The organism is Bradyrhizobium sp. A5 (assembly GCF_042076515.1).
GTDB lineage: Bacteria > Pseudomonadota > Alphaproteobacteria > Rhizobiales > Xanthobacteraceae > Bradyrhizobium > Bradyrhizobium cosmicum.
This window is the reverse complement of sequence record NZ_CP148990.1, coordinates 3722750-3838092: the sequence shown is the minus strand read 5'-3', so window position 1 is coordinate 3838092 and position 115343 is coordinate 3722750. Positions and strand designations below refer to the sequence as shown.

101 protein-coding genes, 1 tRNA gene and 1 pseudogene (1 of these 103 cut by a window edge) are annotated in these 115343 nt (G+C 64.5%); 54 read left to right on the top strand and 49 right to left on the bottom strand.

All coding sequences use genetic code 11. The features are described 5' to 3' along the window. Positions 1-1146: the 5' end (the start) of an Rne/Rng family ribonuclease gene (locus WHZ77_RS18420; protein ID WP_375309233.1), read on the bottom strand. Its footprint begins 1923 nt before the window's first position; the window shows 1146 of its 3069 coding nt (coding positions 1-1146); it begins with the start codon at positions 1144-1146; the stop codon falls past the left edge of the window. A 706-nt stretch (positions 1147-1852) separates the two neighbouring features. Between WHZ77_RS18420 and WHZ77_RS18415 the strand changes: the two genes are divergently transcribed. The 4 genes from WHZ77_RS18415 to WHZ77_RS18400 all read left to right on the top strand — a co-directional run bounded on the left by WHZ77_RS18415 (position 1853) and on the right by WHZ77_RS18400 (position 8051). Further along, the gene (locus tag WHZ77_RS18415; RefSeq protein ID WP_375309232.1) at positions 1853-3145 is read left to right on the top strand and encodes an N-acetylmuramoyl-L-alanine amidase; all 1293 of its coding nucleotides are present in this window, start codon (positions 1853-1855) and stop codon (positions 3143-3145) included. Positions 3146-3425: 280 nt separating this feature from the next. Next, entirely contained in the window at positions 3426-5930 is a 2505-nt protein-coding gene (locus tag WHZ77_RS18410) for a penicillin-binding protein 1A (RefSeq protein WP_375309231.1), read from the top strand. 108 nt (positions 5931-6038) lie between these two features. Beyond that, positions 6039-7170 (top strand): peptide chain release factor 2 gene (gene prfB / locus WHZ77_RS18405; RefSeq protein WP_151641854.1). Its coding sequence is split into 2 segments (ribosomal slippage): positions 6039-6107 and positions 6109-7170, totalling 1131 coding nucleotides; the frame shifts between segments, so codons are not numbered across the junction. Then, positions 7170-8051 carry an NAD(P)-dependent oxidoreductase gene (locus WHZ77_RS18400; protein ID WP_375309230.1) on the top strand — a complete coding sequence of 294 codons (882 nt, stop codon included), beginning with the start codon at positions 7170-7172 and terminating at the stop codon, positions 8049-8051. Before prfB ends, WHZ77_RS18400 begins: the two co-directional genes overlap by 1 nt. 112 nt (positions 8052-8163) lie before the next feature. On the opposite strand, the gene WHZ77_RS18395 is transcribed toward WHZ77_RS18400, so the two are convergent. Further along, a protein-coding gene (locus tag WHZ77_RS18395; protein ID WP_375309229.1) for an IS630 family transposase occupies positions 8164-9112 on the bottom strand; the annotation gives its coding sequence in 2 pieces (ribosomal slippage) (positions 8164-8775 and positions 8777-9112; 948 coding nt in all). A 116-nt stretch (positions 9113-9228) separates the two neighbouring features. Here WHZ77_RS18395 and WHZ77_RS18390 point away from each other — a divergent pair. Both WHZ77_RS18390 and WHZ77_RS18385 read left to right on the top strand, forming a co-directional pair. Then, the gene (locus WHZ77_RS18390; protein WP_375309228.1) at positions 9229-10140 is read left to right on the top strand and encodes a DMT family transporter; all 912 of its coding nucleotides are present in this window, start codon (positions 9229-9231) and stop codon (positions 10138-10140) included. 108 nt (positions 10141-10248) lie between these two features. After that, positions 10249-11484, top strand: a complete 1236-nt coding sequence (locus tag WHZ77_RS18385; protein ID WP_375309227.1) for an ABC transporter substrate-binding protein — start codon at positions 10249-10251, stop codon at positions 11482-11484. Here WHZ77_RS18385 and WHZ77_RS18380 read toward each other — a convergent pair whose 3' ends face one another. Genes WHZ77_RS18380 through WHZ77_RS18360 form a run of 5 tightly spaced genes read right to left on the bottom strand, consistent with a single transcriptional unit; the run spans position 11485 to position 16963 of the window. Beyond that, a complete protein-coding gene (locus WHZ77_RS18380; RefSeq protein WP_375309226.1) occupies positions 11485-12723 on the bottom strand; it encodes an O-antigen ligase family protein in 1239 nt (412 codons plus the stop codon). Continuing rightward, a complete protein-coding gene (locus WHZ77_RS18375; RefSeq protein ID WP_375309225.1) occupies positions 12720-14114 on the bottom strand; it encodes a glycosyltransferase family 4 protein in 1395 nt (464 codons plus the stop codon). Before WHZ77_RS18375 ends, WHZ77_RS18380 begins: the two co-directional genes overlap by 4 nt. Next, on the bottom strand, positions 14111-14851 hold the full coding sequence (locus WHZ77_RS18370; RefSeq protein WP_375309224.1) for an ABC transporter ATP-binding protein: 741 nt from the start codon (positions 14849-14851) through the stop codon (positions 14111-14113). Before WHZ77_RS18370 ends, WHZ77_RS18375 begins: the two co-directional genes overlap by 4 nt. A gap of 2 nt (positions 14852-14853) precedes the next feature. Continuing rightward, positions 14854-16794 (bottom strand): glycosyltransferase, encoded by a 1941-nt coding sequence (locus tag WHZ77_RS18365; RefSeq protein WP_375309223.1) that lies wholly within the window; start codon positions 16792-16794, stop codon positions 14854-14856. Positions 16795-16801: 7 nt separating this feature from the next. Beyond that, positions 16802-16963 (bottom strand): hypothetical protein, encoded by a 162-nt coding sequence (locus WHZ77_RS18360; protein ID WP_375309222.1) that lies wholly within the window; start codon positions 16961-16963, stop codon positions 16802-16804. A 128-nt stretch (positions 16964-17091) separates the two neighbouring features. On the opposite strand from WHZ77_RS18360, the gene WHZ77_RS18355 reads away from it, so the two are divergent. Next, a complete protein-coding gene (locus tag WHZ77_RS18355) occupies positions 17092-17970 on the top strand; it encodes a DUF6502 family protein (RefSeq protein ID WP_375309221.1) in 879 nt (292 codons plus the stop codon). Further along, entirely contained in the window at positions 17967-19157 is a 1191-nt protein-coding gene (locus WHZ77_RS18350; protein WP_375309220.1) for a DUF5666 domain-containing protein, read from the top strand. The genes WHZ77_RS18355 and WHZ77_RS18350 overlap by 4 nt, the downstream gene beginning before the upstream one ends. Positions 19158-19195: 38 nt before the next feature. Here the strand turns inward: WHZ77_RS18350 and WHZ77_RS18345 are convergent, their stop codons facing one another. The 4 genes from WHZ77_RS18345 to WHZ77_RS18330 all read right to left on the bottom strand — a co-directional run bounded on the left by WHZ77_RS18345 (position 19196) and on the right by WHZ77_RS18330 (position 24452). Then, entirely contained in the window at positions 19196-21319 is a 2124-nt protein-coding gene (locus WHZ77_RS18345) for a catalase (RefSeq protein WP_375309219.1), read from the bottom strand. A gap of 91 nt (positions 21320-21410) precedes the next feature. Continuing rightward, positions 21411-22177, bottom strand: a protein-coding gene (locus tag WHZ77_RS18340) for an IS5 family transposase (protein WP_339026611.1) whose coding sequence is annotated in 2 segments (ribosomal slippage) — positions 21411-21853 and positions 21853-22177 — 768 coding nt in all. Because the reading frame shifts where the segments join, the coding sequence is not laid out codon by codon here. Positions 22178-22244: 67 nt separating this feature from the next. Beyond that, the gene (locus tag WHZ77_RS18335; protein ID WP_375309218.1) at positions 22245-23609 is read right to left on the bottom strand and encodes a peptidoglycan DD-metalloendopeptidase family protein; all 1365 of its coding nucleotides are present in this window, start codon (positions 23607-23609) and stop codon (positions 22245-22247) included. Between the two features lie 111 nt (positions 23610-23720). Further along, positions 23721-24452: a peroxiredoxin gene (locus tag WHZ77_RS18330; protein WP_375309217.1), complete on the bottom strand. Its 732-nt coding sequence runs from the start codon at positions 24450-24452 to the stop codon at positions 23721-23723. A gap of 195 nt (positions 24453-24647) precedes the next feature. On the opposite strand from WHZ77_RS18330, the gene WHZ77_RS18325 reads away from it, so the two are divergent. Beyond that, complete coding sequence (locus tag WHZ77_RS18325) at positions 24648-28457, top strand: DUF3971 domain-containing protein (protein ID WP_375309216.1); 3810 nt, start codon at positions 24648-24650, stop codon at positions 28455-28457. A 133-nt stretch (positions 28458-28590) separates the two neighbouring features. On the opposite strand, the gene WHZ77_RS18320 is transcribed toward WHZ77_RS18325, so the two are convergent. The 4 genes from WHZ77_RS18320 to tyrS all read right to left on the bottom strand — a co-directional run bounded on the left by WHZ77_RS18320 (position 28591) and on the right by tyrS (position 33875). After that, entirely contained in the window at positions 28591-30285 is a 1695-nt protein-coding gene (locus WHZ77_RS18320; protein WP_375309215.1) for a methyl-accepting chemotaxis protein, read from the bottom strand. 395 nt (positions 30286-30680) lie between these two features. Beyond that, the gene (locus WHZ77_RS18315) at positions 30681-31085 is read right to left on the bottom strand and encodes a DoxX family protein (RefSeq protein ID WP_375309214.1); all 405 of its coding nucleotides are present in this window, start codon (positions 31083-31085) and stop codon (positions 30681-30683) included. 220 nt (positions 31086-31305) lie between these two features. Continuing rightward, the gene (locus tag WHZ77_RS18310; protein WP_375309213.1) at positions 31306-32565 is read right to left on the bottom strand and encodes an MFS transporter; all 1260 of its coding nucleotides are present in this window, start codon (positions 32563-32565) and stop codon (positions 31306-31308) included. Positions 32566-32621: 56 nt separating this feature from the next. Then, positions 32622-33875: a tyrosine--tRNA ligase gene (gene tyrS / locus WHZ77_RS18305; RefSeq protein ID WP_375309212.1), complete on the bottom strand. Its 1254-nt coding sequence runs from the start codon at positions 33873-33875 to the stop codon at positions 32622-32624. Positions 33876-34035: 160 nt separating this feature from the next. Here tyrS and WHZ77_RS18300 point away from each other — a divergent pair, with 160 nt between their 5' ends. The 3 genes from WHZ77_RS18300 to WHZ77_RS18290 all read left to right on the top strand — a co-directional run bounded on the left by WHZ77_RS18300 (position 34036) and on the right by WHZ77_RS18290 (position 36250). Then, complete coding sequence (locus WHZ77_RS18300) at positions 34036-35139, top strand: anhydro-N-acetylmuramic acid kinase (protein ID WP_375309211.1); 1104 nt, start codon at positions 34036-34038, stop codon at positions 35137-35139. 99 nt (positions 35140-35238) lie between these two features. Next, positions 35239-35916, top strand: coding sequence for a glutathione S-transferase family protein (locus WHZ77_RS18295; RefSeq protein ID WP_375309210.1), 678 nt, complete (start codon positions 35239-35241; stop codon positions 35914-35916). A 10-nt stretch (positions 35917-35926) separates the two neighbouring features. After that, entirely contained in the window at positions 35927-36250 is a 324-nt protein-coding gene (locus WHZ77_RS18290; protein ID WP_375309209.1) for a DMT family transporter, read from the top strand. Here the strand turns inward: WHZ77_RS18290 and WHZ77_RS18285 are convergent. Next, the gene (locus tag WHZ77_RS18285; protein WP_015686431.1) at positions 36247-36894 is read right to left on the bottom strand and encodes an alpha/beta hydrolase; all 648 of its coding nucleotides are present in this window, start codon (positions 36892-36894) and stop codon (positions 36247-36249) included. The two genes, WHZ77_RS18290 and WHZ77_RS18285, sit on opposite strands and share 4 nt — an antisense overlap. A 344-nt stretch (positions 36895-37238) precedes the next feature. Between WHZ77_RS18285 and WHZ77_RS18280 the strand changes: the two genes are divergently transcribed. From WHZ77_RS18280 to WHZ77_RS18245, 8 genes are all read left to right on the top strand, one after another. Next, the gene (locus tag WHZ77_RS18280; protein WP_375309208.1) at positions 37239-38378 is read left to right on the top strand and encodes a cysteine desulfurase family protein; all 1140 of its coding nucleotides are present in this window, start codon (positions 37239-37241) and stop codon (positions 38376-38378) included. A gap of 113 nt (positions 38379-38491) precedes the next feature. Next, positions 38492-39988 carry a Fe-S cluster assembly protein SufB gene (gene sufB / locus WHZ77_RS18275; protein ID WP_375309207.1) on the top strand — a complete coding sequence of 499 codons (1497 nt, stop codon included), beginning with the start codon at positions 38492-38494 and terminating at the stop codon, positions 39986-39988. 61 nt (positions 39989-40049) lie between these two features. After that, the gene (gene sufC, locus WHZ77_RS18270; RefSeq protein ID WP_375309206.1) at positions 40050-40802 is read left to right on the top strand and encodes a Fe-S cluster assembly ATPase SufC; all 753 of its coding nucleotides are present in this window, start codon (positions 40050-40052) and stop codon (positions 40800-40802) included. Between the two features lie 11 nt (positions 40803-40813). Then, positions 40814-42118 (top strand): Fe-S cluster assembly protein SufD, encoded by a 1305-nt coding sequence (sufD, locus tag WHZ77_RS18265; protein WP_375309205.1) that lies wholly within the window; start codon positions 40814-40816, stop codon positions 42116-42118. Further along, positions 42115-43362: a cysteine desulfurase gene (locus tag WHZ77_RS18260; protein WP_375309204.1), complete on the top strand. Its 1248-nt coding sequence runs from the start codon at positions 42115-42117 to the stop codon at positions 43360-43362. Before sufD ends, WHZ77_RS18260 begins: the two co-directional genes overlap by 4 nt. Then, the gene (locus WHZ77_RS18255; protein ID WP_015686425.1) at positions 43359-43730 is read left to right on the top strand and encodes an SUF system Fe-S cluster assembly protein; all 372 of its coding nucleotides are present in this window, start codon (positions 43359-43361) and stop codon (positions 43728-43730) included. The genes WHZ77_RS18260 and WHZ77_RS18255 overlap by 4 nt, the downstream gene beginning before the upstream one ends. 63 nt (positions 43731-43793) lie before the next feature. Continuing rightward, a complete protein-coding gene (locus tag WHZ77_RS18250) occupies positions 43794-44204 on the top strand; it encodes an iron-sulfur cluster assembly accessory protein (protein WP_083926365.1) in 411 nt (136 codons plus the stop codon). A gap of 73 nt (positions 44205-44277) precedes the next feature. Further along, positions 44278-44718 carry a TfoX/Sxy family protein gene (locus WHZ77_RS18245; protein WP_375309203.1) on the top strand — a complete coding sequence of 147 codons (441 nt, stop codon included), beginning with the start codon at positions 44278-44280 and terminating at the stop codon, positions 44716-44718. A 59-nt stretch (positions 44719-44777) separates the two neighbouring features. Here the strand turns inward: WHZ77_RS18245 and fabA are convergent, their stop codons facing one another. The 4 genes from fabA to WHZ77_RS18225 form a co-directional block, all read right to left on the bottom strand. Beyond that, positions 44778-45308: a bifunctional 3-hydroxydecanoyl-ACP dehydratase/trans-2-decenoyl-ACP isomerase gene (gene fabA / locus WHZ77_RS18240; protein WP_375309202.1), complete on the bottom strand. Its 531-nt coding sequence runs from the start codon at positions 45306-45308 to the stop codon at positions 44778-44780. 88 nt (positions 45309-45396) lie between these two features. Further along, positions 45397-46464: a GGDEF domain-containing protein gene (locus WHZ77_RS18235; protein ID WP_375309201.1), complete on the bottom strand. Its 1068-nt coding sequence runs from the start codon at positions 46462-46464 to the stop codon at positions 45397-45399. Positions 46465-46629: 165 nt separating this feature from the next. Then, positions 46630-48165 (bottom strand): DEAD/DEAH box helicase, encoded by a 1536-nt coding sequence (locus WHZ77_RS18230; RefSeq protein ID WP_375309200.1) that lies wholly within the window; start codon positions 48163-48165, stop codon positions 46630-46632. A gap of 299 nt (positions 48166-48464) precedes the next feature. Beyond that, positions 48465-49439, bottom strand: a complete 975-nt coding sequence (locus WHZ77_RS18225) for an AraC family transcriptional regulator (protein ID WP_375309199.1) — start codon at positions 49437-49439, stop codon at positions 48465-48467. A 215-nt stretch (positions 49440-49654) separates the two neighbouring features. Between WHZ77_RS18225 and WHZ77_RS18220 the strand changes: the two genes are divergently transcribed. Then, a complete protein-coding gene (locus WHZ77_RS18220) occupies positions 49655-51169 on the top strand; it encodes a caspase domain-containing protein (RefSeq protein ID WP_375309198.1) in 1515 nt (504 codons plus the stop codon). A 69-nt stretch (positions 51170-51238) separates the two neighbouring features. Here the strand turns inward: WHZ77_RS18220 and WHZ77_RS18215 are convergent, their stop codons facing one another. Then, positions 51239-51523: a hypothetical protein gene (locus WHZ77_RS18215; protein ID WP_375309197.1), complete on the bottom strand. Its 285-nt coding sequence runs from the start codon at positions 51521-51523 to the stop codon at positions 51239-51241. A gap of 201 nt (positions 51524-51724) precedes the next feature. On the opposite strand from WHZ77_RS18215, the gene WHZ77_RS18210 reads away from it, so the two are divergent. Next, positions 51725-52900 (top strand): FAD-dependent oxidoreductase, encoded by a 1176-nt coding sequence (locus WHZ77_RS18210; RefSeq protein WP_375314758.1) that lies wholly within the window; start codon positions 51725-51727, stop codon positions 52898-52900. 179 nt (positions 52901-53079) lie between these two features. Beyond that, the gene (locus tag WHZ77_RS18205; RefSeq protein WP_375309196.1) at positions 53080-53847 is read left to right on the top strand and encodes an outer membrane protein; all 768 of its coding nucleotides are present in this window, start codon (positions 53080-53082) and stop codon (positions 53845-53847) included. Positions 53848-53964: 117 nt separating this feature from the next. Here WHZ77_RS18205 and WHZ77_RS18200 read toward each other — a convergent pair whose 3' ends face one another. The 4 genes from WHZ77_RS18200 to parE all read right to left on the bottom strand — a co-directional run bounded on the left by WHZ77_RS18200 (position 53965) and on the right by parE (position 58483). Then, positions 53965-54735 (bottom strand): SDR family NAD(P)-dependent oxidoreductase, encoded by a 771-nt coding sequence (locus WHZ77_RS18200; protein ID WP_143844950.1) that lies wholly within the window; start codon positions 54733-54735, stop codon positions 53965-53967. 21 nt (positions 54736-54756) lie between these two features. Next, positions 54757-54942, bottom strand: coding sequence for a hypothetical protein (locus WHZ77_RS18195; protein WP_063194318.1), 186 nt, complete (start codon positions 54940-54942; stop codon positions 54757-54759). 302 nt (positions 54943-55244) lie between these two features. Further along, positions 55245-56027 (bottom strand): outer membrane protein, encoded by a 783-nt coding sequence (locus WHZ77_RS18190; RefSeq protein WP_375309195.1) that lies wholly within the window; start codon positions 56025-56027, stop codon positions 55245-55247. 410 nt (positions 56028-56437) lie between these two features. After that, a complete protein-coding gene (gene parE, locus WHZ77_RS18185) occupies positions 56438-58483 on the bottom strand; it encodes a DNA topoisomerase IV subunit B (protein ID WP_375309194.1) in 2046 nt (681 codons plus the stop codon). 260 nt (positions 58484-58743) lie between these two features. Here parE and WHZ77_RS18180 point away from each other — a divergent pair, with 260 nt between their 5' ends. The 5 genes from WHZ77_RS18180 (at position 58744) to WHZ77_RS18160 (ending at position 62896) form a co-directional block, all read left to right on the top strand. Then, positions 58744-59274 (top strand): DedA family protein, encoded by a 531-nt coding sequence (locus tag WHZ77_RS18180; RefSeq protein WP_375309193.1) that lies wholly within the window; start codon positions 58744-58746, stop codon positions 59272-59274. Between the two features lie 225 nt (positions 59275-59499). Next, positions 59500-60168 (top strand): FMN-binding negative transcriptional regulator, encoded by a 669-nt coding sequence (locus WHZ77_RS18175; RefSeq protein WP_375309192.1) that lies wholly within the window; start codon positions 59500-59502, stop codon positions 60166-60168. Next, positions 60165-61151, top strand: a complete 987-nt coding sequence (gene argC / locus WHZ77_RS18170; protein WP_375309191.1) for an N-acetyl-gamma-glutamyl-phosphate reductase — start codon at positions 60165-60167, stop codon at positions 61149-61151. Before WHZ77_RS18175 ends, argC (WHZ77_RS18170) begins: the two co-directional genes overlap by 4 nt. A gap of 96 nt (positions 61152-61247) precedes the next feature. Continuing rightward, a complete protein-coding gene (gene argC / locus WHZ77_RS18165) occupies positions 61248-62294 on the top strand; it encodes an N-acetyl-gamma-glutamyl-phosphate reductase (protein ID WP_375309190.1) in 1047 nt (348 codons plus the stop codon). Between the two features lie 14 nt (positions 62295-62308). Then, complete coding sequence (locus WHZ77_RS18160) at positions 62309-62896, top strand: class I SAM-dependent methyltransferase (RefSeq protein WP_375314757.1); 588 nt, start codon at positions 62309-62311, stop codon at positions 62894-62896. Positions 62897-62899: 3 nt separating this feature from the next. Here WHZ77_RS18160 and WHZ77_RS18155 read toward each other — a convergent pair whose 3' ends face one another. Both WHZ77_RS18155 and WHZ77_RS18150 read right to left on the bottom strand, forming a co-directional pair. Next, on the bottom strand, positions 62900-63298 hold the full coding sequence (locus WHZ77_RS18155) for an MAPEG family protein (protein WP_375309189.1): 399 nt from the start codon (positions 63296-63298) through the stop codon (positions 62900-62902). 62 nt (positions 63299-63360) lie between these two features. Beyond that, the gene (locus WHZ77_RS18150) at positions 63361-65169 is read right to left on the bottom strand and encodes a PHA/PHB synthase family protein (protein ID WP_375309188.1); all 1809 of its coding nucleotides are present in this window, start codon (positions 65167-65169) and stop codon (positions 63361-63363) included. Positions 65170-65424: 255 nt separating this feature from the next. On the opposite strand from WHZ77_RS18150, the gene WHZ77_RS18145 reads away from it, so the two are divergent. The 5 genes from WHZ77_RS18145 to WHZ77_RS18125 all read left to right on the top strand — a co-directional run bounded on the left by WHZ77_RS18145 (position 65425) and on the right by WHZ77_RS18125 (position 70449). Next, positions 65425-65700, top strand: coding sequence for a hypothetical protein (locus WHZ77_RS18145; RefSeq protein ID WP_375309187.1), 276 nt, complete (start codon positions 65425-65427; stop codon positions 65698-65700). A gap of 215 nt (positions 65701-65915) precedes the next feature. Continuing rightward, a complete protein-coding gene (locus tag WHZ77_RS18140; protein WP_375309186.1) occupies positions 65916-67136 on the top strand; it encodes an LL-diaminopimelate aminotransferase in 1221 nt (406 codons plus the stop codon). 29 nt (positions 67137-67165) lie between these two features. After that, entirely contained in the window at positions 67166-68482 is a 1317-nt protein-coding gene (locus WHZ77_RS18135; protein WP_375309185.1) for a homoserine dehydrogenase, read from the top strand. A gap of 81 nt (positions 68483-68563) precedes the next feature. Beyond that, on the top strand, positions 68564-69565 hold the full coding sequence (gene glpX, locus WHZ77_RS18130) for a class II fructose-bisphosphatase (protein WP_375309184.1): 1002 nt from the start codon (positions 68564-68566) through the stop codon (positions 69563-69565). 164 nt (positions 69566-69729) lie between these two features. Then, positions 69730-70449 carry a haloacid dehalogenase type II gene (locus WHZ77_RS18125; protein WP_375309183.1) on the top strand — a complete coding sequence of 240 codons (720 nt, stop codon included), beginning with the start codon at positions 69730-69732 and terminating at the stop codon, positions 70447-70449. Between the two features lie 31 nt (positions 70450-70480). On the opposite strand, the gene WHZ77_RS18120 is transcribed toward WHZ77_RS18125, so the two are convergent. Together WHZ77_RS18120 and WHZ77_RS18115 are read right to left on the bottom strand one after the other, a co-directional pair. After that, a complete protein-coding gene (locus WHZ77_RS18120) occupies positions 70481-71380 on the bottom strand; it encodes a hypothetical protein (RefSeq protein WP_375309182.1) in 900 nt (299 codons plus the stop codon). A 3-nt stretch (positions 71381-71383) separates the two neighbouring features. After that, complete coding sequence (locus WHZ77_RS18115) at positions 71384-73204, bottom strand: peroxidase family protein (RefSeq protein ID WP_375309181.1); 1821 nt, start codon at positions 73202-73204, stop codon at positions 71384-71386. Positions 73205-73530: 326 nt separating this feature from the next. On the opposite strand from WHZ77_RS18115, the gene WHZ77_RS18110 reads away from it, so the two are divergent. Both WHZ77_RS18110 and WHZ77_RS18105 read left to right on the top strand, forming a co-directional pair. Next, the gene (locus WHZ77_RS18110; RefSeq protein WP_375309180.1) at positions 73531-74889 is read left to right on the top strand and encodes an FAD-binding protein; all 1359 of its coding nucleotides are present in this window, start codon (positions 73531-73533) and stop codon (positions 74887-74889) included. 215 nt (positions 74890-75104) lie between these two features. Beyond that, on the top strand, positions 75105-78257 hold the full coding sequence (locus WHZ77_RS18105; protein WP_375309179.1) for an adenylate/guanylate cyclase domain-containing protein: 3153 nt from the start codon (positions 75105-75107) through the stop codon (positions 78255-78257). Between the two features lie 61 nt (positions 78258-78318). On the opposite strand, the gene WHZ77_RS18100 is transcribed toward WHZ77_RS18105, so the two are convergent. After that, positions 78319-78879 carry a TetR/AcrR family transcriptional regulator gene (locus tag WHZ77_RS18100; RefSeq protein WP_375309178.1) on the bottom strand — a complete coding sequence of 187 codons (561 nt, stop codon included), beginning with the start codon at positions 78877-78879 and terminating at the stop codon, positions 78319-78321. Between the two features lie 281 nt (positions 78880-79160). Between WHZ77_RS18100 and WHZ77_RS18095 the strand changes: the two genes are divergently transcribed. After that, positions 79161-80366: an efflux RND transporter periplasmic adaptor subunit gene (locus tag WHZ77_RS18095; RefSeq protein WP_375314756.1), complete on the top strand. Its 1206-nt coding sequence runs from the start codon at positions 79161-79163 to the stop codon at positions 80364-80366. A 5-nt stretch (positions 80367-80371) separates the two neighbouring features. Next, positions 80372-83518 (top strand): efflux RND transporter permease subunit, encoded by a 3147-nt coding sequence (locus WHZ77_RS18090; RefSeq protein WP_375309177.1) that lies wholly within the window; start codon positions 80372-80374, stop codon positions 83516-83518. 51 nt (positions 83519-83569) lie between these two features. Here WHZ77_RS18090 and WHZ77_RS18085 read toward each other — a convergent pair whose 3' ends face one another. Further along, on the bottom strand, positions 83570-84541 hold the full coding sequence (locus tag WHZ77_RS18085; protein WP_375309176.1) for an MBL fold metallo-hydrolase: 972 nt from the start codon (positions 84539-84541) through the stop codon (positions 83570-83572). A gap of 319 nt (positions 84542-84860) precedes the next feature. Further along, positions 84861-85526, bottom strand: a complete 666-nt coding sequence (locus WHZ77_RS18080) for a GntR family transcriptional regulator (RefSeq protein ID WP_375309175.1) — start codon at positions 85524-85526, stop codon at positions 84861-84863. A 116-nt stretch (positions 85527-85642) separates the two neighbouring features. Between WHZ77_RS18080 and WHZ77_RS18075 the strand changes: the two genes are divergently transcribed. The 6 genes from WHZ77_RS18075 (at position 85643) to WHZ77_RS18050 (ending at position 92004) form a co-directional block, all read left to right on the top strand. Then, complete coding sequence (locus WHZ77_RS18075; protein WP_375309174.1) at positions 85643-86437, top strand: enoyl-CoA hydratase/isomerase family protein; 795 nt, start codon at positions 85643-85645, stop codon at positions 86435-86437. Positions 86438-86446: 9 nt separating this feature from the next. Further along, positions 86447-87706, top strand: coding sequence for a CaiB/BaiF CoA transferase family protein (locus tag WHZ77_RS18070; protein ID WP_375309173.1), 1260 nt, complete (start codon positions 86447-86449; stop codon positions 87704-87706). Positions 87707-87757: 51 nt separating this feature from the next. Next, complete coding sequence (locus WHZ77_RS18065) at positions 87758-88750, top strand: tripartite tricarboxylate transporter substrate binding protein (RefSeq protein ID WP_375309172.1); 993 nt, start codon at positions 87758-87760, stop codon at positions 88748-88750. 223 nt (positions 88751-88973) lie between these two features. Further along, positions 88974-89456, top strand: coding sequence for a tripartite tricarboxylate transporter TctB family protein (locus WHZ77_RS18060; protein ID WP_375309171.1), 483 nt, complete (start codon positions 88974-88976; stop codon positions 89454-89456). An 11-nt stretch (positions 89457-89467) separates the two neighbouring features. Beyond that, a complete protein-coding gene (locus tag WHZ77_RS18055) occupies positions 89468-91003 on the top strand; it encodes a tripartite tricarboxylate transporter permease (protein ID WP_375309170.1) in 1536 nt (511 codons plus the stop codon). Next, the gene (locus tag WHZ77_RS18050) at positions 91000-92004 is read left to right on the top strand and encodes a 4-hydroxythreonine-4-phosphate dehydrogenase PdxA (protein WP_375309169.1); all 1005 of its coding nucleotides are present in this window, start codon (positions 91000-91002) and stop codon (positions 92002-92004) included. Before WHZ77_RS18055 ends, WHZ77_RS18050 begins: the two co-directional genes overlap by 4 nt. A 16-nt stretch (positions 92005-92020) precedes the next feature. Here the strand turns inward: WHZ77_RS18050 and WHZ77_RS18045 are convergent, their stop codons facing one another. The 3 genes from WHZ77_RS18045 to WHZ77_RS18035 all read right to left on the bottom strand — a co-directional run bounded on the left by WHZ77_RS18045 (position 92021) and on the right by WHZ77_RS18035 (position 94713). Beyond that, positions 92021-92437: a cupin domain-containing protein gene (locus WHZ77_RS18045; protein ID WP_375309168.1), complete on the bottom strand. Its 417-nt coding sequence runs from the start codon at positions 92435-92437 to the stop codon at positions 92021-92023. A gap of 13 nt (positions 92438-92450) precedes the next feature. Further along, positions 92451-93194, bottom strand: a complete 744-nt coding sequence (locus tag WHZ77_RS18040; RefSeq protein WP_375309167.1) for an SDR family oxidoreductase — start codon at positions 93192-93194, stop codon at positions 92451-92453. A gap of 442 nt (positions 93195-93636) precedes the next feature. Next, positions 93637-94713 (bottom strand): methyl-accepting chemotaxis protein, encoded by a 1077-nt coding sequence (locus WHZ77_RS18035; protein ID WP_375309166.1) that lies wholly within the window; start codon positions 94711-94713, stop codon positions 93637-93639. A 288-nt stretch (positions 94714-95001) separates the two neighbouring features. Between WHZ77_RS18035 and recJ the strand changes: the two genes are divergently transcribed. The 3 genes from recJ (at position 95002) to WHZ77_RS18020 (ending at position 98652) form a co-directional block, all read left to right on the top strand. Then, a complete protein-coding gene (recJ, locus tag WHZ77_RS18030) occupies positions 95002-96843 on the top strand; it encodes a single-stranded-DNA-specific exonuclease RecJ (RefSeq protein ID WP_375309165.1) in 1842 nt (613 codons plus the stop codon). Positions 96844-96935: 92 nt separating this feature from the next. Continuing rightward, a complete protein-coding gene (locus WHZ77_RS18025; protein WP_375309164.1) occupies positions 96936-97745 on the top strand; it encodes an SDR family NAD(P)-dependent oxidoreductase in 810 nt (269 codons plus the stop codon). A 109-nt stretch (positions 97746-97854) separates the two neighbouring features. Next, positions 97855-98652: an aldolase gene (locus WHZ77_RS18020; RefSeq protein WP_375309163.1), complete on the top strand. Its 798-nt coding sequence runs from the start codon at positions 97855-97857 to the stop codon at positions 98650-98652. 17 nt (positions 98653-98669) lie between these two features. On the opposite strand, the gene WHZ77_RS18015 is transcribed toward WHZ77_RS18020, so the two are convergent. Continuing rightward, positions 98670-99899 (bottom strand): lytic murein transglycosylase, encoded by a 1230-nt coding sequence (locus WHZ77_RS18015; protein ID WP_375309162.1) that lies wholly within the window; start codon positions 99897-99899, stop codon positions 98670-98672. A 127-nt stretch (positions 99900-100026) separates the two neighbouring features. On the opposite strand from WHZ77_RS18015, the gene WHZ77_RS18010 reads away from it, so the two are divergent. The 3 genes from WHZ77_RS18010 to WHZ77_RS18000 all read left to right on the top strand — a co-directional run bounded on the left by WHZ77_RS18010 (position 100027) and on the right by WHZ77_RS18000 (position 100865). Next, on the top strand, positions 100027-100287 hold the full coding sequence (locus tag WHZ77_RS18010; RefSeq protein WP_015686380.1) for a hypothetical protein: 261 nt from the start codon (positions 100027-100029) through the stop codon (positions 100285-100287). A 58-nt stretch (positions 100288-100345) separates the two neighbouring features. Further along, positions 100346-100597: a hypothetical protein gene (locus WHZ77_RS18005; protein WP_375309161.1), complete on the top strand. Its 252-nt coding sequence runs from the start codon at positions 100346-100348 to the stop codon at positions 100595-100597. 85 nt (positions 100598-100682) lie between these two features. Then, the gene (locus tag WHZ77_RS18000; protein WP_375309160.1) at positions 100683-100865 is read left to right on the top strand and encodes a hypothetical protein; all 183 of its coding nucleotides are present in this window, start codon (positions 100683-100685) and stop codon (positions 100863-100865) included. A gap of 8 nt (positions 100866-100873) precedes the next feature. Here WHZ77_RS18000 and WHZ77_RS17995 read toward each other — a convergent pair whose 3' ends face one another. Then, positions 100874-101395, bottom strand: a complete 522-nt coding sequence (locus tag WHZ77_RS17995) for a MarR family winged helix-turn-helix transcriptional regulator (protein ID WP_375314755.1) — start codon at positions 101393-101395, stop codon at positions 100874-100876. Between the two features lie 54 nt (positions 101396-101449). On the opposite strand from WHZ77_RS17995, the gene WHZ77_RS17990 reads away from it, so the two are divergent. Then, complete coding sequence (locus tag WHZ77_RS17990; RefSeq protein ID WP_375309159.1) at positions 101450-101929, top strand: carboxymuconolactone decarboxylase family protein; 480 nt, start codon at positions 101450-101452, stop codon at positions 101927-101929. Positions 101930-101950: 21 nt separating this feature from the next. Further along, positions 101951-102454: a cupin domain-containing protein gene (locus WHZ77_RS17985; protein ID WP_375309158.1), complete on the top strand. Its 504-nt coding sequence runs from the start codon at positions 101951-101953 to the stop codon at positions 102452-102454. Positions 102455-102490: 36 nt separating this feature from the next. Here WHZ77_RS17985 and WHZ77_RS17980 read toward each other — a convergent pair whose 3' ends face one another. The 3 genes from WHZ77_RS17980 to efp form a co-directional block, all read right to left on the bottom strand. Then, the gene (locus WHZ77_RS17980; RefSeq protein ID WP_375309157.1) at positions 102491-103486 is read right to left on the bottom strand and encodes a DUF808 domain-containing protein; all 996 of its coding nucleotides are present in this window, start codon (positions 103484-103486) and stop codon (positions 102491-102493) included. A gap of 82 nt (positions 103487-103568) precedes the next feature. Further along, complete coding sequence (locus WHZ77_RS17975; protein WP_375309156.1) at positions 103569-105191, bottom strand: M23 family peptidase; 1623 nt, start codon at positions 105189-105191, stop codon at positions 103569-103571. Between the two features lie 18 nt (positions 105192-105209). Then, positions 105210-105776, bottom strand: a complete 567-nt coding sequence (efp, locus tag WHZ77_RS17970; protein ID WP_015686372.1) for an elongation factor P — start codon at positions 105774-105776, stop codon at positions 105210-105212. Between the two features lie 162 nt (positions 105777-105938). Between efp and epmA the strand changes: the two genes are divergently transcribed. The 3 genes from epmA to WHZ77_RS17955 are packed head-to-tail and all read left to right on the top strand — an operon-like array spanning position 105939 to position 108401. After that, positions 105939-107003: an EF-P lysine aminoacylase EpmA gene (gene epmA / locus WHZ77_RS17965; RefSeq protein ID WP_375309155.1), complete on the top strand. Its 1065-nt coding sequence runs from the start codon at positions 105939-105941 to the stop codon at positions 107001-107003. Next, positions 107000-108094 carry a lysine-2,3-aminomutase-like protein gene (locus WHZ77_RS17960; RefSeq protein ID WP_375309154.1) on the top strand — a complete coding sequence of 365 codons (1095 nt, stop codon included), beginning with the start codon at positions 107000-107002 and terminating at the stop codon, positions 108092-108094. Before epmA ends, WHZ77_RS17960 begins: the two co-directional genes overlap by 4 nt. Before the next feature lie 43 nt (positions 108095-108137). Continuing rightward, entirely contained in the window at positions 108138-108401 is a 264-nt protein-coding gene (locus WHZ77_RS17955; protein ID WP_375309153.1) for a hypothetical protein, read from the top strand. Positions 108402-108459: 58 nt separating this feature from the next. Here WHZ77_RS17955 and WHZ77_RS17950 read toward each other — a convergent pair. The 9 genes and pseudogenes from WHZ77_RS17950 to WHZ77_RS17910 form a co-directional block, all read right to left on the bottom strand. After that, positions 108460-109543 (bottom strand): annotated as a pseudogene (locus WHZ77_RS17950) (3-deoxy-7-phosphoheptulonate synthase). A 234-nt stretch (positions 109544-109777) separates the two neighbouring features. Continuing rightward, positions 109778-110356: an HdeD family acid-resistance protein gene (locus WHZ77_RS17945; protein WP_375309152.1), complete on the bottom strand. Its 579-nt coding sequence runs from the start codon at positions 110354-110356 to the stop codon at positions 109778-109780. Positions 110357-110433: 77 nt separating this feature from the next. Further along, positions 110434-111474, bottom strand: a complete 1041-nt coding sequence (locus tag WHZ77_RS17940) for a PrsW family glutamic-type intramembrane protease (RefSeq protein ID WP_375309151.1) — start codon at positions 111472-111474, stop codon at positions 110434-110436. Between the two features lie 330 nt (positions 111475-111804). Then, the gene (locus WHZ77_RS17935) at positions 111805-111960 is read right to left on the bottom strand and encodes a hypothetical protein (protein ID WP_375309150.1); all 156 of its coding nucleotides are present in this window, start codon (positions 111958-111960) and stop codon (positions 111805-111807) included. A gap of 139 nt (positions 111961-112099) precedes the next feature. Continuing rightward, positions 112100-112357: a hypothetical protein gene (locus tag WHZ77_RS17930; protein ID WP_375314754.1), complete on the bottom strand. Its 258-nt coding sequence runs from the start codon at positions 112355-112357 to the stop codon at positions 112100-112102. A 166-nt stretch (positions 112358-112523) separates the two neighbouring features. After that, positions 112524-113531 carry an acyl-CoA desaturase gene (locus WHZ77_RS17925; protein ID WP_375309149.1) on the bottom strand — a complete coding sequence of 336 codons (1008 nt, stop codon included), beginning with the start codon at positions 113529-113531 and terminating at the stop codon, positions 112524-112526. Between the two features lie 121 nt (positions 113532-113652). Further along, on the bottom strand, positions 113653-114279 hold the full coding sequence (locus tag WHZ77_RS17920; protein WP_375309148.1) for a PilZ domain-containing protein: 627 nt from the start codon (positions 114277-114279) through the stop codon (positions 113653-113655). A 149-nt stretch (positions 114280-114428) separates the two neighbouring features. Continuing rightward, on the bottom strand, positions 114429-115088 hold the full coding sequence (locus tag WHZ77_RS17915; RefSeq protein ID WP_375309147.1) for a hypothetical protein: 660 nt from the start codon (positions 115086-115088) through the stop codon (positions 114429-114431). 101 nt (positions 115089-115189) lie between these two features. Beyond that, positions 115190-115264, bottom strand: a tRNA-Glu gene (locus WHZ77_RS17910). Positions 115265-115343 lie beyond the last annotated feature (79 nt).

Genomic DNA, 115343 nt, shown 5'->3' with positions numbered 1-115343 from the left:
GATCTTGCGGCTGATGCCGCCGCCGCGCGCGGTGTTGGGCATCAACACGGCATAGCGGCCGGCGAGCGAGAGATAGGTCGTCAGCGCCGCGCCCTTGTTGCCGCGCTCTTCCTTGACCACCTGCACCAGCATCACCTGGCGGCGCTTGATGACTTCCTGGATCTTGTACTGGCGGCGCGGGCGGAAGGTGCGCTCCGGCACTTCCTCCAGCACGTCGTCACCGCCGACGGATTCGACGAGTTCCTCTTCGGCTTCCTCGCCGTCCTCGTCCTCATCGTCCTCCTCGTCGGAGTCGTGATGATGGGCCTCATCGCTCTCGCCGGCGGCGTACACCGCATCGGCCGGTTCAGCCGAGGCGGTCACGGCTTCGGCCAGGGCCTCGGCGTGTGCCTCGGAGGCGGCAGCTTCGTGCGGCTCGGCGGCGGCCTCGGTCGCGACCACAGGCTCGGCACCAAAGGCCGCGACGGGCGCAGGGGTCTCGTCGGTATGATCATGGTCGTGATGATCGTGCTCGCCGTCATGACCATGATCATCATGATCGTGGGCGTGATGGTGATCGTCATCATGGGCATGATGATCATCGTCGTGATCATGTTCGCCATGGTCGTGGTCGTGGTGATCGTGTCCTTCGTGCTCGCCATGAAGCTCCGCATCGGCGTGCAGATGCTCGCCTTCGTGCAATGCGCCCTCGGCGTGCTCCGGCCGTGCCTCGCCCTCGACCGGCTGGGCCGCCAGATCGGAGCCTTCGACGATGTCGCTGCGGACGCGTTCGCCCTGGCTGCGACGGCGGGAGTTGCGGTGGCGTGAGCGGCGGCGGCCGTGGGAGCGGTTCTCGCTCTCTTCCTCGGCTTCGCGATGGGCCTGTTCTTCGGCCTCGATCAGCGCCTGCCGGTCGGCGACCGGGATCTGGTAGTAGTCGGGATGGATTTCGCTGAAGGCGAGGAAGCCGTGGCGGTTGCCGCCATACTCGACGAAGGCGGCCTGCAGCGAGGGTTCGACCCGCGTGACCTTGGCGAGGTAAATGTTCCCGCGCAGTTGCTTGCGTTGCGCGGTCTCGAAATCAAACTCTTCGACGCGATTGCCGCGGACCACGACGACCCGGGTCTCTTCCGGGTGGGTGGCATCGATCAACATCTTGTTGGGCATGTCTTAGCTCTTGGCGGCGGCGGGCGCGATTCACCGTGGGCGCCATGATGTGCGCTGCCGGGTGACGCGACGGTCCACCTGATTCGGGGGTGAGGGGAAGGCCGAAACGCCGTCTCTCGCGCCTTGCCGGACCGGAAGCCGAAGGGCCGAAGCGGCGCGCGGGATTGTCTCTCCGCAGCGTCGCGAATGGTCCTTCAGAATTCGTCGGCACAGTCTGGCGCATCAAGCGTCGGCCCGTATGAAACACTGGGCGGCGAGGCCGCCCTTCAATCAGTTGCTGCTGGCCAGGCATGGCGCGAGCGCGCTCGCCTTGGGATTACGAACCGCCCCCTTGGGATTAAGGGACCGGGTAACGGGTTACGCCGCTGTCAGAACCGTCCCGGACACACAGTGGTAACCGGGGACCGTCCACCGCCGGGTACTTGCCCCGCTCCATCTCGCTGCCGCGCACCGCGCTGGTCTTTGAGAGAAACGGAAAACGCTGGAATTCCCAAACCTTGAGAGTTCCGGCGCTGCACCGGGAGGCTGAATGCGACACAACCGGAAATATCGGCCGTCAGCACTCCGTACATACGTGGAATGGACCATCCGTGCAAGGAGCGTCGCACCGCGGTCACAGTCGGCAAGTTTCGCGTCTCCGTCATTAAGGATCGTTTAACCCTGTAGTTCTATTGCCTTAAAAGGGCTGCTCGGAGGCACGGAATCGGTGGCGAGCCGCGCAAATCAAAGGGTTTTGCTGGGATGCGCGCTTCTCTGCGCCGCAGCATTGCCATGTGCTGATTCTTCGCGCCTGAAGGCAGCGGAAAGTCAGGCGCAACCCTCTGTTGCGGCAGTAAAGTTTCCCGTCGCCTCGGCCGCCCGGCTGGCCGGCGACGGCAAGCAGACCCGCTTCATCCTCGACATCGATCAAGCCGTCACGTTCCGCGCGGTGATGCTCGCCGACCCTTACCGCGTGGTGGTCGACGTTCCCCAGGTCAATTTTCAGCTGCCCGCCGGCACCGGGGCCGGGGGGCGGGGACTGGTCAAGGCCTTCCGCTACGGGCTGGTCATGCCCGGCGGATCGCGAATCGTGTTCGATCTGACGGGGCCGGCCAAGATCGCCAATTCGTATGTGCTGGAGGCGGCCAACGGCCAGCCGGCCCGGCTCGTGCTCGAGCTGGAGGAGGTCGATCGCGCCGCCTTCATGCAGTCGCTGCCGCCGGAAAGCCGCCCCGAGCTGAGGCCCGCCATCGCCGAGGCGCCGCCCGCGACGGTTCCCGCCGCCCCCGCCGAGGCGGCGCAGCAGAAAGCGGATGGCCGCCCCATCGTCGTGATCGATCCCGGTCATGGCGGCATCGATAACGGCACCCAGTCCAGCGGCGAGAGCGAGAAGAACCTGGTTCTCGCCTTCGGCCTGGCGCTCCGCGACAGGCTGGAGAAAGCCGGCAAATACCGTGTGGTGATGACGCGGGACGACGACACCTTCATCCCCCTCAACGACCGGACCAAAGTCGCCCGTAACCTCAAGGCCGCGCTGTTCGTCTCTATTCACGCCGACGCGCTGCCGCGCGCGGAAGGCGATGCGCAGGGCGCCACGATCTACACGCTGTCCGACAAGGCCTCCGACGCCGAGGCCCAGCGTCTGGCGGATGCGGAAAACCGGGCGGACGCGATCGCGGGCTTCAACCTCGCGGAGGAGCCGACCGATGTCGCGGACATCCTGATCGACCTCACTCAACGGGAAACCCGCACCTTTTCAAACCGTTTCGCCCGCCTTTTGATGGGTGAAATGAAGTCGACCGTGCGGATGCACAAGCATCCCCTGAAGTCGGCAGGCTTTCGGGTGCTGAAGGCGCCCGACGTGCCGTCGGTCCTGGTCGAGATCGGCTACGTCTCCAACAAGGGCGATCTTGAGCACCTGGTGTCGGATGGTTGGCGGTCGAAAGCCGTGGGCTCGATGGCGCAGGCGATCGACGGGTTCCTGACCAAGCGGATGGCGACGGCCGGACCGTCGAACTGAGCAAGGGATTCTGAGAAGGGTTTTCCGTCCCGGCGCAAAAGCCCTAGTTTGGCCACAGCGGACGCTTTATAAAAACGCCGCAGGGGGTTCCGGAATCGAAGAGAATCCCCGTTCGGCAAGCGTCTTTAGGTCCGGCACGGATGGTATTGAGTCGGCCGGTGAATTCGCGACGTGAGATTGGCGCCTCTTTTGGTTCGGGTGCCTTTAGTTTCGGTGCCCTGGGCTGTGATCTTGGGCTGTGATCTTGGGCTGATCCAGAGTTTGAACGGATAAACAGATAATGCGCTTGCTGGTGCGGTTCATGGGCTTCCTGTTCGCCGCGGGAACGGTGGTGTTCCTTGTCGGTGTCGGGGCCGTGGCAGGCCTGATCTGGCATTTCTCCAAGGACTTGCCGGACTACTCTCAGCTTCAGGATTACGAGCCGCCGGTGATGACCCGCGTGCACGCGGTCGACGGCTCGCTGCTCGGCGAATACGCCAAGGAGCGGCGGCTGTATCTGCCGATCCAGGCGGTGCCGAAGCTCGTGATCAACGCGTTCCTCGCGGCCGAGGACAAGAATTTCTACGAACATGGCGGCATCGACTACACCGGCATGGCGCGCGCCGGCGTGGCCTACATCCAGAATTACGGCTCGAACCGCCGTCCGCAGGGCGCCTCCACCATCACCCAGCAGGTCGCCAAGAACTTCCTGCTCACCAACGAGGTCTCCTTCGCCCGCAAGATCAAGGAAGCCTTGCTGGCGATGCGGATCGAGAAGACCTATTCGAAGGACAAGATCCTCGAACTGTATCTGAACGAGATCTATCTCGGCCTCGGCGCCTACGGCATCGCGGCCGCTTCGCTGGTCTATTTCGACAAGTCGGTGAACGAGCTGACGGTGGCGGAAGCGTCCTATCTCGCGGCGCTGCCGAAGATGCCCGCCACGCTGCATCCGGTGCGCAACCGCGACCGCGCCATCGAGCGCCGCAATTACGTGATCGACCGTCTGCTGGAGAACGGCTGGATCAAGCAGGCCGACGCCGACAAGGCCCGCAAGGAGCCGCTGGCCGTCACCAGCCGCTCCAACGGTGCTCACACCTTCGCCGGCGAGTATTTCGCCGAGGAAGTCCGCCGCGACATCTTCGAACGCTACGGCGAGAAGAAGCTCTACGAGGGCGGGCTCTCGGTCCGCACCACGCTCGATCCGAAGATCCAGGTCATGGCGCGCAAGGCCATGGTCGCCGGCCTCGTGAACTATGACGAGCAGCAGGGCTATCGCGGCGCCATGAGCAAGCTCGATACGTCGGGCGACTGGGGCGTGAAGCTCGCCGAGATCAAGTCGCTCTCCGACATCTCGCCATGGCGCATGGCGGTGGTGCTGGAGACCAGCGACCAGTCGGCGCGGATCGGTTTCCAGCCGAGCCGTGAGCTCGGCGGCGCCGTGAGCAAGCAGCGTGAGACCGGCCTCATCACGGCCGACGGCGTGCGCTGGGCGAGGGCGGCCCAAGGCAACGCCAAGGGCAGGACCCCGACATCGGTCGCGCAGGTGTTGCAGCCCGGCGACGTGATCTATGCCGATCCGCTTTACTCCAAGGAGGGACAGCCGGTCGAAGGCCAGTACCGGCTGCGCCAGATCCCCGAAGTGTCCGGCGCGATGGTGGCAATGGATCCCTGGACCGGCCGCGTGCTCGCGATGGTCGGCGGCTTCTCGTTCGACCAGAGCCAGTTCAACCGCGCCACGCAGGCCTACCGTCAGCCGGGCTCGTCGTTCAAGCCGATCGTTTATTCGGCCGCGCTCGACAATGGCTATACGCCCTCGACCGTCGTGCTCGACGCGCCGATCGAAATCGACCAGGGCCAGGGCGCCGGCGTGTGGCGGCCCGAGAACTTCTCCTCGGGCAAGTTTCAGGGTCCGGTGACGCTGCGCAACGCGCTGCGGCAATCGCTCAACACCGTGACGGTGCGGCTCGCGCAGGACATCGGCATGCCGCTGATCGGCGAATATGCCCGCCGCTTCGGCGTTTATGACGAACTGCCGAACTATCTCTCCTACGCGCTCGGCGCCGGCGAGACGACGGCAATGCGCATGGTCACGGCCTATTCGATGCTCGCCAATGGCGGCCGCCGGGTGAAGCCGACCCTAATCGACCGCATCCAGGACCGCTACGGCCACACCATCTTCAAGCACGATCAGCGCGAATGCCGCGGCTGCGACGCGCCGGGCGGCTGGAAGAACCAGGCCGAGCCGCAACTGATCGACCGCCGCGAGCAGGTGCTGGATTCCATGACCGCCTATCAGATCACCGAGCTGATGGAGGGCGTCGTGCAGGCCGGCACCGCGACCGTGGTCAAGGAGGTCGGCAAGCCGATCGCCGGCAAGACCGGTACGACCAACGAGGCCAAGGACGCCTGGTTCGTCGGCTTCTCGCCCGACGTCGCCGTTGCCATCTATATGGGCTACGACAAGCCGCGTCCGCTCGGCAAAGGCAACGCCGCGACCGGCGGCCATCTGGCCGCTCCGATCGCGCGCGATTTCCTGAAGCTCGCGCTCGCCGACAAGCCTGCCGTTCCGTTCAAGGTGCCGGCCGGCATCAAGCTGGTCCGCGTCGTCGCCAAGACCGGCATGCGTGCCGGCCCCGGCGAGACCGGCGGAACCATCCTCGAAGCGTTCAAGCCGGGCACGGCGCCGCCGGACAATTACTCCGTCATCGGCGTTGCCGATGCCGACGGCCGCATGCCGGCGTCGCAACAGCAGCAGCCGGATTCCGGCTTCTTCATGCGGCCGGGCACCGGCGGGCTGTACTAGCGTATAAGGCGGACGATCGCGGCCGCAGCGGTTGCGCTTTGCGGCCGCCGCCGCTACACCGCGATCTCAATTGCACGCGGAAACAATTCCGCGAGATCAGAGAACGACATGCGCGCCGAAATCGAACGGTTGGTAGAAGAGATCAAGCAGTCGGTCGGGCTGCTGAGGAGGCATCTTTGACGTCGAGAAGTCGACGGCGCGCCTCGCTGAGCTGAACAAGCTCGCAGAAGATCCCAACCTCTGGAACGATCCCCAGAAGGCCCAGAAACTGATGCAGGAGCGCACCTCGCTTGAGGATTCGCTGTCCGGCATCGGCAAGGTCGAGCAGGAGCTCGAAGACGACATCGGCATGATCGAGCTCGGCGAGGCCGAGGGCGACACCGGCGTCGTGGCCGAAGCTGAAGCTGCGCTGAAAGCCCTCAAGAAGGAAGTCGCCCGGCGCGAGCTCGAGGCGCTGCTGTCGGGCGAGGCCGACCGGTTCGATTCTTATCTCGAAGTCCATGCCGGCGCCGGCGGCACCGAGAGCCAGGACTGGGCGCAGATGCTCTTGCGCATGTACACGCGCTGGGCCGAGACGCACGGCTTCAAGGTCGAGTTCCTCGAAGAGTCCGAGGGCGAAGAAGCGGGCATCAAGTCCGCGACGATCCAGGTCTCCGGCCACAACGCCTATGGCTGGCTGAAGACCGAGGCCGGCGTGCACCGCCTGGTGCGCATTTCGCCGTTCGATTCCAACGCGCGCCGGCACACCTCGTTCTCGAGCGTGCAGGTGTTCCCGGTCATCGACGACAGCATCAAGATCGACATCAAGGAATCCGACGTCCGCGTCGACACCATGCGTTCGGGCGGCGCCGGCGGCCAGCACGTCAACAAGACCGAATCCGCGGTGCGCCTGACGCATATCCCGACCGGCGTTGCCGTGGTCTGCCAGGCAGGCCGCTCGCAGCACAAGAACAAGGCGCAGGCCTGGGACATGCTGCGTGCACGCCTTTACGAGATCGAGCTGAAGAAGCGCGAGGAGAAGGCCGCTGCCGACCAGGCCGCCAAGACCGATATCGGCTGGGGCCACCAGATCCGCTCCTACGTGCTGCAGCCCTATCAGATGGTGAAGGATCTGCGCACGGGCGTGCAGACCTCCGACACCTCGGGCGTGCTCAACGGCGAGCTCGACGACTTCATGGCCGCGACGCTGGCGCAACGCGCCTTCGGCACCCCGGGTGCCGACATCGAGGACGTCGATTGATGCCGCGCGTCGCCTTCATCGGGCTTGGGCGGATGGGCCACGGCATGGCCGGCCGCTATCTCGATGCCGGCTTCACGGTGACGCTGTGGAATCGCAGCAAGGCAAAAGCCGAAAACCTGATCGCGCGCGGCGCGCAATGGGCGACCTCGCCCGAAGATGCCGCGATCGACGCCGACGCGGTTGTGACCATGGTGGCCGACGACGAAGCCTCGCGCGCGGTCTGGCTTGGGCCCATGGGCGCGGCCAAGTCGGCGAAATCAGGCACCATCGCGATCGAATGCTCCACCGTCTCCCATGACCACGCCCGCGAGATGGGCCGAGAACTCAACGCGCGCAGCCTCATCTATCTCGATTGCCCCGTGACGGGTTTGCCGGATGCGGCCGCTGCCGGGAAACTGACCCTGCTGGTCGGCGCCAACGCGGCTGACCTCGATCGCGCGCGACCCTATCTCGAGCCAATCGGCTCGACCATCCGCCATTTCGGACCAGTTGGCAGTGGCACAGTCTACAAGCTCATCAACAATTTGATGGGCGCGATCCAGATCGCCGGCCTCGCCGAAGGTCTCGCGATCGCGGAGCAGGCCGGGCTCGACATGAACCTGGTGCTGGAGTCGATCCAGGCGGGTGTGGCCGCAAGCCCGCAGGTGCAGCGCCATTCCAGGCGCATGGTCGCCCGCGATTTCAGCGGCGCGACGTTCACGGCGGCACTGCGGCACAAGGATGCCGCCTATGCCGTCAAGCTCGCAGAGAGCCTGCTGGCCGACAAGCCGCTGGTCTCGCGCGCCGCGGTCGAGTCCTACGCGCAAGCGAAGGCCGCAATGCCCGACGATGATGAGGGCAAGATGATCGAGCTGGTGTCGCGGCCGAAGATGCCGATCTAGCTGGACGCATCGACATGGGGCAGCCTCGTTCGCCCTGTCGCTCCTGAATACGACAATTCCAAGCCTCATCGGAAATCGGGTGGCGCGATCCGTCCGCCTGGACTAGAGCGTTTCATTTTTTGATAGAAGCGTATCCGGCATTAACGAAGTAGTTGCTGCATTCGCTGGGCAGAACGCTTCTGACGAGGTTGCCGATGTGGTCGCAGGCGTCGTCGATCGTGCGCTTCTGTGCGATGCGCATCCAGTGCTTGATCTTGGCGAAGACTTGCTCGATCGGGTTGAGGTCGGGTGAGTACGGCGGCAGGTACCACAGTCTTGCGCCGGCTTTCCGGATCATCTGCCGGACGGTCGGGGACTTGTGGCTACCGAGATTATCCATGACGACGATGTCGCCCGGTTTGAGCACTTTGACGAGTTGCTGTTCGACATAGGCGCGGAAGCTTTCGCCGTTGATCGGTCCGTCGAACACGCAAGGCGCAGTGAGCTGGTCAGAGCGTAGGGCACCGAGGAAGGTCAGGGTTCGCCAGTGACCGTGCGGCGCAAAGCCGCGCAACCGCTCGCCCTTGGATCCCCAGCCGCGCAACGGGGCCATGTTGGTCTTGATCCAGGTCTCGTCGATGAACACCAGGCGGCTTGGATCGAGGCGATCCTGCAAGCTGCGCCAGCGCTGCCGCCGCCGCGCGACGTCGGCGCGACCCTGCTCAAGGGCGAACAGTGTTTTTTTTGAAGCTGAGACCTTCGCGTCGCAGGAAGGTCCATACCGCATGGTGTGAGACTTTCACGCCTCGCGCGGCAAGCTCGTCCTTCAGCCCGTGCAGCGTTAGATGTGGCGTCTGCCTGATCCGCTCCACGATGAACGCTCGATGCGGCCCCAGAACCGGCTTACGGTGACCGCCCATCTTGCCCGGCGCCACCGAACCCGTCGCGCGATAGCGCTGCCTCCACTTCACGACGGACGACACTGCAACATCGAACCGGGCCGCCACAGCATGGCAACTCTCGCCGGATTCCACCGCCTTCACGGCTCGTTCACGAAGATCATTCGAAAGAGGTCGGACCATCTGATGCTGGCCTCCGATCCAGCCAGCATCTTGAATCACAAACCGCCGCCCGACGGAATCCCTCCCGATTCAATCAATCGATGAACCGCTCTAGGTCGTCCGCCGAGGTGAAACGCATGTCCCCCAACGACAACCGGATCGACGCGCGAGACTGGTTGCTGCTGGCCGTGCTCTCGGTCCTCTGGGGCGGCTCGTTCTTCTTCAATGGCGCGGCGCTGCGGGAATTGCCGCCGCTGACGCTGGTGTTGCTGCGCGTCGCGCTCGGCGCGGCCATCCTGCTGCCGCTCATGCGCATGCAGAGGGTCGCTTTTCCCAGGGGGCTTGCCGGCTGGACGCCGTTCGTCACGATCGGGCTGCTTAACAACGTCATCCCGTTCTCGCTGATCGTGATCGGCCAGACTTTCATTCCGAGCGGACTGGCGTCGATCCTGAATGCGACCACGCCGTTGTTCACGGTGATGGTGATGGCCGCGGCAGGCGAAGAAGCCTTGCAGATGCGGCGCGTCGCCGGCGTGGCGCTCGGCATTCTCGGCGTGATCATCCTGCGCGGGTGGGGCATCGAGACGAAAGCGGGGCAGGGGCTCGGTATTTTGCTCTGCCTTGGCGGCGCGTTCAGCTATGGCTTTGCGGCACTCGCCGCGCGGCGGCTGTTGAAGGACTCCGCCCCGCTCGGCACGGCGACGTTTCAGCTGATGGCGTCCACGGTGATGATGGCCGTCGTTGCAGGTGCTGTCGAGCAGCCATGGCATCTGCCGATCCCTGGCCTTACGACCTGGCTCGCCGTGCTTGGCCTTGCCGGCCTGTCGAGGGCGCTCGCTTACATCGTCTTCTTTCAGATCATACAGCGCTCTGGCGCGAGCAACGTCATGCTGGTGACGCTGCTCATTCCCGTCACCGCCATTCTTCTGGGATCGCTGGTGCTGGGTGAGCCGATGTCGGCGCGCGAGATCGCGGGCGCGTTCGTCATCGGTAGTGCGCTGCTCGTGATCGACGGCCGCATTCTGAATCTGCTGCGCCGCACGGTGTAGGTTCCAGATCGCTGTTTCACCGTGCGGAAAATCGCGGCGCTTGCCAGCCGCGCGCTGCCTTGCGACACTCCCGGCAAAACAAGACTACAAAATACAGGGGAGAGAACGATGCCGGGTCGTCGCAAAAGCCTTGCTGCCCTCGCCATGCTTGCCGCCGGCGTGCTCGTCACGACACCGGCCTCGGCGCAGAAGACATACGACCCCGGAGCGACCGACACCGAAGTGAAGATCGGCAACATCATGCCCTATAGCGGGCCGGCCTCGTCCTATGGTGTGATCGGCAAGACCGAGGCTGCCTTCTTCAAGATGATCAACGACCAGGGCGGCATCAACGGTCGCAAGATCAATTTCATCAGCTATGACGACGCCTATTCGCCGCCGAAGGCGATCGAGCAGGCACGCAAGCTGGTCGAAAGCGACGAGGTCCTTTTGATCTTCCAGCCGCTCGGCACGCCCTCGAACTCCGCGATCATGAAATACATGAACGCCAAGAAGGTGCCGCAGCTCTTCGTTGCCTCCGGCGGCACCAAGTTCGGCGATCCCAAGAATTTCCCGTGGACCATGGGTTTTCAGCCGAACTACCAGAGCGAGGGAAGGATTTACGCGAAATATATCCGTGACAAGTTTCCGAACAGCAAGATCGCGGTGCTCTGGCAAAATGACGACGCCGGCAAGGATCAGTTCAAGGGATTGAAGGACGGCCTCGGCGACAAGGTGAACATGATCATCGCCGACAAATCCTACGAGGTCAGCGATCCCTCGATCGACTCGCAGATCGTCGCCCTGCACGATTCCGGCGCGGACATCTTCTTCTCGTGGGCTGCGCCAAAAGGTTCGGCGCAGGCAATCCGGAAGGTCGGCGAGCTCGGCTGGAAGCCGAAATTCTTTCTCGCCAACACGGCCACCTCCATCGCGTCGGTGCTGAAGCCCGCCGGGCTCGACTATGCCAGGGACATCATCTCGACTGCGTATCTGAAGGACCCGACCGATCCGACCTGGGACAAGGATCCGGCCGTGGTGAAGTGGCGCGAGTTCATGGACAAATATTACCCCGATGGCGACAAGACCAATGCCAACAATCTCTATGGCTATGTGCAGGCCGAGGCGATGGCGCAGGTCCTGAAGCAGTGCGGCGACAACCTCACGCGCGAGAACGCGATGAAGCAGGCCACCAGCCTGAAGAATTTCCACACCGACCTGATGCTACCCGGCATCATGGTCAACACGTCGGCCGATGATTACTTCCCCATCGAGCAGATGCAACTGATGCGCTTCAACGGGCAAGCCTGGGAGCTGTTCGGCGACGTCATCACCGGCGAGGTCGGCCACGAGCGCAGCCAGTAGTCAGGGCCGGCTGCGCTTCAGCACCATGCCGCCGGCAACGCCGACGCCGAGCACATACATCCACCCCTCGTGGAAATCGAACAGGTGCGAGTTCAGCAGCGAGCTCGCGATGTTCTGAACGACAGCGACGAGACCGATCCAGGCGGCAAGATCTCGGCCCAGGAACAGGCGAAGGTGGGCGATCCACATCGCGTAGAGAAGGACGACGCCGAGCAGGCCCCATTGCATGGCGACGTTGAGGGTCTGGTTGTGCGGATTGCTGACGATCTCCGCATCGAGGATGCTTCCGCTGGTGGCGGCGCGCTCGAATTGCCGCTTGATCGATCCGGTGCCATGGCCGATCAGAGGGGCCTCAGTGAAGGCGTGAAGCCCCTTGCGCCAATAGGTCAGCCGCTGCGCGGTCGATGCGCGGCTGATGTCCTCATGGCCACGGTGATATTCGACGGCGATGTCGGTGATGCGCTGGCGCAGATAGGGCGACGTCGTCCAGGCCAGCGCGCTCGCCGCGACAGCGCCCGCGAGCAGGAGCAGTGCCGCCCGCCGGCCGAGATGCCTCCAGGCAAACAGGGCGAGCAGCACGGCGATGCAAAGCAGCGCCGTGCGGGCGGATGCGACGAACACCATGTTGGTGACGAACAGCAGGATCAGCGCCAGGCACGCACCCGCGGCGACCACGCGTCCGTCGCGCCAGAAAGTCAGCGCGGGCAGCGCGAGCGCGACGGCGCAGAGCGTGAATTCCTGGCTCTGGTCGATGTAGTTCTTGACGGGAACGCCTGCCGACGCCGTCGCAGTGATCTTCCAGGCGGGATCGAGCAACACGATCCAGGAATAGACCGCAAGCAGCGCGCAGGAGCCAAGAAAGGCGAGGCAGACCCACAAGCCGCGCTCCGACCGGCTGAAATGGTAGAGGAACGCCGGGATCAGCACGAGCTTGGCGACCGGCTTGATCGCATGCAGCCGGTCCGCCCACAGTCCGTCGGACCAGAGCGTACCGACGAGGGCGAGCAGCAGAAAGGCAAAAGGCAGGGCGAACGCAGGCCGGGCGAGTTGCCGCCCATAGTCGCGCCAATCGATTGTCGGCGTCACCGCCAGCAGCCAGAGGCCGACGAGGATCGACGGCGCCGTGGTCGACCAGGGCAGCGAGGCCGCGATCAGGACGGCGAGCCCATCGGTGGTCCCCGTCAACGCGGCCGAATTGCCGAGGGCGGGCCTGCGGCCATGTCCGCATTCGGCGTTCATCCGTACGATGCCAGCTGTGCGGCGGCGAGGCTTGCGCCGGGCGCCTCATGTCCGAGGAAATCGCGGGCCTGGGTCTCATAGCCGAAACGCTCGGCGAGCTCGCTGCGTCGCGCCTTGATCCTGCCGCGCCATTCCTCCTGCCGCGCCAGCACCCGGGTGACGGAAGCGGCGATCGAGTCGGTCGAGAACGGATCGAAATAGTCGGCAAGCTCGCCCGCGACCTCGCGGAACACCGCGATATCAGAGCACAGCACCGGCGTGTTCGCGGCAAGCGCCTCGATGATCGGCACGCCAAAGCCTTCGGCGAAGCTCGGCATGATCAGTCCATGGGCTTCGGCGATGAGGGCTGCCTTCTCGTGCTCGTCGACATAGCCGGCGAAGCGAACGTTTGGCGGCAGATTGCGCATCCGGTTGATCTCGCCGGCATAGCCGATCACGACGAGGTCGGCCTGCGGCACGCCGCGGAAGGCGCGGATGACGGTGGCGACGTTCTTGCGCGGTTCGTTCGAGACGATGACGACAAAGCTCGGCCGCCCCGGACGCCCCGACGGGGCTGGCAGGTGCAGGACATCCGGGGCGTCGAACCGGGTGCGGGGATACACGACCCGCGCCGGCAGGTGGGCAAATTGCGGCAACAGGTCCCTGAACCGCATCATGCTGTAGTTTGAGACGAAGGCGAGCTCGTCGGCCTGCCGCAGGCTGGTGAACAAGCGCGACAGGAACAGCCGTGTCGCGACATCGCTGAGCTTGAGGTCGGTGAGCGGCAGCAGATCGTGGACCACGCAGATCACCTTGGCGCCCGGTTTGCGCCGGATCGCGACCCGCGTCGGCGTGTCCACCACGATGACGTCGTAGTCGCGCGCGTCGACCCGCGGCGGCGGCAGCAGGAAGAAGGCGGAGGAATCCTGATAGCTGTAGAAGCCGGGCTCGAGCTGGAACTCGCGGAACAGCTCGAGGTGGCGCAGGTCGGGCGGGACGTATTCGAGCGCGCCGGTCTTGTTCTCGATCCGCCGGGCATTCAGTCCGCGCAGGCCGATGGCGCGCAGGAAGCAGAGGACGTAGTCCGGCGATACCGACATGGCCGCCTTGTGGCGCAGCCAGTCGAGCGTGCGCCGCAGACCGTTGCGCGCCAGCGGCTCGGCCATGTTGATCTCGTCAAGGAAACGATAGAGCGCGAGCAGCTCGATGTTGCGCGCCTCCGACGGAAACAGCTTTGTCCGCAGCTCGCGCCGGCGCAGCTTGCGATAGCGCCGCGAGGTCTCGACCAGCAGCGTCAGCTCATGGCCCTCGGCCGCGAGCGAGCGCATCAGCTCGCGCGTGAAGTGGAAGATGCCGCGCTTGTGGTTGGGCTCGCCCAGCGCCTCGGAGACGACAAGGATGGTCTGTTTCATGCGCGTTTCTCGCGGAGCTCGAAGGCGTGCGTGGCCGGTGGCTCGACCGTCACGGTCGAGGCGATGCGACCGTGGTCGAGGTTGATGATGCTGGAGCAGGTGCGCCGCAGCAGCGGCTGGTCGTGCGAGGCGATGATCACGATCGCCGCCTGCGAGACGAGGTTTTGCAGCCGCCGCTCGGCTTTCTCCGCAAAATGCTCGTCGACGACGCTGAGCCATTCGTCGAGCAGGAGGATGTCGGCCGGGAAGGCGGTGGCGGTGGCGAACAGCACGCGCATCAGCATTCCCGAGGAGAACATCCGCAAGGGCAGCCGCTGCATCCGCGTCTCGAGCTCGGTGAAGGCCCAGATCTCGTCAATCACGCTACGGGTCGGCTTGCGGCCGCCGATCCGCAGCAGCAGTGCGATGTTGTCCTCCGCCACGAAATCCAGGTTGACGCCGGCGTTCAGGCCGAGCAGGGGCACGATGTTGCCCCTGACCGCAAGGCGGCCGGTGCTCGGCGGGTACACGCCAGCGATGAGGCGCAGCAGCGTCGACTTGCCGGAGCCGTTGGGGCCGGCAAGCCCGATGCGGGCGCCGGGTTCGGCCTCGATCGTGACATTGTCGACGGCGCGGATGGTCCGCATCTCGCCCGGCTCGCGGATGAGGTGACCGAGCAGCCGCCGCTTCAGCGAGAAGTCGTAGGCGCCGTAGAGCGGATAGTCGAGACAGACGTTGCGCAGGCTGATCGAGACCATGGTCAGATCCAGAATGCGGCTTTGCGCAGGTGAACCAGCGTCAGCACGCTCGCAAAGGTCAGCAGCGCCAGGGTGACGAGGACGTAGACGAGGCTGGTCGGGTCGACATGGCCGCCCGCAAGCGGCTCGCGCCACACCGCGAACAGATGCGTCAGCGGATTGAGCCGCATCACCGTCGCGCGGTGGTTGATCATTTCGGCCGACCAGATCACGGGCGAGGCGAGGAAGGCGAGCATCAGCGTGGATTCGATGATCGGCTTGAGGTCGCGGTAGCGCGTTGCCATCGCGCCAAGGACGAGGCTCAGGGCGAAGGTGCAGGCCACGAACAGGAGCAGGCCGGGCAGCGCCGCCAGCGCGTGAGAGAGGTCGTGGGGCGACAGGACGAGCCACAGCAGCAGCGGCACGCAGGCATTATGCAGCGCGAACAGTCCCTGGCGGAACGTGCATTGCAGCAGGAAGATCACCGGCGGTAATGCCCGGTCGCGGATCAGGCTCGCGGAGTTCTGCAGCGCCGTGGTCGCATCGAGCACCACGCTGTTGAGGAAGGTCCAGGCCGTCATCGACAGCGCCAGCATGGGGAGCCGCGACAGGATGTCGGCGTTCGACATCTGGCCGATCACCGAACCCAGCACCACGACCACGATCGCCATCTGCAGCGACATCCAGAACGGTCCGAGCAGCGAGCGCACGTAACGGTGCCGCATGTCGGACCAGGCCAAGGCGGCCGCGATCCGGACGCTGTCCGGCCAGTTCGCCGCCTGCGGCGGTTCGGCTGCGGTTGCCGATTCCCTGCAGGGCGCGGTGACGGCGTTGCGGTAGACGGTTTCCATGCCTTCCCGGAAAGCCGTGGCGGAATAGCGGGTGAGGGCGCGGGTGCGGGCCGACAATCCCATGCGCCGGCGGCGCTCGGGGTCGTGGATCAGGGTGTCGATGGCGTCCCCGAGCATTTCCGGATTGCCGGGCGGCACGGTGATGGCCTCCATGTCGTGGCGTGCGACGCGCGGCACGGCGGTATCGAGCGCCGTGTTCACGACGGGGCGACCGGCGGCCATGGCTTCGAGCTGGACCAGACCGAAGGTCTCGGCGTTGGTCACCGACGGCATCACGAAGACGTCGGACAGGCACATCAGCTTGATGCGCTCGCTGTCGCTGACCGAGCCGAGCAGGCGGACGCGGTCTGTCAGGCCGAGTTCGCGGATCATTTGCTCCAGCCGCGCTCTCTCGGAACCTTCGCCGATGATCCAGACTTCGAACTTGCGGTTGACGGCGGCGCGGATCAGCATGTCGAACCCCTTGTAGGGCACCAGGCGGCCACAGGCGAGCACGAGCCGGCCGCGGTCGTTGACATGGTTCGGCTCGATCTTCGGCCAGTCGTAACCGGAGGTGTCGATGCCGAACGGTACGACGTGGCATTTGTCGTCGAATTCGCGCAGCAGCGGCGTGGTCTCGACCAGGACGTGGTCCGACACGATGATCGCCTTGGCGCGGCGCAGAGTTCGCCGCATCAACGGCTCGATGAACCAGCGCAGGCCGGCATGGGTGACGATGTCGGCGTGCCAGTGCACCACCAGCGGCCGTTTGCGGCCGAATCCCAGGGCGAAGACGAGATCGGCGAGCGGGAAGGGAGCGTGGAGCGCGAGCAGATCGTGCTCGGCGATTTTGCGCCACAGCCGCCATGGATAGGTCGGGGCGGCGGGAAGCGACAGAAGATTGCCGAACGAGCGGACGCGCTCGACCGGCACGTCGTTGACGACGAGCTCGCGCGGCTTGGCCGATTGCGAGCAGACCAGCACGGCGGAGGCAAAAGCATCCTTCAGACCGGCGCAGATGTCGCGGATCACCGTCAGCGTGCCGCCGAACAGGTCGGGATAATAGATCTTGAAGATGTGGAGCACCGACGGGCGGCGCGGGATTTCGTGCAAGGTTTCCTGGCTGTGATGCATGGCGGCGTCAGCCTGCGAGAAGCGCTGCGACGAACGGTGCGGCCAGCACCGACATGAAGATCACGCCGCGCAGCAGCGTGGGCAGGATCGGCTCTATTGTGCCGCGTCCCCGGTCGGGAGCCGGCACGGCACGCAGTGAGCTGGAATTGCGGACCAAGCGGTCAGCCATGGGTGTTGTGTCCCTTTACGTCGCGCCCCTCAGTGGCGTCTCGTATATGTGGGAAAATTTACCACGTCAAATGCCAAAATAGAAAATGTGGGATTGTGTCCCACGTGTGGCGCAGGTACAATTCAGACATGAATGCCAAGTCCGGGTCCAAAGCAGCGGCTCCGCAACCGAATGCCGCCGCGAAGCTGCACGCGCCGCTGGCGCGGCTGCTGCGCCCGCTCGTGCGGCTCTGCATCCGCAGCGGCATGACCTTTCCGGCGCTGGCGCAACTGCTTCGCGAGCTGTTCGTCAACGTCGCCGAGCATGATTTCGCGCTGGAGGGCAAGGAGCAGACCGACAGCCGCGTCAGCCTGCTCACCGGTATCCATCGCAAGGAGGTGGCGCGGCTGCGCGGCGCCGGTGCGCCCGTGAACGAGACGCCGGCGGCGGTGTCGCTGACCAGCGCCGTGATCGCGCGCTGGCTCGCCGCGCCCGAGTTCACCGATGCGAAGGGCGAGCCCCTGGCCCTGCCGCGCACGGCCGAGGGCGATGCGCCGTCGTTCGAGCAGCTCGTCGCCTCCGTCACCAAGGACGTGCGACCGCGCGCGGTGCTCGACGAATGGGTCGACCGCAAGCTCGTCACCATCAACGCGGCCGACGAGATCGAGCTGCTCGAGGCCGCCTTCGTTCCGAGCGGCGAGGACGACAGCAAGTGGCACTATCTCGGCCGCAATCTGCACGACCATATCGCGGCTGCCGAACGCAACGTCTCGGGCTCAGCGCCGCGCTTCCTCGAGCGCGCGGTGCACTACAACAACATCTCTCCGAAGCTTGCACGCCGCCTCGAAGCGCGCTCGCGCGAGCTTGCCATGGACGCGCTGAAGACGGCCAACCGCGAGGCCAACCGCGCGCTCGCCAAGGACAAGGGCGGTGACGCCCGCTGGAATTTCGGCATCTACATCTACAGCGAAGATGCCGACGAAAAGGGCGAGGCCAAGTCGGGTGGCAAGGAAGGTGGTTCCTCATGAGCCGGCCGCCGCTCATTTCCCGCCGTCTGCTGCTGACGGGATTCTGGCTCGCCGGCACAGCCGTGGCGCGGGCGCAGGTCGGGCGCGGCACCGACCAGGGAATCGGCGGCACCGGGCTCACGCGCGGTGACGATCACGGCATCGGCGGTACCGGCATTGTCGGCGTGATCCAGCGCTTCGGCAGCATCTACGTCAACGGCGAGCGCATCACCTATGCCAGCGATGTCCCCGTCCGGATCGACGGCGTAGCGGCGAGCCCCAAAGCGCTGCGGGTCGGCCAGCTCGCACGCGTGGTCGCGACCCGCCGGGCCGACGGCACGCTCGTCACGCGCAACATTGCGATTGCGAGCGAGGTCGCAGGTCCGATCGAATCCGTGAAAGGCAACGAGCTGACCGTGCTCGGCCAGAAGATCGTCGCGAGCGACAAGGAGAGCAAGCTCCGCACTGGCACGCAGGTGGCGGTCTACGGTCTGCGTCGCACCGACGGCGTGATCGTCGCAAGCCTGGTCGAGCCGCGACGCGAGGCAACCGAGCGTGTCACCGGGCTCGTCGAGCGCGGGCCCGACGGGCTGCGCATCGGCGGGCTGAGGCTGAGCGGCATCGATCCCTTGCTGGTCGGCCAGCGCGTCCAGATCGAGGGCAGTGCGAGCCGGGGCGCGATGCAGGCCGCGCGCACGCGGATCGATGATTTCTCGGATCTGGTCGGTGCAAGCCGCCTGTCGATCGAGGCTTATGTGCAGCGGGCGGGGTCGAACCTCCAGCTCGGCTCCGGCTTCGTCGCCCGCGACGGGTCGCGCTTCGGGCCGGCGGCCGGCGAAGCGCGCATGGTGGTCAACGGTGTGTTCGACCGCTCGCGCGGCTTCCAGGTGGATTCGGCACAGGCCATCGGCCACGGGCCGGGAGCACCTCCGTCCGGCGGTGGCGCTCCCAATCGGTCGCCGGGCGGTTCCATCCTGCATCCGAATCGTACCGCGCCAAATCCGACCGGTGGTCAGCCCGGTGCACCGGGCGCGCCCGGGCCCGGATCCAGTCCAGGTGCGAGCCCCGGCCCGGCGCCGACGGGCCCGAGCGGCCCGTCAGGTCCCGGCGGCATGGGCTCTCCCGGCGGACCGATGGGGCCCGGCGGCATGGGTGGTGGCGGCTTCGGAGCTCCCGGCGGCGGGATGGGCGGCGGCGGCCGGCGCTGAGCAGAACCGAGGCGCACGCAGAACGCGCCTCGGCGTTGTCAGGGCATCTTGACGTGAGGTTCGCGCTCCCAGACCCTCAATCTGGCGAGGCTGTCGACGAACGCTCTGGCCTCTTTCGCGCTTGCGATCGAGATGCAGCCTTCATCGAAATCGTCGGAGGCAATGCCCGCTTTTTCAAACAGCGGCAGGGCAGCATCGACGTAGCCGATGAACTTGCAATGCGCGAACGCGTCGGCGAGGAAATCGCGTGCTGAGGATTCCAGCAGCAGATCGTCCATCGCATCCGCAGCCGGCAGCAGCGCGACCGCGTCGTAGAGAACGGACGGTCCTCCGTCGATCATCTGATCGGCGTCGATCCAGCTTCCGTCGCTGGCTTCGGCGCCCGTCACCTTCGGCGCGATGATCTCGAAGGTCGCCCCGGCCTTGTTCAGGGCGGCCTTGAGAGCCTTAAGGAGGCCTGCGTCCGAACCGTCGGAGACGAGGATACCAAGCTTGCGCCCTTCGAAGCGCTCCGGACCGTTTTCCACGATGCTCAGGGCGGGGGAAGGATCGAGATCCTGACGCGTCGGCAGTGCTGCATCGGCAGGTTTCGGCATCTTCTGCAGGCCGAGCTTGTCTGCGACCTTGCTCGCCAGTGTCTCGTCGATGTTGAGGAGATGCGAGACCATGCGCTCCCGGATCGCCGGAATTTTCACCTTGCTGAGCTCGAACGTCAGGGCTGCGGCAATGTGTGACTGCTCTCCTGCGGTCTGACTGATGAAGAACTGACGGGCCTGGCTGTAATGGTCCGCGAAGCTTTCAGCGCGAAGACGGCGCTTGGCGCCTTGCTCCACCTCGGCGAACGGCGTGAAGCCGCGTTGCGGCGACTCTCTTGGTCCTTCGCCGAAGGAATTCGGCTGGTAATTGACACGACCGACCGGATTGCGCATCGCCATGTGTCCGTCCTGCTGAAAATGAGCGAACGGGCATTTGGGCGCATTGATCGGGATGTGAGTGAAATTGGGGCTACCCAGCCGTTTCAGCTGCGTGTCGAGGTACGAGAAATTGCGCCCCTGGAGCAGGGGATCGTTGGAGAAGTCGATGCCCGGCGGAACATTCTGGGTCATGAAGGCGACCTGTTCGGTCTCCGCAAAGAAATTATCCGGCATCCGATCGAGCACCAGCCGCCCGACCGGAACGGGCGGCAGAATTTCCTCGGGAATGATCTTGGTCGGATCGAGTACGTCGAACTCGAAGGCGTCGGCAAAGTCCTGATCGAACAGCTGAAGCTGCAGCTCCCATTCGGGGAAATTGCCGGTCTTGATCGCAGTCCAGAGATCGCGGCGGTGGAAGTCGGGATCGGCGCCGTTGATCTTGACCGCCTCGTTCCAGACGACCGATTGCAAGCCGAGTTTCGGCTTCCAGTGGAATTTGACGAAGGTGGATTCGTTCCTGGCATTGACGAGCCGGAACGTATGAACGCCGAACCCTTCCATGAAGCGAAACGAGCGTGGGATGGCGCGGTCGGACATCACCCACATGATCATGTGCATGCTTTCGGGGGTGAGGCTTATGAAGTCCCAGAAATTGTCATGCGCCGATTGGGCCTGGGGAAATGCGCAGTCCGGCTCTTCCTTCACTGCGTGGACCAGGTCGGGAAACTTGATCGCGTCCTGAATGAAGAAGACCGGGATGTTGTTGCCGACGATGTCCCAATTGCCTTCCTGCGTATAGAGCTTGACCGCAAAGCCCCGCACGTCCCGGGCGAGGTCGACCGAACCCTTGCTTCCGGCAACGGTTGAAAATCGGACAAAGGCGGGTGTCTTTTCGCCCGCGCGTTGGAACAGGTCGGCCTTGGTGTATTTCGCGAGCGATTTGTAGGTCTCGAAGAACCCATGCGCCGCGTATCCGCGCGCATGCACGACCCGCTCGGGGATGCGTTCGTGGTCGAAGTGGAAGATCTTCTCGCGAAAATGGAAGTCCTCGAGCAAGGTCGGCCCGCGGGGCCCGACCTTCAACGAGTTCTGGTCGTCGGACACCGGGCCGCCCTGGGCCGTGGTCAGGACGCTCGCTTTGCCGGCCGCGGTTTGATGAAGCTCGCCACCTTCGCCACGTTCCAGCTTTTGGTCGTGGATGGTTGCCGTCCTCGCGGATACGCGAGTCGATTTCGTCGTCTTTGCCATCGTCAGGATCTCCCGGGGCGCCCATGGAGTCCTTCAAGCCGTCTGCGGAGGTTCCGTTCCTAGTGGGAGGCGGCCTCTTCCGGCCTCACGTCTAGGTCGTGGACTCATAAGCTCGGAGCCAAAGTCTCGTTGATGCCAGCAGAACGGCGGCGAGGAAGTTTCTAGCGAGTTTGTCGAAGCGCGTAGCGACGCGGCGGAAGTGTTTGAGTTTGCAGAAGAAGCGCTCGATCATATTGCGCTGGCGATAAAGACCCGGATCGACCGAGCGCTGAACTTTACGGTCCCGCTGGGTCGGGATGTGCGCCTCGCTGCCGCGCTGGCGAACCAGTTCGACGATGGCCTGAGCGTCGTAGCCGCGATCGGCAATGAGCGCGCGGGCCGGCGGCAGTCCCTCAAGCAGGGCTGCCACGGCGGCCTTGTCAGATGCCTGTCCGGCGGAGAGCACGATCCGCAATGGAAGGCCATTCTCATCCACGACGGCGTTGATCTTGGTGCTCAGTCCTCCACGAGAACGGCCAATGGCGTGATCCGGGCCCCCTTTTTACCGCCGGCTGCATGCTGGTGAGCGCGAATGATCGAAGAGTCTATGAGGTGCAGGGATCCGGGTGATTGCGCCGCAAGTGTCTCGAAAATCCGCAGCCAGACGCCAGCCTTCGACCAGCGGTTATAGCGATTATAGGCGGTCGTATAAGGCCCGTAGCGACTGGGCAGATCGCGCCAGGGCGAGCCCGTCCTCAAAACATAAAAGATCGCATTGATGATGCGTCGGTCGTCCACCCGTGCCACGCCCCGCGGTTTGTTGGGCAGCAGCGGTGCGATCAAACGCCACTCGGTCTCCGAAACATCGTACCGGGCCATGATCAAGGTCCTCCCCCGACCTCGAATCACGACAAACCCAAACGCTCAATGGTTATGGGTACAGAACCTAGCCCGCGCTGAGGCGCACGCCGGCTCGCAGGAACTTCTGCGGATCGACCGCTTCGCCGTCGATGCGGGTTTCGTAGTGCAGGTGCGGACCGGTGGAGCGGCCGGTCGATCCGACGAGGCCGATGACCTGGCCAAGCTTCACGATCTCGCCGACCTTGACGTTGATCTCGGAGAGATGGCCGTAGCGGGTCGAGAGCCCATTGCCGTGATCGACCTCGACCATGCGTCCGTAGCCGCCGGACCAGCCGGCCGAGACGACCTTGCCGTTGGCGGTGACGCGCGCGGGATCGCCGGTTGCGGCGCGGAAGTCGAGACCGGTATGCATCGCGGGCCGGCCCAGGAAGGGATCGCTGCGCACGCCGAAGCCGGAGGTGAATTCGACTTCGCCAATGACGGGCTTGCGATAGGGCACCAGCGCCAGCGTGCGATTGAGACGATCCATCTCGGCGCGCGTGGTGTTGATACGATAGAGCTGCTTCTCGAACGGGCCGGCATTGGCCGTCAGCTTGACCGGGATGAACGGCCCGCCCATCGCGGAGCGAGGCACGGCGGCTTCGAGGCTGGCGAGATTGAGGCCAAGATCGCTGACGACGCCGCGCATCCGGCGCATCCGTGAATCCATGCCTTCCTCGACGGCGCTGAGCGCCGCGATCTGGCGGCGCTCGACCTGGTCAAGCGAGGTGGTCAGCCGAACCAGGACGTTGTCGAACCCGTGGTTCTTGGCGAATTGGTTGGTCGGCGGTGCGATGACGGCCGGCGCCCGCGATTCGAGTCTTGCCTCGCGATCGGGCGGCGCGACGAAGATCACGGTGTCGCTGATCGGTGACGGCTTCGGCGTGCCCTGCGTCAAGCCCTGGTTCGAATCGCCGCGCTGCGGAGTCGCGCGGGGGATCGACCCGGTCACGTCGGGCATGGCTCCAAGCGCCGTCGCCCGGGACTCCAGCGCCGTCTGGCGCTTCATGATCTGGTCGAGCTTCTGGTCGAACTGTTCCTGGTCGAGCAATTGGCGGCTGGTGGTGCGGTCGACCTTGGCGCGCAGCTCGGTGATACGGTCCTCGTAGGCGTATTGCATCTCGGCCTGGCGGGCGATCAGCCGGGTCAGGACGTCGTCGCGGAAAGCGAAATAGGTGGCGGTCGCCGCCGACCAGAGCCCGAGCAGCACGACCGTGCCGACCACGATCCAGAACACGACGGGTCCGAGCCGGACCTGCTTGCCGTGATGCACGATGGTGTAGGCGTCGTCGGTCGGGGCAAGGGGAATCGCGGCCGCCACGGCAGCCGCAGGGCGGCGGTGGAAAACGCGGCCATGGTCGTGAGGGTGATGTTGGGGGTACTGCGAGAGTTGGGCAGAACTTTTCGACATCGGCGCTCCGGCGCCGGTCGGAACGGTTCCTTGCGGCTCAATTGCCGCGGCAATCTGGGCCGGTCATGGTTAATTTTCCGGAAACGGAAGCGCTCAAATCTAACGGATGGGTTAAAGACTTCTTGCCGCTTCCAGCACCTGATCGGCATGGCCGTCGACCCGGACATTGCGCCAGACCTTGGCTACCTTGCCGTCGGCCCCGATCAGCAGCGTGGTCCGAAGAATCCCAAGGAAGCTCTTGCCGTACATGGATTTTTCGCCCCAGGCGCCATACGCTTCCAGCATCTCGTGCTTCTCATCCGAAATGAGAGGAATCGCGAGCTTGTGCTTGTCGCGGAACTTCTCCTGGGCCTTTAACGGGTCGGCCGAGATGCCGAGCACGGTGGTGCCGGCCGCCGCGAAGGCGTCGGCCAGCCGGGTAAAGTCGATCGCCTCCCTGGTGCAGCCGGGCGTGTCGGCGCGGGGATAGAAGAACAGGACGAGCTTGCGGCCGGCATAATCGGCCAGGGTGACCATGTCGCCGCCGTCGCGGGGCAGGCGAAAGGCGGGGGCCTTCTGGCCCTCTGCCAGGGTGGACTTGGGCAAAGCGGACTTGGGCAAAGCGGACTTAGCCTTCTCTTTGGCCTTCACGGGCACGGCCGCCGATCTGGAGGAATTTAACTGTTTCGATGCGGCCCCATGTGACCCTGATTTTGCTATGCTCCCGGTTGATTTGCGCGCCGGTGTCCGCTGTGTTTTCGCGGACTTTGCTTGAGTCGTTGCCCGCGTTGTCGGGGCCTTCTTTTTAGCTGTCGGACTGCCGGAGGGCGTTTTGGACGATTTCTTTCGGGATTTCTTGGACATACGCCTTCCTTTCGTCGCTTTCGGCGGGTCAACCAAAGCGGTATTGCAGCTCTCGTCCGCTGTGCCGGAATCGCGCCCTCGGCTGGGCGAGTCTGACGGCGCCGGAGTATGGTTACAAGGAATTCCACGCACCACCCCACTGCTCGTTGAACGCGCTCCCGGGGCGAAATGACGAACAGCAGGAATATTCGAGGTATGGCGGCATCGCCGGGGCGGGGAGCTTCGATCCCCGTCGACGGCTGCGGTCCCGGCGGCGCTCAACCCCACGATGGGCGCCTGTATCGAGAGGCAATGGCAAGGAATACGTCGCCCCAGGATTACAATCGGGATCTCGATCGGCGCGGCAGCCAGCAGGAGCCGCAGGAATGGGACGACGCCGACTGGGATCCGGATCAGGAAGCGGCGGCGCGCCGGCGGGCGCGGCGGCTGTTGTCGCGTTCCAATTCAGGCTTTCATCGTTTTGGTGACGGATTCGGCTCGTTGCGCCGCTGGCTGGGCGGAGGTCGCTGGCTGAAGCGGATGGCCATCGTGGTCGGGGCCCTGGCCGTCATCTTCGTCGGCTGTTTCGGCGCGCTGTGGTGGCGGCTTGGCGCGGGGCCGATCAATCTCGACATCGCGACGCCCTGGCTCGCTGCCGCGATCGAGGACAATATCGGCCACGGCAACACGGTCGAGGTCGGCGGCACCCAGATCGAGCGGGTCGGCCGGGTTCGCATCGCGGTGCGCATCCGCGACATCATCGTGCGCGACCGCGACCACGCCATCGTTGCCAGTGCGCCGAAGGCGGAGGTGAAGCTGTCGGGTGCGGGTCTGCTGATGGGGCACCTGCGCGCCGAAAGCCTCAATCTCGTCGACGCCGAACTCGCGATCCGGATCGCGCCTGACGGCACTGTCACCGTGTCGGCCGGCGACACCGCAAAACCGCTCGCAACCGGCGTGGCGTCCAAGAAGGATGCGGGCCTGCCTCCGACATTCCCGCGCAACGGTGTCCCGCCGCCGCCTTTCGCGACGGCACCTGCGGGCCAGGACCCATCTCAAACCGCCCCGCAGGCCACGGCCCAGAGCGGAATTCTTCAGGGCCTCGACTGGCTCGACAGCCTGAGCATGACCGGCCTCGACGGGCAGAACCTCAACGAGATCGGTCTGAAGAACGGCAATCTGATCGTCGACGATCAGCAGCGCGGCAGCAAATGGTCGTTTGAGAACATCACGCTCAGCCTGCGCCGGCCGACCCGTGGTGGTGTCACGCTCAGCTTCGGCGAGGAGGGCGCACGTCCCTGGTCGCTGCGCGCCACGATCGGTCCCGCCGAGAACGGCGTGCGCTCGGTCGACATCCGCGCCGACAAGGTCTCCACCGCCAACATCCTGCTGGCGCTGCGGGTGAAGGACCTCACCTATACGGCAGACCTGCCGATGACGGGAGAGCTCAAGGGCGAGCTCGGCCGCGACGGCGTGCCGACCTTCTTTCGCGGCAAGGTCGCAATCGGCGCGGGCAACATCATAGACACCGACACACCCGACTATCCGATGGCGATCGACTCCGCCGAGATCAACGTCGAGTGGGACGCCAATCGGCGGGTGCTGGTTGCGCCGTTCAAGATCCTGTCGGGCGCGAACCGTCTGACGCTGCTGGCCCATCTTGAGCCGCCCAACGGCACCGTCAACGACTGGCAGCTCGGTTTCAGCGGCGGCTCGATCCTGCTTGGCGGCATCGACAACGAACCGCCGCTGGTCTTCAACCGCATTGCGATCGGCTTCCGCTTCGACACCGACCACAAGCGCATGCTGCTGACGCAGGCCGATATCAGCAATGGCGAGATCGGCGTCGCCGGCACGGGGGCGATCGACTATTCGGGTGAACCGCGGCTGACGCTGGGCTTCGCGGGAACGCCGATGTCGGCCTCCGCGCTCAAGCGGATGTGGCCGACGCTCGTCGTTCCCGAATTGCGGGAGTGGGTGATCGAGCGGATCGAGCGCGGCACGCTTCAGCGCATCGAGATCGGCGTCAATTCACCGACCAGGAACCTGCCGCGCAAGGGCCCGCCGATTCCCGACGACGGCCTGTCGGTCAACATCGTCGCGAGCGGCGTCGCGGTCCGTCCCGTCGATGGCATGCCTGTCGTGCACGATGCCGATTTGAAGGCGCACGTGACCGGGCGCACGGCGACCGTGAATATCGCCCAGGGCATCGCCGATACGCCGGCGGGTCGCAAGGTCACGATCTCCGACTTCGTGTTCGAGGTGCCGGACATGGCGCCCAAACCGTCTCCGTCGCGGACCAGGTTTCGCGTCGACGGCCCCGTGCCTGCGGCGGCCGAAATGCTTGCCAATGACCGGCTGAGCGACCTGTCGTCGACCGTCGTCGATCCCAACACCAGCAAGGGCACGTTCACGGCGAACATCCAGCTCGGCATGCCGGTCAAAGGAGAGCTGACCAAGGCCGACACCGTCTATTCCGTCACCGCCGATCTCAACGGCTTCTCAGCCGACAAGCTGGTGATGAACCAGAAGCTGGAAGCCAACAATCTCAAGATCGCCGCGAACAACCAGGGCTATCAGGTCAAGGGCGACGTCAAGATCAACGGCCAGGCGGCCTCGCTCGATTACCGCAAGCCGACCGAGGGTGATGCGGACGTCAAATTGCAGACCACGCTGGACGACGCCAGCCGGGCGCGCCTGGGATTCGATCTCAGTCCCGCCGTCAGCGGATCGGTGCCGATCAAGCTGTCGGGCAAGATCGCCGGCGGCCCCGACCAGACGACGAAACTCGGCATCGAGGCCGACCTGACCTCGGTCAAGCTCGACAACATCCTGCCTGGCTGGGTCAAGCTGCCGGGCAAATCGGGCAAGGCCACGTTCAAGGTGGTGCCGACCGCGCAATCGACGCGTCTGGAGGACATCGTCATCGAAGGCGGCGGCGCCTCGATCAAGGGCTCGCTCGAGGTCGATCCGAATGGCGACCTCGTGAATGCGAGCTTCCCGACCTATTCGCCGTCCGACGGCGACAAGGCGTCGCTGAAGGTCGAGCGCGGCCAGGACGGCGTCGTCAAGGGCACGATGCGCGGCGACGTGTTCGACGGCCGCGGCTTCCTGAAATCGGCGATCTCGGGCAATACCAAGGACGATGCCAAGAACAAGATGAAGAACGTCGACTTCGACATCGACGTGAAGCTCGGCGCGGTCATGGGCTTCAACGGCGAGGCGATGCGCAGCGTCGATGCCAAGATGTCGCGCCGCAACGGCGCGGTGAAGGCCTTCACGCTGAGCGGCAGGATCGGCAAAGACACGCCGGTGGCCGCCGACCTGCGTGGCGGCCGCGCCCAGGGCAACCGCGAGGTGATCTATCTCCAGACCAACGACGCCGGCGCGCTGCTGCGCTTCACCGATACCTACACCAAGGCGGTTGGCGGCCAGATGGTGGTGGCGATGGAGCCGCCGACATCCGAGCCGAACACGTCCCGCGAGGGCCTCATCAACGTGCGCGACTTCACGGTGAAGGGCGAGGCGCAGCTCGAGCGCGTCGCCGCCGGCGCGCCCAACGGGACCGGCAGCGGCGTCTCCTTCAGCGCGTTGCGCGCCGAGTTCACCCGGCAGAACGGGGCGCTGACCGTTCGCGACGGTGTGGTCAAGGGGCCGATGATAGGCGCGACCATCGAGGGCTCGATCGACTATCCCGGCAACCAGGTCTGCATGAGCGGCACCTTCGTGCCGATGTATGGCGTCAACAACATCTTCGGCCAGATTCCGTTGTTCGGTATCTTCCTCGGCGGCGGTAACAATGAGGGACTGATCGGTGTGACCTACGAGGTCGTCGGCACTCCTGCCGCGCCTGTCATGCGCGTCAACCCGATCTCGGCGATGGCGCCCGGCCTGTTCCGCAAGATCTTCGAGTTCAACACCGGCAAGCAGAACTCGCCGTTCGAGGAATTCCCATCGCAGTCGAGCGACGGCTCGACCGGATCTTCGAGCAAGCTCTCGAGTGGCTGCAGCCTGGCGAGACGGTAGAGGCGGTACTCAAGAATCCGTCATGCCCGGGCGTGTCCCGGGCATCCACGAACTTTCTTTCTGGATGCGCTGAGAACTTGGATGGCCGGGACGAGCCCGGCCATGACGCGTGTGGAGATATTAGCGCGGAAGCTTATGCCGCGCGCACGCCGGCCAGGAAGGTGCCGACTTCGCCGGAGAGCTGCTCGGCCTGCTTGGAGAGGTTCGAGGCGGCCGCGAGCACCATGCCGGCGGCGTTGCCGGTCTCGTTCGCCGCCGTGCTGACGCCGCCGATATTGGTGGTGACCTCCTTGGTCGCCTCCGCGGTCTGCGAGACGCTGCGGGCGATCTCCGCGGTGGCGGCGCCTTGCTCTTCGATGGCCGCGCCGATCGAGGTCGCGATGCGGCTGACCTCCTCGATGGTGGCGGTGATGCCGCCGATCGCGTCCACGGCCTCCTTGGTCGCGCCCTGAATCTGGGCGATCTTGTCGCCGATCTCACGGGTGGCTTCCGCGGTCTGGCTCGCCAGCGACTTCACCTCGGAGGCGACGACGGCAAAGCCGCGGCCGGCCTCACCGGCACGGGCAGCCTCGATCGTAGCATTGAGCGCGAGCAGATTGGTCTGTGCCGCGATGCTGGAGATCAGCTCGGCGACGTGCTCGATCTGCTGGGCACCGTCAGACAGTGCGCGGACGATGGTGTCGGTGCGGCGCGCGCTGTCCACGGCGCGGCCGGTGACTTCCGCGGATTGCGCGACCTGGCGGCTGATCTCGGTAATGGAGGAGGACAGCTCTTCGGCGGCCGCGGCGACAGTCTGGACGCGCTGGCTGGCTTCGGTGGCGGCCGAGCCGACCACGGCGGCGCGGCGGTTGGTGCCTTCAGCCGTGGACGACATCGACTTGGCGGTCGTCTCCAGCTCCCCGGAGCCCGAGGCCATCAGGCCGACGAGCTGGCCGACGGAAGCGTCGAAGCGGTCGGCAAGGGAGATCAGCGCGTCGCGCTTCTCCTGCTCGCTGCGGGTCTTGGTGGCGACCTGCTCGGCTTCGAGCATGCGGGCGGTCAGGGCGGTCTGGCGCAGCACTTCGAGCGTCTCGGCCATGCGGCCGATCTCGTCGCCGCGATCGGTCTCCTCGACCGGCTTGTCGATGGCGCCCTCGGCGATCTCCTGCATGCGGGTCTTCTGGCGGTCGAGCGCGCTCAACACGTCACGGGCAATCAGCCAGGACAGCGTGGCCATCAGCAGCATCAGGCCAAGGCCGACCGCGGCCAGCTCCAGCGTGAGCGCGCGCACGTCGGCGTCGATATCGTCGACATAGAGGCCGTAGCTGATGGTCGCGTTCCAGGGCGCGAACTTGCGCGCGAACACGGTCTTGCGGACGGCCTCGGTTTGTCCGGGGCGGGGATAAAGGTAGGACGTCACGCCGCCCTGTGCGGACAGGTCGCCTGCCTTGATGATCGCGTCGGCGATCAGGACGCCGTTGGAATCGGTCGCGCCGGTGATCTTGCCTTCGAGCTTCTGGTTGGCGCCGTTGACGATGATGGATGTGTCGGCGTTGTAGACGACCGGGTAGCCTTGGCCGGCGTTGAAGCTCATCTGGCGACCGCGAATATGGAACTGAGCCTTGGCCTCGGCCTGCGTCATCTTGCCGGCGGTGACGTCGTCTTGAACCGACTGGGCGAGGCTGTAGAGCATATCGACCGCGGTCTTCATCTGCTGGACCCGGTCCTCCATCATGCGGCTCTTGCTGAGGAAGCCCGAGACCGCGATGATGGCCGTGACGGTGAGAGCCGCAAGGCAGACCATGCTGGCAAGCTTGGTGCGGATCTTCAGGTGGCTCAGCAACTTCATCGCAGCCTCTACGAAATGGTTGTTATTGCTCGCATCGGTAGCATGAAGTTCTTACCAATCATGAACATAGCCATGCGGCGGCCTGCCGCGCGCGTGACCGTTCGCAGCCATGTGCGCAATTGTGCAGACGAACCGACATGCATCGGCGCACGCCAGCGCGGATGCTGGCGACGACCGATCTCAGACTTTGGTGGTCAGCGAGCCTGGCAGGAGCGGCAATGGGCCGATTCGCTCACCGCTTCGTCATGTCCGTGCTGCTCGCAGCGGCGCTCGTCCTGATCTGGAACGTGCTGGGCTCGCGCTAGATGACACCGGCAAGGCTGCCGATGCCATCCGTTACTTGTGGGTTAATTGCGCTCGCGTGAGCATAGCGCAATGCGTTGCTGGTCGACCCGCTAGTCCTTGCTCATCGCCGCATCGGCGCTGACCGAACCGCCGCCGGCTGCCGAGAGGTAGAGGCAGGCGAAGCAGAACAGGATCGCCGCGGTGCCGCCATTGAGCAGCGGCAGGAACACCGGCGTGTCGCCCTTGAGCATGTGGCCCATGAAGTAGGCGAAGGCCATCTCACCCGAGAGAATGAATGCCGCGAGACGGGTGAACAGGCCGATCATCAGGAGCGCGCCAAGCACGAGCTCGATCGTGCCGGCCGCGTAGATCAGCGGGGGGATGTTCGCGAAGTAGGGGAGCACCGGAAACTTGAACAGCTTGGCGACGCCGTACTGAAACAGCAGCAGGCCGGTGATGAAGCGAAACAGGCTCAAGAGAACCGGTTGAAAGCGAACGAGATAGGGAAAGTTCATTGGTTTGTGCCCTCCATCCAATGGCTGCGACTTGGACCGCATTCAGTTCCACCCCGCAAGCCGCCCAAGCTCGATTCGCGCTGACATTTTTGTCATGTCGGACAAAACACCGCAGGCTGCACTTTCAGCCACCGGCGAACCGGTTTTTTGCGTGTGTTCGCGTCGCATCTGTCCGTAATTTCCCGGTGACGCAAATGCGATCAGGTTACCTCCGGGAGACCTAGCGCCGCAAAGCGGGCACGACGAGAAACGGGATCATCCCGAGCACCACGCTCGCGAGTGCGAAGACGAGCAGCGCGTTGTAGCCGTGGGTCGCGTCATGGATCAGGCCACCGCTCCAGGAGCCGAACGCCGAGCCGAGGCCGCTGCCGATCGAGATGGTGCCGAAGATGGTTCCGACGCGCTTGCCCCGAAAGATCTTCATCGCGGTTGCCGTGATCAGCGGCCCGCGCGAGCCCATCATGCTGCCGAAGCAGACGACGAATCCGGTGAGCAGGATGACGTTCGGATAATACTGCAGCAGCCAGAGCAGGAAGATGCCGATGATCGAGATCGCGTAGCTGAGCAGCACGGACGGCCGGCGCCCGATCAGCCCGTCGAGCGCGGAAACCCCGAGCATGCCGAACACCAGCACGACACCGGAAAAGCCCCAGGCGGTTGCGGCCTGGAGCGGCGCGAAGCCGGCATCGATCAGATAGGCCACGATTTGTGCCGCGATCGCATACATGCCGACAGCGGTGAAGAAGAAGGTCGAGAACAGCGCCCAGAAGGCGTGGTGTCGCATCGCGCTCACCAGCGTCCAGCCGTGGTCGACGAAATCGGGATCGGTCTTCTTGGCGACATGCGGCGAGCCCGACGCGAACAACCGCCACGGCAACAGCAGCAACGGCACCAGCAGGCCGAGCGAGGCGAAGCCGAACAGCTGGTAGGTCTCGCGCCAGCCGATATGATCGATCAGGAGCTGAGAGGCCGGCAGTAGCGCCAGCACGCCGCCGCCCATCGCCGAGTACACCACCGCCATCGCGGTCGGCAGCTTTGGGCCGAACCAGCGGCCGAGCAGGATCGAGTTCGGCACATTGCCGATGAAGGCGACGCCGACGCCGACGCACAATCCGATCGAGAGCTGGAACTGCCAGAGCGATTGCGCGTGCGCCGCGATCAGAAAGGCCGAACCGAGCAGGAACAGTCCGAGCGCATAGACGATGCGTGGTCCGGAATGATCGAACAGGCGTCCGACCAGCGGCGCGGTCAGTCCGCTGATGAGCCAGGTCAGCGAGTAGATCGAGACGACCTGCGCACGGTCCCAGCCGAAGCTTTCCGAGATCGGCTTGAGGAAGACGGTGAAGCTTTCACTGAGGCCCCGGCCGAGCACAGCCAGTGTGAAGCACAGCGCGAGCACAATGAGCGCGGTGCGCACCGCGCCCTGCTGCATCGCAGCTCCGTTGTCCCTGGTCGTTTCCCTCGGCGTGTTCTGGTCCATTGCCCGTCAGGGAGCGCGCTTCGGCGCGCCCTGACAAGCATCAAAAGCTCATACGCCTATGCAGGCCGGATGAGGACGTGCTTCTTCTTGCCGAAGGACAGCTTGATCACGCCTTCCGGCGTCAGGCTGTCCGCAGACAGCGCCATCTTCTCGTCGGTGACGGGCTCGTCGTTGACGCGCAGGCCGCCGCCCTTGATCTGGCGCCGCGCCTCGCCGTTGGAGGCGACGAGGCCGGCCTTGACGAAGGCGTTGAGCACGCCGAGGCCGGCGTCGAGCTCGCCGCGCGGAACTTCCACAGTCGGCAGGCTCTCGGCGAGCGCGCCTTCCTCGAAGGTGCGTCGCGCGGTTTCGGCTGACTCGTTGGCGGCGTCCGGGCCGTGCAGCAATGCGGTCGCTTCGGTCGCGAGCACCTTCTTGGCCTCGTTGATCTCCGAGCCGCCGAGCGCTTCGAGCTTCTTGATCTCGCTCATCGGCAGCGTCGTGAACAGCTTCAGGAACCTGCCGACATCGGCGTCCTCGGTGTTGCGCCAGTACTGCCAGAAATCATAGGGCGAGAACTGGTCGGCGTTGAGCCACACCGCGCCCTGCGCGGTCTTGCCCATCTTGGCACCGGATGCCGTGGTCAGCAGCGGCGTCGTCAGCGCGAACAGCTGGTGAGTGCCCATGCGGCGGCCGAGATCGACGCCCATGATGATGTTGCCCCACTGGTCCGAGCCGCCCATCTGCAAATGGCAGCCGGTGCGCTTGGCGAGCTCGACGAAATCGTAGGCCTGGCAGACCATGTAGTTGAACTCGATGAAGCTCATCTCCTGCTCGCGCTCGAGGCGCAGCCGCACGGAGTCCATGGTCAGCATGCGGTTGACCGAGAAGTGCCGGCCAACGTCGCGCAGCATCTCGATCCAGTTCAGCTTGGTCAGCCACTCGGCGTTGTCGAGCATGATGGCGTCGCTCTTGCCGTCGCCGTAGTTCAGCACCTTGGCGAACACGCCGCGGATCGAGGCCTTGTTGGCCTCGATCTCGGCGACGGTGCGCATCGCGCGCGTCTCGTCCTTGCCGGAGGGATCGCCGACCATGGTGGTGCCGCCGCCCATCAGCGTGATCGGCTTGTTGCCGGACTGCTGCAGCCAGTGCAGCATCATCATGGTCAAATAGTTGCCGATGTGCAGCGAGCGGGCGGTGCAATCGTAGCCGACATAGGCGATCGCCTCGCCCTTGGCGGCGAGCGCGTCCAGCCCCTCGAAATCGGAGCACTGGTGGATGAATCCACGTTCCTTGAGGGTATTGAGGAAATCCGATTTAAATGCAGTCATCTGTCGGCGAACCTGATCATTCTTATTTTACGATCATTGCCGCAAGTTGCGGAACCGGCACGAACCGGGCTGCCGCAAAAATGCGCGCTGTGGCATTATAAGATGTGCTTGTTTGATACAAGCCGGGCGTCCGGGCAGGGGGCTTCGAGGCTCGCTTGAGATGATGTTGACGGCACTCGGTTTGATGAGCGGCACCTCGCTGGACGGGGTGGACGTCGCGCTGATCGAAACCGACGGAAGACAGGTGAAAGCGTTCGGACCATCCGGCTACCGGCCGTATAGTCCGGCGGAGCGCAATCTGCTGCGCCAGGCGCTGAGCGAGGCCGTGCACCTGCCGCAGCGCGACGCCCGGCCGGGCATTCTGGCTGAGGCCGAGCGCGTGGTGACGCTGGCGCATGCCGAGGCGGTCTCGGCGTTCGTGGCCCAGAACCGGATGAGGCCGGAGGACATCGACATCGTCGGCTTCCACGGCCAGACCGTGCTGCACCGGCCCGAGCGGCGGCTGACGGTGCAGATCGGCGATGCGCCGGCGCTGGCGAGAGCGATCCATATTCCCGTGATGCACGATTTCCGCGCCGCCGACGTCGAGGCCGGCGGGCAGGGCGCGCCGTTGGTGCCGGTCTACCACCGCGCACTCGCCAACTCGCTGGAGCGCGAGGGACCGATCGTCGTGGTCAATATCGGCGGCGTCTCCAACATCACCTATATCGACGGCAACGACACGCTGATCGCCTGCGACACCGGGCCCGGCAACGCGCTGCTCGACGATTTCATGTACCGCATCATGAATCAGGCGTTCGACGCGGAAGGCAAGTTCGCCGCGCTCGGCAAGGCCGACGAGGCCTGGATCGCGCGCGCGCTGGAGCTGCCGTTTTTCGCGAGCCTGCCGCCGAAATCGCTCGACCGCAACGACTTTGCCGCGTTGAAGCTCGGCGATGTGGCGCCGGCCGACGGTGCCGCGACGCTGACCGCCTTCACCGCGGCGGCAATTGCCCGCGTCATTCCGCTGCTGCCGCGGCGGCCGCGAAGCTGGATCGTCTGCGGCGGCGGCGCCCGCAACCTCACCATGCTGCGGATGCTGCGGGAGCGGGTCGGTTCAGCCGCGGTCGAGGCCGCCGAGACGCTCGGCTGGGCCTCCGACGCGATCGAGGCCCAGGCCTTCGGCTTCCTCGCCGCGCGCGGCCTGAAAGGCCTGCCGCTGTCCTATCCCGCCACTACGGGCGTGCCGATGCCGATGACTGGCGGAGTGATTGCGAGGCCCTGAGCCGTCACGGGTGATTAATGCAACTGCATTGATCTTGACGAGTGCATGCAATTGCATCTATCTTGGGCGCAATTGCATCAAACCGCCGGGATCTTTGTCATGACCGCTTCCCTGAAACTGATCAGCCACAAGCTTTGTCCCTATGTGCAGCGCGCCGTGATCGCTCTGAAAGAGAAGGGCGTGCCGTTCGAGCGCGTCGACATCGATCTCGCCAACAAGCCCGACTGGTTCCTGAAACTCTCGCCACTCGGCAAGGTGCCGGTGCTGGTGGTGACGACCGACAAGGGCGAGGTCGCGCTGTTCGAGAGCAACGTCATCTGCGAGTACATCGAGGAGACGCAAGGCGGCACGAAACTGCATCCGGCCGATGCATTGAAGCGTGCCGAGCACCGCGCCTGGATGGAGTTCGGCTCGGCGATCCTCGGCGATCTCTGGGGGCTGGAGACGACGACCGATCCTGCGACGTTCGAGAGCAAGCGGCAGGCGCTCGTGGCGAAATTCGCGCGGGTCGAGGCCGCGCTTGGCGAGGGTCCTTATTTCGCCGGCGATCCGTTCAGCCTGGTCGACGCGGTATTCGCGCCCGTCTTCCGCTATTTCGATCTGTTCGACGAACTGACCGAACACAATATCTTCAGGGATGTGCCGAAGGTGCGGGCATGGCGAGCAGAACTGGCGAAGCGTCCGAGCGTGCGCTCAGCGGTTGACTCGAATTATCCGGAGTTGCTCCGCGCTTTCCTCGTGCGGCACGACGCGCATGTCCTCAAGCTCGCAGCCTGAGCGCACGCCGATGTCGCAATCTGTGGCCTGGGTGATGCTGGTGATCGCCGGCGCGCTGGATGTCGGCTGGGCGATCTCGATGAAGTACGCAGAAGGCTACACGCGTGTCGGTTGGAGCATCATCTCGCTCGTGCTGCTCGCCGCCTTCGTCGTTCTGCTCGGACGCGCCTTGAAGGTGCTCGAAGTTGGCGTTGCCTATTCGGTGTGGACCGGTATTGGCGCTGCCGGCACCTTCATCATGGGCGTCGTGCTGTTCGGCGAGACCTTGAGCGCGATGAAGCTTGCGGGCATCGCGCTCGTCTTGATGGGGATCGTCGCGCTGAAGCTCGCTTAGCGCACGTTGGCCAGACGCATGTCGAGATAGGCGGTGATGGTTTCCATCAGCGGCTCGAGTTTGGCGTCGAAGAAGTGGTTGGCGCCGGGGATGATCTGCTGGTCGATCACGATGCCCTTCTGCGTCTTCAGCTTCTCGACCAGCGTGTTGACGTCCTTGGGCGGCACCACCGCATCCTTCTCGCCATGCACGATGAGCCCTGAGGACGGGCAGGGCGCAAGGAACGAGAAGTCATAGAGATTGGCCGGCGGCGCGATCGAGATGAAGCCTTCGACCTCGGGGCGGCGCATCAGCAGCTGCATGCCGATCCAGGCGCCGAAGGAGAAGCCGGCGACCCAACAGGCGCGCGCTTCGGGATTGATGGTCTGCGCCCAGTCGAGCGCGGCCGCCGCATCCGACAATTCGCCGGTGCCGTGGTCGAACGAGCCCTGGCTGCGGCCGACGCCGCGGAAGTTGAAGCGCAGCACCGAGAAGCCGCGATGCGCGAACGCGTAGTAGCACTGGTAGATGATCTGATGATTCATCGTGCCGTGAAACTGCGGATGCGGATGCAGGACCATCGCGATCGGCGCGTTCTTCTGCTTGGCCGGGTGATAGCGGCCTTCGAGGCGGCCAGCGGGGCCAGTGAAAATAACTTCAGGCATGGATGATCTCTTGATCCCTTGAAGGCGGTCCTCAACAACCAACCGATGGCACGGACTTCATCGGCTGCTGTGCCGACCAAGCCGCGAATGGAAGGGTGGAGCGGCGCCCTCGGATGATGCGCGAGCGGCGCGCGGTGAACTGACGCGCGCGTTCTAACATGAGGCGTGGGTCAAAAAGCAAGCATCTTGAACATCCCGCAATGGGGTCAAGGTGTTAGCGTGTCACCGGCATGTCATGACTCGGCGCCGACCGGAATCATGGTTGCCAAGCGGCTGGCAGCAGCCCATGTCGGGCATTGAAACGGGTGAAGCAACTCTCGCCCCTGAGGTAATATATTACTTTCATGCCAAAGCGCGTTTATCTCGACTGGAATGCGACCACGCCGCTTCGCGTCGAGGCACGGGCCGCGATGCTCGCCGCTTACGATCTGATCGGCAATCCCTCCTCGGTCCATGCCGAGGGGCGCGAGGCTAGGCGGCTGGTCGAGGACGCCCGCGCCACACTTGCGGCGGCGGTGGGGGCGTTGCCGCGCAACGTCGTCTTCACCTCCGCCGGAACCGAGGCCAATGCGCTGGCGCTGTCGCCCGGCTTGCGGGGGCCGTCTGGCGGCCGTGTCGAGCGGCTGCTGGTCTCGGCGATCGAGCATGCCTCGGTGCTGGCAGGCGGCCGGTTCCCAGCGGACAAAATCGGCCAGATCAGGGTCTCAGGCTCCGGCGTGATCGACCGCGGCCATCTCAAGGCGCTGCTCGGAGACGGGCCGCCGGCACTGGTTTCGATCATGGCGGCCAACAACGAGACGGGGGCAATCCAGCCGGTCACGGAGGCCGCTCGGATCGTTCACGAGGCCGGCGGCCTGCTGCATGTCGATGCGATCCAGGCGCTTGGGAAGATTCCGTTCGATATCAATGCAGTGGGGGCCGACCTTACGACTTTTTCTGCGCACAAGATCGGCGGCCCCAAGGGCGTGGGTGCGCTGGTCGTGGCGGAGGGAATTGCCGGGCTTGAACCGGTGCTGCGGGGCGGCGGGCAGGAGCAGAACCGCCGTGCGGGAACCGAGAATGTCGCGGGTATCGCCGGCTTCGGGGCGGCGGTGAAAGTCGCCCTTCAGGCTCTGCCGGAGGATGCGGAGCGGATAGCAACCCTCAGGGATCGCGTGGAAAACGGTATTCGCGCGATTGCCGGCGCGATGGTCTTCGCCGAGGACGTTCAGCGGTTGCCAAATACCGTTCTGTTTACCGCGCCTGGCCTGAAGGCCGAGACCGCCGTGATCGGCTTCGACCTCGAAGGCGTGGCGGTGTCCTCGGGCTCGGCCTGCTCCTCGGGCAAGGTGCAGCCATCCCACGTGCTGGCGGCGATGGGGTATGATGCCGCCGTGGCCCAGGGAGCGGTGCGTCTCAGTCTGGGCTGGTCCACGGAACCCGATGACATCAACTGGGCGTTAGAGGCTTGGCGAAAGCTTGGTAATACCCTACTTAGAGCCTAGGCGATGAAACACGGCTTGAACGGTTCTAAGCACGTGCTTTCTGCCAAAAGACATCGTAATACTCGTCAGAGTTTGATCCACCGCGGTCCTTGAAACCGCGAGCGGAGGATAGAATGCCAGCCGTGCAAGAGACGGTCGATCGCGTGAAGCGCATCGACGTCGATCAGTATCGTTATGGGTTTGAGACCCTGATCGAGTCCGACAAGGCCCCCAAGGGGCTGTCGGAAGAGACCGTCAAGTTCATCTCCGAGAAGAAGAACGAACCCGCCTGGATGCTCCAGTGGCGGCTCGAGGCCTATCGGCGTTGGCTGACCATGACCGAGCCGACCTGGGCCCGCGTCGACTATCCCAAAATCGACTTCCAGGACCTCTATTACTATTCGGCGCCCAAGCCGAAGAAGACGATCACCTCGCTCGACGAGATCGATCCGGAGATCCTCAAGACCTATGAGAAGCTCGGCATACCCTTGCGGGAAGTCGCCATGCTCGAAGGCGTCGAGCCCAAGCCCGGCGAGCAAGACCCCAACAGGCGCAAGATCGCGGTTGACGCCGTGTTCGATTCGGTCTCGGTTGCGACCACCTTCAAGGCCGAACTGAAGAAGGCCGGCGTGATCTTCATGCCGATCTCGGAGGCGATCCGCGAGCATCCTGAACTGGTGCAGAAATATCTGGGATCGGTGGTTCCGACCTCGGACAATTTCTACGCGACGCTGAACTCGGCGGTGTTCTCCGACGGCTCGTTCGTCTACGTGCCGCCGGGTGTGCGGTGCCCGATGGAACTGTCGACCTATTTCCGCATCAACGAGCGCAACACCGGCCAGTTCGAGCGCACGCTGATCATCGCCGACAAGGGCTCTTACGTCAGCTATCTCGAAGGCTGCACCGCGCCGCAGCGCGACGAGAATCAGCTGCACGCCGCCGTGGTCGAACTCGTCGCGCACGACGACGCCGAGATCAAATATTCGACGGTGCAGAACTGGTATCCCGGCAATTCGGAGGGCAAGGGCGGCATCTACAATTTCGTCACCAAGCGTGGCGACTGCCGCGGCAACCGCTCCAAGATCTCCTGGACCCAGGTCGAGACCGGCTCTGCCATCACCTGGAAATATCCGAGCTGCATTCTGCGCGGCGACAATTCCAGCGGCGAGTTCTATTCGATCGCGATCTCGAACGGGTATCAGCAGGTCGACAGCGGCACAAAGATGATCCATCTCGGCAAGAACACGTCGAGCCGGATCATCTCCAAGGGCATCGCCGCCGGCAAGTCGCAGAACACCTATCGCGGGCTCGTGACGGCGCACCGCAAGGCCACCGGCGCGCGCAATTTCACGGCCTGCGATTCGTTGTTGATCGGCGACAAATGCGGTGCGCACACCGTGCCGTACATCGAGGCCAAGAACTCCTCGGCGACGTTCGAGCACGAGGCCACGACCTCTAAGATCTCCGAGGACGTGCTGTTCTACTGCATCCAGCGCGGCCTTTCGCAGGAGGAAGCGGTCGGCCTCGTCGTGAACGGCTTCGTCAAGGACGTGCTGCAGCAACTGCCGATGGAATTCGCGGTGGAAGCGCAGAAGCTGATCTCGATCTCGCTCGAAGGGTCGGTCGGTTAGCTCCGACCCTCGCGGTGCGCTGCGGCGCTCCATGCATCAATTGAATAAACTGGATACCAAGATGGCTTTGCTTGAAGTGAAAGACCTGCAGGTTCGTGTCGAGGAGCGTGAGATTCTCCACGGCCTGACGCTGACCGTGAACGAGGGCGAGATCCACGCCATCATGGGGCCGAACGGCTCCGGCAAGTCGACGCTCTCCCACGTCATCGCCGGTAAGCCGGGCTATGAGGTCACCGGCGGCCAGATCCTGTTCAAGGGCGAAGACCTGTTGGAGATGAAACCGGAAGAGCGCGCGGCCAAGGGCGTGTTCCTGGCGTTCCAGTATCCGGTCGAGATTCCCGGCGTTGCCACCATGACGTTCCTGCGCACCGCACTGAACGCGCAGCGCAAGGCGCGCGGGGAGAGCGAATATTCGACGCCGGACTTCCTGAAGAAGGTCCGAGAGGTCTCGAAGTCGCTGAACATCCCGCAGGACATGCTCAAGCGCGGCGTCAATGTCGGCTTCTCCGGCGGCGAGAAGAAGCGCAACGAGGTGCTGCAGATGGCGCTGTTCGAACCGAGCCTTTGCATCCTCGACGAGATGGATTCGGGCCTCGACATCGACGCGCTGCGCATCGCGGCCGACGGCGTCAACGCGCTGCACTCGCCCAAGCGCGCGATGGTCGTCATCACCCACTATCAGCGGCTCCTGAACTACATCGTGCCGGACATCGTGCACGTGATGTCGAAGGGCCGTGTCGTGAAGAGCGGCGGCAAGGAACTGGCGCTCGAGCTGGAGGCGTCCGGCTACGCCCAGTTCGAGGACGCCGCGTAAGGAATTTTGCGATGAACGTTGCTGTGGCAAAGACCGGAAACGGCCGCGCGGTGAGCGATCTCTTCGCCAGTGCCGAAGGTCGGCTGCCGGGTTCGCCTTCCGTGATCGCGGCGCGCCGCGAGGCGTTCGAGACCTATGAGCGTCTCGGCCTGCCGCACCGCCGGATCGAGGAATGGAAGTACACCGATCTGCGCGCGCTGGTCGGCGAGGTGCTGCCGCTTGCGGCCGCGCCCGATGCAGCTGCGCTGAAACTTGCCGCGGACGCCGTGAAGGCGCATGCGATCAATGGCGCCCGCAAGCTGGTTCTGGTCGACGGCGTGTTCGCGGCCGATCTCTCCGACGCCAAGGCGCTGGCTGCCGAGGCGGGCTTTGGGACGTTGCGGGAGACGCTGGACAAGAGTTCTGATGTTCTGAAGACCGCAGCCACGGATGCCGTGATCGCGCTGAATGCCGCGTTGGCGACCGACGGCGTTGTCTTGTCGATCGTGGACGGCGCACAGCTGTCAGCGCCGATCCAGATCATCCACGTCGCGACCGCCGCTTCCGTGTCGACCTTCACCCGTTCGCAGGTGAAGGTCGGGGACGGCGCCCGCGCCACCATCATCGAGACCTTCGTCGCGGCTGGTGCGAAAGCCTACCAGGTCAGCGACGCCGTCATTGTCACGGTCGGCGACAACGCTGACGTGGCGCATATTCGCCTGATGGACGATGCGCCTGACGCCGTGAACATCACCTCGCAATTCGTCACGGTCGGTGCGAACTCGAAGCTGAATTTCTTCAACATGACCACCGGAGCTGCCGTCAGCCGCTTGCAAGGCTTCATCACGCTGGCGGGCGAGGGCAGTGACCTCTCGGTCAATGGCGTGAACCTGTTGCAGAATACCGAGCATGGCGACACCACGCTGATCGTCGACCACGCCGTGCCGAACTGCGTCAGCCGCGAAATCTTCCGCGCCGTGCTGGATGATCGTGCCCATTCGGTGTTCCAGGGCCGCATCATCGTCCGTCCCGACGCGCAGAAGACCGACGGCAAGATGATGATCCGCGCGCTGCTGCTCTCGGACGAAGCCGAGGCCGACAACAAGCCCGAGCTGGAAATCTTCGCCGACGATGTCTCCTGCGGCCACGGTGCCACCGCCGGCGCGCTCGACGACAACCTGCTGTTCTACCTGAAGGCGCGCGGCCTGCCCGAGAAGCAGGCCCAGGCGCTGCTGATCCAGGCCTTCGTCGGTGAAGCCATCGAGCAGATCGCCGACGACGGCTTGCGCGAGCACGTGATCGGCATTGCCGAGCGCTGGCTGGAGCGGCGCCAATGAGCACACATCCCGCGGTCAGGAACGGCGCCTATGACGTCGCGCGCGTGCGCCAGGACTTCCCGGCGCTCGCCATGCAGGTCTACGGCAAGCCGCTGGTCTATCTCGACAACGCCGCGTCCGCGCAGAAGCCGAGCGCCGTGCTCGACCGCATGACGCAGGTCTATACGAGCGAATACGCCAACGTGCATCGCGGTCTGCATTACCTCGCCAACGCCGCGACGGAAGCCTATGAGGGCGGCCGCACCAAGGTCGCGCAGTTCATCAATGCGCCGCGGACCGAGGAAGTGATCTTCACCCGCAACGCGACGGAGGCGATCAATCTGGTTGCGTCGTCCTGGGGCGGGCCGAACCTCAAAGAGGGCGACGAGATCGTCATCTCGATCATGGAGCACCATTCCAATATCGTGCCGTGGCATTTCCTCAGGGAACGCCAGGGCGCGGTGATCAAATGGGCGCCGGTCGACGACGAGGGCAATTTCCTGATCGACGAGTTCGAGAAGCTGCTGACCGCCAAGACCAAGCTGGTCGCGATCACGCAGATGTCGAACGCGCTCGGCACCATCGTGCCGGTCAAGGACGTCGTGAAGATAGCCCACGCCCGCGGCATTCCCGTGCTGGTCGACGGCAGCCAGGCTGCGGTGCATCTGCCCGTGGACGTCCAGGACATCGGCTGCGACTTCTACGTCTTCACCGGCCACAAGGTCTATGGCCCGACCGGCATCGGCGTGCTCTGGGCCAAGTACGACCACCTCGTCGCGATGCGCCCCTTCAACGGCGGCGGCGAGATGATCCGCGAGGTCTCGCGCGACATCGTCACCTATGGCGATCCCCCGCACAAGTTCGAGGCCGGCACGCCCGCGATCGTCGAGGCGGTCGGCCTTGGCGCGGCCATCGATTACGTCAACTCGATCGGCAAGGAGCGCATCGCCGCGCACGAGCACGATCTGGTCACCTACGCCCAGGAGAAGCTGCGCGAGATCAACTCGCTGCGGCTGATCGGCACCGCGCGGGGCAAGGGCCCGGTGATCTCGTTCGAGCTTAGGGGCGCCCACGCCCACGACGTCGCCACCGTGATCGACCGCCAGGGCATCGCGGTGCGCGCCGGCACCCATTGCGTGATGCCGCTTTTAGAGCGGTTCAACGTCACGGCCACCTGCCGGGCCTCGTTCGGCATGTATAATACGCGGGAAGAAGTCGATCATCTGGCACAGGCGCTTTTGAAAGCGCGGGATTTGTTCGCATGAGTGACACGGCCGAAATCAAAGCCAATCCGATGGAGACCCATTCGGCGCTGCCGCCGGAGGAAACCGAGCGTCTCACCACCGAGATCATCGCCGGCCTCAAGACCGTGTTCGATCCGGAAATTCCGGCCGACATCTACGAGCTCGGCCTGATCTACAAGGTCGAGATCAAGGACGACCGCTCGGTCGACGTCCAGATGACTCTGACGACGCCGAACTGTCCGGCCGCCGGCGAACTGCCGACCATGGTCGAAAACGCGGTCGCCAGCGTTCCCGGCGTCGGCGTGGTCGACGTCAAGGTCGTCTGGGAGCCGGCCTGGACCCCCGAACGCATGAGCGACGAGGCCCGCCTCGTGCTCAACATGTGGTGACGCGTAACGCCTGCTTTGAATCCTCGGCATTGAATTCGCGCCGCAACGGACCACATCATTGACATGACCCAGATATCGTCAGGCTCGACACCAGCATCCACTCCCAAGCCGCGGCGGCCACGCCCGCAGGTGATGCGGCTGACCGACGCTGCCGCCCAGCGCATCAGCGAGCTGACCCAGCGTGCGGACTCCGAGATCGTCGGCCTGCGCGTCGGCGTGAAGAACGGCGGCTGTGCCGGCCAGTCTTACACGGTCGAATATGCCCATGATGTCCGCCCGACCGACGAGGTCGTCGAGGACAAGGGTGTCAAGATCCTGGTCGACCCCAAGGCCGTGCTGTTCCTGCTCGGCACGGAGATGGACTACAAGGCCGACAAGATGCAGGCCCAGTTCGTCTTCAACAACCCCAACCAGGTCTCCGCCTGCGGCTGCGGCGAATCGGTCGAGCTGCGACCGGCCCAGATCGACGGGTAGGCCGGGCGTCTCGCTTCGCTCGCAATGGTCAGAATGCTATGAAGGCTCACTTGCTTGCGCAGGGAAGCCTCCTATGGACCGCGAATTCCTGATCGACCTGTTCGCCGATTTCGGCCCCGTCGCCATCCGAAAGATGTTTTCCGGCTACGGCATCTCCGCCGACGGTATCAACTTCGCGCTCGCCTTGCGCGCCGGCCTGTTCTTCCGCGCCGACGAGGCGACCATCCCGGACTATGAAGCTGAAGGCTCAAAGCCGTTCCAGTATTCGACCCCTGCCAAGACCGTGACGGTCAACTCCTACTGGGAGTTGCCGGCGCGCCTGTTCGACGATTCCGAGGATCTCGTCAGATGGGCGAGGGCTGCGCTCGCCGCCGCCCAGCGCGCCAAGGTGAAGCGGCCGAAGAAGAAAGCGGCGAAAAAGGCGGCGCCGAAGAAGGCCGTTGCAGAGAAGCGTCCGGCCAAGAAAGCAGTTCGTAGGGTAGGCAAAGCGAAGCGTGCCCACCGTTCGACATAGTGATGCCGAGATGGTGGGCACGGCGCTGCGCGCCTTTGCCCACCCTACAGGCCTGAGGACTAATCCGCGGCTTTCGTCAGGCCAACCCTCATATCCTTGGCCGTGAAAACACAGAGGCCGTCAGCAAGCACGCGGCCGTCGGCAATTCCGAGCACCAGCTTGCCGCGCCGGACCATACGCATGGCGACCTCGTAGCGCACGCATGCTGTGTCCGGCGTGATCAATCCCGTGGCTTCCACCTCGCCGACGCCGATGGCGCGGCCCTTGCCCGGGGACCCCGACCAGCCGAGCCAGTAGCCGATCATCTGCCACATCGCATCGAGGCCGAGGCTTCCCGGCATGATCGGATCACCGCGAAAGTGGCAATCGAAGAACCAATGGCCTGGTGCGATGTCGAGCTCGCCCGTGACGTGGCCCTTGCCGAATTCGCCGCCGTCCACGCTGATCTCGGTGATGCGGTCCATCATCAGCATGGGCGGTGCAGGCAGTTGCGCATTGCCCGGGCCGAAATAGCCGCCTTCGCTCGATCTCAGCAGCTCGTCCCTGGTGTAGGACGGTTGCGGGGTGTGAAAGTCATGAGGGTTGGGCACGACGACGAGTCCTCTGGATGGTCGCGGTGAGACGGCGAGGAAGATGTCGTTCGTGAGGTTTGAATGTCAAGCGCGCGCCGCTTCGGCGTCACGCCACCCGGCTGTGAGTCTCGACAGCGAATTCCGGATCGGCTTCACAGATCACGCGGTTGCGGCCGTTGCGCTTGGCGGCGTAGAGGCAGGCATCCGCGCGCTCGATCAGCGCGTCGGTGTCGTCGCCCTGCTTGAGCATGGAGACGCCGACGGAGATGGTGACGCGGCCGAGGATCTCGCCGGTCGACTTCTTCTTCAATTCCTTCGCCATCACCGCGCGGCGGATGTGGTCGGCCACCGTCAGGGCCTGGCGCAGCGCGGTGCTGGGCAGCACCACCGCGAATTCCTCGCCGCCATAGCGAGCAGTGATGTCCTGGCCCTTGATGGTCTGCTTCAGCGACAGGCCGACGAGCCGCAGCACCTGGTCACCGGTGAGATGACCGTAGGAATCGTTGAACGACTTGAAGTGGTCGATGTCGAACAGCAGCAGTGAGAGCGGCTCGCCCGACGCAAGCGCGTTCTGCACGGCCATGCCGATCATGCGATCGAAATATTTGCGGTTGCCGAGCCCCGTGAGCGGATCGGTCAGGCTCTCGGCGCGGATCGCCTCGAGGCTCTGCTGGAGATTGCTGATCTCGTTCTTCGACAGCGTGAGCCGGTCTTCGAGCGCCTTGTTGGTCTCGCGCATCTCCGTGGTCGAACGCAGCAGCGTCTCGACGATCGAGGCGATCTGTTCTCGGCTCTTGGCCGACGAGAGTCTTTCGGTCGCGCCCGACAGGCTGGCATCGTAGGAGCCGGTCATCCCGAGCGCTTCGCTCAAGACCTTCATCACGTCATCGATCTCGCCGATGACGCGCGCACCCACCTTGTCGATGCGGTCGGTGGTCTTGATGTGGGAGAGATAGGTCTCGTAGATCTGCTCGAGATCGCCTTCGGTCAGCTTGCCGTGGCGCGCCAGCGTCTCGTTGATGATCTTGTTGAGCGGAGCGTTATAGCCGGTGGCGTAGACGTACCAGATCTCGTAATTGCGAGGGATCGCGGTTTGCCGAAGCGACCGGATCTGACCGAGCGCCACTTCGGCAAACGCCATCGTGCGTTCGTGTTCGTCGAGCACCTTGACCACGGAACATTCCCCACGGCGATCGGTGCGCGGCCGGTCGCTGCAATGCTTAAATTATGTTCGTAGGCTAACGGGTGTTTGTGAACGGCCAGTAAATATACGGGCTTCAATGCATCAGAAAAAGTGTCGCGGCGATCCTGCTCAACCGCGACTCCGGTGCATCGTCGTTCAGGCGCCGGCGGGGGAGCGCACCGGCCGGAGCAGAAACGCCGGAAGATGCGAATGATCGCCGGGCTCGCTGTCAGCGTCGCGCTGGCGGCGCGGCTCGGGACGCCCGATCGAGGGCACATGCGCCGTATTGGCTTGCGGGCGCGAGCTGTGACGCGGCTCGGAGGAGGCCCGGGCCTCACGCGGAGGCCTTGCTTCGCGTGCAGGCCTCGCCTCGGGGGCCGGCCGCGCTTCTGCTGCAGGCTTCGGCTCAGAAGCGTGTCTCGCCTCGCCACGCGCTTCGCGCGGCTCGTGGCCGCGTTCACGGTCGCCGCGGCCGCGTTGCGGCTTGCCGCGTCCGCCGCGCGAACGTTCGCGGCCACGCTGCTCGCGCGGATGCTCGCTCTGCTCGGCGCCGTCGGCGCTCACTTCGTATTCGCCCTCGGCGCGCGGAATGGTCTGGCCGATCAGCTTCTCGATCGCGACCATCGACTTCTGGTCGAGCGGTGTCACGAGCGAGATCGCGGTGCCGGTGCGGCCGGCGCGGCCGGTACGGCCGACGCGATGGACGTAATCGTCGGGATGGTGGGGAACGTCGAAATTGAAGACGTGGCTGACCTCGGGGATGTCGAGGCCCCGGGCGGCGACGTCAGAGGCCACAAGCAGCGGCAGCTCGCCCTTGCGGAACTGTTCGAGCGCCGCCGTGCGGGCCGACTGGTCCATGTCGCCGTGCAGGGCGCCGACGCTGAAACCGTGCTTCTGCAGCGATTTGTGTACGACGGCGACTTCACGCTTGCGATTGCAGAAGATGATCGCGTTCTGGAGATCCTTCGCCTCGCGCAGCAGGCGTCGCAATAATTCGCGCTTCTCATGCGCCTCGCGCCCGGCGGGGACCTGACACTGCGTGACGGTCACGGCGGTGGTGGCGGGCTTGGACACTTCGACCTTCTGCGGATTGTGCAGGAAGGTCTCGGTGATGCGCCGGATCTCCGGCGGCATGGTCGCGGTGAAGAACAGGGTCTGCCGCGTGAACGGGACGAGCTTGCAGACGCGTTCGATGTCGGGAATGAAGCCCATGTCCAGCATGCGGTCGGCCTCGTCGATGACGAGCAGCTCGACGCCGGTGAGCAACAGACCGCCGCGCTCGGTATGGTCAAGCAGGCGGCCGGGCGTTGCGATCAGGACATCGACGCCGCGCGTCAGCTTGGCATCCTGGTCGCCGAACGACACGCCGCCGATCAGGAGGGCGACGTTGAGCTTCTGGCCGGCCCCGTAGCGGTCGAAGTTTTCCTTCACCTGCGCCGCAAGCTCGCGGGTCGGCTCCAGGATCAGCGTGCGCGGCATGCGCGCTCGGGCTCTGCCCTTTTCGAGGATGGTGAGCATCGGCAGCACGAAGGCCGCGGTCTTGCCGGTGCCGGTCTGGGCGATGCCGAGCACGTCCTTGCGGGCGAGGACGTGGGGGATCGCCTGTTCCTGGATGGGGGTGGGGGTGGTGTAACCTGTGGCCGCCACTGCGGCGAGGACTTTTTCGGATAGTCCGAGATTTGAAAAGGACATTGAGCCTCTGCTCGAAACCGCCGTTCGGAATCGAGGGTAATTAAGGCTGTCGCGTTCCACCCCGAAACGGCGCGCTCTCAAAGAAGCTGGGGGTGCTGACTCACGCGAACCAAGCGCAACGCTCAGGAATCGGTCTTCGATTTGAGCCGCGTCGCTTCGGAACATAGGCGGGAATCGGGCAAAGTCAATGGAGCGGGCGCGGGAAGACCCTAAAAAACCTGAGCTTTTCGTCCAAATAGCGGGCGCGACTGGTGTTTTCCGCCCCGGCCGTAATCCGGCCTGCAGCCGTGGCCAGAACGCTAACGCGCCGCCTGGGCGCGGAAATCGCCCGGGGCCATCCCGTAGGCGGCGTTGAAAACCCGATAGTAGGTCGCCAGGCTCTCGAAGCCGCAGGAGGTCGCGATATCGGCGATCAGCCGGTTTGGCGCCTCGCGCAACAGGCGGCGGCTTTGTTTCAGGCGCTCGTCGGTCACGGTCTGCGAGAAGCTCTTTGCCGCAGATTCGAACAGCATATGCAGGTGACGCACGGACACGCCGAGCAGGGCGGCCACCATCGTCGGTGTCAGATCTGGGTCTTGCAGGTGGCGCGCGATTAGGCGCCGTGCTTGCGAGAGGCGCGCGGTCCGCAGCGCCGCCTGTCCGAGCCGGCTGCCGGGCCGCAAAATGCCGCGCTCGATCAGCGCCAGATGGCCGAGCGCCTGAACCAGGGAGGCCTGGACCACAGCGGTTTCACCGGTGGCGCCGTCGTCGCCCGCGGCGGCCTCGCCAAGGTCGGCAAAGCAGGCAGCGAGCAGGGGCGCCAGGTTCGGATCGTCGAACCGCCGGGGCCCAAGCTCACGCATGCGCTTGTCCTGGGTCGAGAGGCCGCTCACGGGGATTCTCAGGATCCGCAGGTGAAAGCCGCCTGCGCCAAGCGGCGCGGTGCGATAGGGCTGGTCGGTATGGCTGGTGGCGAAGCTGCCATTGGCGATCGCGAAATCGCCTGCGCGCATGCCGCCGAACCAGCCGCCGCTGCCAAGCTGTTGGTAGACGCAGATACTGTCGCCGGGCGCGTAAGCGATGTCAGAGGTGCTGCGCTCGACCGTATAGTGCGAGGCCTTCAACTCGACGAGGCCGCCGCCGCCGATCTGGCGCAGCGAGAATTCGCCGTAGAAGTCGCCGCGCCGTTCGCGTTCTAGCTCGGCGGTGACGCCGAACAGGCCTTTGGAGCGCACTTCGCGCCAATAGTCGAAGCGGTCATGCGGTTCGACTTCGTCGGTACACCAGCGATACACGGCAGCCCCCGCTTCCAGTGCAATTGCCCAAGATGATTGTCTGAGAAAAAGCAGATTCCGGAGGAATCTGCCATAGGGGTTTGATGGAACCGGAGGCGATTGCCTGTTGAACCGTCGATATGGCTGGACCGACTATCACATCAGCGGCGGACGGTTCCAATGAACCTCTGTTCGAAGGATCCGGCGGAGCGCCGTCCTGCAACGGGAATTTTGCGATGACGCGTCGGCCTTTCAGAATTCTGGCAGCACTCGGCCTTGCGGCGAGCCTGAGCGCGATCGCGCTTCCGGCCCATGCCGAGAAGCGCGTCGCGCTCGTCGTCGGCAACAACGACTACAGGAACGTCCCGAAACTGCTCAAGGCCGTCAACGACGCCCGCACCATGGGCGATACGCTCAAGCAGCTCGGCTTCTCGGTGATGGTCGCCGAGAACCAGAGCCGGCAGCAATTCTCCGAGACATTGCTCGCCTTCGACCGGACCGTCGAGCCTGGCGATACCGCGTTCTTCTTCTACGCTGGCCACGGTTTCGAGATCGCGGGCCAGAACTATCTGCTGCCGACCGACGTGCCGGCGGCGACGGAAGGGCAGGAAGAGCTGGTGCGCGACGCCTCGATCCTTGCCGACCGCATCATCGAGCGTCTGCAGAACAAGAAGGCGCGGACCTCGATCCTGGTGTTCGACGCCTGCCGCAACAATCCGTTCGAACGCAGCGGGACGCGTGCAGTCGCAGGTTCCGGCGGGCTTGCGCCAATGACGCAACTGCCAGAGGGCGTGTTCTCGGTGTTCTCGGCAGGTCCTCGCCAGACCGCTCTTGATCGTCTCTCCAACGACGACGCCAATCCGAATTCGGTGTTCACGCGCACCTTTGCCAGGGAGCTGCTCGAGCCCGGCGAGAACCTCGTGCACGTGGCGCAGCGGACCCGCCGTCTCGTCAGCGAGATGGCCGGCACCGTCAAGCACAGGCAGGTGCCGGTTTATTTCGACCAGATGGTCGACGACGTCTTCCTCAGCGGTATCGCCAAGGATGCCACCGCGCGTCCGGCCGATCCTCCGCCGCAGAAGGTCGCGGCGCTGCCGCCGGTGTCGGTGCCGCGCCTGCCGAAGGAGGAAACCACCAATGCGCCGATCGCGAGCTTCTCGCGGCACAATGGCGGCTGGAGCGTAGTGTTCTCTTTCGCCGACCCCACGCTCGGCATTTCCTGGCGCATGGGCGGCAATGCCGATTTCCGCGAAACCGGCTTCATCGACACGCTCGATCCGCGCACGCGCAAGCGGATGCCGAACCCGTCGATCGAATTGCCGCCCGACGCGCAGGCCGGCACCATCGAGGTTCGCTATGTCGACCAGTCCGGCGACATGCAGGGGCCGTTTCCGATCAAGTTCGATCCTGAGGCCGCGCTGATCCGCGACCAGCGCAAGATTCTCGACATGACCGCGACGAGCTGGCTGTCATTTCGCGAGTTCAACGGGCTGCTGGTCTACTACACGCATCTGGTTTCGTATCGCTGCGCCATCCGCGAGGTGCGCATCGGCATCGACACCGCCGTGCCGAACCAGGTGCTGAAGATGCCGAACTGCGACATGCGCGATCCCAGCGCGATCAGCGCCGGCATGCCGCTCTACATGAAGCTCGCCCCGGCGACGCAGTCCGTCTCGGTGGAGCTGACCTATCGCGACGGCAGCGTGTCGGAGATCAAGAGTTTCCGCACCGCGAACCGCAGCAACAACTAAGCGCTCCGGGGATGGTCTGAGGATCTGTCGACGCCTCGGCGCGGAGAGTGGTTCCTGCGCGGAACGCTGTCAGCCGCGGCGCTTCCTGATGGCGCGCTTGATGGAGTCAATTGCTTCCATCAAGGGCGGTGCCAGCGAGAAGAACGCCCCCATGGCGATCGAGATAACGACGTGGCGAAGCAGGAACTTCTCCTGCTCCTCGAACGGATAGCCGTTCTGGTCGATCCGCACCGGCGCGAGCGTGCCGGAGCCGTGCTGATCCGGCTTCCGCGGCTTGCGCGGCGGCAGCATAATCACGACGAAAAGCACGTTGATCAGCAGCCAGATGCCGAGCACTATGAGAATCGTCTGCACTGCAACTTCCTGAAATCGATCGACGTCTTTGCAACGCTAACGGCCATTCACCGTTGCGGCAAACCAATTCAATGTTGCTGCACTGCAAAGAGGACTAAAGTCGTAAACGAGGATCCGATCGTGGAACCAGCCGCGTCACAGCCACTCCAGGCGCGTTCCGTGAAAGTCCGGTGTTGCATCGTCGGCGGCGGGCCTGCGGGCATGATGCTCGGCTATCTCCTGGGGCGCGCCGGCATCAAGGTCGTGGTGCTGGAGAAGCATGCGGATTTCTTCCGCGACTTCCGCGGCGACACCGTGCATCCCTCGACGCTTCAGGTCATGGACGAGCTCGGCCTGATCGACGCCTTCCTGAAGCTGCCGCACCAGCGCCTGCAGAAGATGGACGGCCTGTTTGGCGGCACGCATGTGCGCATCGCCGATCTCGGCCGGCTCCACACCAAATACCCGTTCATCGCCTTCATGCCGCAATGGGATTTTCTGAATTTCATGCGCGAGGCCGGCAAGCGCTTTGCTTCGCTCAAGGTGATGATGAACGCGGAAGCCGTCGACCTGATCCGTCATGGCGACGCCATCGCCGGCGTGCGTGCGAAGACGCCGGAGGGGCCGATCGATATCGAAGCCGATCTCACCATCGCCTGCGACGGCCGGCATTCGACCGTACGCGAGCGCGCGGGGCTCAGTGTGGAGGAGATCGGCGCGCCGATGGATGTGCTGTGGTTCCGCGTCGGCCGCAAAGCGGACGAGACCGAGAACCTGTTCGCGCGCGTCGAGCCCGGCAAGATGATGATCACCTTCGACCGCGGCGACTACTGGCAATGCGCCTATGTCATTGCCAAGGGACAATATGACGCGGTGAAGGCGAGGGGATTGCAGGCGCTGCTGGACGACATCGTGCGCCTGGCGCCGGTGCTCGAATGCGGCATTGCCGATGTGAAGGGCTTCGACGACGTCAAGCTGCTCACCGTCGCGATCAACCGTCTGGCGCGCTGGACGCGGCCGGGTCTGCTCTGCATCGGCGATGCCGCGCATGCGATGTCGCCGGTCGGCGGTGTCGGTGTCAATCTCGCCGTGCAGGATGCGGTCGCGACCGCCAACCTGCTCGCCGACAAGCTTCAGCACGGCTGCCCGTCCGAGAACGAACTCGACGCCGTGCGCCGCCGGCGTGAATTCCCGGTGAAGATGACGCAAGCCATGCAGGTGGCCGTGCAGAACAACATCATCAGCGGCGCCGTGCAGGGCGGCGACCGGCCGCTGAAAGTGCCGCTGGTCGTGCGCCTCATCACCGCGCTGCCATGGTTGCAGGGCGTTCCGGCGCGGCTGCTTGCGCTCGGCGTGCGGCCCGAGCACGTGCAGTCGAAGGCCGCGCCGGCTCCGTAGCGCAGCAATTCGGTAGGGATAATGCCGCGTTAAATTGCGCGCAATGCGTTGCGCGCGTGCAACAGCGCAGACGGATTCAAGGTCCGCCTGAGGTCAATCAGGCATCTTAACTTTCTTGATTCAAATTTGAGTAAGACCTGCGTGTGAGCGTGCACCCATCAAAGGACACGGGGTGTACCATGCGTAACAAATTGATTGCCGCCTTCGCCTGCACGACCGCTCTGGTTTCGACCGGCGCTGCCTCCGCCGCCGATCTCGGTGCGCGCTACACGAAGGCGCCCGCTTATGTCGAGCCGCTGTTCAACTGGACCGGTTTCTATGTCGGCGGCCATATTGGTGGCGCCTGGACCAACCAGCAGTTCATCAACAGCGGAAACACGACGCCCTTTGGCGATCTCGGTCCGGGCGAGGGCTTCCGTCAACGCAAATCGGGCATCATGGGCGGCGCCCAGATCGGCTACAACTGGCAGGCTAACAACTATGTGTTCGGCATGGAAGGCACGATCTCCGGCCTCGACAACAAGGGCACGGTCGTCAACACCGCCTTCGGCGCCGGCGACGACATCTTCACCTGGCGCGCCAACGTGCTCGCGACCGTCGTCGGCCGCGCCGGCTTCGCCGTGCAGAACAACCTGTTCTACGTCAAGGGCGGCTATGCCGGCGTGAACAACCGTCTCAGCGTCAGCGATACCGTTGCCCCGGCGACGGGCTCCGGCGGTCAGACCCACTGGGCCAACGGCTGGACCGTCGGCGCCGGTTGGGAATACGGCATCACCCGCAACTGGATCGTCGGCCTCGAATACAACTACGCGGCCTTCGGCAGCCAGACCTATCAACTCGGCGGTACCTCCGGCAGCTACACCTTCGATGCCAAGCCGCGCGACATCCAGTGGGCCGTCGTCCGCGCGAGCTACAAGTTCGATGGACCGGTCATCGCCCGTTACTGAGCGCGTCAAGAAACGACCAAGCAAAGCGACAAAAAACGATCACGACCCAAATTCAAAAGCCCCGGCTTCGCCCGGGGCTTCTTTTTTGCGCGCAGGTTTATCGCGTGCTTGATGGCTCTACGCCATCACCGAGAACCCGCCGTCGACGGGAATCGCGGTGCCCGTGACGAAGTTCGAGGCGGGCGAGGCGAGGAAGACGGCGATGCCCGCGAAGTCGTCGATGTCGCCCCAGCGCCCGGCGGGCGTGCGTGCCAGCACGCGCTCGTGCAGGCCCGAGACCTGCTTGCGCGCGCCGCGAGTGAGGTCGGTGTCGATCCAGCCTGGCAGGATGGCGTTGACCTGGATGTTGTCGGGGGCCCAGGCATTGGCGCAGGCGCGCGTGTACTGCACGATGCCGCCCTTGCTCGCCGCATAAGCCGTAGCGAAGCTCGCACCGAATATCGACATCATCGATCCGATGTTGATGACCTTGCCGTTGCCCGACGCCTTCAGCGCCGGATAGGCCAGCTTCGAGCACAGGAATGCACTGGTGAGGTTGGTGTTGATCACCGTGTTCCATTCGTCGAGCTCGAGTTCGTGCGGCGGCTTGCGGATGCTCATGCCGGCATTGTTGATGAGGATGTCGATGCGGCCGAGATCCCTGACGACACGCTCGACCATCGCGGCGATGGCCGCCTTGTCGGTGACGTCGGTGGTGACGGCAATCGCCTTCACGCCGCGCTGCTTGAGGTCGGCAACCGCGGCGGCCGACTTGGCTTCATTGCGTCCGACCACAGCGATATCGGCGCCGGCGTCGGCGAGTCCGTGCGCCAGGCCAAGCCCGATGCCGCCATTGCCCCCTGTGACGATTGCGACTTTGCCGCGGAGATCGAACCGGTTGGATGTCATGCTTTCATTTCCTGGTTTCTTCTATTGGTTGCTTTGCCAGATCAGGACCAGCCCAAAGCCCGCCATGGCCGCGCCATAGCCGGCCCATTGCAGCTGGTTGACCATGAAGCTCGATCGCGGCCAGGCGATGGTACCCGTGCCCTGTCCGATCCAGAGCAGCCCGACGGCGAGGGCAAACAAGCCTGCTACAAGCAGAAATCTGCGCATGCGATCCTCCCCATTGGTCTGGTTCTGTCGCGGCCCACGGCATGAACGATCGCCATGGGCCTGCGATCACTTGGAGGGCACAGTAGCCGTAGCTTCGGTTGGGATACAATGGCGCCGCCGGCACAATGCGCCTGCTGTCGCGAGGAGTGCTGCCATGATCAATCGCGCGGTGGCGCTCAGCGTGGGGGCGCGTGCGGCAGGGTGAGGGCGTCCGTCAGGAGATGACAGCTCACAACGAAAAAGCCCCGGACGATGCCGGGGCTTTGACGTCTGAACTTGCGTTCTGATCAGTCTTGGTCAGCTCAGTACTTGGCGACGACCGGACCAGTCCAGTTGAAGCGGTAGACCAGCGAGGTCGAGATGGTCTGGTTCCAGCTGTTGGCACGGATGCTGTTGCCGGTCGGCAGGTTGGTGCCGTCGATCAGTTCATCCTGCGTCTTGGCGTTGTAGAAGGCCGAACGATACTCGGTCTTCATGAACCAGCCGGGCGACTGGATGCCGAAGATGTTCAGGTTGTTCTCGACGCCACCGCCGATGAACCAGCCGTTGCGGTTGTAGCTGTTGAGGTGGGCACCAGCGGGAGTGCCGGCCAGCGTCTGGAAGTTGGTCTGGCCGAAGTGAGCGCCAGAGTAACCGCCGTTGACGTAGGAGAGGACGTTCGGGGCAACCAGCCAGCCGAGGCGGACACCAGCGGCCCAGGAGTCTTCCAGCTTCTGCGAGCCAGTGATGCCGAAGATCGGATCCTGGATCGTGGCGCGAATGCTGCCGAACTGACCATCGGCGAACACGCCGGCGACCCATGTGCCGCTGAACTGCCAATCGTAGCCGAGACCAACGGTGCCGAACCAGCCCGAACCGCCCTGACGCTGATCGATCGTCAGCGGGGTGCCGGTGAGGGTGTCGCGGACATGCTGGTCGGCATTCGAGAGGCCACCGCCAGCGCCACCGAAGATGTAGAAGCCGGTCCAGTTGGCAACCGGAGCTGCCATCGGGGCCTTCACGTAGGGGCGAGCGGCCAAGTCAGCGGCCGAGGCCGAACCAGTCATTGCCGCAACCGCGGTCAGAGCCAGCAAAATCTTCTTCATGATAAAATCCCCAACCTTGGTCTGTAGCAGGCGCGAGCGCACTGAAGTTCGTGTCATCTGATGCCCCAACTATAGACGGTTCTCGCCGAAATGCTGTTGCAGGGCAGGCACACTCGGCTGAAAACGCAAGCCGGCACGGTCTTTGGGGCTCATTGCCTGATTTCAAGAAAGTTGAGTTATTATAGTACGTTACAACGGTATCTGATATGTCGGTTTCGGTAGGATTTCGTTAGGAAAGTCGCCTTTGTCCAAAGCGAAGGTAATTTTGCCTATGCCTCGACGGCCTGAGTCGTTGGCCGAGTCGCGAATCGAGCCATGCTGATAGCCTGGCCGGCCGCGTCCGTAGCGGACGGAAAACGAAAAGGCCCCGGCGAACACCGGGGCCTTGTACGCGTCGGCAGATCGCCGCATCAGACGTCAAGCAGGTCATCATTGGCGAATTCGGCCTTGTCCGTGATGAAGGCGAAGCGGGCCTCGGCCTTGGTGCCCATCAGCCGCTCCACTGAATCCGCGGTGGTGTCGCGGTCGTCGGCGAGCAGGACCACCTTCAGCATGGTCCGCTTGGCCGGATCCATGGTGGTTTCCTTCAGTTGCGCCGGCATCATCTCGCCGAGGCCTTTGAACCGGTTCACCTCGACCTTGGCGTTGGCGTTGAACGCGCTCTTGATCAGCTCTTCCTTGTGCTTGTCGTCGCGGGCGTAGACCGACTTGGTGCCATGCGTGAGCTTGTAGAGCGGCGGCACCGCGAGGAAGAGGTGGCCCTCGTCGATCAGCCGCGGCATCTGCCGGTAGAAGAAGGTGATCAGCAGCGAGGCGATGTGGGCGCCGTCGACGTCGGCGTCGGTCATGATGATGATGCGCTGGTAGCGCAGATCCTCTTCGCGATACTGCGCGAGCTGGCCGCAGCCGATGGCCTGCACGAGGTCGGACAGCTGGGCGTTCGCCGTCAGCTTGTCCTTGCCGGCGGAGGCGACGTTGAGGATCTTGCCGCGCAGCGGCAGCACGGCTTGCGTCTTGCGGTCGCGCGCCTGCTTGGCGCTGCCGCCGGCCGAGTCACCCTCGACGATGAAGAGCTCGGAGCCTTCGGTGCCGGCATCGGTGCAGTCGGCGAGCTTGCCGGGCAACCGCAGCTTCTTGCCGGCGGTCTTGCGCGCGGTCTCCTTTTCCTGGCGGCGGCGCAGCCGGTCCTCGGCGCGGTCGATCACGAAGTCGAGCAGGCGGTTGGCCATGTTCGGATTGCCCGACAGCCAATGGTCGAACGGATCCTTCATCGCCTGTTCGACGATGCGTTGGGCTTCGGCGGTGGCGAGACGATCCTTGGTCTGGCCCTGGAATTCAGGCTCGCGCACGAACACCGAGAGCATCACGGCGGCACCGACCATGACGTCTTCGGACGTGATGGACGAGGCGCGCTTGCCCTGGCCGACGCGCTCGGCGTGATCCTTCAGGCCGCGCAACAGCGCGCTGCGCAGGCCCGATTCATGCGTGCCGCCATCGGGCGTCGGCACGGTGTTGGTGTAGGAGGACAGAAACCCGTCGGCATCCGCGGTCCACGCCACGGCCCATTCGCAGGCGCCATGTGCGCCGTTGCGCCCCGATTTGCCGGAGAAGATGTCGGGATGCACCAGCGTGTCGGCATGGATCGCCGCGGCGAGATAATCCTTCAGCCCGCCCGGGAAGTGGAAGGTCGCTTCCGCCGGCACGTCGTCGACGCCCTTGAGCAGCTCGGGCGCGCAGTTCCAGCGGATCTCGACGCCGCCAAACAGATACGCCTTCGAGCGCGTCATCTTGAACAGGCGCTGCGGCTTGAACGCGGCCTTGGCGCCGAAGATCTCGGTGTCGGGCTTGAAGCGCACGCGCGTGCCGCGGCGGTTGTTGACCTTGCCGAGATCCTCGAGCTTGCCCTTGGGGTGGCCGCGTTCGAACGTCATGCGGTAGAGCTTCTGGCTACGCGCGACCTCGACCTCGAGCAACGAGGAGAGGGCGTTCACCACGGAGATGCCGACGCCGTGCAGGCCGCCGGAGGTCTCGTAGACCTTGCTGTCGAACTTGCCGCCCGAATGCAGCGTGCACATGATGACTTCGAGCGCCGACTTCTTGGGGAATTTCGGATGCGGATCGATCGGGATGCCGCGGCCGTTGTCGATGACGGTCAAAAAGCCGTCCGCACTCAGATCGACCCCGATGAAGGTCGCATGCCCCGCCAGCGCCTCGTCCATCGAGTTGTCGATCACTTCGGCGAAGAGGTGATGCAGCGCCTTCTCGTCGGTGCCGCCGATATACATGCCGGGCCGGCGCCGCACCGGTTCCAGGCCTTCGAGCACCTCGATGTCGGCCGCTGTGTAGTCGGCTTCCGCGCCGCTCGCGCGTGAAGCGCCCTTGGTGGGCGCCTTGGCCTTCGGCTCGTCGCCGCCGAAGAAATCGTCTTTTGCTTTAGGCTTCAATTGCTTGGACATGTATTCTGATGTGCTTTGAAGGCCGCGCAGGCGGCGAATCGGTTCGGCCGACTATGGCACGGCTGGCCCGGAAAGGTCACCGCAGGTCGGTCGGGGTGGGTCTGGTTGGGGAGCAATGCCGGCGATTTTACGCCGGAGGCCCAGCAATTCCCGGCAATTTGACACCTTGGTCCGGTCCGGGCCGGATTTTGTGACTTGATGTCACACAAGCCCTTGGCTTACCAGTCTTTTTATCTGACGGGGCGGGAAGGCGGTCTGGAATGGAGCAGTTTGCGCACGCGCTGGCCGACTTCGTGCGTGCTCATCAGGCTTGGGCGGCTCCGGTCGTGTTCCTGCTGGCGTTCGGGGAGTCACTGGCGTTCATCTCGCTGCTGATTCCGGCCTGGGGGGCTCTGGTCGCCATCGGCGCGCTGATTGGCGTCAGCGGCATCAGCTTCTACCCCGTCTGGATTGCCGGCGGGCTTGGCGCCGCGCTGGGCGACTGGGTCTCCTACTGGTTCGGCTATCGCTACAAGGAGAAGGTTGCGCAGATGTGGCCGCTCTCGCGCTATCCGGAAATCCTGCCGAGGGGCGAGGCCTTCGTGCGCAGCTGGGGCGTGCCAAGTATTTTCATCGGCCGCTTCTTCGGCCCGTTGCGCGCCTCGGTGCCGCTGGCGGCGGGTATTTTCGAGATGCCCTATTGGCGTTTTCAGTCCGCAAATTTCATCTCGGCCCTGATCTGGTCGGCGGCGTTGTTGTTGTTCGGCGACGTGATCGCGAAGGTCATGGAATGGATTTGGCGGGTGATCTGACGCCTTGAACCTTGACGGGAACCGAGACTGGCCGTATAGCCGCGCGCCATGATCAACGCCGCGACCATTCTGTTCGTCCGTCGCCGCCGCCGCTCTTTAGCGGTTTGGGCGGTCGATCGCGTTTGAGATCATCGTCTTTGCCGCTGGACCCGATCCGCGGCATTCTCTCTCCTGTCAGCGCGATCTGATCCGGCGGCCCCCCAAGGAGCCCAGCAGGAGACCACGATGTACACGCCACCCTTTTTCAAGCCGGACCGCGCCGCGAGCCTGAAATTCGCCGAGGAGCGCGGCTTCGGCACCATGTGCGCCTTTGACGGCCACAAGCCCATCGCCTCGCCGCTGCCGTTCTACCTGACCTATGCCGATGACGGCACGCCGCAGGCCGCCTTTCATGTCGCCCGTCACAATCCGCTGCTAAAGCTCGCGGGCGGGACGACGTCCTGGCTGCTCGCGGTCAATGGCCCCGATGCCTATGTGTCGCCCGACTGGTACGTCTCGCGGGATCAGGTGCCGACCTGGCTCTACCAGTCGGTCCATCTGACCGGGCCGGTGAAGCTGTTGTCGGACGATGAGCTGGCGACGCAGATCGACACGCTCAGCGACAAATTCGAGAGCCGTCTCTTGCCGAAGAAGCCGTGGACGTCGGGCAAGATGACGGCCGGACGGCTCGAGGCGCTGAAGAAAGGGATCGTGGGCCTGGTGATGACGGTTGAAGAGGTCGAAGGCAGCTTCAAGCTCAGCCAGCACAAATCCGTCGCGGACTACACGGCGATCGCCAATGCGCTCGGCGCGCAAGCCCATGCCGACGCCAGAGAGATCGCGCAATTGATGCAGGACGTGAGGCCGGAGGCCTTCGCGGACGAAACCAACAAGCTCGAAAGGAGCGTGCCATGAGCGTTGCTGAGACCACGAAAGCCCCGACCACCGGCGCGGCGAAAAAGCCCGCCACCGTCTTCGTCGATGGCGGCTCCGGCACCACCGGCCTCGGCATCAACGAGCGGCTGAAGCTGCAGGGTGACGTCGCTGTGAAGACGATCGCCGACGACAAGCGCAAGGATCCCGCGGCCAAGAAGGCGCTGATGGAGGAGGTGGATCTCGTCATCCTCTGCCTGCCGGACGACGCCGCCAAGGAAACGGTCGCCCTGATCGACAGCATGGGTACCTCCGGCCCGAAGGTGCTGGACGCCTCGACCGCCTACCGGGTCGCGCCCGACTGGGCCTACGGCTTTCCCGAGTTGACCCCGGACCAGGCCGGCAAGATCAAGGCCGCGAAAAAGGTTTCCAATCCCGGCTGCTATCCGACCGGCGCGATCGCATTGCTGCGGCCGATCGTCGATGCCGGCCTGCTGCCCCCCGACTATCCCGTCACCGTCAACGCGGTGAGCGGCTATTCCGGCGGCGGCAAGTCCATGATCGCAAGCTTTGAAGACGGCAGCGCGCCGTCCTTCGAACTCTACGGCCTCGGCTTCGAGCACAAGCATCTGCCGGAGATGCAGCTCTATTCGAACCTGACGCGGCGGCCGATCTTCGTCCCCTCGGTCGGCAACTACCGGCAGGGTATGCTGGTCTCGATCCCGCTCCAGCTCGACACGCTGCCGGGCAAGCCGAGCGGTGCCGATCTCCAGGCCGCGCTGGCAAAGCGCTACGCCGGCTCGAAATACGTCTCGGCAATGCCGCTCCAGAACGAAGCGTCGAAGGGCGGCCGGATCGAGCCGGAGGCGCTCAACGGGACCAACATGCTCGAGCTCTACGTTTTCGCCAGCGACAAATATCACCAGGCCGTGCTGGTCGCCCGGCTCGACAATCTCGGCAAGGGCGCCTCGGGTGCGGCCGTGCAAAACATGCGGCTGATGCTGGGATTGCCGACAGATAGCTGATCAAGCGTCGCTCGCGAAGCCAATCCGTTGGACGAGGCGACGCGGCAATTTTTGACCCCGGCAAGACCATCGAATGACGCCTGAAAGGTACGCGTGATGAGCTCGAAGAAGATCGGCATTCTCGGCGCCTCCGGTTACACCGGGGCCGATGCGGTGCGCCTGTTGGCGCGGCATCCGAATGCCGAGATCATCGCACTCACCGCCAACACCCACGCCGGCAAGTCGATGGGCGAGGTGTTTCCGCATTTCTTCATGCTGAACCTGCCGAAACTCGTGGAATGGGAAAAGGTCGACTGGAGCAAGCTCGATGCGGTGTTCTGCGGGCTACCGCACGGCACCACGCAGGAAATCATCGCCTCGGTCCTCAAGGCAAATCCCAAAATCAAGGTCCTCGACATGTCCGCCGATTTCAGGCTGCGGGACAAGAACACCTATGCGCAATGGTATGGCCACGAGCACCGGGCGCTCGAACTGCAGGGCGAAGCGGTCTATGGCCTGACCGAATTCTATCGCGAGAAGATCATTTCGGCGCGCCTGGTCGCCTGTCCCGGCTGCTATCCCACGGCGGCGCTGCTCGCGCTGGTGCCGCTTGCGAAGGCCAGACTGATCGACGTCGACGACATCATCATCGATGCGAAATCGGGCGTCACCGGCGCCGGCCGCGGGCTGAAACAGAACACGTTGTTCAGCGAGGCGGGCGAGGGGCTGTCGCCCTATTCGGTCGGCACCCACCGGCACGCGCCCGAGATCGAGCAGGAGATCGGCGTCGCCGCCGGTTCCGCAGTGACGATCAACTTCACGCCGCATCTGATTCCGATGGCGCGCGGCGAACTGTGCACGTCCTACGTCAAGCTCAACGGCGCGACACCGGACGATCTGCGAACCGCGCTGGAACAGGCTTATGCCAACGAGCCCTTCGTGCATGTCGCCAGGAAGGGCGTGCTGCCGCAGACCCAGAATGTGCGCGGCTCCAACTATGTGCAGATCGGCGTCGTCGCCGACCGCATCAAGAACCGGGCGATCGTGATTTCCACGCTCGACAATCTGGTGAAGGGCTCGGCCGGGCAGGCGATCCAGAACATGAACCTGATGTTCGGGCTGCCCGAGACGGCGGGGCTGGAGCAGATCGCGCTGTTTCCATGACACGAGGTACTGCGGTGGACGATGCGACCTTGCAATTCTATCGGAGCAACGCCCAGGCCTACGCGGATTGGGCGAAGGCGCCCTCGACGCGGCTGCGTGGCTTTCTGGCCCTGCTGCCGCCAGGCGGCGCGATTCTCGAACTCGGCTGCGGCGCCGGCAATCATTCGGCGGTGATGCTGGCCGAAGGGTTTTCGGTGCGTGCGACCGATGGCTCGCCCGAAATGGCCGGGATTGCGTCACAGCGGCTCGGTCATCCGGTCGAGGCGATGCGGTTCGACCAGCTTGACGCGCATGAAGCCTACGACGGCGTCTGGGCAAGCGCCTGTCTGCTGCACGTGCCGCGCGACGAACTCGCCGGCATCCTCGGGCGAATTCATCGCGCGCTGAAACCGTCAGGCGTGTTCTATGCGAGCTACAAGATGGGCGAGAGCGACGGCCGCGACAGCCTCGGGCGCTACTACAGCTACGTGTCGCCGGAATGGCTGGAAGCGACCTACGCCGGCGCGGGGCCGTGGATCACGCTGTCGTCCGAAACCAGCGTGATCCAGAGCTTCGACGAGACGCCGGCCAACATGCTGCATCTCGTCGTTCGCAAAGCCTGATCGCTAGAACACCTTGAAGATCGCCAGCGCCAGCACCGCCTGGGCGAGGAAGCCGACGGTGAAAGCCAGCGTCCGGAACACCGGAATCCCGAGCGCGTAGACGATCAGGTGCGCCACGCGCGACCAGAAATAGACGGTGCAGGCGAGCACGGTCCATTTCGTGGAATAGTCGATTGCGTTCAGGATCAGCACGAGCGGCGCGAACAGCACGAGGTTCTCGACCGCGTTGTCATGCGCGAACATCAGGCGGTTGGCCCACTCCGACTGCGGCTTGTCGCCACGCGAGGGATTGGCCATCGCGCCACTCAGCCCCCGAATCTGGCAGCGGTTGATGGTGTAGGGAATCCAGAGGATTCCAGTCAGGATCACCGTCAATGTCAGCCAGAACAATTCACGCGTCATAGTCCGGTCCCCTCTGTCGTCGCCGTGCTGAAAGTGAGCTTATACAAGCGCACGAGATTGCGCTACGCGCGAACCCTGACATAGCTGCCGGGGGCATCCTCGATCGGAGGCATCGCGTCGCTGCCAACGCTGCGCGCCGGAACTTCCTCGGGATCGAGCCCGCCCAGCCATTCCCGCCAGTCCGGCCACCACGAGCCCTTGTGCTCCACCGCGCCCTTCAGCCATTCGGCGACGTTGATGTCCTTGATGTTGTCGTTGGTCCAGTACTGGTATTTGTTCGAGGCTGGCGGGTTGACGACGCCGGCGATGTGGCCCGAGCCGGACAACACATATTTCACCGGACCCCCGAAGAACTGCGAACCGTACAGCACCGATTCCGCCGGTGCGATGTGGTCCTCGCGGGTGGCGAGGTTGTAGACGGGAACCTTGACCTTGGAGAGGTCGAGCAGCGTGTTGTCGAGCACCATCGTGCCCGCCGACAGCCGGTTCTCCAGATAGCAGTTGCGCAGGTAATAGGAATGGTTCGACGCGGTCATGCGCGTCGCATCGGAATTCCAGTGCAACAGGTCGAACGCGCTCGGCTGCTGGCCCTTCAGGTAGTTGCTGACGACATAGGACCAGATCAGATCGTTGGAGCGCAGCATGTTGAAGGCCATCGCCATCTTGGAGCCCTCGAGCACGCCGGCCGCCTTCATGTCCCGCTCGAGCGATGCGATCTGCTCCTCGTCGACGAACACGAGGAGGTCGCCGGCATGGGTGAAGTCGACCTGGGCTGCAAAGAATGTCGCGGACGACACGCGCTGGCGGCGCTTCTCGGCGAGCCAGGCCAGCGTGGTCGCGAGCATGGTGCCGCCGACGCAATAGCCGGCGGTGTGCACCTTCATCTCGCCGGTGATCTTCTCGATCACGTCCATCGCCGCGAGCGGGCCCTCCTTCATGTAGTCTTCCCAGCTCTTGTTGCCGAGCCGCTTGTCGGGATTGACCCATGAGATCACGAACACGGTGATGCCCTGGTCGACGCACCACTTGATGTAGGATTTCTCCGGCTTGAGATCGAGGATGTAGAACTTGTTGATCCAGGGCGGCACGATCAGCAGCGGCGTGCGCAGCACGGTCTCCGTGGTCGGAGAATACTGGATCAGCTGCATCATCTCGTTCTGGTAGATCACCTTGCCCGGCGTCGTCGCCATGTTGACGCCGACGACCAGATTGTCCGGATCGGACTGGCGGATCTTCAGCATGCCCTTGCCGGCGGCGATGTCCTCCGCCAGCATCTTCAGGCCGCGTGCGAGGTTTTCGCCGCTGCTCGCCACCGTCTCGCGCAGCACTTCCGGATTGGTCAGCACGAAGTTGGACGGCGACAACGCGTTGGTGAGCTGCTGCATGTAGAACTCCGCCTTGCGGCGGGTCTGTGGATCGAGCCCGTCGGCGTCGCGCACCAGCTCCTGCGCCCATTTGGTCGTGAGCAGATAGAGCTGCATCACGAAATCGAAGAACTGGTTCGACTTCCATTCCGGATCGGCAAAGCGCTTGTCGCGCGGCGAGGGGGCGATCGCGGGCGGAGCGTCCTGACCGGCCATGCGGCGCGCCGCCGAGCCCCAGAGGTCGAGATAGTCCTTGGCGAGCTTGGTCTGCAGATCGGACGAGCGTGAGGTATCCGACAGCCAGTATTCGGCGACGGTCGTGAAGGTCTTTACGACCTCCGTGAGCTCAGCCGGCGGACGATCCTGCACCTCGCCGCTCTCGCGCGGCTTGAGGTATGCGGCAAGTGCCTTGCCGCCGCTTTCCATCGCCCGCGCGACATTCATCGCGAAGGCTTCCGCATCGAACTTCGTCTCGGATTTGGGCGTGTCAGTCGTGGCGGTACTCATGAGCAGAACAGTAACGATTCATTCCGTATTCGTCACCGCGAAGCTCGCATGTTTGGCGTTAAACACGCTCCAAGATGTGCTGCACTGCGACAAAGCCCCTTGGTTTTGTCACAATCCGGGTGCATCCCTCCGGTCAGTGGGCCTTGGAAGTTTTCTCGCTCCTACCATTTGTGGGCAGCAGTGGTTTGAGCTTGGGCAGGTTGTAGGGGTAAGCTCCCGGCAGCCTTGCATTGGGACGAGTAGGGGATTTCCCAGGTGTTGGCGTTGAGGGACCTGCAAAGGAAGCTGCCGATTGGCGGCGCGCTGCTGATGATGGCGTTCGCCCTGGGCGGCTGCTCGAGCCAGCTCGCGGACATGACGCCCGCAGATGCGCAAGCCCATACCCGGGAGCCCGGCAGCTACCTGCCGGTGCACGATCTGCCGCCGGATCGTGACCAGGCGGTCATCCCGCCGGACCAGCGCGCCAAGATCGAGGCCGAGCTTGCAGCTGCACGAGACCGCCAGGCCGTCGCTGCCAAAGACGCCAAATGAGGCGGCGCAAGGTAATCGCTGGCGCCCCCGCCACTCCGTGCTAAAAAGGCGTCAATTCAGCCGAGAGTCAGGGCGAGGGTGTTCAGCCCTTGTTGCCGAAAATCGCTCCAAGTATTTGATCTTGAGTGAGTTTTGCGCGAGAAGCAGCCGCCTTTCCGATCGGAGTCATTACCTGCCGATTCTGTCCTGACCGGTTGCCCGGAGCCCAGAGAGCCATGGAAGAATTTTACCGCATCCGCCGCCTTCCACCTTACGTGTTCGAGCAGGTCAACCGGGCCAAGGCGGCCGCGCGGAACGCAGGCGCCGATATCATCGACCTCGGCATGGGCAATCCGGATCTGCCGGCTCCGCCACATGTGCTGGACAAGCTCAGGGAGACGCTCGGCAAGCCGCGCACCGACCGCTACTCGGCCTCCCGCGGCATCAACGGCCTGCGCAAGGCGCAAGCCGGATACTACGACCGCCGTTTTGGCGTGAAGCTCAATCCTGACACCCAGGTGGTGGCGACACTCGGCTCGAAGGAGGGGTTTGCCAACGTGGCGCAGGCGATCACCGCGCCGGGCGATGTCATCCTGTGTCCGAACCCGAGCTACCCGATTCATGCCTTCGGCTTCCTGATGGCTGGCGGCGTGATCCGCTCGGTGCCCTCTGAGCCGACGCCGCAGTTCTTCGAGGCGGTGGAGCGGGCGATCGTGCATTCGATCCCGAAGCCGCTGGCTTTGGTCGTCTGCTATCCGTCGAACCCGACCGCCTATGTTGCGAGCCTCGACTTCTACAAGGATCTCGTCGCCTTCGCGAAGAAGCACGAGATCCTGATCCTGTCCGACCTCGCTTATGCCGAGGTCTATTTCGACGAGAGCAACCCGCCGCCCTCGGTGCTCCAGGTGCCCGGCGCGATCGACGTCGCCGTCGAGTTCACCTCGATGTCGAAGACCTATTCGATGGCCGGCTGGCGCATGGGCTTTGCGGTCGGCAATGAGCGCGTGATCGCAGCTCTTGCCCGCGTCAAATCCTATCTCGACTACGGCGCCTTCACGCCGGTGCAGGTTGCCGCGACCGCCGCGCTGAACGGCCCGGACGATTGCATCAGGGAGATGCGCGACACCTACCGCAAGCGCCGCGACGCGCTGGTGGAATCGTTCGGGCGCGCCGGCTGGGACATTCCGCCGCCGGAGGCTTCGATGTTCGCCTGGGTGCCGTTGCCGGAGGCCTTCCGCAGCGTTGGCAGCATGCAGTTCGCAACCCTGCTGGTGGAGAAATCCGGGGTCGCGGTCTCGCCCGGCGTCGGCTTCGGCGAGCATGGTGAAGGATATGTCCGCATCGCCATGGTGGAAAACGAGCAACGGATCAGGCAGGCCGCCCGCGGCGTGCGCCGCTTCCTTGAAAGCGGCATCGAAACGTTGCACAACGTGGTTCCGCTCGCCAATCGGCGTTAAGTTCTCTTCGACAGGTTTTCCAAGGCATCATGGTTGCACCCCTGAAAGTGGGCATAGCGGGGCTCGGCACCGTGGGCGCCGAAGTTGTCCGTTTGATTGAAACGCAGGCGCGCGTGCTCGCGGGCCGCAGCGGCCGCGGCATTCGCGTCGTTGCCGTCACCGCGCGCTCCAAGGCGAAGAAGCGCAGCATCGACCTGCGCGGCGTCGAATGGACCAGGGATCCGATGGCGCTGGCCACGCATCCCGGCATCGACTGCTTCGTCGAGCTGATGGGCGGTGCCGGCGATCCCGCGCTGTCTGCGGTGGAAGCTGCGCTCAACGCCGGCAAGTCCGTCGTCACCGCCAACAAGGCGTTGCTCGCCAAGCACGGCCTGAAGCTGGCGAAAGCCGCCGAAACGCACGGCGGTGCGCTGAATTACGAGGCAGCCGTCGGCGCGGCGATCCCCGTCATCAAGACGTTACGCGAGGGCCTCGCGGGAACCGACATCAACCGCGTCTATGGCATCCTCAACGGCACCTGCAACTACATCCTGACCCGGATGGAGCAGGAGGGCCTGTCCTTCGCCGAATGTCTCAAGGATGCGCAGCGGCTCGGCTATGCCGAGGCCAACCCGTCCTTCGACGTGGACGGCCACGATACCGCGCAGAAGCTCGCGATCCTCGCCAGCCTCGCTTTCGGCACGAAAGTTGCTCAAAGCGCGGTGTATGTCGAAGGTATCTCATCCATCGCGCCGGAGGACCTGCGCGCGGCCGACGAACTCGGTTACCGGCTCAAGCTGCTCGGCGTTGCCGTTCGCACCGCCAAGGGCGTCGAGCAGCGCGTGCATCCGACCATGGTTCCCAAATCCTCCTCGATCGCGCAGGTGATGGGTGTCACCAATGCGGTCACGATCGATGGCGAAGGCATTCCGCCGATCACGCTGGTCGGGCCCGGTGCCGGTGGCGCCGCGACCGCGTCCGCCGTCGTCGCCGATATCGCCGACGTCGCGCGCGGCATCCGTGCCAATCCGTTCGGCCGGCCGATCGCGCAGCTGCGAGATACCAGGAAGGCGCCGATGGAACGGCACGAGGGCGGCTACTACATCCGCCTCCTGGCGCGCGATTTCCCGGGCACGGCGGCCGCGATCGCCACCCGGCTTGCAGAACAGAAGATTTCGATCGAGTCGATCGTGCAGCGTCATCCCAATGGCGGCGCTCCGCCCGCCGACGGCAAGGCGGTGCCGGTGCCGGTCATCCTGATCACCTATGCCACGCATGAGGACGCCGTGCGCCGCGCGCTCGCTGCCGTGCAGAAGGACAAGGTGATCAGCGGCCGGCCGCAGGTGATACGGATCGAGAAGAACTGACACGGTTCGAACGAACTGTGGGTGCTACGAGTTGATGCGGACGGAGATTTCCGTCCAGAACTGTTTCGAAGGAGTTAGCCGATGTCGACCCATATTTCAGTCCCGCCGCAAGCGTTGCTCGAGCGCATCCTCACGCTGGAGATCGTGCGCGTGACGGAGCGGGCGGCGGTGTCGTCGGCGCGCTTGCGCGGGCATGGCAATGAGAAGGCGGCCGACCAGGCCGCGGTGGACGCGATGCGGCGCGAGCTCAACAAGCTGCCGATCGAGGGCACCATCGTGATCGGCGAGGGCGAGCGCGACGAGGCGCCGATGCTCTTCATCGGCGAGAAGGTCGGCATGAACGCCGGCCCGCAGGTCGACATCGCGGTCGACCCGCTCGAAGGCACCACGCTGTGCGCCAAGAACATGCCGGGCTCGATTGCCACGATGGCGATGGCCGACGGCGGCACGCTGCTGCACGCGCCCGACGTCTACATGCAGAAGCTCGCGATCGGCCCCGGCTACGCCAAGGGCGTCGTCGAGCTCGACGCGACGCCGGCCGAAAACGTCCGCCGCCTCGCCAAGGCCAAGGGTGTCCAGCCTGACGGCATCACCGTGCTCGTGCTCGACCGTCCGCGCCATGCCAGCATCATCGAGAGCGTGCGCTCGACCGGTGCAGCCGTGCGCCTCATCACCGACGGCGACGTCGCGGGCGTGATCCACTGCGCCGACCCCGACAACACCGGCGTCGACATGTATCTCGGCACCGGCGGCGCGCCGGAAGGCGTGCTCGCGGCCGTCGCGCTGCGCTGCATCGGCGGCCAGATGCAGTGCCGCCTCATCCTCGATTCCGACGAGAAGCGCGAGCGCGCTGCCAAGATGGGCGTCAACGATCCCAAGATGATCTACGGCATCGAGGACATGGCGCGCGGCGATTGTCTGTTCGCCGCCACCGGCGTCACCACGGGCTCGCTGCTGTCAGGCGTCAAGTTCCGCAAGGACGGCGTGATCGAGACCGAGACGGTGGTGATGCGCTCCGTCACCGGCACCGTGCGCTACATCAAGGCCGAGCACCGCGAGCTGGCGAAGTTCCATCTGGACTAGGCGCCGCAACGTCAACTGCCGTCATTCCGGGGCTCGCGAAGCGAGAGCCCGGAATCTATCGGGCGGCGGGTTCTGTATCGAGATGGATTCCGGGCTCGATGCTGCGCATCGCCCCGGAATGACAGCAAGAAAATTGACAACAAGAACAATCAGGGTAAGCGCACATGTCCGATGTCACCGCCGTCAAAGCCCTCGTCTTCGACGTCTTCGGCACCGTCGTGGATTGGCGCACCAGCCTGATCACCGACTTCATGTGGTGGGCGAAGGGCCGCGGCATCAGTGCTGACTGGACCGCCCTGGTCGACGGCTGGCGCGGGCTGTACACGGCCTCGATGGACGACGTGCGTAAGCACCCCGAGCGCGGCTATGTCATGCTCGACGATCTGCACCGCCGTTCGCTGGAAAAGCTGGTCGAGAAGTTCGAGATCAAGGGCCTCACCGACGCCGATCTCGACCACCTCACCAAGGGCTGGCACCGTCTGCATCCGTGGCCCGACAGCGTTGCCGGCTTGACCCGGCTGAAGACGAAATTCGTGATCGCGCCGTTGTCGAACGGCAACGTCGCGCTGCTCACCAACATGGCGAAGTTTGCGGGCCTTCCCTGGGACCTCATCATGTCGGCCGAGCTGTTCGAGCACTACAAGCCCGATCCCGAGACCTATCTCGGCGCCGCGCGTCTTCTGTGCCTCAAGCCCGAAGAGGTGATGATGGTCGCCGCGCACAATGGCGATCTCGCCGCCGCCCAGAAGAATGGACTGAAGACCGCGTTCGTGGCCCGGCCGACGGAGTACGGCCCGTTGCAGAAGGTGGACTTCGAGGCCACCGGCAATTGGGACATCGTCGCCAGGGATTTTGGCGGGATCGCCGACAGGCTCGGCTGCTAGGGCGCTTGCCGGCAACCTTGCGCGGCGTTGGTCACGCGCGTCTTTCCGCGCGGATCTTGGCTGCCTCCCAGACCTTGCCGAGCAAGGCCGGGACGAGGCCGTGCGCCGGGCACTGATTCCAGGCGCCGGCGAAAAATGCCAAGCCCAGGTTGCGGGCGTGTCGTTGATGGGCATCTTCGAGTGCCAGCAGGATCAATGTCCGTGATCGCAGCCGGAGCAACCCAATGAAGTCGCCGTCGCGCGCCTCGCGGACCACGCGCGCCGGCGCGCGCAGGGTGCGGATCACCGCTTCCGGCGGTTCGATCTTCGCCAGATTGTCACCATGCAACGCCAGCTCGCGCATCAGCTCGGTCGACTTGACGAGGTTCTCCAATGCAAGCGCTGTTGCATGCGCGCAAGCCATATCGCGTTGCGAAGCAGTCTCGATTCGATCGAGCGAGGCCTTCAACGCACCACTGCATTTGATCCAGCACGCTCGCAGTGGCCAGGCCGACAGCCAGGCCTGCAACGTCCGCGCGGCCTCGTAGGACTCCTCGCTCGCGACATAGTTGGCGCAGAAGAGCCGGCCCACGGCTTGCTGAACTACGACGCCCATGTTGCGATGCGCGTGCCCGCCGCCGACATAGTCGCCGAGTTCGGCGATCTCCGGCGCGATTCTTTCCAACAGTGCCTCGACATTCGACAGCGTGGTTTCGAGCTTCGTCTGGTGCGCCGCGCGCAGCGGATCGTGCCGGTCACGAAACGCCGGCCAGATGTCGCCATCAGCCGTGCGAAAAGCCGCGAGCTTTGCCGCGACCGAGCGATTGAACAGGCCACCGCGGCCGGACAGTGGTCGGGTGACCGTCCCCGCATCATTGACGCGGAGCAGTTCGTCCGGATCGCGGACGATGGCGAGGCGGACAAGGCCCGGAATGCTGATGACGAGAGCCATGGCTCAGCCTTCCGATAAGTTCCAGGGGGCAAAGCTGTTGTTGACGCCCTCGAGCGCCGGGCCGAGTTGCGGCACGTGCCGCAGCAGTACTGATTTCATTCCGTTGTTCTGGATCCAGTCGAGACCGAAGTCGGTGTAGACTTCCGCCCGGTAGTCGTCGGTAAAGAAGCGGTCGCTCTTGAGACGCCGCGAGGCCATCAGGATGAAGATGCGGAAGGCGGTATCGCTGAAGCCAAAACCGTCCGGCAGGTCCTCGGCCAACAGCCCGACCATCAGATCGACGCGGTCGACGTCACCCTTGTAGATCGCGCGCATCTTCCTTGCCGCGCCGGGAATGCTGGTGATTTCCTCGAATGTCGTAACCCGCTTTTTGCCGACCAACTCGCGGAAGCGGTTGTAGCGCGGCACTCCGCGTTCGCGGTCACGCATGATATCGATCGCGGCGACGTCGAGCAGCGGCTGGTCGTCCTTTGTGAACTGGCGGAGAAAATTGGGGTAGTTGTGCAGGCGAATGGCGCCGGGATGAGCCGTGCCGAAGGAGTAGAGCAGGTCGACGAAGCCGTGAGTCTGCATGAACTCGCGGGAGGCCCGTCCCTGCATATCGACCAGGTCGTAGGGTTTGGAGTCCGTGGTATCGAGCCTCCGCACCTCCATCTTGTCCGGGACCAGCGGGTGCAGGCGGTAGACTGCAGTGAATTCCTCGGTCATCGCGTAGGGCGCGCTATGCTGCTCGGTCGGAGAGCCGATGATGCCATAGGCGGCTTCGCTGTCCTTGCCGAGCACCGCGCGCAGCACCCGGTTCGGTATCCCCGACCAGTTGGCGTGCATGCTCAGGTCCAGCGCAGGATGGCCGAGGATGCCCGGCGTCCATTCGACGGTGTGGATCTTGGCGATCAGGGCCGCGTTGATCAGGCGCGCACGCTGGAATAGCTCCTCGTCGTCCCAGGTCGGATACCGCGTCTTCAAGCCATCGCAGATGACGTTGTGCTCGCGTGCGAAGAGATTGTGCAGCAGGCTGAGCCCGACCCACCAATTGTCGTTGAAGCCGGTGAGATCGGCACCCGCATGAGCTGGATCGGCTGGAAGCATTCCGTCGTTGCCGACCGCGATCTTGCCATCGACCCCGGAACGAATCTGCATCTGCCTTTCGCGACTGCTGCCGTAGATCTGTCCGGCGTCCCACCAGTGCGAGTTGAGGTTGCGAAATGTCGGGGTGGCGCCGAGCCATGGTTCGCGCGATGACCCGTCGCAAACTGTGCGACGGATCTTCATGCAGTCGTCGATCCGTTCCTCCTTAGGCCATTCGTCGCCCGGCGGGAGCGGGATTTTGAATTCGTTGCCCGGCTTGGGCAACCCATGGCTGAACCAATTGTGCGTTTCGAACTGGATCCAGGCGGCGGCCAGCAGATTGAGGCTAGTCGCGGGAATGAAGGTGTGGCGTGCCAGTAATTCCTGCGAAATCACGCGCGGGCTAGGGTCGAGCAGATCATTGCCGCTGTCCGGCACGCATTCCGGCAGCGGAAAATTGCGTCCGAACCGGGCGCCAGCCATGCCCATGCGCGGATGATCGAGGCTGTTGAATGAGCCGTCGGCGGACCGCCAGCGGTCGTTGCCAGTGCTCCAGCCAGGCGATGTCGTGCCGTAGCCGGTATGGTGGAGATTGTGCTCCCGCAGCCGGTCGCGGAAGACCGAAAGATTGGCAGCCGCGAGCAGGGTCGGCAGGTGGTCCCATCTGGCGAAGAAGTTGATGGCCCGAAACACAATATCCAGGACACCTTGGAGCAGGCCACGATGGAAGACAAAACCATCGTTCTCTCGGGACATTGGCACTCCCAAACGCAAACGCGTGAATAAATTGGGCTTGCAACCAATAAATGTGGTTCAATAGCACCAAAGTGCCCGCTTGCCAACGTGACTTGCTGGAGGCCGCGGTCGCCGGGCATTCAATTTTTCCTGTTGGTTGGATATTCGCTCGGATAGGATGCCCTACAGCCGTGGGGTGCATCAGGCGACCCGGCTGAATTTGCGTGAGCGGGGGCAAAGCTGCGCGTCAACGCACTTCAACCTCGTGAGAACCAGGCCGACACCGGCGTCGGCAAGACCGAAAAGCCATCTTGAGTTGCGTGTTTCGCCGTCCAGGGGTGACGCAGATGGGCAATATGGTTCGCAATTACGATGGCGGGATCACAAGCTCTCCCGCGCAACTGGTGTCGCCGCGCTCCGTCGACGAGATTCAATCGATCCTGAGGGACGCCGAGGGCTACCCCAGTCCTGTTCGGGCGATGGGCAGCTATCATTCCTTGACGCCGTGCGCATCCTCGGACGGGACGATCATCGACATGTCCGGGATGAGCCGCATCCTCAAGATCGATCCCCACAGCATGACGTTCACGGCCGAAGCGGGCCTCCAGTTCATTGCCGCGTCGCGGGTGTTGCGGGCGATGAACCTCCAGTTTCGGACCAATATCGAGATCGGGAACATGACGCTCGGTGCGGCGGCCTGCTGCCACACCAAGGATGGCCTGGATGGCGGCGAGTTCGGGCAGGTCGGCTCGTATATCACGGCGATCAAGTGGGTGACGCCCAGCGGCGAACTGGCGGAAGCGTCGGAGGCCACAAATCCGGGTCTGATGTACCTCATGCGGTCGAGCTACGGCCTGTGCGGCGTCATCTACGAGGTCACGTTTCATATCAAGCCGCTGGAGGCGATCCACTTCAGATATCTGCCGCGCCCGATCGGAGAACTGACCGAGAAGGAAGTGGATGGGATCATCGATGCGTCGCGAGGCCTGATCTGCTGGACGGTCGGCCGAAAGGCGCACTTTCAGACGCGACATCCCATCGACAGGGTTGGACCGTTGGGGGCGCTGTTCGCCGCCAGCCGCCGGAAGCTCTGGAATTATGCGGAAGCCCGCGTTGGCAGGTTCATCGACAGCAGCGTCCCGACCAAGCCTCTCAGGGATGCGACGCTCGACACGTGGTTCGTCGGCAACAGGCTGTTGATGTCATTCCTGCACCTGGCCGGCGGAGCCACCCTGTACAATCCCGACAAGACGATCGACTACAGCCAAACGCCGCCGTCGGCGCGATATGCATTTACATTCTGGGCCTTTCCGCGCCACGAATGGCTGAATGTTCTGCGCGACTACGTGGACTTCAGCGAAAAGTATTTCGAGGACCATGACTTTCGCTGCAACATGGCGCTTGGCTCATATTTCATCCGGAAGGACGAGCATTCGTTGCTGTCCTATTCGCATGACGGAGACATTTTTTCAGTTGACCCCATTCACGCTTATACGGACAGGCCGGCGTGGGACGGGTTTTTGAAGGAGTTCAATGAGTTTGCGTACAAGAGGAACGGCATTCCTTTGCTGAATCAAAGTCCGTTCATCACGAAGCAGCATGTCACGGCGGCGTATGGGCAGCGATGGACGCAGTTCTCTGCGCACGTCAAGCAGGAGGATCCGTCCGGGCGCATGCTGAACCCATTCTTTGCCAACCTGCTCTGAGCCCGTCAGGACTGGCTCAGAGCCGACAGACGAAGCGTGCCTTCTGATCTGGATGGGGACTGTCGGCGTTGTGACAGGACAGTATGGCTGACCGAATATCAGCCACTGCGGCGTGGACTTCTCTCGAGAGAAGGGTGCAATCTCTTGGCGCTCAGGAAAGATGGCAGCGGCGCCAAATCGAACCGCGGAACATTGTCAGAATTCCGGGATGAGTGATGGACGACCCTCAAGACAGAGTAACCGAACGCCGCCAACTGACCGTTCTGTTCTGCGACGTCGTTGATTCAACGGGCCTCTCCGAGCGCTGCGACATCGAGGATTTGCGAGAATTATTGCTGGAATTCCAAGCGATAAGCTCGCGATGCATCAGCGATGCCGGAGGCAGCGTCGTCAACTACATCGGCGACGGCATTCGTGCGGAATTCGGCTATCCGCTTGCTTCGGAGAACGAGGCGGAGAGTGCGGTACGCGTTGGCCTGACGTTGCTGCGCGAACTTCAAGAACTGAGCGAGCGCGCCACGGCGGCGATCCAGGAACCGCTTCGCGTTCGGATCGGGGTCCATACGGGTGTCGCGGTGATCGGCAAGGCGGGGCCGGGCCATGTGCACGATGCGACGGAGATCGTCGGCGAGACGCCCAACATCGCATTCCGGTTGCTGGAAATGGGCGAGCCCAATTCGCTCGTGATCAGTGGTGAGACCAGGCGTCTCCTACGCGGCGAATTCGCCTTGCAACCGCTCGGCATGCGGTCGCTCAAGGGATTGTCGCGCAAGGTCGAGGTCTTTCTCGTCGCGGGCGAGACGCCGAAAGATGGCGCCGGCCATCGCGCCCGCCACCGCAATGCCTCGCGCCTTATCGACAGGGTGACCGAACTCGGCCAGTTGCTGCAGGCTTGGGAGCTGGCGACGACCGGGCAGGGGCGTACGGTGGAGATCACCGGAGAGCCCGGGATCGGCAAGTCGCGCCTGGCGCTGGAGCTGATCGACAGGGCCGCATTGCCGGATGATCTGATCCTGGCGATCCAGGCTTCCGCTCCGCATCAGAACACGCCGTTATACCCGATCATCAGAGCTCTGGAGCAACGCATTGGCATTGCCAGGGATGAGGACGCCGAGGTCAATTCGGCGCGTCTGCGTGATTTCATGGCCGCGACGTCCGGCGGCGACGAGGAGCAGTTGACGCTGATCGGCCGGATGCTCGGTTTACCGGTGCCGGTGGTGTCAGGCCCGACAATTCCCGACGCGCATGAGCAGCGCCGTAAAACGCGCGATGCGGCCGTGCGGTTGTTGACCTCGCAGACGCGCGGCGAGGCCAGCCTGATCCTGGTTGAGGATTTTCACTGGGCCGATCCCTCGACGATCGAGATCATCGAGCGCATTGCCGGCCAGGTCGACGGCACGCGGTCTCTCCTGGTCGTCACCAGCCGGGCGTCCATCATCGGCAACGTCTCGCCGACGATCCTGCGCATCGTGCTTAAGCGCCTTGACCACGAGCAATGCCGCGATCTCGCCGGATCGGTCGTTCGCGACAAGCAGCTGTCAAGCCAGTTGATCCAGCAGATCGTCGCGCGATCGGACGGTGTGCCGCTGTTCGTGGAGGAGTTGGCGGCTGCAGCCCTCGAGACCGGCCAGCTCGATCCGGGCGTCAGAACGGTCGACGCCAGCGGACCTTCGGAGGTGCCGTCGGCGCTCTACGACTCCCTGATGCTTCGTCTCGAGCGCCTCGGCAATGCCAAGGCGGTCGCGCAGCTCGCATCGGTGATTGGCCGAAGCTTTTCGCATCGGCTTCTTGATGCCGTTGCGGGTGAACTTCAGGACGCCCTCGACCCCGCCCTCAATCGCCTGCGGGCGTCTGGATTGATCGGGCTTGAGCGCGACGACGACGAAAAGGTCTATTCCTTCAAGCATGCCCTGGTCCGGGACGTCGCCTATTATTCGCTTCTCAAACGGCAGAGACGGGAGCTGCACGACCGCGTGGCTGCGGAGATCGAACTCCATCTGCCCGAAGTTGCCATCACGGAACCAGGCTATCTCGCGCATCATTTATCCGAGGCCGGACGCACCTCCCGAGCGGCGCAGATGCGGCTCAAGGCGGCCCAGCAGGCCGCGGAGCGTTCGGCAAATCTGGAGGCGATCGCCGAGCTCAACATGGCGCTCGAGGAGATCCGGAGGCTTCCAGCGGGACTTGAACGGGATAATCTGGAGCTGAACGTCCAGATCGCGCTGATCGGGCCGACGATCGCACTGCGGGGATTTGGCGCCGACGCGGTCGCGGATGTGAGCAGTCGTGCCATCGATCTCTGCCGCGCTCTCGACAACGATACGCGCATCTTTCCGGCGCTGTACGCAAGATGGTCCTATTTGCGCGTCGCAAGCAACGTGCGGGAGGCGGGCACGCTGGCGCAGGACTTTCTGACACTCGCCGAGCAAAAGGGAACGAGGGCCGATCGGATGGTCGGCCATCGGCTGCTCGGCACGTCGTTGCTCGACGGCGAGACTGAGCAGGCTTGCGTCCATCTCGACCGGGCGGTCAAGCTCTACGATGCTGCCGCCGACCGTGCGACGGCCGTGACGTACGGCACGGATGTGCAGGTCACCAGTCTGTCCAACCTGTGCATCTGCTGCTGGCTGGTGGGCCGGGTGACTGATGCGATCAAGCATGGCCGGGAGGCACTTAAACACGCGCAGCAATTGGCGCATGCCCATACCCTCGGCTACGCCTACGCGCATGTCTGCATGCTCTACACGCTGGAGCGGGACGTGCAGACGGTGCGGGCGCTCGCACAGCGGACGCTCGAGGGGGCGATCAGACGGGAGCTGCCGCTGTGGATTTCGGTGGCGCGGACATTCCTCGGTTGGGCCGACATTGAAAGCGGCCGCCTCGCGGAAGGCATCGACGTGCTCGAGAAGCAGCGCGATTTCCTGCAGATGGCGCACGTCGTCTACCAGCTGCCATGGTACCTTTGCTGGCTCGCGGAAGCCTATGTCCGCTCCGACAGGTTGGCGGACGCCCGACGTTGTCTCGATCAGGCGCGCAATGTCTTCGGGCGGGGCGGCAATTACTGGTACGAGGCCGAGTGCCTGCGTATCGAAGGGCGATTTGCATCACATGCGCAAATCAACGACACCGGGCTTGCCGAACAGAATTTCGAGCAGGCTCACGCGCTCGCCCACCGGCGTGGCCAGCGCGGATTCGGCTTGCGTGCCGCGGTGGGTCTTGCCGGATTGCTCGTCACCAAAGGCCAGACCGAGGGCGCCCGCACGCTGCTGCAGCACGAATTGCAGTTCTTCGCCGGTCAGCCGGAGGGCGGGGATCGCTCGGATGCCATCAGGCTGATGCGCGACCTCCAGGAGCGCTCGCGCGGCTGACAGCTCAGGCCCGGGATCGAACCGGTATGCCATGCAGAGCTTACGGCTTGGCAGCGCGATCTTAAGGCGCGCAGAACATCGCAATCGCAAGATCGATCCGCTTGTCCAGCAGACGGCGGTTGAGGCGGAATCCGTCGTCGGCCAGCAGCCTGAAATGATCGTGGCTGAACACCATTCCCAGCAGCATTTCGGCGACGGCGCGGAGCGGCATGCCTTTGAGGCGCGGTTCCAGCCTGACAGTTTCGAGCAGGCCTGCAACGTCGTCGGTGCCGCTCTCCATGATGACCTCCGCGAACATGCGGCCGAGGTCCGGTGAGGCTTGGCGTTCGCCGATGATCAGCCGATGCAGCGCGATCTCGCTGGGCGCCAGCGCCACGTCCGCAATTCTCCGGAGTGCGGTTCGTAGCTGTGCGGTCGGCGATCCCGACAAGGGAGGGTTTGCGAAATGGGCCTCGGGCAGGCTCCGCAGCAGCATGGCCCGGAATAGCTCGGTCTTGCTCTCGAACAATTTATAGAGCGTCTTCTTCGACATCCCCGCGGCGCCGGCAATGTCGTCCATGGTGGTCGCGGCAAAACCCTTGCTGGTGAAGGTGGCCTTCGCTGCCGCCAGCAACTGCATCATGCGCGCATCCGGGGCAGGGAGGTCGAGGTCCCGTCTCTCCCGATCCGAACGCGTGCTGCCGCCGGTACGCCTGCGACCGCTGGATTGGCTCGTCATGTAAACCTGCCGTTAAACATCCGCTGCATCACGACCGCTTGATCTGGAATTCTGCCGCCAGCCTATCACTTGACTTCAAGGAAGGAAACTACCAAGTTTCCAAAAGGAAACTGAATAGTTTCCAAATGTTTCCAGCCAGATCGCCGCATCGGCAGCGCTGGCCAAATCGTCCATGGATTGTCATGATGCTTGCCCCGGTCGTCCGCATTGTTCCGTTGTTCGCCTTGCTGTCGCTCGCGGCCTGCGGCGAGCAGAGCCAGGTGCCGGTCGCGCAACAGATGGCGCCTGAAGTCGGCGTCGTCACGTTGAAGCCGCAGGAGGCGAAGATCTCGACGGTCCTGCCGGGCCGCGTCGTTGCCTATCAGGTCTCGGAGGTGCGTCCCCAGGTCACCGGCATCCTGCTCAAGCGCGATTTCGTCGAAGGGACCGAGGTCAAGGAGGGCGCTCAGCTCTATGAGATCGATCCCGTCCAGTACAAGGCGGCATTGGCGAGCGCCGACGCCGCGGTGCAGAAGGCGGAGGCAACGCTCGTCAGCGTGAAGCTGAAGGCCCAGCGCAAGACCCAGCTGCTCCAGACCAACGCGGCGAGTCAGCAGGACGTCGACGATGCCGTCGCCGCCTACAAGCAGGGCGAGGCCGATTTGAACGCGGCGAAGGCCAACCGCGACACCGCCGCGATCTCGCTGGACCGCACCAAGGTCACCGCATCGATCTCGGGCCGGATCGGCAAGTCGACCATCACGCCGGGCGCGCTTGTCACGGCGAGCCAGGCGACCGCGATGACCACGATCCAGCAGCTCGACCCTGTCTACGTCGATCTCGACCAGTCGACCTCGGAGATGGAGCGGCTGCGCAGCCAGATCGCGAGCGGGAAGCTCAAGCGTCCGGCCGATGGCGTCCAGGTCGAATTGCTGATGGAGAGCGGCAAGACCTACGGCCACAAGGGCAAGTACGGTTTCACCGACGCAAGCGTCAACGAGAACACCGGCTCGGTCTCCTCGCGCGCGATCTTCGCCAATCCCGAGCGGGCGCTGCTGCCCGGCATGTATGTGCGCGCACGCGTGGTTGCCGGCGTCGATCCGGCCGCGATCCTGGTGCCGCAGCGGGCTGTCTCGCGCAATCCGCTCGGGCAGGCGGTCGCGATGTTCGTCGACAAGGACGGCAAGATCGAGCAGCGAACGCTGGATCTGGGCGAGGGGGTCGACGGCAACTGGCTGGTGCAGTCAGGCGCCAAATCCGGCGATCGCCTGGTCGTCGATGGCACGCAGAAGGCGCGTCCCGGCGCGGCCGTGAAGACCGTCGAGGTCGCGGTTGACCCGGCGAGCGGTCTCACGGTGAACCCGACGCGGCAGGCCGATGCGCGGCCCGCGGCCGCCACAGCCGGGCAATAAACGTCATGTCGCGCTTCTTCATCAAGCGGCCGATCTTCGCCTGGGTCATCGCCATCCTGATCATGCTGGGCGGCGTGCTGGCGATCATGCGCCTGCCGATCGCGCAATATCCGCAGATCGCGCCGACCGTCGTCTCCATCAGCGCGACCTATCCCGGCGCCAATGCCCAGACCGCCGAGAACTCGGTGACCAAGGTCATCGAACAGAACATGACCGGCCTCGACAATCTGCAATACATGTCGTCGTCGAGCACCTCGACCGGCGCCGTGTCGATTTCCCTGACCTTCAACAACGAGGCCAATGGCGACATCGCCCAGGTCCAGGTGCAGAACAAGCTCCAGCTCGCGACCCCGCTGCTGCCGCAGGTGGTGCAGCAGCAGGGCATCAAGGTCGTCAAGTCGTCGTCGAGCTTCCTGATGGTGCTCGGCTTCGTCTCCGACGACGGCAGGCTCAGCGCCAGCGACGTTGCCGATTACGTGGCGTCCACGATCAACGATCCCATCAGCCGCGTCGCGGGCGTCGGCCAGGTGCAGCTGTTCGGCGCCGAATACGCGATGCGGATCTGGCTCGATCCCGACAAGCTGGCCAAGTACAATCTGATGCCCGGCGACGTCACCACCGCGATCCAGGCCCAGAATACCCAGGTCACGGCCGGCCAACTCGGCGGCCTGCCGGCCGTCGGCGGCCAGCAGCTCAATGCCACCATTACCTCGCAGAGCCGCCTGCAGACCGTCGAGCAGTTCAAGGACATCATCCTCCGCACCGCATCGACCGGCCAGACGGTCCGCATCGGCGACGTCGCGCGCGTCGAGCTCGGCTCGAAATCCTACGACTCCACGGCGCGCTACAACGGCAAGCCCGCCGCCGGCATGGGCATCAGCCTTGCCACCGGCGCCAACGCGGTTGCGACCTCCGAAGCGGTGAAGGCGCGCATCGCCCAGCTCACGGCGACCATGCCGGAGGGTCTTCGCGTCATCTACCCCTACGACACCACCCCGTTCGTGAAGCTGTCGATCGAGAAGGTGGTGCACACGCTGTTCGAGGCGATCGCTCTCGTCTTCGTGGTGATGTTCGTGTTCCTGCAGAGCTGGCGGGCGACCATCATCCCGACCATCGCGGTGCCGGTGGTGCTGCTCGGGACGTTCGGCGTGCTCTCGCTCGCCGGCTATTCGATCAACACGCTTACGATGTTCGCGATGGTGCTGGCGATCGGTCTCCTGGTCGACGATGCCATCGTCGTGGTCGAGAATGTCGAGCGCGTCATGGCCGAGGAGAAACTCGGCCCGCGCGAGGCGACCGAGAAATCGATGCGCGAGATCACCGGCGCGCTGGTCGGCATCGGCGTCGTGCTCTCGGCCGTGTTCATTCCGATGGCGTTCTTCAACGGTTCGGTCGGGATCATCTACCGGCAGTTCGCGCTCACCATCGTCACGGCGATGCTGCTCTCGGTGCTGGTGGCGCTGGTGCTGACGCCGGCCTTGTGCGCCACGATCCTGAAGCCGCCTAGAGATCACGGTGCGCAGCGCGGCTTCTTCGGGCTGTTCAACCGCGGCTTCGACCGCATGGCCGATGGCTATCAGCGCACCGCGGGCGCCGCGATCAAGCGGATCACGGCAGTGATCATCGCCTTCGCGGCCATTGTCGCCAGCATGGTGTTCCTGTTCCAGCGGTTGCCAAGCTCGTTCCTGCCCGAAGAGGACCAGGGCACGGTTATCACCCTGATCCAGCTGCCGGTCGGCGCAACCGCCACCCGCACGCTCGATGTCATCAAGCAGGTCGAGCGACAGTATCTCGACAACGAGAAGGACGCCGTGCAGGGCGTGTTCGCGGTCAGCGGCTACAGCTTCTCGGGCCAGGGCCAGAACGTCGCTCTTGCCTTCGTCAGCCTGAAGCCGTTCGACGAACGCAAGGACGCGGCGGCTTCGGCGCAGGCCGTGGTCGGCCGCGCCATGGGTGCGTTCGCAAAGATCCGCGACGCGATGGTGTTTGCGGTGCTGCCGCCCTCGATCCCCGGCTTCGGCAATGCCGGCGGCTTCGACGTCTATCTCCAGGATACCGGCGGTGGCGGTCACGACGCGCTGATCCAGGCGCGCAACCAATTGCTCGGCCAACTCGCGGCCGACAAGCGCGTGGCGCAGACGCGGCCGAACGGCCAGGACGACACGCCGCAATTCAACCTCGACGTCGACCAGGCCAAGGCCACGGCGCTCGGCGTGAGCCTCAGCGATCTCAACACCACGCTGTCGGCGGCGTGGGGCGGCGCCTATGTCAACGACTTCATCGATCGCGGTCGCGTCAAGCAGGTCTATGTCCAGAGCGACGCGCCGTTCCGCATGGATACCAGCGACATCGGCCGCTGGTACGTCCGCAACGCCTCGGGCTCCATGGTGCCGTTCTCGGCGCTTGCCACCAATCGCTGGAGCTTCGGCTCGCCGCGGCTCGAGCGCTACAACGGCGTTGCCGCCGTCGAGCTCCAGGGGCAGGCGGGGCAGGGCATCAGTTCGGGCGTCGCCATGCAGGCGGTGGAAGAGCAGATGGCGAAGCTGCCCAAGGGCTACGGCCACGAATGGACCGGATTGTCGTTCCAGGAGCGGCTGACCGGCAGCCAGACGCTGTATCTCTATTCGATCTCGCTGCTGATCGTCTTCCTCAGCCTCGCCGCGCTCTACGAGAGCTGGTCGGTGCCGCTCGCGGTGATGCTGACGGTGCCGATCGGCGTGCTCGGCGCACTGCTCGGGGCAACGTTCTTCAGCCAGGCCAACGACGTCTATTTCCAGGTCGGCCTGCTCACCACGATCGGTCTTGCCTCGAAGAACGCGATCCTGATCGTCGAGTTCGCGCTGGAGCAGATCGCGGCCGGCCGCAGCCTCGTGGATGCCACGCTGCACGCGGCGCGTCAGCGTCTCCGCCCGATCCTGATGACGTCGCTCGCGTTCATCCTCGGCGTGCTGCCTTTGGCGGTGGCGACGGGCGCGGGCTCTGCCAGCCAGAACGCGGTCGGCATCGGGGTCGCCGGCGGCATGATCGCGGCGACCGGTCTCGGCATCTTCTTCGTGCCGGCGCTGTTCGTGCTGGTGAAGCGGATATTTCCGGGCGCTCGGGCGGACACGGCCGCCTCGCAGTCTCGCGCGGTCGCGGAGCCCGCTGAGTAGCGAGCGCTGAGTCCGGGCGGCGCGTGCGCCACCCGGATCCGGTCTGACGAGCTACAACGTCATCTGCATCGGTTCGGCATAATAGCGGAAGCCGTCGCCGGCCTTGGCGACATGGCCGTAGCCCGGCCAGGCGAAATGATACGACATCACCGGGATCTTGTTGGCCGCGAGCATGGTGAGCAGTTTTACGCGCGACTCGGCCGCCTGCTTCGGGTCGGTGTCGTAGGAGAATTCCATCCGCGGCCGCTCCAGCAGCAGCACCGAATGGTGCGAGAGGTCGCCAAGGAACGCGAAGGACTTGCCGGCCGACGAGACCATGAAGATGGTGTGACCGACGGTATGGCCGGGCGCGGAAATCGCCTGAATGCCGGGCAGGAATTCCTGGCCGTCCTTGAAGAACACGATGCGGTCGCGGACCGGCAGCAGGTTCTTGCGGGCGTGCACGACGAAGTCCTTGGCCGGGCTCCCCAGCTTGCCTTCATCGGTCCAGAAGTCGAAATCAGTCTGGGAGATGTAGATCTGCGCGTTCGGAAACAGCGGCTTGTTGTCGGCATCCACGATGCCGCCGATATGGTCGACATGCGCATGCGAGCAGACCACGGCATCGATGTCACCAGGCTTGATGCCGGCCTCCATCATGCTCTTCTGCTGCCGGCCGGTGGTGGGGCCGAACATCTTCGAACTGCCCATGCCGGTATCGAACAGGATGAGCTTGTCGCCGGTGTTCACGATCGGCGAGTTCTGCTCCAGCACGACGTTGTCCGGCGACAGGAAATTGTCGGCGAGCATCTTCTTCACCTCCTCCTTAGGAACGCCGGTGAAGGTCCCGGAGGGATCGCCGAGCGGCAGCGGTCCGTCGGAGACGACGGTCACTTCGGCATCGCCGAGCGTGAAGCGGTGCCAGTAGGGCGTCTGGGTGCCGAGCTTGGGCGCGCGTGCGAGCGCACTGCCGCCGAGCATCGCACTGGCGCCGAGGCCGGCGCCGAGGGAGAGCAGGGACCGGCGTGAAACATTGAATGTCATCGGTTTCCTCCAGTTTATGTTTTGATCCGCGCGATTTTTCGCGCGTGATGTTCGGCCTGAGGCCAGCAGCCGGATGCTGCGCCGGTTCAGACGAGCTCGCAAGTGGAATTGGTTTGCGGACGATCGCGTTTTGTCAAAGCTGAAAGAGCAATTCCGGCAGACGACAAAAGACGCCGTTGCCGACGTTCTCGTCGTCAGAACGATCCAGCCGATTCTGCCGCAATGCAATCAATGATTGTGTCGCGATTGTGTCTGCTGACGGCGCGATGTGGGCGGCCGACAGAAATCTTTCTGTGTCATGATGGTGCTCGCTGCCACCTCACGCGATCCGCAGCGCGCGGTCGTTGGCTTCGGTCTCGGCAAAGCCCGCCTGCAGCACCTCCTCGCGCTTGTGGCGCAGATGCGCACGCAGGATGTGCGAGAGGCCGGCGCCGTCGCGCCGCTGCAGCGCGTTCAGGATCGCCTCGTGCTCCTTCACGGCGAACGCCCAGCGCTGCGGCGTCATCGGCGTGACATAGCGTGCGCGGCGGATGCGCGCGGTGACGGACGCGTAGAGCCCGGTCAGCGCGGGATTGTCGGCCGCGGCCACGATTGCCTCGTGGATGGCGCGGTTGCCGCGATAATACTGGATCAGGTCGCCCTCGCGATAATGCCGAACCATGTCGTCATGCGCGGCGGCGATCCGGCCGATCTCGGCATCGCTGATGCGCTCGCAGGCGAGCTCGCCGGCGAGGGCTTCGAGGCCCTGACAGACCTCGAACAGATCGCGCATGTCCTTGTCGGTCAGTTTTGCCGCGCGCGAGCCACGGTGGGGCAGGAGCTGCACGAGCCCTTCGGCGGCGAGCACCTTGAGCGCCTCGCGCAGCGGCGTGCGCGAGATCTGCAGCCGATCGCACAGCTCGCGCTCGGGAATCCGGGCACCCGGCGGGATTTCGCCGTCGAGCAGGATGGCGCGGATACGGCCGACGACCTCCTCGTGAAGCATGGGAGCGGCTCCGATTTGAATGCAAAAATGAAACTATCGACTGCCGATCGGAAGTTTCAGCTTGATAATCGCGAATTTTGCATTCAAAAATGTAAAAAACAAGAGGATATGAGGAAATGGACCACGCGGTGGAGGCGGATGACCTCGTTTTTGAATGCAATGACGGCATCGGGCGGATCACATTCAACCGTCCGCAGGCGCGCAACGCCTTCACCTTCGCCATGTACGAGCGCCTCGCGGCGGTCTGCGAGGAGGCCAACCGAGATCATTCGCTCAAGGTGCTGGTGCTGCGCGGGGCCGGCGACAAGGCCTTCGCCTCGGGCACGGACATCAACCAGTTCCGCGAATTCAAGACACCGCAGGACGCCATCGACTACGAGAACCGGATCGATCACGTGCTCACAACGCTTGAGCAGTGCCGGGTGCCGACCATCGCTGCGATCAACGGGTTCTGCACCGGGGGCGGGGCGGGCATCGCCGCGGCCTGCGACCTGCGCATCGGCACGAGAAGTGCAAAAATCGGATTTCCGATCGCCCGGACGCTCGGTAACTGCCTGTCGATGTCAAATGTCAGCCGTCTCACCGCGCTGATTGGTGCTGCCCGCGTCAAGGATCTGATCTTCACCGCGCGCCTCGTTGACGCCACCGAGGCTGCCAGCGTCGGGTTGCTCGGCGAGGTCGTCGACGACATCGCCGCGCTCGACAGACGCGCGGACGAGGTCGCCCGGCTGCTGGCCGGTCACGCGCCGCTGACCCTGACCGCGACCAAGCAGGCTGTCGCCCGCCTGCAGAAGCGGCTGACACGGGACGAGGGCGAAGACCTCATCCTGATGTGCTACACGAGCCAGGATTTTCGCGAAGGGCTCGATGCTTTCCTCAACAAGCGCGCGCCGCAGTGGCGCGGTCAATAGGACGCCCCGATGCAAAGCGATCGATCGCAATCCACCTCTCGCCGCTCGGGGCCGCTGGCCAGCCTCAAGGTCGTCGATCTCACCCACGTCATGGCCGGGCCAACCTGCACTTTGATGCTCGCCGACATGGGCGCCGACGTCATCAAGATCGAGAAATCGCCGAACGGCGACGACACCCGTCATTCGGTGCCGCCGAAGATCGGCGACGAGGCGGCCTCCTTCCTGATGATGAACCGCAACAAGCGCGGCATCGTGCTGGACCTGAAAACCGACGGCGGCAAGCGGGTGCTGCGGCGCCTGATTGCGGACGCCGACGTGCTGGTCGAGAACTTTGCGCCCGGCGCCATGGAACGGCTCGGCTTCGGTTACGAGGAGCTGCACAAGCAGCATCCGTCGCTAATCTACTGCTCGTTGTCGGGCTTCGGCCGCACCGGTCCTTACAAGCACCGCCGCGGGTTTGACCTCGTCGCGCAGGCCATGAGCGGCATCATGAGCTTTACCGGCGAGCGACCCGACGGGCCGCCGGTGAAGTGCGGCCCGCCGCTGTCCGACATCACCGCCGGCCTGCTCGCGAGCATGGGCATCCTGGCCGCCTATGCCCACCGCCTCAAGACCGGCGAAGGGCAGTGGGTCGAGACCTCGCTTTATGAGGCCGCTCTGGTGCAGACCTATTGGCAGTCGACGATCGCGCTGGCGGCAGGCACCGCGCCGCGCGCGATGGGCTCTGCCCATCCGCTCAACGCGCCCTATCAGGCCTTCGAGGCCTCGGATGGCTGGCTCGTGGTCGGCGGCGCCAACAAGAAGCATTGGCTGTTGATGCTGGAAGCGCTTGGTGCGAGCGAGCTCGCCGCCGATCCGCGCTTCGTCACGGGGGCCGACCGCATGGCGAACCTGAAGCAGCTCGAAGCCGTCCTGAGCGAGCGTTTCCGCACCAGGTCGCGGGCGCATTGGCTGGCGGCGCTGGACGAGAAGGGCGTGCCGTGCGGACCGGTGCATGACATGCTGGAGGCGCTCAGCGATCCGCAGACGCTGGCACGCGAGATGGTGGTCGAGGTCGAGCACTCCACCCTCGGCCCGGTGAAGACGATCGGGCTTCCCGTCAAATTTTCTCAGACCCCTGGGAAAGTGCGTACCGGCGCGCCGGTCTATGGTGAGCATACGCGCGAGGTTTTGGCCGAGCACGGGTTCGACCAGAAGCAGATCGAAGCGCTCGAAAAAGAAGGCGCGATCGTGCTGGGCTCAGGCAGGCGCGAGGAACGCGTCGCCTGACCGGACGTCGATACGACAAATAGAACAAGACATAAAAAGTTGGAGGAAATCATGGGTGGGACGTCGAAGCTTTTGTTGTCCGCGGCTGCGGCCGTACTCGCCGGCACCATGCCGGCGCTCAGCGCCTGGCAACCGCAAAAGCCGATCGAATTCGTGGCCACGGCGGGCCCGGGCGGCGGCACCGACAATCTCGCGCGTGCCGTGCAGAACATCATCACCAAGTACAAGCTGACCGAGCAGCCCATCGTCGTCGTCAACAAGGGCGGCGGCAGCGGCGCGGAAGGCTATGTCTACGGCAAGGCCTCCGCCGGCGACCCCTACAAGGTGATCTTCGGCACGTCGAACGCCTGGCAGCAGCCGCTCGTCTCCAAGGTCGCATTCAACTACACCGATCTCACGCCGATCGCGGCGATGGCGCAGGACGAGTTCCTGCTCTGGGTCAAGCAGGACGCGCCGTACAAGACGTCCGGCGACTATCTGAAGGCGGCCGCATCGGCTGAATTCAAGATGGGTGGCGCGCAGTCCAAGGACACCGACGAGGTGCTCACCCGCATGATCGAGAAGGCCGGCGGTATCAAGCTGACCTACATCCCCTTCAAGAGCGGCGCCGAGACCGCGGTGCAGCTCGCTGGCGGACACCTCGACTCTCACGTCAACAATCCCAGCGAAAGCCTCGGGCAATGGCGCGGCGGAACGCAGCGGCCGCTCTGCGTTTTCAGCCCGAAGCGGCTTCCGCAAGGCCCCAAGGTCACCGCGACCGAAGGCTGGAGCGACGTTCCGACCTGTGTCGAGCAGGGCCTCGATATCAAGCAATATGAGCAGCCGCGCACGGTGTGGCTGCCAGGCAAGGTCACGCCGGACCAGGCTGCGTTCTACATCGACCTGATGAAAAAGGTGCAGGCGACGCCGGAGTGGAAAGACTACATCGAGAAGACCTCCCAGGTCGACACGTTCCTGACCGGCGCCGAGTTCGACAAGTTCATCAAGGAGGACCTCGAGCACGTCAGGCAGGTTGCGGGCGAGCAGGGCTGGCTGGTCAAGTGAGGCGGGGCGCGCCACAAAGTCCGCTGTCGTTCCTGCGAACGCAGGGACCCATACCGCGTGATCTATCGAGGTATGCTGGTCGTCGTACCGAAATGGATTTGACGTCGAGACTTCGCCAAACTCCTCCCTGGGGTTTTGGGTCCCTGCGTTCGCAGGGACGACACCGAACGCTGGGGAAGTGCGCCATAGCCTGCCATTGTCCGACGCTGGAGCGGGGCTACCTATGATCTCGCGCCGCGCTCTCGAACTTGCGACTGCCGTGCTCACCGGCAGCTTTGGGGCGGCCGTCGTCGTCTCCAGCCTCGACAACGGCATCGGCTGGTCGAGCGCGGGCGTCGACGCCGGCACGTTTCCGTTCCTGACCGGCATCATCATCGTGCTCGGCAGCCTGTACAATCTGGTGCGGGGCGTGCTGCCGGCTGCGACACTGGCAAATGTTCCGATTGCGATCACGCCGATCGAGCTGCGCCGGCTGGCGGGCCTGTTCGTGCCGGCCGCCATCTTCGTCGCCGCGATCCCGCTGGTCGGGATGTATCTCGCCTCGGCCCTCTACATCTTCGCGGTGCTGGCGATCCCCCGACACCAGTCCGTGCCGCGTGCGTTGGCCATGGCGGGGGCAACGGCCCTCGCGCTCTATGTCGTGTTCGAGCGCATGTTCCAGGTAAGCCTGCCGCATGGTGCGCTGGCCGCCGCGTTCGGCTTCTGACGGAGAGGTCGATGGAAAACCTCCACGAACTCCTGCACGGCTTCACCATCGCGATCACCGTGCCGCATCTGGTCCTGATGGCGGTCGGCGTGCTGCTCGGCATCCTCGTCGGTGTGCTGCCGGGACTCGGCGCGCCCAACGGCGTGTCGCTGTTGCTCCCGCTGACCTTCGGAATGCAGCCGGTGTCGGCGATCATCCTGCTCTCCAGCATGTATTGGGGCGCGTTGTTCGGGGGCTCCGTGACCTCGATCCTGTTCAACATTCCCGGCGAGCCGTCGTCGGTCGCGACCACCTTCGACGGCTATCCCATGGCGCGCGACGGCCGGCCGACGACGGCGCTCGCGACCGCGTTCGGCTCGGCGGCGTTCGGCGCGCTGGTCGGCGTCATCCTGATCACCTTCCTCGCATCCTGGGTCGCGCAGGTTGCTCTCGCCTTCGGCCCGCCGGAATATTTTGCCGTCTATTTCCTCGCCTTCGCGAGCTTCGTCGGTATGGGCGGCGCGGCGCCGATCAAGACCGTCGTCGCGCTTGCGATCGGCTTTGCCATCGCCGCCGTCGGCATCGATACGGTGTCCGGCAGCGTCCGCCTCACCATGGGCATCGACGAACTGGTCAAGGGCGTGAACTTCGTCGTCGCGGTGATGGGCCTGTTCGGCATCGGCGAGCTGCTGGTCGCCGTCGAGGAGGAGTTTCATGCTCGCGCCGTCTCCTCGAAGATCGATTGGCGCGAGGTGTTCCGCGCCGTCGGACGCCTGCCGCGCCACAGCGTTGCGCTGTTGCGCAGCGCCGCGATCGGATGCTGGATGGGGATCACGCCGGGGGGCCCGACTGCGGCCTCCTTCATGAGCTACGGCATCGCCCGCCGCTTCTCGCGCCGCGGCCGGTATTTTGGCACGGGGGAGGTTGAAGGGATCATCTCGCCGGAGACGGCCGATCATGCGGCCGGCACCAGCGCGCTGCTGCCGATGCTCGCGCTCGGCATTCCCGGCTCGGCGACCGCGGCCGTCATGATGGGCGGGCTCATGATCTGGGGACTCAATCCCGGGCCGATGCTGTTTGTCGACCAGAAGGATTTTGTGTGGGGCCTGATCGCCTCGATGTATGTCGGCAATATCGTCGCGGTCGCGCTGGTGCTGCTGACCGTGCCGGTCTTCGCCGCCCTGATGCGAATTCCGTTCGTGGTCATCGCGCCCCTGATCGTGATCATCTGCGTCGTCGGCGCCTATTCGGTGTCGAACTCCTATCTCGACGTGGTCATGATGCTCGGCTTCGGCATCGTCGGCTATCTCTTCAAGAAACTGTTCTATCCGCTGGCGCCGCTCGTCCTCGCGATCGTCATCGGCGACAAGGCCGAGGATGCGTTCCGGCAGTCGATGCTGATGTCGAAGGGGTCGCTTGGGATTTTCTTCGCAAACAAGCTGGTGACGTGCCTGATCGTGGGCGGGATCGCGCTGTTGCTGCTTCCGCTGGTGCTGCAACTCGCACGCCTGCGGCGCCGGGACGCTCCGTCAGCCAATGAGACAGATAGAGAGAAGGTGATCGTATGATCGCAAAGCCGCTCATTGCACTGGCGATGGGAGATCCTGCCGGGATCAGCCCGGAGTTGACGGCGAAGCTCGTGGCGCAGGACGATGTCCGCGCGCGCTGCCGGCTTGTCGTGATCGGCGACCGCCGTATCTTCGACGAGGGCGCGCAGGTCGCGGGCGTCAAGCCGCACCTGACCGTGGTGGAGCAGGGCGCCGACCTTCGAGCTGTGCAGGATGATGCGCTGTTTGTCGACCTCGGCCATCTCGACCCCGCTCAGGTGGAACGTGGGGTGGCGAGCCTTGCCGGCGGCCAATTCGCGCTGGCCAACTACAGGCATGCGCTCGAACTCGGCCGCGATAGCCGCGTCGACGCGGTCTGCTTCACGCCGTTCAACAAGCAGGCGATGCGGCTTGCCCGCGCCGAGTATGACGACGAGATCGCGTTTTCAGCGGAAGTGGTTGGTCTCAAGACCCCGGCCAGTGAATTCAATGTGCTGGACCGGCTCTGGAATGCGCGTGTCACCTCGCATATCCCGCTCAAGGACGTCGCCGGCCGGCTGTCCGGCGAACGCATCCATCGCGCGCTCGAGCTGACCGACGCCTGCATGCGCAACGCCGGCTTCGCACGGCCACGGATTGCGGTCGCCGGCCTCAATCCGCACGCCGGTGACGGCGGCAATTTCGGCCGCGAGGAGATCGACGTGATTGCACCCGTGGTCGCCGCTGGCCAGCGCGAGGGCATTGCCGCCGAAGGGCCGTTCCCGGCCGACACCGTATTCCTGCGCGCCAAAAGCGGCGCCTTCGATGCGGTGCTGACGATGTATCACGACCAGGGCCAGATCGCGATGAAGCTGATGGGTTTCGATCGCGGCGTGACCTTGCTCGGCGGCTTCCCGTTTCCGATCTGCACGCCCGCGCACGGCACCGCGTACGATATCGCGGGTCAGGGGATCGCATCGATCGGCGCCAGCCGTGCCGCGATATTGCTGGCTGCGGAGATGGCGGCGCGGCACGCCGCCTGATTTTTCACAAGCTGCGCTATTTCGAGATCGGCGTCGTCAGCTCCTTGTCGGCGGTGTCCACCACGAACACGGCCAGCAGCTTTGCGGGCTCGGTCTCGCTGGCATTGGCGCTGACGGCGTGGCGGTCACCGGGCTTTTCAAGAAAGTTCTCGCCCTTGTGAAAGACCTTTGCGGGACCGTCATTGACCTGGCTGCGGATCGCGCCTTCGAGGACCGTGGCGTAGATGAAGGCTGAGGGCGCATGGATGTGGGCCGGCGAGGAGCCCCCGGGACCATACTCCACCAGCACGCCTTTCATGCTCTTGCCGGGGACGTTCGGCAGCGCCTGGTCGAACACGACCGACACTTTTGCCAAGGGGCCTGTTGGCTCGGCCGCATGGACCGTCAGGACTGATGCGGCACACACCGCCGTTGCGATCAGCAATCTGCGCATGGGAGTCTCCTTCTCAGAGGTTGGCTAGCCATTTGGCGAGCGGCGTCTTGCCGAGCCGGGCCTCGCCGAGCGGGTTCAGCGAGGTGTCGTCGATGGGAGCGCCGTAATACGGCGCCTTCGGGTCCGCCACCACCGGACGGGCGTCGCCGGACGCCTTCAGACGGCGTGCGATGAATTCGTTGAAGGGCGCCTTCTCAGGTCCTGCGATATCGATCGTGCCGTTGAGCGGCTGGCCCATTGCGACCTCGGCGAGGCGATCGGCGACGTCGTCGGCCGCGATCGGCTGAAACAGTGCGGAGGGAACGACGATCTTGCCCCCAATGACGCCCGTCTCGGCGATAGCGCCGAGGAATTCGAAGAACTGGGTGGCGCGCACGATCGAGTAGGGGACCTCGGAGGATTTGATGATGGTCTCCTGCGCGAGCTTGGCGCGAAAGTAGGAATTGTCCGGTGACCGTTCGGTGCCCACGATCGACAGCGCGACGTGATGCTTCACGGCTGCCGCGGCCTCGGCCGCGACGAGATTTGTGCTCGATCGCTGGAAAAAATCGAGCACGGCGGCGGGCTCCCAGGACGGCGCGTTGGCGACGTCGACGACGACATCCGCGCCCGCAAGCACGGCTGCGAGACCTTCTCCGGTCACGGCATTCACGCCCGATTTCGGCGAGGCGGGCACTGCTTCGTGGCCGTGGCTCTTGAGCTTCGTCACAAGCTTGGACCCGATCAATCCGGTCCCGCCGATCACGACGATCTTCATGGTCTATCTCCTCGGCATGTTGCGAACGTCGGGGCGTCGCACCCCGCGCTAGCCTGATGTGGCCTTATTCTACCGCAGCAATGCGGCAGGCTCTTGCCGGGAACGGGCCTGTGTTGTCGAAAAATGCTCAAGACGCCGTATCGCGATGTGACAGCAATCGGTCAGGTCTCATTCCGCATATCGAGTGGTCGCCTGCGCGGGACTGCGGGTCGCGTTTCGAGCTTCGATGTGCGGGGGAAAGATCGTCAGCACTCAGGAGCCAATGGGCAAGCCTGATGAACGGACGATGCCAGAATGCCAGTGTTTTGCCCGACGAGTCAAACGATCGGCTCGGGCAAAAAAAGCCAACGAAAACAACCCACCGGCTACTGTGCATGGGGTTGTTTTCGCGCTTGTTTAACCGGACGGCTCGCCGTCAGGATTTTATGGGGCGGCTCCCGTCTCAGGCCCCGCAGACGATCACGCCGTACCAGCCGAGCCCGCGATAGGTTTCGTACCCCGGCGTGGCATGAAACGCGACCAGCGTGCCGGAGCGATCCTGATAGAAGCCGGAGCGCTGGCCGCTGAGCGAGAGCGAGATGCGCTCGCTGAGAATGCCCTGGCCATCGGAGGCCGCGATCACGCGAAAGTTCGAGTCGACCAGCAGTACGCGGGCCTTGTCGCTGTCGCCGACGCGGACGCCTTGCACGATCGCGCGGGCCTGCGGCTCCCAGTCGAAATGGATGGCGAGCACGCCGATCGGGGCGCCGTTGGCCTGGCCGCCGGCGCGCACGCTGGCGCAATAGGTCGCGACTTGCGCGTTGCCGAGCAACTGCTGGTTCTCGACGTCGCCGGCGACATAGTCGTCCCCGGAGCGCAAGGTCTTCGCCTCGCGAAACCATTTGGTGTGGGCGACGTTCTGGCCGACCACGCGAAAGCGGTCGGCGCGGCCGTTGGCGATGACGTTGCCCTCGAGGTCGCAGAGCCAGAGGTCGAGATAGACGGTGTAGGCGCCGAGGATGACGCCGAGGCGCTGCGAGGCAAAGGTGACGGCTGCGGGAGCTGGCGAGGCCGCACAATCGACCAGGGCGGAATCGGTCGCCCACCAGCGCACGTCGCAGGTGCGCTCATAGAGGTTGCGGTCGATCAGCTCGACCGCGTTGAGCGACAGGTCGACCATGCGCTCGCCGCGCGAACGCTGGCTCATGCGGTCGATCGAGGAGACGAGATCGCCGGTTCGCTTGGTCAACTGGGTTTCGAGTTCGCGCGCGATACTCTCGACCTGCTGGCCGACGCCGCGCACCTCCTGCGCGACCACCGCGAAGCCCGCGCCTTGCGCGCCGGCGCGTGAGCTTTCGATCAGCGCGTTCAGCGCCAGCATCTTCATCTGGTTGGTGATCTGCTGGATCGCCTTGGTCTTGTCGACCGCAATCTGGTTGACCTCCGCGGTCAGGCGATTGATCAGCGCGGAGATGTCGGAATCATCGTCGGCGGGTTCAGGGGCGATCGGCTTGGCTTTCAGACCCAGCGCTGCAGACATCGGGGGACTTCCCTTGGCAATGAGGCTTGATCTGCAATGAACCCGGAACAATCAAGTACAGATCGAATACGAGTCTTTTTCGAGGATTCAACCTAACGCCTGCTTAATTTGCTGTTCGGCGGAATGCCTAAATGGTAGTCACACCGGCCCGCCGGGCGGCCATCCACCGCTTTGTGCGCCTCGGCCGTTGCAAATCCCCGGGCTTTCCCGGCCAATCCTCCGAAGCCATTGACCGGGCGTCTTGCGTAATCGCCCGGACCCCGAGTTCCCAACAGATCGCCTCTCGTCATGACGCCGCCCGCCACCGCCTTGCCCGTCGAAGCGCCCCAGGCCTTCCTGGGCGTGGCGCGATCGCTTACCGACAAGCTCTGGCGTGACCGGCTGGACGCGCGCGGGGCAGCCAAGGCGCTGGCCATTGTGCAGCGCCATCAATTGCCGGAACTGCTGGCGCGGGTGCTGGCGGGCCGCGGTGTCGATATCGACGAGGTTCCCGATTTCCTCGATCCGACCATCCGTAAGCTCCTGCCGGACCCGTTCACGGTGACGGAGATGGAAGCCGCATCCAAGCGGATTGCGGATGCCGCGGTGAAGGGCGAGAAGGTCGCGATCTTCGGCGACTACGACGTCGACGGCGCGACTTCGGCCGCGCTGCTCACCTGGCATCTGCGCCATTGCGGGCTCGACCCGCTGATCCACATCCCCGACCGCATCTTCGAGGGCTACGGCCCCAACGTCGAAGCCGTTCGCGGGCTGGCGGCAAAGGGCGCCACGCTGCTCGTCACCGTCGATTGCGGCACCACCAGCATCGAGCCGCTGGCCGAGGCGAAGCGCCTCGGCATGTCGGTCGTCGTGATCGACCATCACCAGACCGGCACGGAGCTTCCGGAGGTCGACGCGCTGGTCAATCCGAACCGGCTCGACGATCTCTCCGGTCTCGGCCATCTCGCCGCCGTCGGCCTCGTGCTGGTGACGCTGGTTGCCGTCAATCGCGAATTGCGCCAGCGCGGGTTCTGGAATGCTGAGATGCCCGAGCCCGATCTGCTCGGCATGCTGCATCACGTCGCGCTCGGCACGGTCGCCGACGTGGCGCCGCTGATCGGCCTCAACCGTGCTTTCGTCGCCAAAGGGCTGATCGCGATGCGGCGCCGCGACCATGTCGGCCATACCGCGCTGATGGACGTGGCCCGGCTCAACGGCCCGCCGGAGGCCTGGCATCTCGGCTTCATGCTGGGGCCGCGCATCAATGCCGGCGGCCGCATCGGCCGCGCCGATCTCGGCGTGCGGCTGCTGCTCGAAGCCGACAGCGTCGAGGCGGCGCGGATCGCGGCCGAGCTCGACCGCCTGAACAGCGAGCGCCGTGTCATCGAGCAGGCGGCGGAAGCGCAGGCTGAAGCGGAGGCGCTGGCCTCGATCGGGCTCGAGGATAAAATTGGCGTCATCGTCACGGCCTCGGAAGGCTGGCATCCCGGCGTGGTCGGTCTCGTTGCCTCCCGGCTGAAGGAGAAGTTTTCGCGGCCCGCCTTTGCGATCGCGCTGGAGCCCGGCGGTATCGGCACCGGCTCGGGTCGCTCCATCGCCGGCGTCGACATCGGCAAGGCGGTGCGGCAGGCGGTGGCCGACGGCATTTTGCTCAAGGGTGGCGGCCACGCGATGGCCGCGGGCGTGACGCTGCGCAAGGAAAAGCTCGCCGAGTTTCGTGCCTATCTCGAAAACGCGCTGGCGCAGGACGTCGCCGAGGTCCGCCACGTCAACGAGCTCTACATCGACGGTGCAGTTTCCGCGCGCGCGGTGACGACCGAGCTTGCGGCCACGCTCAACCGCGCCGGCCCGTTCGGCAGCGGCAATCCGGAAGCCGTGCTGGCGCTGCCGGCGCACCAGCTCGTCTATGCCGACGAGGTCGGCCAGGCGCATTTGAGGCTGCGCTTCAAGTCGGGCGATGGCGCCATCGTCAACGGCATCGCGTTCCGCTCGGTGGGACAGAAGCTCGGCAACGCGCTCGTTGCCAATCGCGGCCAGCAATTGCATGTCGCGGGGTCGTTGTCGGTGGACCGCTACCAGGGCGCCGAGCGCGTGCAGTTCCGCGTCATCGACGTCGCTCTACCGGACCAGGGGCCAGCCGTGATTAGATAGCGCATGATCCGGAAAAGTGCGAAGCGGTTTTCCGACAAGATCATGCGCAAGAAAATAACGGCCTCAAACAACAAGAAAGAAAGGGAGTGAACATGGCAGGGCAGGTTGAAGGCAAAGTTGCAGTGGTGACAGGCGGAGCCTCCGGCATTGGAGAGGCGATCGTCGAGCTGTTCGCGCGCGAGGGCGCAACAGTCATTGCGACCGACATCGACGAGCTGCGCGGCCCTGAGCTAGCCAAGCGCATCACCAAGGCTGGCGGCAAGGCGATTTTCCTGGAGCAGGACGTCACCAGCGAGGATCGCTGGATCGAAATCGTCGCCGAGATCGCAAAACGCTATGGCCGGCTCGACATCATGGTCTCCAACGCCGGCATCGGCATTGCCGTGCCGTCGATCGTCGACATGACGCTCGCTGACTGGCGCAGGCAGAACGCGATCAACCTCGACGGCGTGTTTCTCTCGGTAAAACATTGCCTGCCCTTGATGCGCAAGACCGGCGGCGGCTCGATCGTCATGATGTCCTCGCTGGCCGGCCTGCGCGGCTCGCCGGGCCTGTCGGCCTATTCGGCCACCAAGGGCGGCGTACGCCTGTTCGCCAAATCGATCGCGATGGAATGCGCGGCGGCGGGTGACGGCATTCGCGTCAACTCCGTCCACCCCGGCATCATCGATACGCCGATCTGGGGCAAGATCCCCACGGGGGCGACGGGCGCCGGCCAGAACGCGCCGATTGACCCCGAGGAACGCGCCAGGCTGGTCGCACCGCTCGCCCGCGCCGGCCAGGCCGCGGAGATCGCCTCCGGCGTGCTGTATCTGGCGTCCGATGCGTCGCGTTATGTCACCGGCAGCGAACTCGTCATCGACGGCGGCATGAACGCCGGCGGCGTGCCGCGGCGGCAATAAGCCGCCGCGCGGGCTGCGAAGGGCAGGGTGGCGCCCCGCAGGGGCTGACGCGCAAGCGTCGGCCCTGTACAAGGCGGACAGCTCCCGACCGACAAAGGTGTCCTTCGCCATGGCGCACAGCCTTCACTCGACTTCTTCCGCGCCTGAGCCCGTCCGCTCGAACCGGCCGGACCTTGCCACCGACGCAATCCGCACCGCGCGCGAGGACCTCGCGGCCTGCTTCCGCATGGCCGCGCGCAACGGTTTTGAAGAGGGCATCTGCAATCACTTTTCGGCCGTCGTGCCCGGCCACGACGACCTCTTTCTCGTCAATCCCTACGGCTATGCCTTCCGCGAGTTGACCGCGTCAAAGCTGCTGATCTGCGATTTCCACGGCAATGTGCTCGACGGCGAGGGCGTGCCGGAGGCGACCGCCTTCTACATCCACGCCGAGATGCACAAGCGCCTGCCGCGTGCCAAGGTCGCTTTCCACACCCACATGCCCTACGCGACCGCGCTATCGATGACCGAGGGCGATCCGCTGATCTGGGCCGGCCAGACTGCGTTGAAGTTTTACGGCCGCACGGCGGTCGACCGCGATTACAACGGCCTTGCGCTCGACAACCGCGAGGGCGCGCGCATCGCCTCCGCCGTCGGCGATGCCGACATCGTCTTCATGAAGCATCACGGCGTGATGGTGCTGGCGCCGACCATCGCGGAGGCCTGGGACGATCTCTACTATCTCGAACGCGCCGCCGAGGTGCAGGTGCTGGCGATGTCGACGGGACGCAAGGTTCTGCCGGTCGATCCCGCCATTGCCGCCGAGACCTACAAGCAGATGCGCGAAGGCGATTCCGAATCCGCGCGACTGCATCTTGCAGCCGTCCGGCGGCAGCTCGACGCCGAAGAGCCGCAGTACAGGCACTGAGGCGGCCTACGACCCTTCTAGGGCCCTTGCCGCAACTTCGCCAGCACCTTGAGCCCGCCATATCCATCGGCGGGCGTAATCCCCGCGCGCTGCTGAAAATCCTTGATCGCCTTCATGGTGTCGTTGCCGACGCGGCCGTCGGTGCCGCCGGTGTCGAAGCCGGCCTTGGTCAGCCGCGTTTGCATCTCCTGCACCTCGGCGAGCGTCAGCGCACGCTCGGAGCCGGGGAAGGGTTGGATGAAGGGCGGCCCGCCGAGGCAGCGGTCGCCGAGATGGCAGATCGCCAGCGCGTAATTCATCGAGGGATTGTAGCTCTTCACCGCGTTGAAGTTCGGTCCGAGCAGGAAGGACGGCCCGCCTGCAACCGGCGTCCAAAGCCGCGCGGATGCGTTTGGCTGCGGGAACGGCTGGCCGTCGGCGCGGGTGACGCCGGCCGCCTGCCACGCTGCATAGGTTCGGCTGCCGCTCGCATCGCCGGACGCGCGCACCTCGTAGCCCCAATGCTCGCCGCGGCGCCATTTGCCGCGATTGACGAGGTATTTTGCGGTCGAGCCCAATGCGTCGTCGGGCTTGCCGAACGGCGAGACCTTGCCGTCGCCGTCATAGTCGATGCCGACATTGAGCCAGACTTCCGGCATCCATTGTGAATGCCCCATCGCGCCGGCCCAGGACCCCTGCATCTCCTGCGGCGTGCTCCAGCCCTTGTCGACGATGCGCAGCGCATTGATCAGCTCGGTCTCCCAATAGGCCTTGCGGCGCGGCTCGTTCCAGGCGAGCGCGGCAAGCGAGGGGAATATCGGCGTCATGTGGTTCTGCTGCACCAGCGGATCGCCATAGGCCGACTCGACGCCCCATAGCGCCAGCAGTGTGCCGCGCTCGACGCCGAAATCGCGCTCGATTCGTGCGAGCAGCGCCTCGTTGTTCCTGAGCGCGATCTTGCCGTTGATGATGCGCCAATCCGAGACGCGGCGGTTGATGTATTGCCAGACCTGCTCGTGGAATTCAGGCTGGTTGCGCATCTGCTTGAACACGCTCATGTCCGGCTCGACTCGCCCCATCGCGCGCTGCCAGGTCGCCGCCGAGATGCCCTTGGCCATCGCGCGTGCACGAAAACTCTCGCGCCATTCGTCGAAGCCCGGAGGCGCGGCGATGGACCGCGTTGGCAATGCGAGTATGGCGGCCGCGCTGAGCGTGGATTGCAGCAGGGCGCGGCGGGTGGGATGGGCCGAGGAATCAGCTTGTTTCATGGCCGCATTCTAGCGGGAAACATGGCCCGTGTGAGTCGGTTCCTGGAACACCGGGAATAGGCCGCTCTGCCCCGGAACAAAGTGTCGCACTGCTGCATTCCTTCCCCACGACAATGAGGAGGACAAAATGAGGAAGTATCTGTTTGCCGCCGCCATGGTCACCGCCATCGCGGCCCCTGCATTCGCGGATGAAGTCGGCGTTCATGTCGGCCCGGTTGGCGCCGGCGTGACGGTCGGACAGTCCCACGAGTATCGTGAGCGGGACCGCGATCGTGACCGCACCACGGTCATCAGGGAGCGCGAGCCATCGAGCCGCACCACCGTGATCAAGAAGGAAGATGAATACGGCAATCGCAGCAAGACCGTGATTCATCACGACAACGACTGACGGAACAGGGTCCCGGCAGACCGCCGGGGCCCGCCTTCGTCGAGAATTCGGGGGTGGAATGAAGATACGCGCGCATGCGGAAAGCCACGTCGTCGAGCTGGACGACGGATCGCAATGGCAGATCTTTCCCGGCGATCTCGCAACGACGCTGAGCTGGAAGCCTGAAACCGACCTGCACCTGGAGCCGAGCGGCGAGCGGGTGAGTTCGCATGTGCTGGTAAATGCCACCGACCATAGCCGCGTGCGTGTGATCGCCGCCGGCGCGACTTGGCCCGATGGCGAGGTTAAGAAAGCATTGAAGGGTGGCTAGGGCCCGCTCATACCTAGCCAGATGTTCCCATTTTTAAGCCTGTGATTTTATGGTCGGTTCGCTTCCGTCTGCGCATGATGGGCGCATGCGAGAGCTGTTCGACATCATTCGTGCCAATCCCTGGCCGTTCGGCGCCGGGCTTCTCATCGTGGTCCTGATGATCATCGCCGAGAGCTTTGGCCGCGGCATTCATGGTGACGGCGCCGCTGGCGGCGACTTCTCGGATGCCGGCGGGTGTGACGGCGGCGGGGACGGAGGGGGCGACTAAGGCCTCGCTTAGTCCTCCTGCAAATCAGCTGCGATGCCGGCTAGCCAGCGGCGAATGCTTGCCTCGGCCTTGGCATCGAGGCTACCGGCGAGACGCTTTTCCAATGCGATCACACGTTCCCGGCACGCCCTAAGCAACGTTGTGCCGCGCGGCGTCATTGTCCACTGCTGGATGCGCCCGTGGACAGGGTGGGGCGTCATCTCAATGGCGCCGTCACGTTCGAGGTTGCGGATGATCACGCCGACCGTCTGTGGCGTCAGGAAGGTGAGGCGGGCGACGTCGGCGCCGGATAGTCCCGGATAGGCATTCAGCATCGTCAGCACTGCAAACTGCGGCGAGGTCACGCCGAGATCGGCAAGCGTGCGTTCCATCGTCAGCCGAACCGCGGCATGGGCCTGGCGCAGGAGATAGCCGAGATAGCCTTCTTCGCCGCGCTTGCCTTCGCCCGGGGCAGGGACCCGCACGGCGGCAGGCCCGGCGGCTTTGCGCCGGGATTTCGACCTCGTGATGTCAGGCGGCTTGCGCAAGATGTAAGTGCTCTTATAATATGTAAGCAGTCTTACAATAACACGAGGTGAACGGCAATGTCACACGCGCGCAGCGAATACGAGGATTTCAAGCGGATCGCGCCAGATGCGTATGAGCTGGTTTTGGCGCTGGGGCAGGTTGCGGCCAAGGCGGGTCTCGACAAGCAGCTTATCGAACTCGTCAAGCTGCGCGCCTCGCAGATCAACGGCTGCGCCTTCTGTGTTCAGCATCACATCCTGTTTTCCGAGCGCATCGGCGTGCCCGTGGACAAGCTCAATCTGGTCGCGGTCTGGCGCGAGGCGCCGATCTTTTCCGCGCGCGAGCGCGCCGCGCTGGCCTGGGCCGAGGCGCTGACCTTCCTGCCCGACGGCGTCAGCGACGAGGTCTACACGGAGGCCAGCCGCGAATTCTCCGAGACCGAGCTGATGTACCTGACTTCGGCGGTGGCCTCGATCAACGTCTGGAACCGCTTTGGCGCGGCGTATCGCTGGACGCCGACGAAGCGGCCGGTGGCGGCGAATGCTGCGGCGTCCTGATCGCAACGAGGGGAGGTTGTCATGACCGCAATGAGTTTGGCCACCATGCATCGCCCGGTGTCGTCGCGCTCGCTGGCGCTGGCTGTCTTCGGAGGGCTCGCCTGCGCGCTGGCGATCGGCAAGGCGCTCCCGGTGGCGATGGACACGGTCTCCGGCGTACTGGCGCCGCTGTGTGCGGCGGCAGCGGAGAGTTCGCCGCTCGACAAGGTCGAACCGATCGGCTCCTACGCGCTGCCCAACGTGCCGGGGAAGCGCGTCACCATCGTACGCGTGTTCTACGGACCCGGGGGATTTTCGCGGCCGCACCGCCACGCGGGCTCGGTGACCGCCTACATCACCAAGGGCGAGATCCGCTCCCAGCTCGGCGGAGGTCCGGTCGAGACGTTCAGCGTCGGCCAGTCCTTCTTCGAACCGCCGGGATCGACGCACCTGGTCTCGGCCAACGCCAGCTCCACAGAGCCCGCGGAATTGGTCGCGGTATTCGTGGCGGACGAAGGCGCACAGCTGACGACGTTGCTGGAGTAGCTCGCTTTCGTCGTCCTCAATCTGCGTCCAGCAGACTCAGCGGCCCTCTAGGCCAACTGATCGCCTCAATCGTTTCCATGCAGGGGAGAGGCCGTATTCGACTGCTGGAATCGCAAGTGCCCCGACAAGCAATCCGAGCACGCCGGAGATGAGCGCCTCGACCGTCCATTCGATCATGCCGGCAACTGACGGAAGGATGTGCGCGGCCGCCTCGGTTGCGGCATGGACGGTGCGGCCAACCAGAGGCGGCCCGTATTTTTCGAAACCGTGCAGGATGATACCTCCGCCGACCCAGATCATGGCGGCGGTGCCGATCATGCTCAGCACCGTCAGGAAGCTGGGCATTCCGCGAACGAGCGCGCGTCCCATCAAGCGGATCGCGCGGCCAATGACGGAGGCGCTGTCATAGCGTGCGAGGGCCAGGCCCACATCGTCCGCCTTCACGATCAGGGCGACCACGCCGTAGACCCCGACAGTGATGCCGAAGCCGACCAGCGCCAGCACCAGCGCCTGCGTCCAGATGCTGCCCGCCGGGAGGGCTGCCAGCGTGATCGCCATGATCTCAGCCGACAGGATGAAATCCGTCTTGATGGCGCTCGCGACCTTCTCGTCCTCGACCGACCGGGCATTCAGCGCAATCGGCTGGGCCTGAGATTCGTGGTCGCGCGCATGATGCGGGATTACGGCTTCGAATACCTTCTCGGCACCCTCGTAGCAGAGAAAGGCTCCGCCCAGCATGAGCAGCGGCGTGACAGCGGTGGGAAGGAAATAACCAAGCAGCAGAGCAAGGGGGAGCAGGATCAGCAACTTATTGCGCAGCGAGCCGACCGCAATCTTGCCGACGATCGGCAATTCGCGTTTCGCAGCAAAACCGATGACGTAGTTTGGTGTGACGGCTGCGTCATCGATGACCACTCCTGCCGCCTTTGTGCCTGCTTTGGCAGCCTGGCTCGCTACATCGTCGAGCGAGGCTGCTGCCACCTTCGCAATCGCTGCGATGTCGTCGAGAAGACCGATCAGTCCGACACTCATCAACCCTATCCTTCCTGGTTCAAGCCGAAGGTTCGCGCGACAGCGCGCTCTTGCGTGGCTCGACACCGGAACGAGCAAGTCGTCAATTCTCCTCGCCGCTCGATCCTTCGCGCAGGTCCGGCTTGATCACGTCCTCCGGCAGCGCATGGGCCACCGGCTGCGTTGTGACCGCGATCTCCGGGCCGGCCTCGCGGCCGCGGGCGCGGATCAGGCGTTCATAGGCCGAGACCAGGGTGACGTAGGGGCTCACCCAGATCCAGCCGTCGCGCGTGAACACCTGGACGTCGAAATGCAGATGCATCGACGTGCCGGCCGGATGGTCGAGATAGTTCGAGACCACGCCGATCCTCTCGCCCTCGGTAACGAGACGTCCGTTGAGCACGCCGTCCGCGTTCAGCGCCTGCGGGTTCATGTGCATGTAACGGAAGCGGGTGTGCTCGGTCCGGCTGTTGATTTCGAGCGTCGCCGCCTGGTCCTTGGCGCCGCGGATCACGATGGCGTCGCGCACGGCGACGACGGCGCGCTGCTTGGGATCGCAGGGCTCGCGGCCCTCGCCGGGCGGTGGGCAATCAGCGGCGCGGATATCCTCGCCCTGATGCCCGTAACCGCCTCCGCATTGCCAGACCTCGAAGCTACGGGACTCGCAGAAATTATCGCGCCAGGGATAGGCGGTCGGACCTTCGCTTTTGTCGCGCTTGCCGTAGGATTGCGAGCGGAGGAAGGCAGGTGCCTTCTCGAGTGGAAATCGGATCTGGGCATAAGCCATCACGTCGGGATGGCCGGCCTTGTTGCGATAGCCGGTGTTCGGGATGATGTCGCCGCTCGGCCGGTAGCTGAAGTCCGCCGAACGCGCCGCGGGACGATCGATGACGTCGGAAGCGACGTCCGTCAGCGGCCGCATGCGCTGGCCGCCCGCGATCCGCAGCGCTTTCAGGAAGCGCTCGGCAACCGGATAGGCCTCCTTGCAAGCGAGCCGTCGCGGCTTGGCGACGCTGTCGAGGCACTGGACCGACACCACATAGGCGACGCCAAAGCGCGTGAAGGCGTAACGGACATAACCTTCCCTGATGAACCTGCGCAGGTCCGGAAAGGTTGCCGCGAGCGGCTTGACCGGCTCGCCCTTGCCGCCGGCGGGATCGGCGATGTCATAGATCAGGGCCGAGCCGGTAATCTGCACCTCGACCGGCCTTGTGAAGACTCGGCTCGGCATGCCATCACCCGCGCCGGGCTCGAACGAAAAGCTCGCGCTGTAGCCGGCGGGGCCGGCATCGAACATGTCGACGGAGTTGAAATCGGCCTGATAGCGCGGCAGCGCCAGCGTCGCCGGCGCGCCGTTACGCTGCGCCTCGAAATAGGCTGCGGCGTCGAACGGCAGCAGCACGGGAACGGAGCTGCGGGCGATGCCGGTGAAGAATTGCGAGGAGACCGCGTTGATCTGCACCAGCGCCGGCATGGCGCGCGGATCGTAACGCGGCACCGAACGGCGGGGTGCGAAGATGAAGTCGCCCGCGATCGTGGGACGGCTGTTGATCTCGGTACGGAGCTGGTCGAGCGCTGCGCGCCAGTCGACGCGCAGGGCCGTGAGCGAAGGGCTGCGGATTTCGTCCGCGGCGAGCGGAGTGGCGGTGAGGAGCGACAGCGACGCCAGAAGCAGCGAGACGAAGCGGAAACTCTTCCCAACCACTGTCTCGCCCCCTGGCGGCACCTGTTCCTGATCTCTCGCTTAGTCCTTGGCGCGCTCGGAGTAGGAACCGTCTTCGGTCATCACCACGATGCGAGTGCCGACGGCGATGTGCGGCGGCACCGTGGTGCGCACGCCGTTGGACAGCACCGCGGGCTTGTAGGAAGACGAGGCGGTCTGGCCCTTGGTCACCGGTTCGGTTTCGACCACTTCCAGCGTCACGCGCTGCGGCAGCGCGAGCGAGACCACGTTGACGTCGTGGGTCGACAGCTTCACGGTCATCTCTGGCTGAAGATAGGCGGCCGCGTCGCCAACCACGTCCTTGGAAACTTGGACCTGGTCGTACGTCTCGGGGTTCATGAAGTGGTAGCCGTCACCATCTTCATAGAGGAAGGTGAAGTTGCGCTCTTCGATCGTGGCCTTTTCGACCTGGTCGGTGGTCTTGTAGCGTTCGGAGATCTTTACCCCGTCCGAGATTCGGCGCATTTCGATCTGGCTGACCGGGGTGCCCTTGCCGGGATGGATGTTCTCGGCGCTGACGACGACATAAAGCTTGCCGTCTTGCTCGATCACGTTGCCCTTGCGAATAGAACTGGCGATGACTCTCAAAGCTATATTTCCTGCTTGCTTGGCCCGGCTCCGGCCAGGACGTGGTCAAATTGATGGGGGACCTGGGGCCTCAAATCAGACCGGGGCACCCGTTTCGGGCCGCAACATACGCATTTTGTCGTTGAATGCCAGCATTTTGCTGGCCTGCCGGGCGGTCGGTTGATGGCTGGGGACAAGCCGATTTCGCCGTTCTGGTCGCGCTCGCGGCACCTGGACCGGCGGCCGTTCCTCCAGGCCAGAGGGGCCATTACCGGGGCCCTACGGGGCTTTTTCGTCGAGCAGGGCTTTGTCGAGGTCGAAACCTCCGTCCTCCAGGTCTCCCCGGGCAACGAAACCCATCTCCACGCCCCCCGCACCGAGCTTCTGCGGCCCGACGGCAGCCGCGCCCGCCGTTACTTGAGGACCTCCCCGGAATTCGCCTGCAAGAAGCTGCTGGCGGCGGGCGAAGAGCGGATTTTCGAGTTTGCCCGGGTGTTTCGGGACCGCGAGCGCGGTGACCTGCATCTGCCCGAATTCACCATGCTGGAGTGGTACCGGGCAGGCGCCCCCTACGACGCCATCATGACCGACACTGTCCTAGTGATCGCCCGTGCAGCCCAGGCGACCGGGATCGGGACGTTTTCCTTCCGCGGCCGGACCGCCGATCCCTTCGCCGAGCCGGAGCTTTTGACGGTCGCTGGCGCTTTCGAGCGGTTCGCCAGCATCGACCTGCTGTCGACAATCTCGGGCAGTGAGGGTAAGCGTGCCGCGCTTGCCGAGGCGGCCGGCGGCAAGGTCCGCGTGGCCGGGGACGACACCTGGTCGGACATCTTCAGCAAGGTCCTGGTCGAGCATGTCGAGCCGAAGCTGGGGCAGGGCCGTTTGACCATTCTGTTCGAATACCCATCTCCAGAGGCGGCGCTGGCGCGGGTGACGGCCGGTGACGTAAGGGTTGCCGAGCGGTTCGAGGTCTATGCCTGCGGCGTCGAGCTCGCCAACGGCTTTGGCGAGCTCACCGACGCCGCGGAGCAGCGCAAGCGCTTCATGGAGTCGATGGCGGAGAAGCAGCGACGCTACGGCGAGGCCTATCCGCTGGACGAGGACTTTCTGGCCGCGGTCGCTGAAATGCCGGAGGCGAGCGGCGTCGCGCTCGGCTTCGACCGGCTGGTGATGCTGGCGAGCGGCGCGTCGCGGATTGATCAGGTGGTGTGGACACCGCCTGCAGATGAAACGTTAAGTGAAGAATGACGAAGATCAATCTTGCACGCACATTGCGCGAGCCGGCTGAACTGGTCGCCGAAGGCCTGGCAACCGCCGCGGCGCTGCCTGCGCTCGAGCGCGTCGCTGCGCGCTATGCGGTTGCGATCACGCCGGCGCTGGTCGAGCTGATCGACAGGTCGGATCCCGACGATCCGATCGCAAGGCAATTCGTTCCGAGCCCCGCCGAGCTGGAGATGAAGCCGGGCGAGAACGCCGATCCGATCGGCGATCATCCCCATTCGCCCGTGCCGGGCATCGTGCATCGCTACCCCGACCGCGTGCTGTTCAAGCTCGTTCACGTCTGCGCGGTCTATTGCCGTTTCTGCTTTCGCCGCGAGATGGTCGGGCCCGGCAAGGAGAATGCGCTCTCGGACAGCGCCTATCGCGCCGCGATCGACTACATTCGCGCGCACAGCGAGATCTGGGAGGTGATCCTGACCGGCGGCGATCCCCTGATGCTCTCGCCGCGGCGGATGAGCGAAATCATGGCCGATCTCGCCGCGATCGATCACGTCAGGATCATCCGCCTCCACACCCGCGTGCCAGTGGCCGAGCCTGCGCGGATCAGCGATGAAATGGTCGCGGCATTGAAGGTCGAGGGGGCGACCACCTGGGTGGCGCTGCATGCCAACCATCCACGCGAGCTGGCCGGCCCGGCGCGCGCCGCCTGCGCGCGACTGGTCGATGCCGGAATTCCCATGGTGAGCCAGTCCGTGCTTTTGCGCGGCATCAATGACGACCCCACCACTTTGTCGGATTTGATGCGAGCTTTCGTCGAATGCCGGATCAAGCCCTATTACCTGCATCACGGCGATCTCGCGCCGGGAACGTCGCATCTGCGCACCACGCTCGCCGACGGGCAGGCGTTGATGCGGCAGTTGCGCGGGCGAGTGTCAGGACTGTGCCAGCCTGACTATGTCATCGACATTCCCGGCGGCGCCGGCAAATCGCCGGTCGGGCCGAATTATGTGTTGGAGGCGCAAAATACCGCAGCGGACACACGTGATGCAGATCAAGAAACGCGCTATCGTATCGTGGATTATTGCGGCGACGTTCATCTCTATCCGCCCGAGACCTGAGCGGTGAAAGCGGTGACGCTGGTTTGAGGAATGGAGGAGAAAAATGAAGAAGATCATCGTGGCAGCATCGCTCGTGGTCTTGCTCGGTGGCGCGGCGGCCGCGCAGACCGGCAGCAAGGGATCGACGTCGAGCGGTGCCACGTCCGGGCAGTCGGCGGGCTCTCTGCCGCAGGCACCCGTCGGTCATCGTCAGCCGCGCGCCGGCGACGTGCCGAACGAGAAGAATTTGAGCGACCCGAACGATCCGCTCAGCAAGGAAAACCAGGCGCTCGACAAGAAGATCAAGAGCATCTGCCGCGGCTGCTAGTCCATGGCGGATTGCGGGCAGGGCGCGACAGCTCGCCCCGCCCGCGTTTGCTTTGGCCTTACGCCGTGCGCTCGTGCAGCCCCGCGCGCTTGGTGTTGCGCCGGATCTCGACCGCGTCAGCGAGCTGCTCGAGCACGGTGGCCGTGGTCGCCCAGTCGATGCATCCGTCGGTGATGCTCTGGCCGTAGGTGAGGGGCTTGTCCGGCACCACGTCCTGGCGGCCGGCGACGAGATTGCTCTCGATCATCACGCCCATGATGCGGCTCTCGCCGCCGGAGATCTGGCCGGCGATGTCGGCCATGACCAGCGGCTGGTTCTCCGTTCTTGCTCGAATTGGCGTGGCTTGCATCGACCATCACCAGCGGCGCGACGCCGGATTTCGCCAGATCGTTGCAGGCCGCCGCGACGCTGGCCGCGTCGTAGTTCGGCTTGCTGCCGCCACGCAGGATGATGTGGCAGTCCTCGTTGCCCGCGGTCGAGGCGATCGCCGAGCGACCGAGCTTGGTCACCGCCATGAAATGATGCGGGTGCGAGGCCGACTTCACAGCGTCGGCCGCGATGCGCACATTGCCGTCTGTGCCGTTCTTGAAGCCGACCGGGCAGGACAGCCCCGAGGCGAGCTCGCGATGGATCTGGCTCTCGGTCGTGCGCGCGCCGATCGCGGCCCAGGACACGAGGTCGGCGATGTATTGCGGCGTCGTCATGTCCAGAAATTCCGTGCCGGCGGGCAGGCCGAGATTGTTCACCGCCGACAGCACATTGCGCGCCAGCCGCAGGCCCTTGTTGATGTCGAAGCTGCCGTCCAGATCGGGGTCGTTGATCAGGCCCTTCCAGCCGACGGTGGTGCGCGGCTTCTCGAAATAGACCCGCATCACGATCTCGAGCTGGTCGGCGAGGTCCTCGCGCAAGGCAGCGAGGCGCTCGGCATACTCGAGCGCAGCCTTGGGATCGTGCACCGAGCAGGGGCCGACCACGACCAGCAGGCGGTCGTCCTGCCCGTTGAGGATGGCATGGATGGCGTTGCGCGCCGCCATCACCACGCGGGTGGCGGTGAGCGTGCGCGGGACTTCCCGCATCACCTCTTCCGGCGTGCTCAGCTCTTTCAGTTCGCGGATACGAAGATCGTCGGTCGTGCTCAGCACGGCGGGCTCCTGTTTGTTTCGAACCTGCCGGCCAATAAAAAAGCCGCCAGGTCTGGCGGCTTGTTCGGACGTTTGCTGCAATGTTTCAGATTGAGCGCGATCCTCCTGCCGCCAGCGAGCTGTCGTAGCTAAAGTACCAATAAAAGCTGGTGGCGACGGTGATCATGGCAGGGCATATAGCGCGCCGCTGGCCGGTTGTCACCCCCAAATCGGCGCAGGGCGCGACGAGGCGTCTCAGGTGTTGCCGTTGCGCGCGGCGAGCGCCATGCCGATCAGGGTGGAGCCGCCGAACAGCAAATTGATACCGACGAGGACGCCGATCGCCCATTCAGCCGAGCTCGGCAGCCCCGTGATCACCATGAACGAGATCGCGATGTCGACGAGGCCCGAGATCAGCAGCCACGACCAGCGGCCGCTCAGCTCGCGGCGGTGCTCCAGCGCGTACATGATGGTGGCGATGCCCTCGGCAAGGAAGTAGGCGCCGAGCACGATGGTCAGCGTCAGCACGGCCTGCATCGGCCGGGCCAGCAGTAGCGCGCCGGCAAGCACGGCCAGCGCAGCCGAGATCAGCGACCACCAGAAGCCCGGCGTGCTCCGAGCCCAGTAGGTCACGATCAGGCCGCCGATGCCGCTGATCAGGAACATCCAGCCGAGGAAGATCGCAATGGCGAGGCTTGCGAGAGGTGGCAGGATCAGCGCGGCGACGCCGAGAACGACGAGCAGGATGCCTTCGAACAGGAAGGCCTTCCAATGCGCTTTCACCGTCTGGCCCATCGCGGATTGGAGCCGGGAAAGATCCTCAGGCGATGTCATCTGCAGGCTCCAGATCAGAAATCAAAAGGCGTGTGCCCTATGTAGTACGTCCATTCCGCGCTTGCCATCCCCGCGGCTCAGCCGCCGCCGTGCGCTGACGAAAAACCTTCGCCCGTGGTGCGGATGCGGTTGCGGCCGAGAACATAGATCGCGGTTGTGACAATCAGAAGCGCGAGGCCGAGCAGGATCGAGACGAAACCAATCGGGATCAGGGCCAGCGTCAGATTGCGCTCGGGGTTGATCAGCCAGTGGTGGATCGAGGTCAGCACGAAGGCGAGGCCGAGAAAGCCGACACCGCCGCCGGCAAGCAGCAGCGCCCACATCCGGCGCAACTGGCTGAGCCGTTCGCGTGCGACATCGGTCCGGGGCGCGTGGTGGCGCGCGACGCGGCGGACCAGACGGATGGCGAAGGCGATCGCGCCGAAGCCGATCAGGAGGCTCGCGGCACCCAGCCACATCCGCAAGCTGGGATCGAGATCTGGCATGCGCTGCAGGGCAAGCAGCGGGAAGTCGAAAGCCGAATGCAGCGCCAGCGGACCGCCCAACATCAGTAGGCGGCTGGAGAGGCGGGCCCAATCGCGGTTGTAGCGGTTCGCCCCCAGCGCCGTGCCGGCGCGCGCGATCGTGAGGTAAGCGCCAGCGATGATGCCGAGCGCGCCGTGGAACGGCACCGTCAGCACGCTGCGCAAGGCGGCCAGCGAGCGCCACATCTCGGCATGCTGCACGAGGTAGGCGAGGTTTTCGTAAGCGGCGAAGCCGAGGCCGACCGCGGCGCCATAGACCACGGTGTCCATCGGATTGGCAAAGGTCCGCCGCTTGGTCGAGGCGACCAGCACGATGGCGACCACCTTCACGGCTTCCTCCGGAAGCGCGACGCCGAAGATCGAATGCATGGCCAGCGCCGCCCACGGATTGTCGGGGGCTGCGACCATTTTGGCGAAGGGCGCGCGGGCAAGCCCCAGCAGCGAGATGCTGGCCGCGCCGAGCAGGAACGCCGTCCAGACCTGGGCCGGCGGTCCCGGGCGCTCCTCGGCAGCAATGACGAGCCACAGCATCAGCAGCGCCGGGGCGATGGCGGCAGTTCCGATGACGGTTGGCAACGCTTCAATCAGGTACATCGGCGCCGAAAATAGGTTCCCTTGATCCGGTTAGCTACGCCTTGCGATGCGACCATGTGTCATGTGCCTGCTGTGGCTTGGCTGAACAAGCGCGGCAGCCGGCATTCATCAGGGCCGCCATTGAACGTGCAGAATGTGAGCACAATCAATTGCATGAGAGGGCCACTTCGTCATCGACGTCAACGGACAAGCCGCTGCCATGGGATTGCGATTTGTTAGTCAGATCAAGGAAATGCGCAGATCTCTTCGATTCAGGATGCACGCAGCCCAACGTCGAGTCCAGAGGCCGGATTGCCTCCGTCCGGACAACGCGCGGACGGGACGATCGGTCTAGTCACGCTTCGTTGTGCGCCCGCGGGACAGTGACGTGATCCGACGGGCACGCACTCGTTCGAACTCCCAGAAGGCGCGCACGAGGCACGTGCCGAGGCAGAACACGATGAGCAGCAGCAGGAAGACCTGGTCGACGGCTGGGATCTGAATCATGGCGTTGATTAAGCAACGCCTATGCCACTTGTTCCCGCCGCGGTCTGCGCTGTACACAGCCGCGCCTTCCGCAAGGCGATGCTTGCGCAGGCCGAATCGCCCGCTCCCGCGAGGTGAGCGTGGTCGGGTTTGCCGCTCGTCAGTGCGTGGTGAACGGGGGCGGCATGTCGGGCGCGACGTCGAAGGCGCCGAGGTGGAATTCCTCGCCGATGGACTCGTCCGGCTCGGCGTGCTGCGCAAGCAGCGTGAAGGCGGCTTGCGGATATTGCTTCCAGATATCGAGATCGCCGGCGGTGATGGTCAGCCAGCCGAACGTGTAGATGTAGCGTCCGGGCTCGGTGACCCGGCCGACCCTGTCCCAGGTGATCTTATCGACTTTGATCTTATCGACCTGGATCTTATCAATTCTGACCTTCTCGACTGCCATTCGGTCCCCCGATCGCAAGTCTGCCAATGAGGTCCGGCACGAGGCACAGACCCCTAAAAGCTGATCCCGCAATGGGGCCGCGATAGGGCGGCGATGCGGAGGCAAGACGGCCGGACAACGGCCGCCGCCTGTCGCCTTAGCGCGCCGTCGTGGCCGCCTGTGCCTCCGCTTCGGACGCCAGCTCCAGTTGGCGGTGCGAGGCGTGGAAGACGTCGTGGACCAGACCGATCTTCTCCATGCCCAGAATGATCAGGCCGTTGAGATCGATCTCCCACCAGGCGTGCGAGATGTAGGCGTCCCGCGGGAAGCGGTGATGGTTGTTGTGAAGGCCCTCCCCGAAGGTGAGGATCGTGGTCACGAACTCGTTGGTCGAGGCGTCCTCGACCTCGAAGCGGCGGTAGCCGTAGGCGTGGCAGACCGAGCCGGTGAGCTGGCTGGTGAGGATCAGCAGATAGGCGCGGAGCAGGCCGGAGAACAGCACGCAGCCGATCATGCCGTGCACGCCGCCGAAGATGTAACCCACCACGCCCGGAATGAAGACGGCCGACATCCCGTACCAGACCCAGCGCGTGCGCACGAAGAACATCGCGATCGGATCGGCGAGGATGTCCTTGGCGTAGTATTCGTTGTCGGTGGTAGCCTGGTCGAACACCCAGCTGCCCTGGGCGTGCAGGAAACCCTTCAATGCGCTGACATACCGATTGCCGAAGCCATCGAATTGCGGGCTGTGGGGGTCGCCGACGTCGTCGGCATAGAGGTGGTGGCGGCGGTGGTTGGCGACCCATTTCGCGATCGAGCCCTGGATCGCCATCTGGGCGATGGCGCAGAAGAACACGCGCATGATCGGGCCGGTGCGGAAGCTGCGATGGACGAACAGGCGGTGCATGCCGGCACCGATGCCGAACGTGGTCAGCGCGAACATCCAGGCGAACGTGAACAGCTCCACCTTGCCGACGCCTTGCGTGACGGCCCAGACGATGCCCGCGACCGCGCCGACATAGAGAATGCCGAGCAACAGATAGCTCTCGCGCAGCTTGGCTTCGACGAGCGGTCCCTCGGTGACGACGCCGGGCGGAAGCTGCGGCTTGGTGGCGGGGGTGGTGCTTTGGGAGATCTTGGCCGGGGCGAACTCAGCGATGGACATTCCGGGACTTCCAATGCTCGGGGCCCGCAATGATTGCGGACGTGCTGGGACACACCCTATCGCGCAGGGGCCGCCACCTCCAGTATTTAGTTAAAGAAGAGTTAAAATCCGTTCGACCGCCTCAGGCCGACTGTGCCAGGGGGGAGCGCACGATCAGGCGGTCGAGGCTGTCCCGCTGCTGCTTTTCGGCGAACTTGACCGCAAAGCCGCTGTCGAATTTGCGGATCACGCGCCCGACGCAGGCGCCGACCGCGAGCGGGGTTCCGACCGGCGGATCATACTCGCAGGATATGGCGACGCCCGCCGTGGAGACGTCGATGATGAAGCATGGATGGGTGCTGCCGTCGGCGAGCGTCAGGAAGGTATGCGAGACCTGCGGAACGAAGCGTGCATCGCGCCGGAGCTCCTTGACGCTGTCGTCCTTCTGCTTTTTCTCGAGCCAGGTCAGCTTTTCCGACATCCAGGCCCGCCTTGTCCGCGTCATGTCGAGTTCCATCAGGAAGCCCGCCTTCAGCGTCGCGCTGATGGTGCACTGGAATTCGCCGAAGTCCTGGAAATAGGAGGTCACGCGCTCGCCGATCTTGCCGACGACCGGCACGTCCACGATCATGCGGAACGGCGAGACGCGCTTGGTGCGGCAGGCGAAGGTGCGCAGCTTGCCCTCGCAGTCGTACCAGCGCGGCAGCGAGTAGCTGCCGCTCACGGTGACTTCCACTGCACGCTGCCTGAGGAATTCTGCGACGGACATTGGGCGCCAATCGTGTTTCGGATGATTTCCGTAGAAACACGTAGCGGGGCAACGTCTAAGCAAACGATACGCCGATCAAATAGCAGGGGTAAATTTTCGGCTAACGGGCCGGCCGGTAGTGTTCCGGAATTCGCGGCATTGCGCGCCGGTTACAGCGATCCGAGCAGCACCAGCAAGCCGAGCAGGCCAATGGCAAGGAGGAGCTTGATCGCGGCGGCGGTCAGGCTGTCCGGCCTGATCTGCACTCCGAACCACGGCAGTGCCGTCCGCATCGCGAGCGCCGCGCACGCTTCGGCGATGGCGAGCACGACGGCGACGCAGGCAATGGTGGACCATGATGTGTCCGGCGGAATCCAGGATGCGAGCCAGGTCGGGACGGAGGGTCTCAACGAGGCCAGCAGCGCGAACCATGCGAACAGGGACACGAAGCCCTTGATGATGTCGGGCCCGAGCGTGTCGGGCTCGAGCCGGATACCGATCACTCGAAGCGCAGCTTCGATGCGCTGGCCATCGGTGAAGAACAGGAAGGCGCCGAGGTACAGGGGAACGCGCGAGTGGACGAGCAGGGCGATGATGCCGAACAAGACCACGTAGCCGAAGGCGTCGTGGAGAATGTCCCTGCCGTGCATGCGGGACGGATCCTGCGCAGCCGCGGCCTGCGGCTTAGATAGCGATCGGGCGCGTGCCATGTGCTCCAGCATTCCGGCGCGCCGCCCGGGCGCGTATGGCGTCGTCCGCTTTATCCATGGCGGCGGCGCCGGCGAGGTGACGCCAAGCTGGCCTTCCGAGGGGGATTTTTGGCGCGCCATGGGCCTCTGCCGTTTCCGATCGGTCATTGGTCGGAGGCGAGGGGCCGGGAGGTTCATGCGGGGACAGCGAATTTCGCCCCGCCATCCGATGGCCCGGATGCTGGCGCTCCCTAGCGGAATCGAACCGCTCTCTCCACCGTGAAAGGGTGGCGTCCTAACCGATAGACGAAGGGAGCAAACACAAGGTCCCACCGCTTTTCGCGGCGCGACCGCCGGCCGTCCGAGTCGGGCCCGGCGGCTGCAGCGGGCGAACGT

Coding starts and splice junctions, on each gene's coding strand:
- WHZ77_RS18410 (WP_375309231.1), top strand. CDS start 3,426: ATGCGCTTGCTGGTGCGGTTCATGGGCTTCCTGTTCGCCGCGGGAACG.
- WHZ77_RS18400 (WP_375309230.1), top strand. CDS start 7,170: ATGCCGCGCGTCGCCTTCATCGGGCTTGGGCGGATGGGCCACGGCATG.
- WHZ77_RS18390 (WP_375309228.1), top strand. CDS start 9,229: ATGTCCCCCAACGACAACCGGATCGACGCGCGAGACTGGTTGCTGCTG.
- WHZ77_RS18385 (WP_375309227.1), top strand. CDS start 10,249: ATGCCGGGTCGTCGCAAAAGCCTTGCTGCCCTCGCCATGCTTGCCGCC.
- WHZ77_RS18380 (WP_375309226.1), bottom strand. CDS start 12,723: ATGAACGCCGAATGCGGACATGGCCGCAGGCCCGCCCTCGGCAATTCG.
- WHZ77_RS18375 (WP_375309225.1), bottom strand. CDS start 14,114: ATGAAACAGACCATCCTTGTCGTCTCCGAGGCGCTGGGCGAGCCCAAC.
- WHZ77_RS18370 (WP_375309224.1), bottom strand. CDS start 14,851: ATGGTCTCGATCAGCCTGCGCAACGTCTGTCTCGACTATCCGCTCTAC.
- WHZ77_RS18365 (WP_375309223.1), bottom strand. CDS start 16,794: ATGCATCACAGCCAGGAAACCTTGCACGAAATCCCGCGCCGCCCGTCG.
- WHZ77_RS18360 (WP_375309222.1), bottom strand. CDS start 16,963: ATGGCTGACCGCTTGGTCCGCAATTCCAGCTCACTGCGTGCCGTGCCG.
- WHZ77_RS18355 (WP_375309221.1), top strand. CDS start 17,092: ATGAATGCCAAGTCCGGGTCCAAAGCAGCGGCTCCGCAACCGAATGCC.
- WHZ77_RS18350 (WP_375309220.1), top strand. CDS start 17,967: ATGAGCCGGCCGCCGCTCATTTCCCGCCGTCTGCTGCTGACGGGATTC.
- WHZ77_RS18345 (WP_375309219.1), bottom strand. CDS start 21,319: ATGGCAAAGACGACGAAATCGACTCGCGTATCCGCGAGGACGGCAACC.
- WHZ77_RS18335 (WP_375309218.1), bottom strand. CDS start 23,609: ATGTCGAAAAGTTCTGCCCAACTCTCGCAGTACCCCCAACATCACCCT.
- WHZ77_RS18330 (WP_375309217.1), bottom strand. CDS start 24,452: ATGTCCAAGAAATCCCGAAAGAAATCGTCCAAAACGCCCTCCGGCAGT.
- WHZ77_RS18325 (WP_375309216.1), top strand. CDS start 24,648: ATGGCGGCATCGCCGGGGCGGGGAGCTTCGATCCCCGTCGACGGCTGC.
- WHZ77_RS18320 (WP_375309215.1), bottom strand. CDS start 30,285: ATGAAGTTGCTGAGCCACCTGAAGATCCGCACCAAGCTTGCCAGCATG.
- WHZ77_RS18315 (WP_375309214.1), bottom strand. CDS start 31,085: ATGAACTTTCCCTATCTCGTTCGCTTTCAACCGGTTCTCTTGAGCCTG.
- WHZ77_RS18310 (WP_375309213.1), bottom strand. CDS start 32,565: ATGGACCAGAACACGCCGAGGGAAACGACCAGGGACAACGGAGCTGCG.
- tyrS (WP_375309212.1), bottom strand. CDS start 33,875: ATGACTGCATTTAAATCGGATTTCCTCAATACCCTCAAGGAACGTGGA.
- WHZ77_RS18300 (WP_375309211.1), top strand. CDS start 34,036: ATGATGTTGACGGCACTCGGTTTGATGAGCGGCACCTCGCTGGACGGG.
- WHZ77_RS18295 (WP_375309210.1), top strand. CDS start 35,239: ATGACCGCTTCCCTGAAACTGATCAGCCACAAGCTTTGTCCCTATGTG.
- WHZ77_RS18290 (WP_375309209.1), top strand. CDS start 35,927: ATGTCGCAATCTGTGGCCTGGGTGATGCTGGTGATCGCCGGCGCGCTG.
- WHZ77_RS18285 (WP_015686431.1), bottom strand. CDS start 36,894: ATGCCTGAAGTTATTTTCACTGGCCCCGCTGGCCGCCTCGAAGGCCGC.
- WHZ77_RS18280 (WP_375309208.1), top strand. CDS start 37,239: ATGCCAAAGCGCGTTTATCTCGACTGGAATGCGACCACGCCGCTTCGC.
- sufB (WP_375309207.1), top strand. CDS start 38,492: ATGCCAGCCGTGCAAGAGACGGTCGATCGCGTGAAGCGCATCGACGTC.
- sufC (WP_375309206.1), top strand. CDS start 40,050: ATGGCTTTGCTTGAAGTGAAAGACCTGCAGGTTCGTGTCGAGGAGCGT.
- sufD (WP_375309205.1), top strand. CDS start 40,814: ATGAACGTTGCTGTGGCAAAGACCGGAAACGGCCGCGCGGTGAGCGAT.
- WHZ77_RS18260 (WP_375309204.1), top strand. CDS start 42,115: ATGAGCACACATCCCGCGGTCAGGAACGGCGCCTATGACGTCGCGCGC.
- WHZ77_RS18255 (WP_015686425.1), top strand. CDS start 43,359: ATGAGTGACACGGCCGAAATCAAAGCCAATCCGATGGAGACCCATTCG.
- WHZ77_RS18250 (WP_083926365.1), top strand. CDS start 43,794: ATGACCCAGATATCGTCAGGCTCGACACCAGCATCCACTCCCAAGCCG.
- WHZ77_RS18245 (WP_375309203.1), top strand. CDS start 44,278: ATGGACCGCGAATTCCTGATCGACCTGTTCGCCGATTTCGGCCCCGTC.
- WHZ77_RS18230 (WP_375309200.1), bottom strand. CDS start 48,165: ATGTCCTTTTCAAATCTCGGACTATCCGAAAAAGTCCTCGCCGCAGTG.
- WHZ77_RS18220 (WP_375309198.1), top strand. CDS start 49,655: ATGACGCGTCGGCCTTTCAGAATTCTGGCAGCACTCGGCCTTGCGGCG.
- WHZ77_RS18210 (WP_375314758.1), top strand. CDS start 51,725: ATGATGCTCGGCTATCTCCTGGGGCGCGCCGGCATCAAGGTCGTGGTG.
- WHZ77_RS18205 (WP_375309196.1), top strand. CDS start 53,080: ATGCGTAACAAATTGATTGCCGCCTTCGCCTGCACGACCGCTCTGGTT.
- WHZ77_RS18200 (WP_143844950.1), bottom strand. CDS start 54,735: ATGACATCCAACCGGTTCGATCTCCGCGGCAAAGTCGCAATCGTCACA.
- WHZ77_RS18195 (WP_063194318.1), bottom strand. CDS start 54,942: ATGCGCAGATTTCTGCTTGTAGCAGGCTTGTTTGCCCTCGCCGTCGGG.
- WHZ77_RS18190 (WP_375309195.1), bottom strand. CDS start 56,027: ATGAAGAAGATTTTGCTGGCTCTGACCGCGGTTGCGGCAATGACTGGT.
- parE (WP_375309194.1), bottom strand. CDS start 58,483: ATGTCCAAGCAATTGAAGCCTAAAGCAAAAGACGATTTCTTCGGCGGC.
- WHZ77_RS18180 (WP_375309193.1), top strand. CDS start 58,744: ATGGAGCAGTTTGCGCACGCGCTGGCCGACTTCGTGCGTGCTCATCAG.
- WHZ77_RS18175 (WP_375309192.1), top strand. CDS start 59,500: ATGTACACGCCACCCTTTTTCAAGCCGGACCGCGCCGCGAGCCTGAAA.
- argC (WP_375309191.1), top strand. CDS start 60,165: ATGAGCGTTGCTGAGACCACGAAAGCCCCGACCACCGGCGCGGCGAAA.
- argC (WP_375309190.1), top strand. CDS start 61,248: ATGAGCTCGAAGAAGATCGGCATTCTCGGCGCCTCCGGTTACACCGGG.
- WHZ77_RS18155 (WP_375309189.1), bottom strand. CDS start 63,298: ATGACGCGTGAATTGTTCTGGCTGACATTGACGGTGATCCTGACTGGA.
- WHZ77_RS18150 (WP_375309188.1), bottom strand. CDS start 65,169: ATGAGTACCGCCACGACTGACACGCCCAAATCCGAGACGAAGTTCGAT.
- WHZ77_RS18140 (WP_375309186.1), top strand. CDS start 65,916: ATGGAAGAATTTTACCGCATCCGCCGCCTTCCACCTTACGTGTTCGAG.
- WHZ77_RS18135 (WP_375309185.1), top strand. CDS start 67,166: ATGGTTGCACCCCTGAAAGTGGGCATAGCGGGGCTCGGCACCGTGGGC.
- glpX (WP_375309184.1), top strand. CDS start 68,564: ATGTCGACCCATATTTCAGTCCCGCCGCAAGCGTTGCTCGAGCGCATC.
- WHZ77_RS18125 (WP_375309183.1), top strand. CDS start 69,730: ATGTCCGATGTCACCGCCGTCAAAGCCCTCGTCTTCGACGTCTTCGGC.
- WHZ77_RS18120 (WP_375309182.1), bottom strand. CDS start 71,380: ATGGCTCTCGTCATCAGCATTCCGGGCCTTGTCCGCCTCGCCATCGTC.
- WHZ77_RS18115 (WP_375309181.1), bottom strand. CDS start 73,204: ATGTCCCGAGAGAACGATGGTTTTGTCTTCCATCGTGGCCTGCTCCAA.
- WHZ77_RS18110 (WP_375309180.1), top strand. CDS start 73,531: ATGGGCAATATGGTTCGCAATTACGATGGCGGGATCACAAGCTCTCCC.
- WHZ77_RS18105 (WP_375309179.1), top strand. CDS start 75,105: ATGGACGACCCTCAAGACAGAGTAACCGAACGCCGCCAACTGACCGTT.
- WHZ77_RS18100 (WP_375309178.1), bottom strand. CDS start 78,879: ATGATGCAGTTGCTGGCGGCAGCGAAGGCCACCTTCACCAGCAAGGGT.
- WHZ77_RS18095 (WP_375314756.1), top strand. CDS start 79,161: ATGCTTGCCCCGGTCGTCCGCATTGTTCCGTTGTTCGCCTTGCTGTCG.
- WHZ77_RS18090 (WP_375309177.1), top strand. CDS start 80,372: ATGTCGCGCTTCTTCATCAAGCGGCCGATCTTCGCCTGGGTCATCGCC.
- WHZ77_RS18085 (WP_375309176.1), bottom strand. CDS start 84,541: ATGACATTCAATGTTTCACGCCGGTCCCTGCTCTCCCTCGGCGCCGGC.
- WHZ77_RS18080 (WP_375309175.1), bottom strand. CDS start 85,526: ATGCTTCACGAGGAGGTCGTCGGCCGTATCCGCGCCATCCTGCTCGAC.
- WHZ77_RS18075 (WP_375309174.1), top strand. CDS start 85,643: ATGGACCACGCGGTGGAGGCGGATGACCTCGTTTTTGAATGCAATGAC.
- WHZ77_RS18070 (WP_375309173.1), top strand. CDS start 86,447: ATGCAAAGCGATCGATCGCAATCCACCTCTCGCCGCTCGGGGCCGCTG.
- WHZ77_RS18065 (WP_375309172.1), top strand. CDS start 87,758: ATGGGTGGGACGTCGAAGCTTTTGTTGTCCGCGGCTGCGGCCGTACTC.
- WHZ77_RS18060 (WP_375309171.1), top strand. CDS start 88,974: ATGATCTCGCGCCGCGCTCTCGAACTTGCGACTGCCGTGCTCACCGGC.
- WHZ77_RS18055 (WP_375309170.1), top strand. CDS start 89,468: ATGGAAAACCTCCACGAACTCCTGCACGGCTTCACCATCGCGATCACC.
- WHZ77_RS18050 (WP_375309169.1), top strand. CDS start 91,000: ATGATCGCAAAGCCGCTCATTGCACTGGCGATGGGAGATCCTGCCGGG.
- WHZ77_RS18045 (WP_375309168.1), bottom strand. CDS start 92,437: ATGCGCAGATTGCTGATCGCAACGGCGGTGTGTGCCGCATCAGTCCTG.
- WHZ77_RS18040 (WP_375309167.1), bottom strand. CDS start 93,194: ATGAAGATCGTCGTGATCGGCGGGACCGGATTGATCGGGTCCAAGCTT.
- WHZ77_RS18035 (WP_375309166.1), bottom strand. CDS start 94,713: ATGTCTGCAGCGCTGGGTCTGAAAGCCAAGCCGATCGCCCCTGAACCC.
- recJ (WP_375309165.1), top strand. CDS start 95,002: ATGACGCCGCCCGCCACCGCCTTGCCCGTCGAAGCGCCCCAGGCCTTC.
- WHZ77_RS18025 (WP_375309164.1), top strand. CDS start 96,936: ATGGCAGGGCAGGTTGAAGGCAAAGTTGCAGTGGTGACAGGCGGAGCC.
- WHZ77_RS18020 (WP_375309163.1), top strand. CDS start 97,855: ATGGCGCACAGCCTTCACTCGACTTCTTCCGCGCCTGAGCCCGTCCGC.
- WHZ77_RS18015 (WP_375309162.1), bottom strand. CDS start 99,899: ATGAAACAAGCTGATTCCTCGGCCCATCCCACCCGCCGCGCCCTGCTG.
- WHZ77_RS18010 (WP_015686380.1), top strand. CDS start 100,027: ATGAGGAAGTATCTGTTTGCCGCCGCCATGGTCACCGCCATCGCGGCC.
- WHZ77_RS18005 (WP_375309161.1), top strand. CDS start 100,346: ATGAAGATACGCGCGCATGCGGAAAGCCACGTCGTCGAGCTGGACGAC.
- WHZ77_RS18000 (WP_375309160.1), top strand. CDS start 100,683: ATGCGAGAGCTGTTCGACATCATTCGTGCCAATCCCTGGCCGTTCGGC.
- WHZ77_RS17990 (WP_375309159.1), top strand. CDS start 101,450: ATGTCACACGCGCGCAGCGAATACGAGGATTTCAAGCGGATCGCGCCA.
- WHZ77_RS17985 (WP_375309158.1), top strand. CDS start 101,951: ATGACCGCAATGAGTTTGGCCACCATGCATCGCCCGGTGTCGTCGCGC.
- WHZ77_RS17980 (WP_375309157.1), bottom strand. CDS start 103,486: ATGAGTGTCGGACTGATCGGTCTTCTCGACGACATCGCAGCGATTGCG.
- epmA (WP_375309155.1), top strand. CDS start 105,939: ATGGCTGGGGACAAGCCGATTTCGCCGTTCTGGTCGCGCTCGCGGCAC.
- WHZ77_RS17960 (WP_375309154.1), top strand. CDS start 107,000: ATGACGAAGATCAATCTTGCACGCACATTGCGCGAGCCGGCTGAACTG.
- WHZ77_RS17955 (WP_375309153.1), top strand. CDS start 108,138: ATGAAGAAGATCATCGTGGCAGCATCGCTCGTGGTCTTGCTCGGTGGC.
- WHZ77_RS17945 (WP_375309152.1), bottom strand. CDS start 110,356: ATGACATCGCCTGAGGATCTTTCCCGGCTCCAATCCGCGATGGGCCAG.
- WHZ77_RS17940 (WP_375309151.1), bottom strand. CDS start 111,474: ATGTACCTGATTGAAGCGTTGCCAACCGTCATCGGAACTGCCGCCATC.
- WHZ77_RS17935 (WP_375309150.1), bottom strand. CDS start 111,960: ATGATTCAGATCCCAGCCGTCGACCAGGTCTTCCTGCTGCTGCTCATC.
- WHZ77_RS17925 (WP_375309149.1), bottom strand. CDS start 113,531: ATGTCCATCGCTGAGTTCGCCCCGGCCAAGATCTCCCAAAGCACCACC.
- WHZ77_RS17920 (WP_375309148.1), bottom strand. CDS start 114,279: ATGTCCGTCGCAGAATTCCTCAGGCAGCGTGCAGTGGAAGTCACCGTG.
- WHZ77_RS17915 (WP_375309147.1), bottom strand. CDS start 115,088: ATGGCGCGCCAAAAATCCCCCTCGGAAGGCCAGCTTGGCGTCACCTCG.